This is a genomic window from Pseudomonas sp. AC255, assembly GCF_979258175.1.
The window spans coordinates 1367004-1479877 of the sequence record NZ_OZ409841.1; the positions used below are offsets into that span (position 1 = coordinate 1367004).

Below are 112874 nucleotides of genomic sequence, written 5' to 3' on the forward strand. Positions count from 1 at the left end.
GACTTGAAAGCTACCAGCTCTGACACAGATCTGTTTTTTAACAGTTCGAATGTTAGAAAGGAGTTGTTATGAAAAAGTGATGGCAGTTGCCCTGTTGACGATGTTGAGCAACTGGGCTGCCGCCGCTGAAGCACCGTTGACAGCGGTAACCAATGTAGGTGGCAGTGTGGCGGCTTCGCAAGCGCCCGCGGCCAGTACTGCAATGGTTGCCAGTGCTGTAGCGGCGTCCAACAGCGGTGGCAGTGCCAACGGCGGTACCACCGGTACGACGGGTACCACCGGTACAACCGGCACGCATAACTAACAGGAACATTTGTTAGTGCAGTACAGAGTCGCCCGACGCAAGTCGGGTGACTTTGTTTTTGGATTCGCCCTTGAATAGCGTAGTGCCATTATGACTCGTAGTGTTTATCTTTTAATGTTGGCAAGTCTCGCTTTGCAAGGTTGCATGTTTTCCCCCGGCCAGTACCTGAGCACCAGCGATATCACCCGCCAGGGTGCCAGCGAAAGCAGTCGGGTCGAGCTGATTCCGATCACCCCGAAGCTGATCGCCATGAACCGCGCCACGCAAAAGCGTGAGTCACTGCCGGCGGAGCTGCTGGTGACGCCGGCGGAATATCGCATCGGCAACAACGACGTCCTGTACATCACCGTCTGGGATCACCCGGAGCTCACCGCCCCCTCCGGCGCGCAACAACAGATCGATGCCAACGGCCGACTGGTGCGCTCCGATGGCACGCTGTATTACCCGTTCATCAAGGAAGTCCAGGCCGCCGGCCGGACCATCCAGCAACTGCGTGCGGACATCGAACAACGCCTGTCGGCATTCATCGCCGAGCCGCAGGTCGACGTCGCGGTGTTGCGCTTCGCCAGTCAGAAAGTCGTGGTCACCGGCGCCGTGACGAAGGCCGGCCCGCAAGCGATTTCGACCAATCCGTTGAGCGTGGTCGAAGCCCTCGGTTCCGCTGGCATCGACACCAATAACGCCGACTTGTCGGGCCTGCTGCTGACGCGCAACGGGCGGGTCTATCCACTCAATCTCGACACGCTCAATCAGCAGGATTCCGAACTGCAGAACGTCTACCTCAAGGGCGGCGATCAGCTGTATCTGCCGTACAACGACAACAAGCGCATCTACGTCATGGGCGAGGTCAACCAGCCGCGCGCGCTGAGCTTCAAGACCGCAACCATGAACCTGTCCGACGTGCTCGGTTCGGTCGGTGGCCTGAGTCAGACCAGTTCCAATGGCAACGCGGTGTACGTGATTCGCGGCGTGGAAAATCTCGACGTCGAGCCGGCGAAGATCTATCAGCTCGAAGCCGAATCGCCGACCGCCATGGCGCTGGCCTCGCACTTTCAGGTGCGGCCGCAGGATGTGGTCTACGTCGGCCCGGCCAACGTCACTCGCTGGAACCGTTTCATCAGCCAGTTGGTGCCGTCGGCGTCGATTGTCGGCACCGGGGCTTCGGCAGCGAAGAACTGGAGCGAATACAGCAACAACAGCAAATAAGGCCGCCCGACTGTGAACCTATTGAAAGTGGGCGTCTGCCTGATGGCGGCCTCGTTGCTGTGCGGCTGCAATCCTCTGATGAGCGCGTCGCTGAACAACCTCAAGGCCGCCGTCGTCGGCCCCGACGAGGTTGACGTTTCGGCGGCCGAAGTCGCCGGGGTCAACTATCCGCAACTGAAACTGACTACGCCGTCCGGCTCAGGCGTGCTGGCGCTGGTGCGCGAGCGCGAAGACCTGCAATTCTGGGTCGCCTCCGGCAAGCAGGTGTTGCTGCTGCGCGATGGCCTCGCCGTGCGCAGTATCGGCCTCGGTCTGCAAGGCGACCTGGATGGCACGCGGCTGGCCGATGACTCGCCGTTCAAGCACGGTCTGCATCACGTCGCCGACGGTTTCACCACACGGCGCTGGATCGATCTGTACAAGGGCCAGGAAGTAGGCGTGATCGTCAACAGCCGCTTTTCGCGCCGTTCCACCGAGACCCTGGAGATTCTCGACAAGGCTTACTCGGTGCTGCGCGTCGATGAACAGATTGACGCGCCAGCCATCGGCCTCAGTGCGACCAACCGTTACTGGGTCGACCCGCGAGACGGTTTCATTCTGCAAAGCGAGCAACAACTGACCTCGCAACTGCGCGTGAAGCTGGTTCAGCTGACGCCTGATCGCAGGCATCTGCCGTGAAGCGCTCAAGCATTTTGGCAGCGGGCCTTTTGCTGATCGCTGGGGCGAGTCAGGCCGCCGTTACTGTGTCCGGCGACGTCGCCAATCCCGGTCCGATCGCATTGCCGCCGGGTGGACGCCTGTTCGATGTGATCAGCGAAGCCGTGCCCAATGCCGAAGGCTATTGGCTGGCGGGCGGCTTGTTGCGCCAGTCGCTGGTCGAGGAACAGACACGGCTCAAGGTTGGTGTGCTGTTCGATCTCGAGGTGCTGCAGCGCATGGCGACCCTGTTTGATCGGCCAAGCCGCGCGGCACTGGCACGGCGCGTTGCTGAAGAAGTCCGGCAAATGCCAGTGACCGGACGGCAGATCGCTGACCTCGATCCGGTGGCGGTGGAAGTCGGCTTCGCGCGCAACATTCGCCTGGATGACGGCGATCGGCTGATCTATCCGAAACGGGTTGATGAAGTGCAGGTGTTGGGCGCGGTCACCGAGCCGTGCCACCTGCCGTACCAGCCATTGCAGGAGGCCCGCGAGTATCTCGAAGGCTGCTCGATTCTCGACGATGCCGAGGCCGATTACCTGTGGTTGATCCAGCCCAACGGCGTGTCGCGGCGCGTCGGCATCGCGCACTGGAATCGCGAGTCCGGGCAGTTTCCGGTGGCCGGCAGCAGGATTCTGGTGCCGATAAAAAATGATGATCTTGATCCGCCTCTTCCTGAATTGAATCAGCAGTTGGCCGAATTCATTGCCACGCAGCTGGCCGAGGTGGTTCGTTGAAGTTACGTTTTGCAGCTGTGTTGTTATTGCCCTGCGGTCTGGCCCACGCCGAGCCGCGCATCACCCAGAATGACTTCGGAGGCACCGGTCTGTTGCAGACGCCGACGGCGCGCATGGCTCCGGCGGGGGAGTTGAGCGTCAATGCCAACCGCACCGACCCGTACAGCCGCTACAGCGTGTCGTTGCAACCGCTGGACTGGCTAGAAGGTTCGTTTCGCTACACCGCGATCACCAACCGGCCCTACGGCTCGGAGGCCCTCAGCGGCAGCCAAAGCTACAAGGACAAGGCGGTCGACGCCAAAGTGCGCCTGTGGCAGGAAAGCCACTGGGCGCCGGAAGTGGCGCTGGGCTTTCGAGATATCGGTGGTACCGGTTTGTTCTCCAGCGAATTCTTCGTCGCCAACAAGCGCTTCGACAATTTCGACTTCAGCGCGGGCATTGCCTGGGGCTACATCGGTAATCGCGGCGACTTCGACAACCCGCTGGGCTACGTCAGCAGCCGCTTCGATACGCGCCCGGCGCTGGAAGGCACCGGCGACGTCAACTCCGGCTCGTACTTTCGCGGCAAGCCTTCACTGTTCGGTGGCGTGAGCTACCAGACGCCGTGGGATCGGCTGAGTCTGAAGCTGGAATTCGAAGGCAACGACTACAAGAACGAGCCGAAGGACAACGAGATCAAACAGGACTCGCCGATCAACCTTGGCGCGGTGTTCAAGGTGACCGATTCGATCGATCTGAGCGCTGCCTGGGAACGGGGCAATACGGCGATGTTCGGCGTGACCTTTCACACCAATTTCGTCAGCCGCAAGGCGCCGGCCAAGACCTACGATCCGACCCCCGAACCGCTGCCGGCGAAGGCGCCGACGACCTCGATGGAACAGGTCAACTGGGCCGATGTGTCGCGGCGTTTGCAGCAGAACGCCGGGTACAAGGTCGAGCGCATCAGTCAGCGCGATTCCGAACTGATCGTCTACGGCGAGCAGCAGCGGTATTTCCATTCGTCCAAAGCCGTTGGCCGCGCGAGCCGGATTCTCGACAACAGCGTCAACAACGACATCGACTGGTTCACCGTGGTCAACAAGCGCTACGACTTGCCGCTGGAAGAAACCAGCCTGCCGCGCCAGACCTTCCGCGAAGTGATCAACAATGAAGAACCGTTGGAGTCGCTGCACCGCACCACCGAAATCAACCCGGCGATGCCGCGCAACGAGAAGACCCTCTACACCGAAGCGCCGCAGCATTTCAGCTATGGCGTGGGTCTGGGCTTCAAGCAGAACGTCGGCGGCCCGGATGGTTTGCTCTATCAATTCAGTGCCGATGCGGACGCGGAATATCGTTTCAACCGCAACACCTGGTGGAGCGGTTTGCTCAGCGCCAACCTGGTTAACAACTTCGACAAATTCGTCTACGACGCACCGAGCGGTTTGCCCCGCGTGCGCACGGATTTGCGCCAGTACCTGACCACGTCAAACACGACCATGCCGTTGTTCCAGCTCAGCCATGCCGAGCAGTTGGATAAAGACCTGTACGGCATGGTTTACGGCGGTTATCTGGAATCGATGTTTGCCGGCGTCGGCGCGGAAGTGTTGTTCCGCCCGACCGGCGAACGCTGGTCGCTGGGCGCGGATCTGAACTGGGTGCGCCAACGTGATTTCGATCAGGGCTTTGCCTTGCGCGATTACTCGGTGGTGACCGGGCATATCACCGGCTATACCGACCTGCCGTTCGACACGCTGGCGGCGGTCAGTGTCGGTCGTTATCTGGCCGGGGATTGGGGCACGACCGTGGATATCTCGCGTGAGTTCTTCAATGGCGTGCGCGTCGGTGCCTGGGCAACCATCACCACGGCCAGCAGCGCCGAATATGGCGAAGGTAGTTTCGACAAGGGCCTGTACCTGTCGATCCCGTTCGACGAAATGATGAGCATGTCGACCATGCGCCGCGCCAACCTGGTCTGGGCGCCACTGACCCGAGATGGCGGCGCCAGACTGAGCCGCAGCTATCAACTGCACTCGATGACGGATAGCCGGGAAGGGGACATGTTCTATCGCAACTTCGAGAAGATTACCGAGTAAGCGCCAGGGTCCGGGCGCAACTCGAACCCTGTGGGAGCTGGCTTGCCAGCGATGGGGCCGCTCAATCACAACTCCATTGCCCGGGCTAACGCTATCGCTGGCAAGCCAGCTCCCACATGCGGCTTGTGTTACACCGCAATTATCGACCCAATCCCTAATCCCTGTGGGAGCTGGCTTGCCAGCGATGGGGCCGCTCAATTACAACTCCATTGCCTGGGCTAACGCTATCGCTGGCAAGCCAGCTCCCACATGCGGCTTGTGTTACACCGCAATTATCGACCCAATCCCTAATCCCTGTGGGAGCTGGCTTGCCAGCGATGGGGCCGCTTAATTACAACTCCATTGCCTGGGCTAACGCTATCGCTGGCAAGCCAGCTCCCACAATGATCCTGTGTGGTTGAGCAATACCGGTTACCAAAATCCCGCCCACAAAAAAGGGGACTTTCGTCCCCTTGTGATCTGCAGCGCTGAGCCTCAGTAAATATCCTTCGACAACAACGTAAACGGCGTCTTCACCAGGATCTTCAGATCCAGCCACAACGACCAGCTGTTGATGTACTGCAGGTCGATCTCGACACGCTTCTGCATCTTGTCGATGGTGTCGGTCTCACCCCGGCAGCCGCTGATCTGTGCCAGGCCAGTGATGCCCGGTTTGATTCGGTGACGCGCCATGTAAGCGAGGATCTTGCCCGAGTAGTAATTGTTGTGCGCCACCGCATGCGGCCGTGGCCCCACCAGCGCCATATGCCCCTGCAACACGTTGAACAGTTGCGGCAACTCATCCAGGGAAGTGCGGCGAATAAAACGGCCTACTGCGGTGATGCGCGAGTCATTACGGCTGGCCTGTTTCACTTCACGGTCATCGTGGACACGCATCGAGCGGAATTTCCAGACCTTGATCACCTTGCCGTTCCAGCCATGGCGGTCCTGCTTGAAAAACACCGGGCCGGGCGAGTTGATTTTCACCGCCAGAGCGATGATCAACAGCAGCGGACTGAGCGCGATGATCGCCAGGAATGCCACGGTTTTCTCCACCAGACTCTTGCTCAGGGCAGCGGTCGGGCGGCTGGTCAGCGGGCTTTCGTTCAGGTAAATCGCCGGCAGGCCGTCCACGACTTTCACCGAGTGGTTGAGCAGGGTCAGGCTGTTCAAGTCCGGCACCCACACCACATCGACGTTGGCGCCGAGCAAATCGACATACATCGCTTCGATTTTCGCGGCTTCGCACAGGGGCAGGGTGATGTACAAACGACGGATGTCGTGGGCCTCGATCAGCTCAAGCAACTCGTCCTGAGCACCAACGATACGCGGTGCATCGGAGCCGAGAGCGGGCTTGTCTCCGTTGCTGACCAGCCCGATCAGCGGCAGGTTTTCCAGTTGGCTGAGTTTTTTCGCCAGGCCCAACGCCAGTTCGCCGGTGCCGACAATCAGCGTCCGGTGTTCGCTTTTACGCGAACGCTGGTAGAACTTGGAAAACGCATGCAGCGGCGCGTAGAGGAACGCCTGACCGAGGAAGCCGTACACCGCCCAGCTCAGAATCACCTGACGGGAAAACAGCTCATCGGCCTGGCAGACAAAGGCGATGCACGCCAGCGCGGCCATGGTCATCGACCAGCCCATGAACAAGCGGCCGAGGCCGGTCAGGTAGTTGTCGCGTTTGCGATAAACGCCGCTGAATGTGTAAGCCGGCACCGAAGCCAGGACGGCGAGGGTGGCGCACATTCGGTAGTAGAACGCGACGGTGCCGGTGTGCTGTTCAGCGAGGATGAACAGCAGCGTCACAACGAAAGCCTGTGCCAGCGCCCATTGGCCCCAAAAGGTCAGTCCCTTGAGGCCCGTGCTTCGATTAATACTGAGAGAAAGATCCATACGATATCCCCAAAAGACGTCCATTCAGGTTTCAACAGTTGAAAGCCGAGTTGTTATGCAGACTTATTGTTTTTGTTTTAGCGAGTGTCTTGAGGTAACAACATCGAGAGCCGAACTGTCGTCAGCCAATAGACTAAGTTATTGCCGGGAATGGTGTCTGACGAGTTCTAACAAGATGGCACAGTGCCAACTTTTTAATAATTAAATAGATGGCTGTTAGAAAAGGTCGTAGAGCGGGGGATGAAAATGCGAGGGGGTATTTGTTACTGTTGCAGGGTGGAGGCAGGGAAGCTTTTATTGAATCAGGGAGGGAAAACCAGACAGAGTGCTCTTCTTGTTGTTGTAGTCGCACTTTATATCTGTTTGTCTCGGTTTTAGTGGCGCCGGTGATTACGCTACGACTTCCTGGATCAGGCAATATCCGCGATTTCTTACGGCTCGGAACAATCGCTCGCCATTACTCGCACTCTTGAACTTGTCCTGCAATCGGCTCAGGCACATTTCCAGGCCACGGTATTGCTCGGGTTCCCGACCAATGCTGATGATCAGGTCATCACGACTGACCACGCGCTCTTCATGGCTCAGCATTTTCCTGACCAGAGCGGTTTCCAGGCCAGTCAGGCTGATCGCAACATTGTCCTTGAGCAACACGCCTTGTTCATCGTCGAGATGCCAAGTATCGCTGCAAGGCTCAGTGCTGTCGCTGACATTGGAGATATGAGCGCGTTCTGCACTGCGGGTCGGGAAGCTTTGAAACGGATTGTCTGTTTGCGCGGCTCGCCATTCATTTTCAAGAGTGGCCAGTATGCGTTGAGTATCATGTTCGATACTGCGCGCAACGTTCTTTCGACTTAGGCTCGGGTAACTGAATTCCATGACCATCGGGGCGGAAGAGGGCGAAGCAACACCTTCAACAAACATTTGTGCCTGCGACGTGCCAAACGAATTGAAACGCTCACTGGACAAGATACTTTCCAGTTCACGTTGCGACGTTGTGCTGTGCGTCACAACAACAAAATATTTTCTGGGGAGGGTTGTACTCGTTTCCATGTCTCTCTCCTAAATACACACCAAAATTGGCTAAAAGATAAATCGGCAGGCGAGCAATGACTTCCTCGGAAGTAATCGTAGGCAGGGTTCTGGCCGAAAATGGCCATCGATAAATTCCACTCGATCTGCTGCTATGTTATGGAGTTTTATTGTTATGTGGCGTGATGCCGTGCTCATTCAAGTGCTTGAGTTTTAATAAGTATGAGGCGCAATTGGAACGATATGGCTGCATCAGACGATCCTTCGTACGTATGCAAAAGGGAAGACTGCCCGAGACTCAGGCAGTCGATATCAGGCCCCGCATCAGGCGATAGCCGTAGCCGCGGATGCTCTGAATCGCGTTTGTACCATACATGTCCTTGATTTTTCCACGCAAGCGACTGATTGATTTTTCCAGTGCCCGAGGATCGTAGAAATTGCTGTTGAGGCCCATGATGCTGGCGATTTCATCATGACTCAGAATGTGATTGCCGGTGTGCGCAAAGGCCTCGAGGATCTTCATCTCGGCGAAAGAGATATCCAGTTTGCGCCGACTGTCCATCAGGCAGATTCGCGTCGGATCAAGCGTTAGATTGATATCTCGTTGCCAGTCTTCGCTGTTGAAGAACTCCGCGAGCAAGTCTTCGCTGTCATCGCTCAGTGTGTTGAGCTTGATACAGGCATCCGCCCCGGCGAGAAAATACTTGATCTTGTTGACGGCACCGCGGCCGGTGACAATTGCGCAAATAAGTGGCTTCAAGTTGTCATCGCGCAGGTTCTGCACCAAGGCCAGATTTTCTTCGATGGCTTGTGGATTATCGATGATGACGAAGATGGCGCGGTAGGAACCGATGTAACCGTGCTGCTTATACGAACTAGTGAAAGCACCTGTTTCCAGGATCATATCGGGTTGCACGTGCTTTGCGATCAGCGATCTCAAATGATCAGCCACACCCAGTGTACGACCCAGAGCAAGAACACCGGATTCATCATTTGTCGGGCGCGGACTTCTAGTCGCCAAGTTCCCTGAGAGCATCATGCGTTGACTCGAATTAGGTGCTGACATCGGGATGTTAAAGCACCGGTTCTCATCTGTGACTGACAATTGGTAACATTTACGCGGATTTTAGACGTGTCTCCCGAGTTTTTTAACAATAACTAAGCTTTTCAGGCTTTTAGTTGATTTTCTCGGGCTTGTGAACTAATGGATAAGTGATGGCTATATGCAATGGTGCCACTATTTTGAGCTTATGGCGATGGCTTTGTCTATGTCCTTTTGCCATTGATTGGCCATGTCAACAATGTGTGAAGTTGATCACACTTCATATCTGAACTGAAATATTTTTAGTAATAGATGTAAATTTTTTCAGTTTAGTTCGTCGGCCGACGATTACTAACATGACTTGAGTGTGGCAGTCCGTTAAACCTATTCTTCGAAATCAAAAGGTCGCGGCCTTCGGCAGCTTCTACATGGAAATACATTCCAAATGTAGGAGCTGCCGAAGGCTGCGATCTTTGGATCTTCATATGCGCCAATTGTGTAATTCAGATACTCAACCCCTGAGTGTTATTGACTGGTCGCTCACCCTGAGTGCTCTGACGGAGGATTAATGGATTTCTGGACCCTTTTCCAGGTATTGATATTAGGCGCGGTTGAAGGCCTGACCGAGTTCTTGCCCATCTCGAGTACCGGCCACCAGATTATTGTCGCCGACCTGCTCGAGTTTGGCGGCGAACGCGCGATGGCGTTCAACATCATTATTCAACTGGGGGCCATTCTTGCTGTGGTCTGGGAGTTTCGTCCGAAGATCTTCGATATCGTCAAAGGCCTGCCCACCGAGCGCAACGCGCAACGTTTCACCCTTAATCTGCTGATCGCGTTTTTCCCGGCCGTTATCCTCGGCGTGTTATTCGCCGACGCGATTCATGAATACCTGTTCAACCCGATCACCGTTGCCGTCGCCCTGGTTGTCGGCGGCATCGTCATGTTGTGGGCCGAGCAGCGCAGCCATGTGGTCAGCGTCGAACATGTCGACGACATGCGCTGGTCTCACGCGTTGAAGGTCGGTTTCGTACAGTGCCTGGCGATGATTCCCGGCACCTCACGCTCCGGCTCGACCATCATCGGCGGTCTGCTCTTCGGCCTCTCGCGCAAAGCCGCCACCGAGTTCTCGTTCTTCCTCGCCATGCCGACCATGGTTGGCGCCGCCGTGTACTCCGGCTACAAATACCGCGACCTGTTCCAACCCAACGACCTGCCAGTCTTCGCCCTCGGTTTCGTCACAGCCTTCATCTTCGCCATGATCGCCGTGCGTGGCCTGCTCAAATTTATCGCCAACCACAGCTATGCCGCGTTCGCCTGGTATCGGATCGCGTTTGGTTTGTTGATTCTGGCGACGTGGCTGTTCGGCTGGGTGAACTGGACCGCCGCTGCGGCCGCCTGATCACTGCGCGCTGATCAACGCCGCCACGGCGAGATCGTTTAACGTCGAATCCGACGACTCCTGACGAAAGCGCTGCAAGGCCGAGGTGAAATATGCGGCCTGCAGCATGCCGTCGCTGGCCAGATAGAGTCGCGCGTCTTCTTGCTCCTCGGCGGAGTAAACACGCTTGTGACTGTCGGTCGTTTCCTGGCTAGACGAAATAGGTGCGAGGATTAAAGACACCAAAGTGAAGCCGGAAAGCTGCGTCACCTCCCACGGCGTATCGGTACGGCCCATGCAAAAGCCATCGCAGTGCGCATAAACGTCGGAAGTGAAGCTGAATAAGGCGAGGAGGGTGAAACGCTTGAAAGCAGAAAAACTAAACGCGGGCATAAACAAAAGACATCCTGTCAGTACATCAAAACAGCGGGCAACGCTCATGCGTCGCCCGCATACTCAAACCATCAATCAACGACCTTCAAGCAACTCAGCCGCCTGATCCAGCAAGGCCAGCGGATCCTTGGCCTTGTGAATATCCACCGACAACAACTGACGGAATTTCCGCGCTCCCGGGAACCCCGTGCCCAGGCCCAGCACATGCCGCGTGATGTGATGCATCGCACCACCGGCCAGCAAATGCTCGGCGATATAAGGCCGCAATTGCGCCAGCGCCTCAGCCCGACTGATCACCGGCGCCGAACTGCCGAACAACTGCTGATCCACCTCCGCCAGCAAATACGGATTGTGATAAGCCTCACGCCCCAACATCACGCCATCGAACGTCTGCAGATGCTCATGGCAGGCCTCCATCGTCTTGATCCCGCCATTCAGCACAATCTCCAGCTCCGGAAAATCCGCCTTCAACTGCGCCGCGACGTCATAACGCAACGGCGGAATGTCGCGATTCTCCTTTGGCGACAACCCCTCCAGAATCGCAATCCGCGCATGCACGGTAAAACTCGTACACCCGGCATCCCGCACTGTACCGACGAAATCACACAGCTCGGCATAACTGTCGCGCCCATTGATGCCGATGCGGTGCTTCACCGTCACCGGAATCGACACCGCATCACGCATCGCCTTCACACAATCGGCCACCAACTGCGGATGCCCCATCAGGCACGCGCCGATCATGTTGTTCTGCACACGGTCGCTTGGGCAGCCGACGTTGAGGTTCACCTCGTCGTAGCCATGTTCCTGCGCCATGCGCGCGCAGGCAGCGAGATCGAGCGGAACACTACCACCGAGCTGCAACGCCAGCGGGTGCTCGGCTTCGTTGTGGCGGAGGAAACGCTCGTGATCGCCGTTGAGCAGAGCGCCGGTGGTGACCATTTCGGTGTAGAGCAGGGCGTTCTTCGACAGGAGGCGTAGGAAGAAACGGCAATGGCGGTCCGTCCAATCCATCATCGGGGCGACGGAGAAGCGGCGGGAGAGTGGGGCGGGTTGTAGGGACATGTGAGGAATCTGGATCAAGAAGGCGAAGGCGCAAGAGTTTATCAGGTCTGCGAACAGGCAAAGGCTTGCGAGGCGCTGTTTGTGGTTTGAACTGGGCTCCGACGCGCTCCGCCTGATGGGAGGAAGTGTATTTCTGCCTGTTTTCTGTCCTTCAGTATGCGTTTAAACGATTGCGCAGGCGCTTGTTTAAATCTGACTGGTGAAAGTTATCCGAAGCCTACCTTGTCTTGCGCCTCCCCCTACACCTAAGACAGAATCCGCCGGCTTGTGCGTCTAGCCTGCGGGTTTTATCGTCTCCGGGTCACTGAAAACAGTGATCGGGTTTGGTAGCCCGTTCCGTCAGAAGCACAAGACTACTGTCTTGCGATGACGTTTCTCGTCTTCGTTTTATGGTGGTCATGCGCGGGGCGTCTTCGGATGCGCCGGGGTTCCTGACGACCGGTCTACCAACCTGCGTATGGCCTCCACCCTTCGTTTGGTAGCGAGAGTGATGGCTCCTTTTCGTTCATCCGTCAGGAGTTGTACAGCCTGCAATTGCGCACGACCGGTTATTTTTCGCTAAATAACCCCCACTGCATTGCCCGTAGCGCCCTATTGGCTGAATAGGCCGGGTGCTTGATTGTTAGCTATTTACGTGAAGAGAATTTATGTCTACTCCTGATAAGCCGAAGTTGCCGCTGCAAGCATTTGTGATGTCGTGCCTAGTGGCCGGCTGGGGTCTGGTGTATGCCGGTCAGGTGAAGTGGGCGGTGCGTGTTGCCGCTTTGCTTTATCTGGGGGTGATTTTACTCGGTGTCTGCGGGGTGCCTGCCACGCCAGTGGGCCTGTATGTCTTCGCTACGTTTATTGTCCTGGTGAAACTCGGCTCAGCCACGGCGGCTGCGATATCGGTGCGTAGAAACGACCGTCCGGTGAACAGCCCCAGCACCCGTTTCCATGTGCTTTACGTGGTGGCGCTGGTCATCTTTACGCTGGTTCTTTTCGGTCCATTGCGAGGCCCGACGCTAGGGTTCAAGACTTACTTGATCCCCTCCGGCTCGATGGTTCCGACCCTTTCGATCGGTGACTATATCGTCACCAACATGCGCATCGACGCGCCGCAGGTGGGAGACATTGTGGTGTATCGCTATAACGGCACGGAGGCGGTTAAACGTGTGGCGGCAGTGGGTGGCGATACCTTGTCGATTGTTGACGGAAAGGTCATTCGCAACGGCGAAAACATGGGGTTGTTCTTTGCACCGCCAGATCGCGTGAAGGATCCTCGTTATCTGCAAACGCCGCAGACGGTGGTCGAGAAAGATTATGTTTATCTGCTTGGCGATAACCGCGACAGCAGTAACGACAGCCGCTTTATGGGTCAGGTCGCAGTCCAGGACATTACCGGTAAAGTCACCGGAATCTGGTATTCATCCGATCGATCGAGGATTGGCACAGCCTTTCAGTGAAACAAAAGCCGTCACCTTAAGGTGACGGCTTTCACTCGCAGATCTAGCCAAACTGACTAGCCGACTCAACCGCAGATTTCGGCCTCCTCAACCGCGTCACCTGGTAAGCATCGCCAACTACATAACCATCCCTGCATGGCCATCAAGGCAATCTGCGTGTACCCATGCCAACCACACACCGGACGCCTTCGAGGCAGTGATTGCGTGACCATGCTTCTGAATCCGCATTTTCAACCCCGTTTCACGCCAATGGCGATGTGCCATAAATCATGATGGCAATGCGTCATCACGTCACTCAAAAAGTTCAACGATTATACAAAAATATAAAGTTGTACAAGTTTTCGCAAAATTAATAGCATCCCTCCAGACACCTTTGCTGAAACGATAAATCCAGCGTGCAGACGCTCTGTTTGCGACGTGAAGGGTTTGTCTGCCGGTGCTCGCGTCGGGTTGTTTTCGACGCTTCAACAGCATCGGCATTTGCATTTCCGGGACAGCTGGAGCGTCCCGTATTACGCCTTGGATGACGACCCCCGAATGTCTGGACGGTGACTTTGGTTACCGGAGATCAATTTTTTGTGCCTGGCGTTTCGCGTCAGGACGTTTGAGGCTGAATATGGCAGTAGCATCGAATTTCCTCGGTGACATCAAAGTTTCCCGCAAGCTGGGAACCGGCTTCGGCATTCTTCTGCTGGCCGTTTTGGCGGTTGCCTTCATTGGCTATAACAGCAACAGCGTGCTGGTTGATCGCTTGAGTACGACGCGTCTGATCGGCACGTTGAATGACGCTACGCAAAATATGCGTCTGTCCGAGAAACAGTACGAAGCCGCCGCTGACGCAGCGTTCGCCGAATCCTATAACGCGCAGTTGAATGTCTTGCAGGGCCTTGTGGGCAAGGCGCTGGACACGTTAACCCGCGCTGAAAACCAGCAAGCCTTGAAGGCTTTGCAAACCACGATTGTTGCCTACGACCAGAAGGTCAAACGGCTGATCGCTGCCGATCAATCGACCACCGATGCGCTGAAACCGCTGACGGCGCTGTCGGACAAGTACGCGCAAACTTTTGCCGGCATGCTTGAAGGCACCACGACCAGTGCCTTGGCGTCTGCCGATGGTGAACGCGTTCGGGAGCTGCGCACGGTGGCCGATTTGCGCAATGGCATGACCACGTTTCGCCTGATGTTGCGTCGTTACATTGCGGTGCCCAACGACGTGAACAAAAAACTGCTGATGGAAACCATCGATATCTTCTTGAGTGATATCAGCAAGGCGCGCACCAGCCTGCCGACGGCGCTGTCGAGCCAACTGGAAGAAGCCCACGCCGGCATGCGGCGTTATCGCGAAGTATTGGTGGAAGTGGCCGGGCTGTTTGAGCAGAAGCAGAACATGCGCGAGCAGGTCGACCAGGAAAGCAAGGCGATGGACAAGATCATGAGTGGCCTGATGGACACCCAGCAGCGCCTTGCACATGAGGATCAGCATTCGGCTTTTATTCAGATGGCGGTATTGACTGCGCTGGCGCTGGTGATCGGGCTGTTGGCTTCGGTGGTCATCTCGCGCCAGATTACTGCGCCGCTGGCGCTGACGGTTGATCTGGCACGACGGATTGCCAAAGGTGACCTGACGGTACAGGCCAGGTCTGCGCGCAAAGATGAGTTGGGCGATCTGCAAAATGCGATGCAGGAGATGGCGCAGAACCTGAACACGCTGGTGCAAGGTATCGGCAATGGCGTCACGCAGATTTCCACCTCTGCGGAAAAGCTCTCGGCCATGAGCGAGCAGACCAGCGCAGGTGTACGTCAGCAAAAAAGTGAAGTGGATCAAGTTGCCACGGCGATGCACGAAATGGCTTCGACGGTGCAGGAAGTTGCGCGTAACACCACCGATGCCTCCGCTGCCGCGACCCTCGCCGATCAGCAGGCGCGCCATGGCAGCACGGTGGTCAAGCAGGCGACGGTGCAGATCAGCGAACTTGCCATGGCCATTGAAGAGTTGGGCGGTGCGATGAACGTGCTGACTCAGGACAGCGAGCAGATCGGCAAAGTCATCGATGTGATCAAAGCCGTCGCCGAGCAGACCAATCTGCTCGCGTTGAACGCCGCTATCGAAGCCGCGCGGGCGGGTGAGCAGGGTCGTGGTTTTGCTGTGGTGGCAGACGAAGTGCGCTCGCTGGCGCAGCGCACGCAGGACTCGACCAAGGAAATCGAAGCGCTGATCGTCACCCTGCAACAAGGCACGCAAGCGGCCGCGACGCTGATGACCTCAAGCCGCGAACGCACCCTCGATACGGTGGTACTGGCGCAGAAGGCCGAATTGGCGATTACCGAGATCAATCAGTCCATCGGTACGATCCAGGAGATGAGTCTGCAGATCTCGGCCGCCGCCGAGCAGCAAAGTGCCGTGGCCGACGAAATCAACCGCAGCATTGTCAGTGTGCGTGATGTGGCTGACCAGTCGGCTGTCGCCAGCGAAGAAAGTGCGGCGGCGACGATCGAATTGGCGTCCCTGGGGCAGGACCTGCAGCGAATGACCGCGCATTTCCGCACCTGACCATTTAACGTCGAGCACGCGGCGCCTTTGCATATTCAGGCGCCGCAGGGCTGCAGTTGTTGCCTGGTTTGCAGATGACGCAATCCTGCAACTGATCATTTATCACCATGGAAGGTTACAACCCGTTATCAGGGGTGTCATGACCGACTTTCCAAAATCATTCGCGTCTCCCGGTGGCTGCCAGGGCTGTAGAAACAAAGGTGTGCCAGAGATGGATTTCGCCTTCGCTTTCCAGCCCATTGTGGACCTGCGCGATCAAACGACGTTTGCCCATGAAGCGTTGGTTCGCGGCGTGAACGGCGAAGGCGCCTTGTCTGTCCTCGAGCAGGTGGACGATCAGAACCGTTACCGATTCGATCAACTGTGTCGAGTGCGGGCGATTTCCACGGCGGCTGACTTGGGCATGACGCAGTACCTGTCGATCAACTTTCTGCCGAATGCCGTTTACCGGCCGGAGATGTGTATTCGCAGCACGCTGGAGGCGGCGCGCACATACGGCTTTCCGCTGGAGCGGCTGATCTTCGAGGCTGTGGAAGGCGAGCACGTTGAAAGCAACAAACACTTGATGAATATCTTGCGTGAGTATCGTGAGTTTGGTTTCAAGACGGCCATCGACGACTTTGGCGCAGGCTATTCCGGACTTAATTTGTTGGCGGATTTTCAACCGGACCTGATCAAGTTGGATATGGCGCTGATCCGCAATATTCACCGTGACCGCGTACGCCAGACCATCGTGCGCAACGTGGTGAACATGTGTAGAGAGTTGGGCGTGGAAGTGATCGCCGAGGGCATAGAAGAGGCCGAGGAAAGAGACTTTCTCGCCGATTGCGGCATCTATCTGATGCAGGGCTACTGGTTCGCCAGGCCCGCCTTCAAATCATTGGCGCAGATCTCGACGAGTGCGTGGCAGGGGAGATCATCCAATCCGCGATCTTGTGCAAAACATTGATCACCACCAACACTGGCTGCCGTGGATGCCCTGCGCCTGAATGCCGGTTGTTCTGCGGTCACGGGTTGCGTCGGGTTTCCAGCAGCGTAAATAGCCCCATGCCTGCCAGCATCGCCAATACGAAAACGATTGCCTGCCAGTGGCCCGTCAACAGGATGGTCACTGCCGGGCCAGGGCAGATGCCGGCTATCCCCCAACCGACCCCGAACAGCAGGCTGCCACCAACCAGACGTCGGTCCAGCTCTTTTCGGGCGGGTAGTTGCATGGGATTGCCCAGTACCGATTTGCGTTGCCGGCGTGCCCAGGTCAGCGGGCCGATAGCGGTGGCAATGGCGCCCACCATGACCAATGCCAGCGAGGGATCCCAGGCCCCGGCCACGTCGAGGAACGCCAGGACTTTCGTCGGATTGGCCATGCCCGCCAGAAGTAATCCGACGCCGAACAGCAGGCCGGCCAGGAATGCATTCAGTTTGAGCACGTTCAAACTCCCGTCAGATGGCGCAGGACAAATACGGTGAAGAACCCGCTGAGCATAAAGCAGGCAGTGGCGAGCATCGAACGTGGCGAAAGGCGCGATATGCCGCAAACGCCATGGCCGCTGGTGCAACCTGAGCCGTAGCGTGTGCCAAGCCCTACGAATAACCCTGCGAGAATCAGCCCTGACCAGCCGCTCTGGAACTCGATCGGCGGTAACGCCTTGAACAATCCCCACAGCAGTGGCGCGACCAACAGGCCAAGGATGAACAGCGCCTTCTCACTGGCGCCTTCACGGTTGCTTTGCAGCAGGCTGCCGATCAGGCCGCTGATGCCGGCAATACGCCCATTGCCGACCACGAACAGACTCGCGGCCAGGCCGATCAGCGCGCCGCCGGCAAGGGAAGACCAAGGCGTGAAATTGAGCCAGTCGACATTCATGGGATGCCTCGAGCGCAGTAGTGGTTGATGTGCGGTTTGCCTCTCGGCAGAAGCGAACGTGTCGCTGTGATTTCAGTGTAGGCCTTGTCTGCTTTTTGAATCACGGCTGCCACTTTTCTCCAACGCGTGCATTGAGCGAACCGTTCCCTCAATGCGCGCGTCGGCCGGGTTCCGTGGCTTACTGCGGCACCGCAATCCACTCACTCAACGTCTGCTGATACTTGCCAGTGACCTTGCTCAAATGCAGCCACTGATCGACATACAGTTTCCAACTGATGTCATCGCGCGGCAGCAGATAAGCCTTCTCGCCGTATTGCATGTATTGATGCGGATTCACCGCGCACAAACCGGGTTTGAGTTTCTGCTGATACAGCGCTTCCGAGGCGTCGGTGATCATCACGTCGGCCTTGTTGTCGAGCAGTTGCTGGAAGATCGTCACGTTGTCGTGCAGAGCCAGTTGCGCTTTGGGCAGGAAGGCGTGAACAAAAGCTTCGTTAGTGCCGCCGGCCGGTTCGACCAGGCGCACGTTGGGCTGGTTGATCTGGTCGATGGTCTGGTATTTGGACTGGTCGGCGCAGCGCACCAGCGGAATTTTGCCGTCGGTGTCGAGGGTGTTGCTGAAGTAGGCTTTTTTCTGCCGTTCCAGTGTGACCGAGATGCCGCCCATGCCGATGTCGCATTTGCCGGCCTGCATGTCGGGCATCAGGGTTTTCCAGGTGGTCTGCACCCATTGCACCTTGACGCCGAGGCTGTCGGCCAGGGAGCGGGCCATGCTGATGTCGATGCCTTCAAAGTCGCCGTCGCTGCGCTTGAAGGTGTAGGGCTTGTAGTCGCCGGTGGTGCAGACGCGCAACTGGCCTTGTTGCTGAATGCTGTCGAGGTGGGACGAGGCCGGGTCGGCGTGAGCGCCAGTCGCCAAGGTCAGCAGGCCGCCGAGGATCATCGTGCTTTTAGTGTTGTCATTGAGATCGGGCTTCTGAAAGGGAAGGTGGCCCAGTGTAGTGAAAGCCTTCCACGGGTGTCATCCCGGGTCCGGACTCAATGTGCCGAGCCACGCCACCAGCGCCACGATCAACAGGGCAAGGGCCAACTCCATTACGACACTGCGCCGCAGCGCTTTCGCGGCGATGAGGTGCTGGCCGTCGCGCAGCGATCGTTGCAGTGACGGTCCAAGATGAAAGCGGTTCAACGCAGCCAGCACCAGCATCACGGCGAACGCCAGCACCTTGATCGCCAGCAGCAGCCCGTAAGTGCCGAACAGCACTCCGTCGAGCCTTGGGCCGACGATGAAAAGATAATTCATCACGCCGGTGACCGACACCGTCAGCACGATCACAGCGCCCACCCATTCGAAGCGTTTCACTGCATCGGCTATCAAGCGAAGGCGTGTGTCACCGATCCGCCCTCTCGCCATCAACACCAGCGCCAGCAAGGCACCCAACCACGCTCCCGCCGCAAGCAAGTGCAAGATGTCGCTGAGAAAGTGCCAGAACCGCAGCCATCCTTCGTCCATCGCGCCATGCCCGCTCCACGCCAGCGAAGCGAGAGCAATGGCGCCTGCCAACGACGCTGGCCACAGACCCGGCCAGATCACCACGATGGCCAGCGCTGTCATCCGCAGCGCCCACGCCAGGCCGACGTCTGTTTCCAGCAGCATCATCTGCAGGTGCGGCCACAATGCCGCGAGCTGGGTTTCGCCACTCATGACGCGGGTCATCAGCACCAGCCCGGCCACTGACAGCAATGCCCCTGTCACTGCCATGCCACGCAATAACCGACGGAACTGCAGCAACGTGTTGAAGCTGTACAAGCCAAACAACGCCAGCCCGAACAACAGCAGCAAATCCACATACAGGGCGAACCGCAGGACGATGTTGAGCAGGTCCGCCATTGTTCACTTCACTTTGAACGTGACGTTACCGGTGATCGGGTGCGTGTCGGCGGACACCGCGCGCCACTGCACCTGATAGGTGCCGGCAGGCAGCGGGGCGAGCGGGGTGATCAGCATGGTTTTCGGATCGCTGCTGGCGCTGACTTTGGCTTTCATCGGCATCGGCGAGTGAGCCATGCCACCCATTTCGGTCATTACCAGTTTGGCCCCGGAGAATTGCGTGACCAGATTCTCGGAAAAGTGCAGCTCGATCCTGTTCGGCGCGGCACCTTCCGCGCCTTCGGCCGGCGTTGACGAAAGCAGTTTCGGGTGGGCCTGGGCGAGGGTGCTCAGGAGCAATCCGCTGGCGAATATCAGGGGCAGGGTCAATGTGCGCATGCAAGGTCTCCGGTTTGTTTTTGTAGAAGAATTCAGAACCACAGCCTGACCCCGAGGACCAGGCGCGCCTCACTGCGGTCCTCGTCTTCTTCGCGGGCATAGTCGGCGGTGTTGCCGTAAGTGCGATTCCACGTCACGCCGATGTAAGGCGCGAATTCGCGGCGGATTTCATAACGCAACCGCAGGCCCGCCTCGGTATTGGACAACCCTGAGCCGATGCCTCGCTGCGGATCGTTTTTGCCGTAGATATTCAGTTCAGCGGTCGGCTGCAGGATCAGTCGATTGGTCAGCAGGATGTCGTAGTCGCCCTCCAGCCGTACCGCACTCTGGCCGCCCTCGCCAAGGAAAGCCGTGGCTTCGGCCTCGAAGTTGTACAGCGCCATGCCTTGCACGCCGAACGCGGCCCAGGTTTGCGGTGCGCCGGGTTTGAAGTCCTGACGCACGCCGCTGACCACGTCCCACCACGGCGAAATGGCATGGCCCCATATCGCTTGAATTTCCGCGTCTTCGGTCTTGCCGTTGTTGCGCTCGCCTTCAGAGCGCAGCCACAGCCGATCGGTATCCCCGCCGATCCAGCCGGACAGGTCCCAGGCCAAAGCGCTGCCGTCATCGGCGTTCTGCCATTCGAGTTTGTCGGCAAGAAAGTAACTGTTGATGACGCTGTCATGCACCTGATGACCGCCGGGGCTGGTGAACACCGCAGCGCGGTCGGCGTCGGTCACGGGCGGAATCGGCGTGCGGCTTTCGCTCGGCGCGGCGGGCTGCATCATGCCGTCGTCCATGCTCTGCATCGCCGAATGATCCATCCCGGGCATCTGGCTGTGGTCCATGCCCTGCATATCGTCGGCGGCCATGGCAGAGGTGCCGGCGAGCAGCAGCGGAAACACGCTGAGTCGAGTCATGATCGGCCTCTTCATTCTTCCACCCGCACTTCGCGGAACATGCCCGTTTCCATGTGATAAAGCAGATGACAGTGATAGGCCCAGCGGCCGAGGGCGTCGGCGGTGACGCGATAGCTGCGGCGGCTGCCGGGCGGCATGTCGATGGTATGTTTGCGCACCTGAAAGTTGCCGTTTTCGTCTTCCAGATCGCTCCACATCCCGTGAAGGTGGATCGGGTGGGTCATCATGGTGTCGTTGACCAGCACCAAGCGGATGCGCTCGCCGTATTTCAGCCGTAAAGGCTCGGCATCGGAGAATTTGATGCCGTTGAACGACCAGGCGAATTTCTCCATGTGGCCGGTCAGGTGCAGCTCTATCGTGCGGCCCGGATCGCGGCCGTCCGGGTCCTCGAAGGTGCTGCGCAGGTCGGCGTAGGTCAGCACTCGGCGGCCGTTGTTGCGCAGGCCAAGGCCTGGGTCGTCGAGCTTTGGCGCGGTGATCATGGCCTGCATGTCCACCAGCGGATTGTTGTTTTCACTGTCGGGATGGGCTTGCATCGGGCCCATGCTGGAGTGATCCATGGCGCTCATGTCCATGCTGCCGTGATCCATGCCGCCCATGCCCATGTCGTCCATGCTCACCAACGGACGCGGATCCAGCGCCGGCACTGCTGCCGACATGCCGGCGCGTGTGGCGAGAGTGCCACGGGCGTAACCGCTGCGATCCATCGCCTGGGCGAAGAGGGTATAGGCCTCGGTTTCAGGTTCAACGATCACGTCATAGGTCTCGGCCACTGCGATGCGCAGTTCATCGACGCTGACCGGTTTGACGTGCAGGCCATCGGCAGCCACCACCGTCATTTTCAATCCCGGAATGCGCACATCGAAATACGTCATGGCCGAGCCGTTGATCAGGCGCAGACGCAGTTTTTCGCCGGGACGGAACAGCCAGGTGAAGTTGTCATCGGGGGCCTGGCCGTTGATCAAAAAGGTATACGTGGCGCCACTGACGTCGGCGATGTCGGTAGGGTTCATGTTCATTTGCGCCCACATCTTGCGATCGGCAACCGTGGCGCCCCAGCCTTTTTCACTGACGTCGTTGATAAAGTCGCCAACGGTGCGTTTGTGAAAGTTGTAGTAGTCGGACTGCTTTTTCAGGGTCTTCATCAGGCTGGCCGGGTCTTCGTCGGTCCAGTCGCTGAGCATCACCACGTAGTCGCGATCGTATTGGAAAGGCTCCGGCTCTTTGGCTTCGATCACCAGGGGCCCGTAGACGCCGGCCTGCTCCTGTAAGCCGGAATGGCTGTGATACCAATACGTGCCGTGTTGCCGAACTTTGAATTGGTAGACGTACATGCCGCCCGGTTCAATGCCGTGGAAACTCAGGCCCGGCACGCCGTCCATGTTCGCCGGCAGCAGAATGCCGTGCCAGTGAATCGAGGTGTCGGCCGCGAGCCGGTTACGCACGCGCAGCGTCACGGTATCGCCTTCGCGCCAGCGCAACAGCGGGCCGGGCAGGCTGCCGTTGATGGTCATCGCTGTGCGTGCGGAACCCGTGAAATTGACCGGAGTTTCGCCGATGAACAACTCGAATTCGTTGCCGCTCAGTTCGTTGACGGGCGTGGCGCCGTTCAGCGCCCAGACCGGTGTACGCCAGAGCCCGAGGCCGCCGAGCAAGCTACCGGCGGCCAGGCCTTTGACAAAAGTGCGTCTTGTGAGAATGGAAGGCATGCGCTGGAAATCCCCGTCTGACTCATGACAGAGAGACTAGCCAGCCCCAGCTTTCAGTTGGCTGAGGCAAACATTACAGTTTTGTCAGTTGACTCGGACGGGTTACAGGCCCAGCCCTTGCTGCACCACTTGCAGCAGATTGTTTTCCGTCAGCGCAATCGCATCCAGCTCCTGGCCGGTCTCGATAGTCTGCAACCACCAGTGACTCTCGCCATGCTCGTCGACCGTGCGCAGCAACGACTGATCGCGCCCCGGTACCTTGATCTCGACACGTCCGCAACCATCCTCGGTAAACCGCGCAATCGGATCGAACATCAAACTGTGATGGTTGGCTTCGATCACCAACTGGTCTATGGCGTAGTCGTGGCTTTCACCATCCGGCGAACTTTCGCAAACGTGCGTAGGATTTCGCCGAATCTTCAGTCCTACTTCGGTGACTGGTTGCAGCCAGCCCTCAATGCGGTGGTACAAGTCGTACACCTGAGCAGGCCAGCAATCGATTTCCAGCGCCGCATCAGCCTGGGTGTGCCGTGTCTGCTTGAGTCTGGCGGCGAGTTCGTCTGCTTTACTCATGTCGGTTCCCTTGTTGGATGTCTGCCTGTTCAGCGTAGACCTTTGCACGGCGCAGGGCCTTGCCTTGCGTCATGCGCTTGCAATACAAGCGTGTCGAAATCAGCACTGGCCAGGTCTGGCCAACAACGAAAACCACGGACGCAGGCGTCCCAAGGAACGGGTTAATGAAAAAGCTGTTTACAATTCTGGCGCTGATCGCGCTGACGGCCGGTAGCATCGGCACGAGTTCGGCGCGTCAGCCGGCGTCGAACAAAGCGCAGGCCGAATCGGTGGCGGGGGTGTTCGACTACTACCTGCTGGCGCTGTCCTGGTCACCGACTTTTTGTCTGACGCACAAGGACGATGCGCAGTGCACCGGCAAGGGTTATGGTTTTGTCCTGCACGGTTTGTGGCCGCAATACGCCAAGGGCGGTTGGCCGCAATCCTGCCCGCCGCTGACCAGGCTATCGGCGGCAGAAACCAGCAAGGGCCTGACGATGTACCCGACGAAAAAACTCCTCGATCACGAATGGTCCAAGCACGGCACTTGCAGTGGTCTGGGCGCGGTGGGCTATCTGGACAAGTCAGATCAGGCCCTCGGCGCGGTGAAGATTCCGCAGGCGTTACAGCCGTTCGGCTCGACGTCGTACTACTTCGAAGCGCAAGAGATTGTCGATCTGTTTCGCAAGGCCAATCCGGGTATTCCCGAGGATGGAATTGCGGTGATTTGCAGCGGCCCGCAGCTGTCGGAAGTGCGGGTGTGCATGGACAAGGATTTGCAGTTCGGCGCGTGTGGCAAAGGAGTGAAGACGCAGTGTCGGGCGGGGGATATTCGGGTGCCGCCGGTACGGTGAGCCATCCGTAATGAGCCAGGAAAAACAGGCGCTCCCGTGAGCGCCTGTTTTTTTGGCCTGAGGATTTGGAAATGTGAATATGAATACGAACCACGCTACTACTCAAACAGCATGAACATCCCCACCGCCGACCTGCTCCGCGAAATCAACAAACCCGAATAAGGATCCCCGGGGGGGTCAGGCAAATCCCCCGCATCCACCCCCAATTCCCCACGCAAAAACTCCACCAGCCCCCGCTGCAACCCACTCAATACCCCCTCGCGGCTGACCAGCGCCAGTTCCGTCGGCGCCAACTCCGGCAGATCCCTACACACCTCGTGCTCTGGCAATACCGCCGAAACCGGCAGCACCGAAACCCCCAACCCGGACGCCACTGCGGCTTGAATTCCGGTCAGGCTGTGGCTGCCGAACGCCACTCGCCATGGTCGCTGCGCCACATCGAGCAGGCGAATCGCCCGTTGTCGGTACAGGCAGCCCTGCGGAAACAGTGCCAGCGGCAGCACACAGCTGGAGGTGTCGAATTCGGTGCCTTTGACCCATACCAGTCGTTCCGGCCAGGTAACCCATGCCGGGCCGCTGTCGGGTTCGCGTTTGATCAGGGCAATGTCGATGTCGCCGGCGTCGAGGCGTTGGCGCAGGTCGAGGCTCATGCCACTGATGGTTTCCAGGCGCGCCTGCGGATGGTTGCGGGTGAAGCCGGCGAGGATCAGGGCCATGCGCCGGGCGTCGAAGTCTTCCGGCATGCCGATGCGCAGCACTTCCAGGTCGACGTCACTGGCCAGCGCTTGCGTGGCTTCGGCGGACAGCGCCAGCAACCGGCGCGCATAGTGGATCAGCAGTTCGCCGTGCTCAGTGAGAGCGACGTTCACTCCGGTGCGGTCGCGCAGGAGTAGCGGGTGGCCGACCAGATCCTCGAGTTTGCGCACCTGCTGGCTGACCGTCGATTGCGTGCGGTGCACACGCTCGGCAGCACGGGTGAAGCTGCCTTCATCGACCACGCAGACAAAGGTTTTCAGCAATTCCAGATCCAGCATGGCGGTATTCCTGATAGTTGTTTTGCGAATGAGGATTGAGTGTTTATTTAATTTCACACTATCACCGCACGCTCATAAGCTGAAGTCCTCACTGTGGAGGAATCGACCGATGACCTTAAACAACACGCCGCGCCCGCACTGGCTGACCTTCGATTGCTACGGCACGCTGATTCAGTGGGATGAAGGCCTGAAAGCCGTGGTCGAAAAAATGCTCAGCGACAAGGGCGAGCACGCCGTCGACGCCACTAAGTTGATCGAAGTCTACGACCGTCACGAGCACCGTCTCGAACAAACGCCGCCGCACCGTTCCTTTCGCGAACTCAGCACCCTCGGCCTGCAACTGGCGCTGGCAGAACTGGGCTTGCCGAGCCAGTCCGAGGACAGTCAGCGTCTGGCGGCGGCCATCCCGAACATGCCGCCATTTGCCGAAGTGGTCGACACCCTCGCGCAGCTCAAAGCCATGGGCTTCAAGCTGTGCATCGTCTCCAACACCGACGACGCGATCATTGCCGGCAACGTCGCGCAGCTCGGCGGCCATATCGACCGGGTGATCACCGCGCAGCAGGCCGGTGCCTACAAGCCGGCGCCGCGCCTGTTCGACTACGCTCATGAGCAATTGGGCGTGACCCGGGATGAAGTGGTGCACATCTGCGCCAGCCCCATGCTCGATCACACGGCGGCGCGGGACATGGGTTTTCGTTGCGTGTGGATCGATCGCGGCACCGGGCGCCAGTTGTTGCCCGACTATCGCCCCGACGCGATCCTGTCCAGCCTCGATCAAGTGCTGCCGCTGTTCAAATCCCTCGGCTGGACCTAAGGAGGATTGCCATGGCTCATATCTTGAGCGGCACTGGCAAAGCCAGACCAACCGCGACGCTGAACCTGGAAACCGAAGCGATCATCACCGCCCGCAACGAACTCGCTGCGTGCTTTCAACTGGCCGCGCTGCATGGGCTGGAGGAGGGCATCTGCAATCACTTTTCGGCGATGCTGCCGGGGCATGATGATCTGTTTCTGGTCAATCCATACGGCTACGCTTTTTCGGAAGTGACCGCGCAAAATCTGCTGGTCTGTGACTTCGCCGGCAACGTGGTCGATGGCGAAGGCGAGCCCGAAGCGACCGCGTTCTACATCCACGCGCGCCTGCACAAACAACTGCCACGGGTAAAAGTCGCGTTCCACACGCACATGCCGCACGCCACCGCGTTGTGCCTATTGCAAGGCCCGCCGCTGCTGTGGCTGGGGCAGACTGCGCTGAAGTTTTACGGGCGCACAGCGGTGGACGAGGATTACAACGGCCTCGCGCTGGACGCATCTGAAGGCGACCGCATCGCCAGCGTTATGGGCGATGCCGACATTCTCTTTCTGAAAAACCACGGTGTGATTGTCGCTGCGCCGAGCATTGCCGAAGCCTGGGACGATCTGTATTACCTGGAACGCGCCGCGCAGGTGCAACTGCTGGCACTGGCCACTCAGCGCGAATTGAAACCGGTGCCCCATGCGATTGCGCAGCGCGCCTATGAACAAATGCGCGAAGGTGATGCGCAAAGTGCCCGCGCGCACCTGACCAGCGCGATGCGGCGGCTGGCCCTGCACAACTGATTAACCGTAAAGAAGCAATCGTAAATAAATCGACGAAAAGCGATCATCCAAACTCGCGACGCGCCGATAACTGGGCGGGAGGCGGGCGTTTGCCCGGTACATCCCGGTGGGCTACGCTCACACATACAAGGGTTTCGGGCTCGCGCCCCTGTCGTACCTGCCCAGGACATGCTTTTGCCAATCCCCATTCACGATCCGCATCAGGCCCCCGGCACGCTCAAACGCCTGCCGCTTCGCAAAGCGGCGGTGCTGTTTATCGTTGCGGTGAGCCTGTGCCTGTGCGGTCTGCTGTACCTGCAACTGGAGCAGTCGCGGCGTCAGGATCTGGCAGTGGCGAAGATGGCTTCGGGCAACCTGACCCGGGCCATGGCGCAGCAGGCCGAAGACACTGTGCGGGCGGCGGATCTGGTGATGACCAGCCTGGTCGACTGGATTCAGGACGATGGTTACGGGGCGGTGCAGCGCCCTCGGTTGCAGCGGATCTTTGCCCGCCGCGCGCAGCAACTGGATCAGTTGCATGGCATCTTTCTCTTCGATCGCGAAGGGCAGTGGGTCATTACTTCGTTCGCCGATCTGCCTCGTGGCAATGGCGTGGCTGATCGCGACTATTTCAAGTTCCATCAGCAGAATGCTTCGACGGTTGCGCACATCGGCCCGGCGATTCGCAGCCGCGAAAACGGCGAGTGGATCATTCCGATTTCCAGACGCGTCAACGACCAGCTCGGCAACTTTCAGGGCGTGCTGATGGCGGGCATCCGCATGTCCTACTTCGATCAGTTCTTCAAAAGCTTCAGCCTCGATGACAGCGGCATCATGTTTCTGGCGCTGACCGACGGCACCTTGCTGGCGCGACGGCCCTTTGATGAGTCGTTGATCAATACCTCGGTGGCCCACGGCGAGATCTATCAAACCCTGCTGCCGAACGCTAACGCTGGCACCGCGATGCTCAACTCCGTGGTCGACGGCGTGACCCGCTTGTATGGCTATCGACAGCTCGCCTCGTATCCGCTGGTGGTCTCTGCGGCGACGTCGCAAGACACGATTCTGCAGGGCTGGTATGACCGCGCCTTTCAGTCCAGCGTAATTGTCGCGCTGGTGATTCTCGGGGTTGGCCTGTTCGGCTGGGTGTTCATTCATCAGGTGCGCGATGGCGAACGTATCGAGAAAAATCTGCGCAAGGCGCAACTGGCGCTGGAGCAGATCGCCACCCACGACAGCCTGACCGGGTTGGCCAATCGGCGCTTGTTCGAGCGTTCCCTGGACATTGAGTTTGCCCGGGGCGCACGTCAGGTCAGTCCGGTCAGCCTGATCATGCTCGATATCGATTTCTTCAAGCGCTACAACGACGCTTACGGACATGTCGCCGGCGATCAATGCCTGGCGCAGGTGGCCCAAGTGGTGAAGGCCTGCTGCCAGCGCAAGTCGGATCTGGCGGTGCGTTACGGCGGCGAAGAATTTGCCGTGCTGCTGCCGGACACGGACATCAACGGCGCGCTGGCGATAGCCGGGCAGATTCGCCGCAGCGTGATCGACAAGCACATCATCCACAGTGGGTCGCCGACCGGTTATCTCACGGTGAGTCTGGGCTGTTATTCATTTATTCCGAACGGCAACGACAGCCCGCAAGTGTTTATCCAGCGCGCGGATGCGGCGTTGTATGAGGCGAAAAATGCCGGGCGCAATCGCGCGGCGGTGTTTACAGCTGAAGAGGGTTTTGCCGAGTTGATGCGGTCGGATCGCTGATTCTTTCAGTCAACAGAAATAAAAGTGGGAGCGAGCCTGCTCGCGAATCGGTGTGTCAGCTTGCATCAAGGTTGGCTGACAGACCGCTTTCGCGAGCAGGCTCGCTCCCACATTGGGTCCTGATGTAAGCAGGACTATCTGGGATGGCTCTTGTTCGTTCAGCTGCCCGTGCCACCGCCCGCACCACCCGTGCCGCCGCCGGCCGAACCGGTCCCGCCACCCGCGCCGGAACCCGAACCACTGGCGCCGCCATTGGTGCCCGTGCCAGTGCCCATGCCCGAACCAGTGCCTGTCCCTGTCCCGGTTCCTGTGCCAGTTCCGTTATTGGTTCCACCCGAATTGCTGTCAACGGAAGGCGAGCCCGGCGTGCTGTCTGGCGGCATGGTTGAACTGCTGGCGCCGCCGGACTTGGTGCCCGTCGCATCGGTGCTGTCGTTGGCAGCGAAGCTGGCGGCGGATGCCGTGGCGAGCAGGCCGGCCAACAATAACGAAGTGAATTTGCGCGTCATCATGGTACGTCTCCTGATAAAGGGGATTACCTGATATTGGTCAGGCGCACTGAAACCTTGGTGCCCGTCGAGTGACGAGCGGTCAGTCGCCGCGCCAAGTGGCCTACCGTTCTTCTGCAATATTGGCTATTTGCCGAACCACCCCCGGGGACTAACGTAGCCACACATTCAATCGCTACCCCGGAGCCCACCATGCAACCTCGTGCCGATTTCTACACCGCTTCCCCCGATGCCATGAAAGCGATGATGGCGCTGGAAAATGCCGTCTCGAAACTGTCGCTGGAAAAGAGCCTGCTCGAACTGGTCAAGCTGCGCTCTTCACAGATCAACGGCTGCGCATTCTGCATCGACATGCACACCGCCGACGCGATCAAGGACGGCGAAACCCCGCGTCGTCTGTTCGCCGTGACAGCATGGCGGGAAGCGCCGTTCTTCAGCGAGCGTGAACGTGCCGCACTGCTGTGGACCGAGTCGCTGACACAACTGAGCCTGACCCACGCGCCGGACGAAGACTATGAAGTCGTCGCTGCGCAGTTTTCGCCGAAGGAACTGGTTGACCTGACGGTGGCGATCAACACCATCAACGGCTGGAATCGCCTGGCAGTGGGCTTCCGCAAACTGCCGCAGGCCTGAGACATTCACGCTTTTACCTTGTGGGAGCGAGCCTGCTCGCGAAGGCGACGTGTCAGTCACCATCATCGTTGCTGACATACCGCATTCGCGAGAAGGCTCGCTCCCACAGGGTCCTATTCAATGCCCATCGGAGCTCGGCGTCGTCGGTGCTTGTACCTTGCGCATCAAGAACACCATCACAGCGTGCATTGCTTTGTATTAATACGAAGCATTACTATTCACGCCCCTTTCTCACCACGCCGCCCATCCCCCATGCGCTCCCGCAGATCCGGCTTTTTCGAGCATTACGAAGAGTTGATCGGCACCTGGACTCGTCGCCTGCGCAATCGCGCGCAGGCCGAGGATCTGGCGCACGACACCTTTGTGCGGGTGCTCGAGGCGGATTCGGCGGCGGTGCAGCAGCCGCGTGCGTATTTGCATCAGACCGCGCGCAATATCGCCGTTGATGGTTATCGGCGTGAGGACCGGCGGGGCGTCATGGAGTCGGAGGCGGTCGATGACAGTGCATCGTCGGCGGGCGATCCGGAGCATTACATGCACGCGATCCAGTTGGCCGATTCCATCGAACGCGCGCTCACCGAGCTGCCGCTCAACTGCCGCAAGATCTTTGTATGGCAGAAGATCGAAGGCCTGACGCAGGCAGAAATCGCCGAACGCCTGGGGCTGTCCAAGAACATGGTCGAAAAGTATATGATCCGCACCCTGCGCCATCTGCGTGAGCGGCTGGATGGCTTGCAGTCATGATGACGTGTGACGTCGAAAAGATCGGAGCCTTCGGCAGCTCCTACAGGGGGCCTGCCTGCTCTCAACCTCAGCCGGACAGAATATTCCATGATGGAGACGAGAGATTGCGCCTGTGGGCAAGCGGCGGTGCGTGACGAGGCGGCGGCATGGTTCGTGCGTTTGCAGGAACCGAATGTCAGCGTCGAGCAACGGCAGCGCTTCGAGGCCTGGCTGAACGAGCATCCGCAGCACCGTGCAGAATTCCGCCTGCTCCAGGACTTGTGGGCGGCTGCTGATCTGCTGCCGACGTCGCGTCTGCAGGCGCTTGCCGAAACTCCGCCAGCTCGCCGCCAACGTCGGCCGATGCTGTGTTATGCCGTCGCCGCGAGTGTTCTGGCCGTGGCGCTGGGGCTTGGCCTGTTCAGCGGGCTGAATCATCCGGGCGGTTACCGCGCTGAATTCGCCACGGCGCCGGGCGAGCGCAAGCATGTGGCGTTGCCGGACGGTTCTGTAATCGATCTGAACAGTCGCAGCCGCTTGCAGGTGCGTTATGAGCAGGATCGACGGGTTATCGAATTGAGCGCGGGCGAGGCGATGTTCAGCGTTGAACACGACGCCTCGCGTCCGTTTATTGTCGAAGCCGGCAGCGGCAGGGTCACGGTCACCGGTACGCGTTTCGATGTGCGCCGCGATGCCACGCAGACCCGCGTGGCGGTGGAGCAGGGCACGGTGAAGGTGCAGGAAGTGCTGCCCCGGACAACCAATTCATCAACCTCACCGCAGGCCTCGGCACGGCGGTCGATGCCCAAGGCAAAGTCCTGCCGGCCTACGCGGTCAACCCGGCGCAGCTGACCGCCTGGCGCAACGGCAAACTGGTGTTCAACAACGCCAGCCTCAGCGAAGTAGCGGCAGAAGTATCGCGCTATCGCGACAAGCCGCTGACCGTATCCCAGCCGAATGTCGCCAGCCTGCGCCTGACCAGCGTGTTCAAATCCGACGACACCGACGCCTTGCTCAAAGCCTTGCCGAGCATCCTGCCGGTGACGGTGCGCACCCTTCCCGATGGCAGTCAGGAAATAATTTCCAGATAGCATTCAGGTTTTTTCCCCGTTCATCGTCTTCCTGTTCAACTGCAACTGGTTTGCATTAACAGCCGCACACTCTTGCGATCCACAGGACTCCGTACGACGTGAACATCACAACCCACAATAAAAAATCCCCTTGGTTGCCACTGGCCTTGGCGCTCGCGGTCAGCGCCGCGATGCCGTTGGCGTTTGCCGCTGAGGCCATTCATATCCGCGCGCAACCGCTGGGCCAGGCCTTGAGCGAACTGGGCCAGCAAACCTCGCTGCAGGTGTTTTTCAGCCCCGAGCTGGTGGCGGGCAAACAAGCTCCGGCGGTGGACGGCGACCTCGCGCCAGAGCAGGCGCTGCGGCAGTTGCTGCAAGGCAGCGGCCTCGATTATCAGATCAATGAAGGCTCGGTGACGCTCGCCCCAGCAGCCACCTCCGCAGCCAGCAACGGCCCGCTGGAACTGGGTGTGACCGACATCAAAGTGGTCGGCGACTGGCTCGGTGACGCGGACGCTGCGGTGGTGCAGAACCACCCCGGCGCACGCACGGTGATTCGCCGCGAAGCGATGGTCGAGCAGGGCGCGATGAACGTCAGCGACGTGCTCAAGCGCGTGCCTGGCGTGCAGGTGCAGGACTCCAACGGCACCGGCGGCAGTGATATTTCCCTTAACGTCGGCGTGCGCGGTCTGACTTCGCGCCTGTCGCCACGCTCGACTGTTTTGATCGATGGCGTGCCAGCGGCGTTCGCGCCTTACGGCCAGCCGCAACTGTCGATGGCGCCGATTTCCTCGGGCAACCTCGACAGCATCGACGTCGTGCGCGGCGCCGGTTCCGTGCGCTACGGGCCGCAGAACGTCGGCGGCGTGATCAACTTCGTGACCCGCGCGATTCCGGAGAAAACCACCGGCGAAATCGGCACCACCCTGGAAACCACGCAGTACGGCGGCTGGAAACACATCGACACCGCATTTCTTGGCGGCACCGCCGACAACGGCATGGGCGTCGCGCTGCTGTACTCCGGCGTCAACGGTCACGGTTATCGCGAGCGCAACAACGGCAATGACATCGACGACGTGCTGCTCAAGACGCATTGGGCGCCGACCGATAAGGACGATTTCAGCCTCAACTTCCACTACTACGACGCCAGTGCCGACATGCCGGGTGGCCTGACTCAGCGTCAGTACGATGACAAACCGTACGAGTCGGTGCGTGACTACGACCAGTTCACAGGCCGGCGCAAAGACGTGTCGTTCAAGTGGATCCGCCAGATCGACGAGCGCACCCAGGCAGAAATTCTCACCTATTACACCGACAGCTTTCGCGGCAGTACCATTGCCGCGCGCGATCAGCGCACCCTCAGCTCATACCCGCGTTCCTATTACACCCTGGGCATCGAGCCGCGCGTGTCGCGGGTGTTCGATGTCGGCCCGACCACTCAGGAAGTCAGCGTCGGTTATCGCTATCTGAAAGAGGCCATGCACGAAGAATCGAGTCGTCTGGCGCTGGTCAACAATCAGCCAGTGGTCACGCCGACTTCCGACGGCCATGTGTTTCAGGATCGCACCGGTGGCACCGAGGCCAATTCGGTGTATGTCGACAACAAGATCGACGTCGGCAACTGGACAATCACCCCGGGCATTCGCTTCGAACACATCAGCACCGACTGGCATGACCGCGCCGTGCTCGACACCGCTGGCCGCCCGGTACCGGAGAAAAATCGCAGCATCGAAAGCAACGAACCGCTGCCGGCGCTGAGCGTGATGTATCACCTGTCCGATGCCTGGAAGCTGTTCGCCAACTACGAAACTTCGTTTGGCAGCCTGCAGTATTTCCAGCTCGGCCAAGGCGGTTCGGGTGACAGCACCGCCAACGGGCTGGAGCCGGAAAAGGCCAAGACCTACGAGATCGGCACGCGCTACAACGATGATGTGTGGGGCGGCGAGGTGACGCTGTTCTACATCGATTTCGATGACGAACTGCAATACATCAGCAACGACGTCGGCTGGACCAACCTCGGCGCGACCAAGCACCAGGGCATTGAAGCCTCGGTGCATTACGACATGGCCGCACTCGACCCGCGCCTCGATGGCCTGACCGCCAACGCCGGGCTCACCTACACCCGCGCCACTTATGAAGGCGAGATCCCCGGCTTCAAGGGCCGCGATCTGCCGTTCTATTCGCGGCAGGTTGCGACAGTCGGTTTGCGTTACGACATCAACCGCTGGACCTGGAACATCGACGGCTTTGCCCAATCGAAACAGCGTTCGCCGGGCACCGGTGTGAATGCGGATGGCAGCTTCAATGGCAACTACATCACCGAAGGCACAGCAGACGGGCAGTACGGCGACATCCCGGGTTACGTGACCTGGAACGTGCGCGGCGGTTATGACTTTGGTCCGCAGGTGTCGAACCTGAAGCTCGGCGCCGGGGTGAAAAACGTCTTCGACAAGCAGTACTTCACCCGCTCCAGCGACAACAACTCGGGGATGTATGTCGGCGCACCGCGCACGTTCTTCGTGCAGGCCAGCGTCGGCTTCTAAGGCTTGATCGTTCCCACGCTCTGCGTGGGAATGCAGCCCGGACGCTCCGCGTCCCTTGCAAAGCCGAACGCGGAGCGTCCGTTGAGGCATTCCCACGCAGAGCGTAGGGAACGATCTGGCTACGTCCTGCGAGCCTGCTCGCGAAGCTTTCAGACCTTCAGGACTTTGCCGCCAATCGCCACAGCCACCAGCAACACTGCCATCAGTCCAAAGGCAAAACTCAGGCTGCTGGCATGGGCGACAAAACCGATTACTGCCGGCCCGGCGAGAATCCCGGCATAACCGAGCGTGGTAATTGCCGGTACCGCGATGCTCTCCGGCATCACCGTCTGCTTGCCCACCGCCGTGTACAGCACCGGCACGATGTTCGAGCAACCGGCGCCGACCAGCGCATAACCGAGCAGTGCCGCTTGCCAGCTCGGTGCGAAGGTGGCGAGAAACAGTCCCGCCGCCGCCAACAGGCCGCCGAACAGAATGATCCGCGTAGCCCCCAGCTTGCGCACTATGCGATCACCCAGCAGACGGCCGACGGTCATGGTCAGGGCAAACGCTGCGTAACCCATTCCCGCATAAGCCGTGTCGATCCCCCGTTCCTGAGCGAGGAACACTGCGCTCCAGTCCAGCGCCGCGCCTTCGGTAAGGAAAACGATGAAGCACATGCCGCCGATAAACAGCACGATGCCATGGGGAATGGCGAACGCCGGGCCGGAGCTTTCGCTGCCGTAGGGCAACATGTGCGGCACGCACTTGAGCAAGGCGCCGATCAGCAAAACCACTACCACCAGCATCGCCGCCAGCGGTGTCAGGCCGAGGCCGAGCAGGGCGCTGACACCCGCCGCACCGACGATGCCGCCGAGGCTGAACAAGCCGTGGAAACCCGACATCATGTGCTTGCCGCTGGCGCGCTCGACGATCACTGCTTGCAGGTTCACCGTCGAATCCACCGTGCCGAGGCCGGCGCCGAACATGAACAACGTGGCGATCAGCGCCGGGATCGATGACACCGTCGCCAGCAACGGCAGTGCCGCGCAGATCAGCAAGGTGCCGGCGGTGGCTACACGTCGGCAACCAAAACGCGTGGCAAGAATCCCCGCCAGCGGCATCGCCAGAATCGAGCCGACACCCAGGCACAGCAGCAATAACCCCAGCGTGCCCTCATCCAGCCCGGCCCGCGCCTTGGCATACGGCACCAGCGGCGCCCAGGCGGCGATGCCGAGGCCAGCGATGAAAAAAGCGACGCGGGTGGACATCTGTTGCAGACGTCCGGGGACGAACGTGTCTTGGGGGTTGAGGCTGGTCATATCGATCCTTGGCAAAAAAACAACTGCATCCCGAGTGACATTCTGACGGCGTTGAGGTTCGATCTCAGGCCTTTCGGGGCATAACGGTGAACATCCTACCCTGTGGGAGCGAGCCTGCTCGCGAAAGCGGTGGGTCAAATATGGAATTGTCGACTGACGCACCGCCTTCGCGAGCAGGCTCGCTCCCACACTGGTTTGCGGTTTACAGTCGGATTTTCGCCAGCATGGAATATGGGAACAAGGCATGACGACGTTCTACGACGCACGCGGCAATATCTACGCCGTGGTCTCACCCCAAGCCTTGCGCGAGGCCGGGATTGCTTTGCCGGCCAGCGCCGCCGAGTGCGCCGGGTCTCGGCAGCAATGGAGCGAAGCCGCCATCGCCCTGTGCTGCGATTGGCCGGAAGGCCAGCGTCCGGCCAACGGCAAACCCCACCGCAGTGACGGCCTGCTGATCGGCCCGTTCCAGGCATCTGCGCCTTTCGATGTGCTGATCGTCAACACCGACGGCAGTCTCGCCGAGCGCAGCGGTAACGGCCTGACGATTTTTCTCAGGCATTGACCGAGCAAGGCTTGATGCCGGAGCAGGGCGCAGTGTTGCGCGTTCATCATGACAAGGGCGAAGAGCTGGATACGGCGGTGACACCAGCCGAAGTCGAAGGCGTGCGCGGTTTCTGGCTCGACCTCGGTCAGCCCGGATTCGGCCCGCAAGCCGTCGGGGCGCGGGCAGTCGAGAGCGTTCAAATCAATAATCGCGACGTCAGCCATGTCCAGCCCCTGGCGCAACTCGATCCCACTTGGACCCACAGCCAATTCGTCCGCATCGGCAATCCGCATTGCGTGACGCTGCTAAGCGATCCGGCCATGTTGCCGAGTAACGAGCAGATGCTTGAATCACCGCTGAACGAAAGGCTGACGGCAATTGCCTATGCCATGCCCACCGGTGCCGGCAATCCCTGCCCGGCGGGCGTCAATCTGCAATGGGCCGCGCTGGCGTCGCCGCAGCAAATCCTCGCCCGGGTATTCGAACGTGGCGAAGGACCAACCGCGTCATCCGGCACCAGCGCCAGTGCGGTCGCGTGTGCCGCGTGGCGGGTGGGTTGGGTCGAGGCGGGAAAAGTGCGGGTGGTCATGCCGGGTGGCACCGCACCGGTTTTGCTTGAGGTTTCGCAAGGGGAATTGCTGCGCGTCAGATTGTTTGGCACGGCGCGGTTGATGGATTGACTCGGTCGACGCCATCGCTGGCAAGCCAGGCTCCCACAGGGTTTTGCATGAGGGCCCAATCATGTGCTCAACACAAAACCTGTGGGAGCCTGGCTTGCCAGCGATGAGGCCATCAGCCCCAGCGCAATCTCAACTGAACTCCACCACCGGCATCTGCCGCTTCATCAACACCTTGCCGCCGCGAATCGAATACAGCGGCAGGCCTTGGCTGCGGATCACTTCGTAGTCGCTGTCCGCCGAGAGAATCAGCAGGTTCGCCGGGCGGCCCTGTTCGAGGCCGTAGCGCTCGCCCAGGTGCATGGCTTTGGCGCTGTTGTCGGTGACCAGATCCAGCGCGCTTTGCAGGTTGCGATAACCGAGCATGTGGCAGATGTGCAAACCCGCTTCAAGCACGCGCAGGATGTTGCCGTTACCCAGCGGATACCACGGGTCGACGATCGAATCCTGACCGAAACACACGTTCATGCCGGCTTCGAGCAGTTCGTTGACGCGGGTCACGCCCCGGCGTTTCGGGAAGTTGTCGAAACGTCCTTGCAGGTGAATGCTTTCGGTCGGGCAGGAAACAAAGCTGATGCCGGAATGGCCGAGCAGGCGGAACAGTTTGGCGCAGTAGGCGTTGTCATAAGAGCCCATCGCCGTGGTGTGGCTGGCGGTGACGCGGGCGCCCATGTCGCGGCTGCGCGCTTCTTCGGCAAGCACTTCAAGGAAACGTGAATGCGGATCGTCAGTCTCGTCGCAGTGCACGTCGACCAGGCAGCCCGTGCGCTCGGCCAGGTCCATGAGGAACTTCACCGAGCTGACGCCCTGATCGCGGGTGTATTCGAAATGCGGAATGCCGCCGACCACGTCGGCGCCCATGCGGATCGCTTCTTCCATCAGCTCGCGCCCGTTGCGGAACGATTCGATGCCTTCCTGCGGGAACGCGACGATTTGCAGGTCAATCAGCTGACGGCTTTCCTCGCGCACTTCGAGCATGGCTTTGAGCGCGGTGAGTTGCGGGTCGGTGACGTCGACGTGGGTGCGCACGTGCTGAATGCCGTGGGCTGCCAGGGCCTGAATGGTCTTCTTGGCGCGGGTCTTGGTGTCTTCTTCGGTGATGGTGACCTTGCGCTCGCCCCAGCATTCGATGCCTTCGAACAGCGTGCCGCTCATGTTCCAGCGCGGCTCGCCGGCGGTGAGGGTGGCGTCGAGGTGGATGTGCGGCTCGACGAAGGGCGGCACCACCAGATTGCCGCCGGCATCGAGGTCATCCGGGCCGAGGGTCGGCGCTTCGGTCTGACGGGCGATGCTGTGGATCAGTCCGTCTTCGAGGTGCAATTCGTGCAGGCCTTCCTGGTTGCGCAGGCGGGCGTTGATGATGTGCATCAGGCAAATCCTTTTTATAGGTCTTGTAGTGGTGCGCTGACGCGACGGGCGCCCAGCACACCGGTGACGATGACATACGTTAGCGCGGCAGCGGCAATGCCTACCAGCGGCGCGACCCAGGGCGAGCTGAACGCAGCGACGGTTCCGACCCCGTAGGCCCCGAGGCCCGGCCAGTTGAACGCTGGCAACCGTGCGTCGGCCAGACGCGGATAGTGCCCGCGCCAGCGGTAGAAGAAGTCAGCCATGATCACCCCGCCAATCGGCGGAATCACCGTGCCGAGCAGGATGAGATACGGCACCAGCATGTCGTACATGCCCAGCAGGGCGAGCAGAGTGCCGATCACCGCGCCACCGAGGGTCACGGTCTTGCGCCGCCCGGTGCGCAGCAGGTTGCAGCCGGCCACGGCGAAGTTGTAGATGGTGTTGTCCTGAGTGCTCCAGATGTTCAGCAACAGCATGGCCATCGCGGCCATGGCGAAGCCCTGCAACAGCAGCACTTCAACCACATCCGGCTGTTGATAGACGATCGCGCCGTACGCGCCGATCAGCACCATCAGGCCGTTGCCGATGAAAAAACCGATCAGGCTGGCCAGCACTGCCACTTTTGCCGAGCGGGAAAATCGCGTCCAGTTGGTGGCTTGCGTTGCGCCGCTGACGAAGGTGCCGAAGACCAGGGTGATCGCTGTCGACCAGTCCAGCGAACCGCTCGGCACCACGCTGAGCAAGCCTTCGAAGCCGCCAACCTTCACGGTCGCTGCCCACATCGACAGCATCAGCAGCAACATCATCGCTGGCACCGCGATGTACGAGAGAATTTCCAGTCCGCGATAACCGATGTACGCCGTGGCGCAGAAGCCGAGACCGAACAGCACCATCAGGACCAGCACGGTGCTTTCATCGAGATTGAAATACTTGCCGATCACCACCGCCGCCGTCGCCGTGCCCCACGCGTACCAGCCAATCTGGGTGAAGCCGAGAATCAGATCGCTGAGCTTGCTGCCGACTTCGCCAAAACAGAAGCGGCCCATCAGTACCGAATTGAGGCCGCTCTTGAAGGCGATGTAACCCAGCCCTGCGGCGTAAAGGCCCAGCAGCAGATTGCCAACAATGATCACCGCCATCATCTCGGCGAAACCGAACGCGACCCCGAGCTTGCCGCCGGCAAACATGGTCGCAGTGAAAAACGTGAAGCCCAGTAACACCATCGCCGTCGAGGCCAGGCCTTTGCGCGCGTGCATGGGGACTTCACTGAGCGGGTAATCGTTGCCGGGGGCGTTCTGCGTCATGGGGCAGTCCTTGCAGGAAGGGGAAGACGCAGAAGGGTTGCAGCGGTCGTGCCAAGCGGCGCAAGTGAACGAATGTGTAGACGCGACTGAGGTTTTCAGCGCGAAAGCAGTGCACTGAATGCACCAGGAGCCCAATGTGGGAGCGAGCCGTCATGGGGCTGCCCTCTTGGCGGGGAGCGGACAGCATAGGCATAAAAAAACAGCCGTGGAGGCTGTTTCTGAACTCAATCCGGCACTGAACCCTGTGGGAGCGGGCTTGCCCGCGATGGCGTCGGAACATCCAACATTGATGTGTCCGACACTCCGCTATCGCGGGCAAGCCCGCTCCCACAGGGTTTTGCAGTGGTCTTCGGATCGGCTTATTCGCCGCGATAGATGCAGCCGCTGGTGCACGTCTCATGAATGCGGATCGCGCTGAGTTCCGGCAGCAATGGCTTCATCTCATTCCAGATGAATTTGGCCAGCACTTCGCTGGTCGGGTTTTCCAGGCCAGGAATGTCGTTCAGGTAGTTGTGGTCGAGGCGCTCATACAGCGGCTTGAAAATCGCTTTGATCTCGGAGAAATCGCGAATCCAGCCAGTGTGCGGGTCGAGGTCGCCGCTCAGGTGCAGCGCGACCTTGAATGAGTGGCCGTGCAGGCGGCCGCACTTGTGGCCGTCCGGGACGTGCGGCAGGCGGTGGGCGGATTCGAAAGTAAACTCTTTGAAGATTTCCACGGTATTTTCGGCTCTGTTCAGATGGCGTTCGCCGCAGCGATTCGGGCAGGCGGCGAGTTTATCAGCTTGTCTTTGGCCGTGCTGACTAAAGGGTCAGCAAGCGGTCGGCGAGGCGACCGTTGGCCGTCAGCTCGAGGAATTCGTCACCCAGTCTCCGGCTCTCGTCCATCGCCCTGTGCCAGTATTTCTGCCGGCCCGGCGCATCGCCCATAAAGCGTTTGAAGTCATTTCGATCGGGCAGTTTGCCGTAGGGCAGGCGCGCCAGATATTCCTTCGATGGCGCGACCAGCAGCACATCCTGCAAACGCTGCACCGAAGCGCGGCGCCATGGCAGGGTCTTGTCGAACCAGCCGGGAATCACCCGATCGGTGAAGTGCGGATAGAGCACGATGCCATCGCCGCTGTAGGGCAGGTCGAGGTGGTAGTCGAGCAAACCGCCATCGCGGAACGTACCCGCGCCGGCGCCGGGCAGGTCGCGCACGCCTTCCATCACCATCGGAATCGACCCGGAAGCGAGCAGGGCCTGGCGCAGGTTGCCGGTATTGAGCGCAACGAAACGCGAGGGGAAATCGGTCAAGGCATCAAGCGGCGGCGCCAGGCGTGGATCGTGGATGATCAGCCGTTCGAAGTGCCGCGACAGCCGTGCACGGCCGCGCAGGTTGTCGGCGATCACCGAACCCAGCGCCAGACCGAGGCGCCCGCGATGGTCCTCGGCGAGGCGGCCCTGGCTTTTCACCACCATGATGTTCAAGCGGTAATCGGCGTTTTCAAGAATGCTCGCATCGCGGCCGTCGAGCAGGTCATTGAGCATGCGCTGCGAGCTCTGGCTGATCTCGGCCATGGTCACGCCTTTGTTGAAATGCTGCTCGGCGTACAGCTCACCGAGGCGGCGAATGCCTTCGGCGGCGTCCGGCAGGCAGGCGCTGGCAAAGCGCCAGGAACCCACCGAGGCGCCGATCAGCGAACGCTCACGCGGCGCACTCGGCAGCCACTCGCCGAACAACGCCAGATCGAGGCCCTGAATCCCCAACGCCTTCGGCCCACCGGCCGCACCGGGCAGGGTGCCGACGTCTGCGGCGAGCAATCCCTGCGCACGAATCCGCGCCATGGCCCGTGGGCCGGCCTTGAGGGTGAGGGCGGGAAACTTGATGTGGATGGCGGTCATACCGGTCTCGATCGTTAGCAAGCTGGCGATTATAAGCACATGTTGCAGGCCCATGTAGGAGTGAGCCTGTCCCACAAACGGGGCAGACGCAAAACCAGTGTGGGAGCGAGCCTGCTCGCGAAAGCGGCGGGTCAGAAACATCGCTGCAGCTGACACTCCGTCTTCGCGAGCAGGCTCGCTCCCACAGGGAATCTTGCCAACAGTGGGGCACAATGATGGCCATTCAGTTTCAGTTAAGTTGACCTCGCTATGGTGCCCACCGTAAGCAACATATAAGAATTCGGAGACACCCATGAAAACCCTGACTGCCCTGACCACTGCCTCGATCCTCGGCCTTGGCGCCAACACTGCGCTGGCGCGCGATCTCGGACCTGACGAAGCGCTTCGTTTGCGCGACGCTGGTACTATCGTCTCCTTCGAGAAGCTCAACGCCATCGCCCTGGAAAAACACCCCGGTTCGGAAATCACCGAAACCGAGCTGGAGGAAGAGTACGGCAAGTTCATTTACCAGATCGAACTGCGCGACCCGAAAGGGCTGAAGTGGGACCTGGAGTTGAACGCGGTCGATGGTGAAGTGCTCAGGGATCATCAGGATACGTAATGAAGCTGAATAGTCGCGCCACCCGCCTGACGGCGCTGGCGCTGGTGTTGTTGTGCAGCACGGCCATGGCTCGCGACCTCGATCAGGACGAGGCGCTGGCCCTGCGTCGCGATGGCGTGATCCTGCCGCTGGAGCAAGTGCTGCAGCAGGCCATGGATCGCTACCCCGGCGCCAAACTGCTGGAAGTCGAGCTGGAAGAAAAACACGACGTGTACATTTACGAAGTCGAATTGCTGACGGTCGAGGGCGTGGCGCGCGAGCTGCACCTGAAGGCCGATACCGGCGAGTTAGTCAAAGACAAGGAAGATTGATCGATGCGTTTGCTTCTGGTGGAAGACCATGTACCACTGGCCGACGAATTGCTCGCCGGCCTGCAGCGCCAAGGCTACGCGGTGGATTGGCTAGCCGATGGTCGTGACGCGGTGTATCAGGGCAGCAGCGAGCCCTATGACCTGATCATCCTCGATCTCGGCCTGCCCGGCGTACCGGGGCTGGACGTGTTGGCGCAGTGGCGCGCGGCCGGTCTGGCGATTCCGGTGCTGATCCTTACCGCGCGCGATTCCTGGGCCGAGCGCATCGAAGGGCTGAAAGCCGGCGCTGACGATTACCTGACCAAACCGTTCCACCCGGAAGAACTGTACCTGCGCATTCAATCGCTGCTGCGCCGCTCCAAGGGCCAGGCCAACCAGCCGACCCTGCAAGCCGCCGGCCTGCATCTGGACGAAGGCCGCCAGTGCGTGGTTCGCGACGGCGCCGACATCCAGCTGACCGCCGCTGAATTCCGCCTGCTGCGTTATTTCATGCTGCACCCCGAACAGATCCTCTCGAAAAGCCACCTCGCCGAACACCTCTACGACGGTGAGACCGAGCGTGACTCCAACGTCCTCGAAGTCCACGTCAATCACCTGCGGCGCAAGCTCGGCAAAAGCGTGATCGAAACCCGTCGCGGTCAGGGATACCTGTTCGGCGGACAAGCTTCATGAGATCAATCCAGCGCCGTTTGAGCCTGGGTCTGATCAGCGTGATGGTGGTGGTCGGTCTGGTGCTGGCGCAAACCAGCCTGTGGTTGTTCGAAGTCGGTTTGCAGCGCTACCTCGAAGCCGGCCTGCGCAACGACAGCGAAAGCCTGCTGGTTGCGCTGGTGCGCGGCCCGCAAGGTCTGCAACTGGATGAACGGCATCTGTCGCCGGCCTATCAGCGACCATTTTCCGGGCATTACTTTCGCATCGATTTTTCCGACAGCCACTGGCGTTCGCGCTCGCTGTGGGATCAGGAACTGCCGCTGCTGCAACACCCGGGGCTGCACAGCAATCTGCAACTGGGCCCGGGCGGGCAACGCTTGTTGATATTGCGCTCGGACTATCGACGCCTGGGTCAATCGATCTCGATCAGTGTCGCCCAGGATTACACGCCGGTCAGCGACAGCTTTCAGCGCATGCGCCAGATCGGCCTCGGTCTGGGGCTGGCGGCGTTGCTGTTGATCCTGTTCCTGCAACGCCTGACCGTGCGCCGCGCGCTGAAACCGCTGGAACGCGCGCGCGAGCAGATCGCTCAGTTGCAGCAGGGCCAGCGCTCGCAACTCGACGATCAGGTGCCGGTGGAGCTGGAGCCGCTGGTGGCGCAGATCAACCATTTGCTCGCCCACACCGAAGACAGCCTCAAGCGCTCGCGCAATGCCTTGGGCAACCTTGGCCACGCGCTGAAAACCCCGTTGGCGGTGCTGCTCAGCCTGGCCTCCAGCGACAAGCTCGATGACCATCCCGAGCTGCGCAGGATCCTCAAGGAACAGCTGGAACAGGTGCAGCAGCGCCTCAATCGCGAACTCAATCGCGCGCGGTTGTCGGGGGATGCGCTGCCCGGCGCGTTGTTCGATTGCGATGCCGAGCTGCCAGGGTTGCTGGCGACCTTGAACATGATTCACGGCGAGCATCTGGCCCTGAGCTACGTCGCACCGCCGGGTTTGCAGCTGCCGTGGGACCGCGAGGATTTGCTCGAACTGCTCGGCAACCTGCTCGACAACGCCTGCAAATGGGCCGATGCCGAGGTGCGCTTGAGTGTGATCGAAAGGTCTGACGGCTTTGCCCTGAGCGTGGAAGATGACGGTCCGGGGATTCCCGAAGAGCAGCGCACTCAGGTGTTCAGCCGTGGCACGCGGCTGGATGAGCAGACCCACGGGCATGGGCTCGGCCTTGGGATCGTGCGGGATATTGTCGATACCTGGGGTGGCTTGCTGGTGCTGGGCGAAAGCGAGTGGGGCGGGTTGAAAGTGGTGATTGAACTGCCTCGGCGGTGAGCCCTTGAAAAGCCCCTCACCCTAACCCTCTCCCAGAGGGAGAGGGGACTGATTGTGTTGTTCTTGAGAGATTCACCCACTTGAAATCCGAGTCGAACTCAGGACTTGAATGGCATGAAGATCGGCTCCCTTTCCCCCTCGCCCCCTTGGGGGAGAGGGCTGGGGTGAGGGGGATTGGAACTGACACCCCGCACTTGTGCATCAAACGCGAAACTGATCCATCAACCGCTGCTGGTGATTCGCCAGGCTGTTGAGCGACTGGCTCACGCGCGCCGATTCATTGGCCTGCCCGGACAGCGACTCGGTCACATCGCGAATCGTCGCCACGTTGTTGTTGATCTCCTCAGCCACTGCGCTCTGCTCTTCGGCGGCACTGGCGATTTGCAGGTTCATGTCGCTGATCACCGTCACCGCATCGCCGATCTGCCGCAGCGCCGTCACCGCTTGGCCAACCTGCTCGACACTGCCCTGGGCCTGACGATGGCTGTTGCCCATCGAACCGACCACTTCCTGCGTGCCGTTCTGCAATTGCTCGATGACCTGGCGGGTTTCCTCCACCGACTCCTGAGTGCGGCGCGCGAGGTTGCGCACTTCATCGGCGACCACGGCAAAACCGCGTCCGGCTTCACCGGCACGGGCGGCTTCGATGGCGGCGTTGAGTGCGAGCAGGTTGGTCTGCTCGGCGATGGCGCGGATGGTTTCCAGCACCGTGCCGATCTTCTCACTGTTGGCGGCCAGGCCTTCGACCTGGACCATCGCTGCGCTCATGTCGGCGGCGAGGGTGTCGATGCTCGCGGTGGTGTGGTCGATCACGGTCAGACCCTGGCGGGTGGCGCGGTCGGCGTCTTTGGCTGCTTCGGCGGCCTGGGCGGCACTGCGCGCGACGTCCTGGGCAGTGGCGCTCATTTCGTGGGACGCGGTGGCGACCTGATCGACCTGACGGTATTGCTGCTCCATGCCGGCGCTGGTCTGGGTGGCGATGGCCGAGGACTGGTCAGCGGTGTTGCGCGCGTCCTGCACCGAGCGCTTCACCTCGGCAATGATCGGTTGCAACTTGTCGAGGAACTTGTTGAACCAACCGGCCAACTGGCCCAGTTCGTCCTGCTTGTCGTAGGCCAGGCGCCGGGTCAGGTCGCCTTCGCCGCTGGCGATGTCTTCAAGCATGTGCGCCACACCGAGGATCGGCTTGGTCACGCTGCGCGCCATCAGCCACACCAGCAGCAAACCGATCAGCGCGGCGAGCAGGCCCAGGCTCAGTTCGATCAGCGTGCCTGAGGTATTGCTCGCATCCAGTTGCTGCTTGAGCGCTTCGGCACGGCTGACCAGGACTTGCTCCGGCACATCGAGCAACACACCCCACGCCGGTCCATCGGGAATCGGCTGGAACGGCGACAGCACTTTCAACTGGCCATTGCTGTGCAGGCTGCTCACGCCAGTGCTCGAGGCGAGCAGGCGCAGCAACTCGCTGCCGCTGGCCTGATCTACCGCATCCAGGCGCTGGCTGAGTTTGCCGGCATCCGGACTGTAACCGGCGAGCAGGCCGGCGGGGCTGACGATACTCACGGCGGTCTGACCGTCGTAAAGCTTGCGGCTGGCGTTCTGGCTGATCGCTTGCAGGCTATTGAGGTTGATGTCGACCGACAGCGAGGCGATGACTTTGCCATTGACCTGCAGCGGGAAGACGATGCTGGTCATCAGCACTTTCTGGCCATCGATGACATAGAAGTACGGCTCGATCACGCAGGGTTTGAGCGTGGTGCGCGGGCAGGTGAACCAGGCATTCGCAGCCTGACCGCTGGGGCCGGTGCTGGTGTCGCTCATGTCGCTTTCCGGCAGCGCCATCGAAGTGACTTTGCCCGGGGTCGGCTGCGACCAGTACAGGGCGAAACGGCCCTTGTCGTTGCTGCCCAGTTCAGCCTGATCGGCGAACAGTTCGTCCTTGCCGTCCAGCGCATTGGCTTCGAACACCAGCGACAGGCCGAGCAGGTCCGGGTTGGCTTGCAGCGCGGATTTGACCTGACGGGTCATGTCCTCGCGCAGGTCGAAGGCATCGAGAAAGCGCTTCTCGGCCTGCTCACGCAAAAACAGTACCTGCCGCGAGAAACCGTGGCCGTACTGATAGGCGTCCATGAATTGCTGACGAATGCCGGCGGCCTGCACTTCACCTTGCGATTCGATCCGCGCCTGCGCCGACTCGGTGAGCATCTCCATGCTCGAGGCCTTGACCAGCGCCGAGCTGTGTTCCATGCGATACAGCGAAAGACCGACCAACAGGGTCACGATACCGGCCAGGCAGAGGCCGGCGAGCAGGGTGATTTTCCATTGGATGGAAAGTTGTCTGAGCGACATGGAAAACATCCTTATCCGATAAATATCTGAGACTTTGCACTGTAGCGGCCGCGTTTCGGCTTTCTTTATGCCGTGAGCGCAATATGACCGATTGCCGCATGCGGGGCCTGTGGTCCTGTGATCCTGTGGTCCTGTAGTCCTGTAGTCCTGTGGCGAGGGGATTTATCCCCGTTCGGCTGCGAAGCAGTCGTGACACCTGCGTATTGATCGTTCCCACGCGCAGCAAAGGAATGCCTCAACGGACGCTCCGCGTTCGGCCCTGGAAGGGACGCGGAGCGTCCCGGGCTGCATTCCCACGCAGAGCGTGGGAACGATCAATCCCTCGCCACAGGGCTTTGACAGCGCCGCCACTCTGCGGCACAGTGCGCGCCCTCTAACAAGACCCTCTGTACAAATCCGCCGGCCAACCCCGGGCGGACTCATCCTGTCTGGCGGTGTGTTTCCACCCGCAGTGTTTTTTGAGGTAGTGAAATGAATGCAGTCATAGCAGCCGTCGGCGTCATGCTGATCCTCAGCCTGTCGCGCGTGCATGTGGTGATCGCGCTGATCGTCGGGGCGCTGGTCGGTGGCCTGACCGGCGGTCTGGGCATCGACGCAACACTCAAGGCGTTCAACAGCGGCCTGGGCGGCGGCGCGACGGTGGCGTTGTCCTACGCCTTGCTCGGCGCGTTCGCCGTGGCGATTGCCAAATCCGGCCTGGCCCATGCGCTGGCCGACAAGGCCCTGGCCATGGTGGATCGGCAGCACGCAACCGGCGGCGGTAACGTCAAATGGCTGCTGATCGGCCTGCTGTGGGTGGTGGCGATTGCCTCGCAGAACATCCTGCCGATCCATATCGCGTTCATTCCGCTGCTGGTGCCGCCACTTCTATATGTACTGACCAAGCTGCAACTCGATCGCCGTCTGATCGCCTGCGTCATGACCTTTGGCCTGATCACCCCGTACATGTTTCTGCCGGTGGGTTTCGGCAACATCTTCCTCAACGAAATCCTGCTGGCCAACGTCGCCCGCAGCGGCGTCGACATCAGCGGCATCAATGTCACCCACGCCATGGGCATTCCGGCGCTGGGCATGGTTTTCGGCCTGGCGATGGCGTTTATCAGCTATCGCAAGAAGCGCGTGTATGACCTGGCGAAGATCGAACAGGTCGAGCAGACGGCGGTGCACTACAACCCGCTGAGCCTGATGATTGCCGGTGTGGCCATCGCTTCGGCATTCGTGGTGCAGTTGCTGTTGGACTCGATGATTATCGGCGCACTGGTCGGCTTCCTGATTTTCTCGGTGTCGGGCATCGTCAAATGGCGCGAGACCGATGACCTGTTCACCGAAGGCATGAAGATGATGGCGATGATCGGCTTCATCATGATCGCCGCCTCAGGCTTTGCCGAAGTGATGAAGGCCACCGGGCAGGTGCAGACGCTGGTCGAATCGTCGGCGGCCTGGATCAATCACAGCAAAGGCGTCGGGGCTTTGTTGATGCTGCTGGTGGGCTTGCTGGTGACCATGGGCATCGGTTCGTCGTTCTCCACCGTGCCGATTCTGGCGGCGATTTTCGTGCCGTTGTGCGTGCAACTGGGCTTCAGCCCGATCGCCATCGTCTGCATCGTTGGCACTGCCGGTGCGCTGGGCGATGCCGGTTCGCCGGCCTCGGACTCGACCCTCGGCCCGACCTCGGGCCTGAACATCGACGGCCAGCATCACCACATCTGGGACACCGTCGTACCGACCTTCCTGCACTACAACCTGCCGCTGCTGGTGTTTGGCTGGGTGGCGGCGATGGTTCTCTAAACCACTGAACCCTGTGGGAGCTGGCTTGCCAGCGATGGCGTCGGCACATTCGTTATTCGTCTTTCAGACACACCGCCATCGCGGGCAAGCCCGCTCCCACAGGGACACGCAGTGCCTGCGGACTCAACTTTTGCCCCGGCGTGCCGTTAAAGCCTTTAACCACGCCAACAAAATCAAAAGAGTGAGTCCCCCGATGCGCCTGAGTCTCAAGGCTAAAGTCCTGTCCCTTGCCGTTCTGCCGGTGCTGCTCTTCGCGCTGGTCATCAGCGTGACCACGCTGTTCATCCTCCAGGAACAGGCGCGCAAGGAGGTCGAACAGACACGCGAGCGGCTGCTCAGCGACGCCAAGGCCACCCTGCAAAGTTACGTCGCCGTGGCCATTACCACGATCAAGCCGCTGTACGACGCCGCCGCACCGGGCGACGACGCGGCGCGGGCGCAGGCGATCAAATTGCTCTCGGGCATCCGCTACGGCAAGGATGGCTACTTCTTCGGCTACGACTCCGAAACCGTGCGCCTGTTCAAGGCCAACGACCCCGACGGCGTGGGCAAAAGCTTCAAGGACAACCGCGATCCGAACGGCGTCTACGTCAACCTCGGCCTGGTCAAAGTGGCCAAGGACGGCACCCACTATCTGCAATACAGCTCGCCGCTGCCGGGTAACGCCAAGGTGCTGGTGCCGAAACTTGGCTACACCGAATACCTGCCGAAGTGGGACATGGCGGTCGGCACCTCGGTCAACCTCGACGGCATCGAAGCGCAAGTGGCGCAGGTCGAGGCGCAAGTGCAGGAGCGCGTGCAAGGCGTGGTGCTGAGCATCGTCGGCGTTGCGGTGCTGGTGCTGTTGGTGATCGCGGCGGCGGGGATGCTGCTGGCCAACACCATTCTGCGCCCGCTGACCCTGATGAAAGCCAACCTCGATGATATCGCGGCGGGCGAGGGCGACCTGACCCGGCGCCTGAACATCACCAGTCAGGACGAACTCGGCGAACTGGCCGGCTCGTTCAATCGTTTCGTCGACAAGATCCACGGCCTGGTGCGGCAGATCACCGAGATGACCACGCAACTGACCGGTCTGGTCACCCAGGTCTCGGAACAGGCGCAGCGTTCCGATCAGGCCATGGAGCGTCAGCGCCACGAAACCGATCAGGTCGCCACGGCGATCAACGAAATGTCCGCCGCCGCCCAGGAAGTCGCCAAGAGCGCACAGAACGCCGCCGTCGCCGCTCAGCAGACCGACGAAGAAGGCCAGAGCGCCAAGCGCGTGGTCGCGGGCAGCATCAAACAGATTCATGCGCTGGTCGACGACATCCGCAACAGCGGCGTGTCGCTGGACAGCCTGCAGCAGGACGTCAGTTCGATCGTCGGCGTGCTTGGGGTGATCCGTTCGATTGCCGAGCAGACCAACCTGCTGGCGCTCAACGCCGCGATCGAAGCGGCGCGCGCCGGTGAGGCCGGTCGTGGCTTTGCGGTGGTTGCGGACGAAGTACGCGCACTGGCCAGCCGCACGCAGATCAGCACCCAGGAAATCCAGGGCATGATCGACCGCTTGCAGGCCGGCACGCAGCAGGCGGTCGAAGCGATGCGCCGTTCCAGCGAGGCCGGCGACGGCACTTCGCAGCAAGCCAATCAGGCTGGCGCATCGCTGGACGCCATGGCGCAGTTGATCGCGACGATCAACTCGATGAACGCGCAGATCGCCAGCGCAGCGGAAGAGCAGACGGCGGTGGCCGAAGAGATCAACCGCAGCGTGCATCAGATTGCGGTGGCGGTGGACAGCGTCGCCGATGAAACGCAACTGGGCGCGCAAACGTCGCGCAGTCTGGCGGAGCTGGGGCAGCGGTTGGGCAAGCTGGTCGGGCAGTTCCGTATCTGATGGCCTGAAAAGCCCCTCACCCTAGCCCTCTCCCAGAGGGAGAGGGAACCGATTGGGGAATATTGGGGGATTACGCCGACCTGAAAGTCCTGCTTTGAATCCATAATCGACGCGGTTTTTCAGGTCGATGCAGTAGGTGGGACACCTCGGTCGGTTCCCTCTCCCTCAGGGAGAGGGCTAGGGTGAGGGGGCTCTTGATCTTCAGGCTCTGTCCCAATAGGGAATCTCGCCAAAGCACTCGACAAAAAAATCAATCACCGTCCTCACCTTCACCGACAACCGTCGGCTCCCCGGCCACAGCACGGCGATCTGCTGCGGTTCCAGGCTGTTCGACACCTGATATTCCCCCAGCACCGGCACCAGTGTGCCTTCGCGCACCGCTTCGCCAATCAGCCACGACGGAAACATCACCAGCCCGAGGCCTTGCTGAGCGGCCTGGGTCAGGGTGTCGGCGTGGTTGCCGGTGATCGGGCCTCTGACCGTGTATGGCGTCCAGTCCTCGCCGTCGCGGCGGAAAAACCAACGCTGCTGACCGGCCGCGCCTTTGTAGGCCAGGCACTGATGTTGCGCGAGTTCGTCCGGGTGCTGCGGTGTGCCGTGGCGTTTGAGGTAGGCCGGGCTGGCGGCGACCTGAAAACGGTGCGGCGCCACAATGCGTGCCTGCATGCTCGAATCGTGCAGCGCGCCGATGCGAAACAGCAGGTCGGCGCCTTCCTGTAGCGGGTCGACGTAATGGTCGGTTTGCTGGATATCCAGTTGCAGCTTCGGATAGCGCGCGCAGAGCTCGCCCAGCCAGGGCGTCAGATGGCGTTGGCCGAACACCACCGGGGCGTTGATGCGCACCAGTCCGGTGGGTTCGCTTTGCTGTTCCTGCAACGCCTGCTCGGCTTCTTCCAATTGCACCAGCAGCAACCGCGCATGGTGACCGAGCGTGCGCCCGGCTTCAGTCGGCGTGACGGCGCGGGTGTGGCGGTAGAGCAATTGCTGGTTCAGCGCCTGTTCCATCAACTGGATCTGCCGCGAAATGGAGGAGGGCGCGACCCCTTCGCGGCGGGCGACTTCGGAGAAACTGCCGTGGTCGAGGACCGCCACAAACAGCCTTAACGCTTTGAATCCGAGTTCGTTGAGCCCGTGCATGCCGTGTCTCGCTGTGCGTGTTGCGCAAAAGTGTTGTCCGGATGCTCCCATTTATCGCACAGCGGCGCCAGCCGATAATCCGCGCCATTGTTCTTGAGCGTGGAAGGTTATGTATGCAGACGTTGAATGAAGGGGTGGTTGCTGCACCGCTAAAAAGATCGGTGTTGCGTCTGCTGTTGCTGCCGCTGGTGATTCTCGCTGGTATGGGCTTGTCGGTCGAGGCTGGTTTGCTCGGGCCGCTGGGTGAGCAGGTCGGGCATTTGTGGGCGACGTTGAGCATCTTCGGTGTGGGTTCGGCAATTCTGTTTTTGCTCTTGCTGTTCGCCGGCCCACAGAAAGGTCCGGCGCTGACCGAACTGCCGCGCTGGCAATTGATCGGTGGTTTTCTCGGGCCGATCTACGTGGTGGTGCTGACGCTGGCGACGCCGCACATCGGCATTGCCATGACGATGATTGCGATTTTGTCCGGTCAGGTCGGCAAGAGTGTGCTGATCGACCATTTCGGCTGGTTCGGCGCGACGCGCAAGAAGGTCAACGGCGAGCGCTGGCTGGCGTTGGGCTTGATTGTGGTGGCTTTGGTTCTGATTGCGCGGGTGTGAATGATGGGTCTGGTGATTTTGTTGGCGGTGGTGGTATTGGCCGGAGCGGTGTTGAGTGTGCAGGCCGCGATCAATGGTCGTCTGGGTGAAACGGTGGGGGTGCTGCGTAGCAGTCTGCTGACCTTTGCGGTGGGCGCGGTGGTGACCGGGTTGTTGATTCTGTTTTTCGAGCCGGCGCAGGCGGTAAGTCTGCTTGAGGTGCCGAAGTGGCAGTTGACCGGGGCGCTGTTTGGTGTGGTGTACATGATGGTGATGGTTGGCGCGGTGCCGGTGGTCGGGACGGCTGTGGCGACGGTGGCGGTGATTGTCGGGCAGTTGGGGATGGGGATGTTGATCGACAATTTCGGCTGGTTGGGGAATCCGGCGATCGGCTTGTCTGCGAGTCGGATGTTGGCGATGGTGTGTCTGGCGGTGGCTTTGGTGTTTATGTATCGGAGTTCGCGGCAGGCGCAGTGATTTTATTTGTTTGACTGTGTACATATCCGTTGCTGCGGGTGTTGCTGATTACGGTTCCGCTCTTACAGCGGGTCACTTTTTCAGACGCCAAAAAGTAACCAAAAGGCTTGGCCCCGGCGTTCGGCCCGCTCGCTGGGGCTCGGGGTTCCTTCGCTGCGGGATCGATCCCTCCACTCAGCCTGCCGATGGGGCCGGCACGGCAAGATCAAGGGCGGTACTCGAGCTTGCGCTCATTGTGTTGAGTGGTTAGGAGCGGGTGGTGTCTGGCTTTGGTTTTGTGCCGGGATTCGCCCCTCACCCCAGCCCTCTCCCGAGGGAGAGGGAGCCGACCGAGTTGTTTCGCGTTATACAGCGAACTGAAAGACCTTATCGATTATGGATTCGGTGACGCACGATCAGGTCGGTGTACTTTTGAAGCACTCCCCAATCAGTCCCCTCTCCCTTTGGGAGAGGGCTAGGGTGAGGGGCTTTTGATGTCATGTGCAGGTCTGTGCAGCGCGATGTCGTTCTGGTGGGAGCGAGCCTGCTCGCGAAAGCCATCTCTGCGTCGCCCAATCTCTCAACAGTTGGTCAGCCTGCAACACCACCTTCTACACTGTCCCTTACGGCTTACCACTCAAGCCTCAGACAACCACCACGCAAGGAGTCTGTCCCATGTCCGATAAAAAATGCGACTGCCCGGGCTGCAACTGCACGATCAAAGAAGGCGAACATTCCTACGCTGTACACGGTAAACACTATTGCTGCGAGGCTTGCGCTCATCACCACAAACACGGTGAAGAATGTGCGATGAAGGGCTGCGGTTGCGCTCATCCGAAATAAGCGGGGCAAAAAAAGTGGAGCCTAATCAGGCTCCACTTCCATTTTCAGACTGTCGTCTTCCTGTCGTTCAAAGTGCCTCACCGTACCTTGCAGTGTTCGCCCTTCGACCTTGACCACCACAACCTTGGCTTGGTGGAGGTCTTCCGGTACCGGTGCCTGGACGCACAAGGTGAAGCGGTAAGGGTCATCCGCGACCGTTTCCAGTGCGACTGCGCAATTCACCGTTTTGGTGATCTGGCCGAAGAAGGTGGTCAGGCCGTAGTCCAGTCGGGCCGGGTGATAAGTGTCGGTCATCGGTCGATTCCCCCTGTCGATTGCCAAGCCTGCGGTGGAGGCGGTGGGGTCAGTTGGTCTGGCGCCAGGTGACGTTTTCCAGACCGAATTTTTCTGCCATCGGTTTGCTGGTTTTTTGCACTTTCTCGCGGCCGAAGCGCGGGATGCGACCCACGCCCGCGTCGCAGCTTGCCCAATGCCAGGCTTCGGCGTTGTCCATTTTGTCCGAGCGGATAATGAACGACTTGGGGGTGCCATGCAGTGTGTAGTCGATGACGTAAAGTTTTGCGTTGTTCATAAAGCCCGAATTCCTCCCTGTGGTATTAAACGGATCGCGCTGTGCCGGGAAAATTCATTCGGATTGTCCGACGGTATCTATCGTTGGCGAGGGCGCGGCGTGCTGGTTACCATGGCGGCTTCGCCAACCCCTGTGAACGCTCGCCATGGCCCTCGCCGCGCCCCCTGATCTGACCGACACCGATGTGCCCGTGCAACCGCTGGCGCGAACCTATGCGCGTGGTTTGTTCATCGAGCCGCACGAGCATGTCTGGGGGCAGTTGCTGTATGCGATGAGCGGGGTGATGTGGGTGGAAACCCCGCACGAAGCGCTGGTGGTGCCGCCGCAGCGGGCGGTGTGGTTGCCGCCGGGGGTGCCGCACGGGATTCGTGTGGTGTCGGATTTGCAGATGCGCAATATCTACCTGCGCCCGGCGCTGGCGGCGACCCTGGATACGACGGTGCAGGTGATTGAAGTCGGTGGTTTGCTGCGCGAGTTGATCGTCGGGCTGGTGGCGCAGGGCGATGACGGCGAGGCTGAGTATTACGATGCACTGGTCGGGCTGGCGTTGCTGGAGCTGCGCCGGGCCAGGCGTTCGCAGTTGAAGATTCCACTGCCGGACGAGTCCGACCGGCGTCTGATGAATCTGTGTCAGGCGGTGATGGCCGCGCCGTCGCTGGAGATCCCGTTCGAGCAGCATGCGCAGAACGCCGGGGCCAGCGTGCGCACCCTGGCGCGGTTGTTCAAGGACAGCCTCGGCATGGGCTTCGCCGAATGGCGACGGCAGGTGCAGTTGGCGACGGCGGTGGCGGCGTTGATTCAAGGCGTGGCGGTGAGCGTCATTGCTCGCGAACTGGGTTATTCACCGAGCAGTTTCAGCGACATGTTTCGCCGGGAGCTGGGGGTGGCGCCTTCGCAATTTGCTGTGTAGGAAAAATGTCTGACTTGTGAGATGCCTGTGGGAGCTGGCTTGCCAGCGATGGCGGCTTGGCACTCAACGGATATGTTGACTGACCCACCGCTATCGCTGGCAAGCCAGCTCCCACAAGGATCTTTTGAATTGGATTTTTTGTCCGAAATTCAGAAGTCCTTGGCCGATACCGCTCCGGCTCATTCCCTAGACTCTGCCCATCACTTATCGCGGCGGAGTTCCTTTCATGAACTACCTCATTTCTCTGGCCATTGGCCTGGGCGTCGGCCTGCTTTACGGCGCGCTCGATTTCCGTTCTCCCGCACCACCGGCCATCGCGCTGGTCGGTCTGCTCGGCATGTTGGCCGGTGAGCAGTTGTGGCCGTTGGGCCGGCAACTGGTCGCTGGCTGGTTGTCCTGAATTTCCCTTTTTCTTTTCGGTGGATGTGCCCATGAAAGCGTTGCAATTCGATCAGACCGGCGACCTGTCTTCCCTGCGTTTCGTCGACGTTCCGACCCCGGTGCCCGGCGCCGATGAAGTGCTGGTGCAGATCAAGGCTGCCGGCCTCAACCCCAGCGATGTGAAAAACGTCCTTGGGCGTTTTCCTTACACCACACTGCCACGGGTTCCGGGGCGGGATTTTGCCGGGGTGGTGGTCGAGGGGCCGCAAGCACTGATCGGTCAGGAAGTCTGGGGTACCGGGCGCGAGCTGGGCTTCTTCGCCGACGGCGCCCATGCGCAATTCGTCAAACTGCCGGCCAGTGGCGTGGCGCACAAACCGGCGCATTTGAGTTTTGCTCAGGCGGCTAGCCTTGGCGTGCCGTACACCACGGCGTGGGATGCGCTGGAACGCAGCCTGGTCAGCGCCGACACGCGCTTGCTGGTGATCGGCGGCGGGGCAGTGGCAACCGCGGCTTTGGCCCTGGCAAAAGTGCGCGGCGCGCAATTGCTGGCGGCGGCGCGCCGGCCCGAGCAGGTCGCGGATCTGCAGCAGCAGGGCTATCAGACGATTCAACTGGATAAGCCAGAAGACCTCGGTGCCCAGGTCAACGCGGTGTATCGCGGTGGCGCCGATGTGATCTTCGACACCACCGGTTTCTGGCTGCCCGCCTCGGTGGCGGCACTGGCCACCTTCGGCCGCATCGCCATCATCGCCGCACCGGTCGACGGCCATGTGCAATTGCCGGCGCTGGCGCTGTATCGCAAGGGCGGCTCGGTGGTCGGGATCAATTCGTTGTTGTACGGCGTTGAGGCGTGCGCGGCGATGCTCGAGCAGTTCGGGCGCTTCTTCGATGAGGATCGCTTGCCGCTGCCGCAGGGCTTGGTGGAGGTGCCGCTGGCTGAAGGGCTGGCGCGCTATGAAGAGGTCAATCAGGGTGGCGGCGACAAGATCATCTTGCTGCCCTGACTCACGCAAATCCCTGTGGGAGCGAGCCTGCTCGCGATGACGGTAGATTAGTTAAACGGTCGGCGACTGACACACCGCTTTCGCGAGCAGGCTCGCTCTCACAGGGGAAAGGCATAGGATTCGGGATCATTTCCGTAGGATCCCGGGCGTTTCTCTGTGGGCCACGTCCTTTTCGCTCGCAGACCGGCAAAACAGGGAAACCTCTGACTTCACCCATTGCAGTGCACCGTTGCACAGTCCCGTCTTTCAATCAGACACAGGGACAGGTGGATGCGCATCGCTGGCAGGCCCGTTGTTTTCACTCTCGAGATAGAAGGCGTTGCCCACGATCTTCAAGTGTTCGGTTTTCGCACCCGGGAAGTGCTCAACCAGACCTATGAACTGGATCTCGAGCTGGTCAGCGAGCGGCCCGATGTGGATCTGGAAGGCTTGCTGCATCGGCCGGCCTTTCTCTGTTTCGGTGCCGACGGTAGCGGCATGCACGGGCTGATCTATCGGGTCGGCCAGGGTGATTGCGGTGTTCGGCTGAGCCGTTACCAGATCACCCTGGCGCCACATCTTGCCTACCTCGCGCATCGGCGCAATCAGCGGATTTTCCAGAACCTGAGCGTGCCGCAGATCATCGCCAATGTGTTGAGCGATCACGGTATGCAGGCCGATGCCTGGCATTTTCAGCTCAGCGCCGAGTACCCGGCGCGGGTGTATTGCGTGCAATATCAGGAATCCGATCTGCACTTCATCCAGAGGCTGTGCGAAGAGGAGGGTCTGCACTTTCACTTCCGTCACCGCCGTGAGGCGCACCTGTTGGTGTTCGGCGACGATCAAACGGCGTTCCTCAAACACGACGTGACGACGCGCTATTTGCAGGGCAACGGCCTGGTTGCCGATGCGCCGGTTATCGACCAGTTCACTGTGCGCCTGGAGCCACGCTCCAACCTCGTCGAGCGCCGCGACTATCACTTCGAAAAGCCCGCAGTGCAGTTGGACGCCAAGGTCAGTGCAGCGCGGGTTCCGCTGCTGGAAGATTATGAGTTTCCCGGGCAGTTCACCCATCGCGAGCGCGGCAAGCACCTCAGCCAGCGTGCGCTGGAGCGCCATGGTGCCGACTATCGTCTGGCTAACGGGCGCAGCAATCAGGCGCTGATGCGCGGTGGCAGTTTCATGACCATGGCGGATTACTCGCGCGCCGACTGCAACGATTTATGGTTGCTGACCGAGGTCGAGCACATCGGCAAACAGCCGCAAGTGCTCGAGGAAGCGTTCACCGAGCAGGCTGACGCAGATGGTTTCAGTCAGGGCTATCGCAACCATTTCGTCGCGACGCCGTGGGACGTGGTGTTTCGCCCGCAGCTCAGGCATGTCAAACCGCGCGTCAGCGGCAGTCAGTTGGCAGTGGTGACCGGCCCGCCCGGCGAAGAAATCTACAGCGATGCCTACGGCCGCGTGAAAGTGCAAATGCTCTGGGATCGCGACGGCCAGCGCGATGAACAGTCAAGTTGCTGGCTGCGCGTGGCCACTGCCTGGGCACATGACCGCTACGGCAGCGTGCAGATTCCTCGCGTCGGTATGGAAGTGCTAGTGGGGTTCACCGATGGCGATCCGGACAAACCGCATGTGCTCGCCTGCCTGCCCAACGCCGAAACCCCGGTGCCACTGGACCTGCCGGCGCAACAGACGCGTAGCATCTGGCGCAGCCAGAGCAGTCCCGGTGGCGGTGGTTACAACGAACTGCGCATCGAGGACCGGCAAGGTGCGGAAGAAATCTCCATCAGGGCGCAGCGCGACTTGGTGCAGCACGTGCTCAATGACTTGCGTGTGCAGATCGACAACCTGCACAGCCAAGTGATTGGCGGCGTCTCCAGCCTTGAGTTGCGCGACGAAGAACATCATCTGACCCATGGCAATCGCCTGACTGAACTCAAGCAGAACGATCATCTGTGGGTGCAGGGCGAGCAGCATGTGCGGGTCGCCAGCCAGCGCGTCAGTGCCGCGCAGCAGCTGCATTTCGGCGCGGGCGAGCAGGTGGTTTTCAACAGCGGCCTGCAGATCACTCTGGCTGCTGGCGGGCATTGGCTTACGGTCGGCGCCGCCGGCATTTTCAGCAGTGTGCCGGTGGTGCAGGGCGGGGCGCCGACGGTGTGTCTGCCAGCGGAACCGTTGCTACCGGGGGCCGCGCCGTTGCTCAAGGCGACGTTCGATGCCGTGCAGCAACGGCATGCGCTGCTGACCACGCGGACCTCGCGTTGCCTGATCTGCGAGGCAGCCCAGGCATGAGCCTTTTGACGGATTGGCCCGAAGGTTTGCCGTGGGCTGAGCAGCAGGCGTTTGTGCTGCTCGACGGTGCGACGATCGCGGATTTGCCGGCGCAACTGCGAAGGCTCGATCCCGCCGCCAACGCTTTTGCGCTGTACGACCAGCCACCGTTTTCGGCCCTGCGTGACGTCTCGCCGCTGCTGGTGGCGCTCGCTGACGCTGACGATCCGGTGGCGCGGTTTTATCGCCAGCACGCCCAACAGGAATGGGGCGTGCTGTTGTTCAGCGCCGCGCCGGCGCATGAAATTGTCGCGCACTTGCGCCAGTTGCTGATCATCGAGTTGCCGGTCGGCTCGCCGGTGTTGTTGCGCCTGGCGGATGCCGCCGTAGCGCAGGCGCTGTTTGCCAGCGGCGATGCGAGTCTGTTCGGGCCGCTGGGGTGCGTGGTCACGGCGGATGGCGCGCGGGGAGTCTGGCACTGTCAGCGACCTCGGCACGGGCAGGGTGGGGCGCTGGTGGCGCCGTATCGGTTGAGTGCCGAGCAGGATGCCGCGCTGGATCGGGTGGATCGGCGGCGGGTGTTGCTACAAGTCGATGCGTATTTGCTTGAATATTTTCCCCGGTTTCATACCGGGGAAACCATCGCTGAACGTTGGATGCTTCTGGAACAAATCGAGGCAAAAGCCAGCGCGCTCGGCCTGAGCAGCCAATCGGAATGGCTTTACTTCGCCAACCTTGTCGCGTCTCTCAATGGTGCTGATCCGGATCAGCATCCGCAGATCCAGCATTTGCTGCACGAGCCCTCCCTGCAACCGATCGGTGAGCGCTTGACGCTGGCCGTTTCAATGGCCCGCCAATGGGCGTCTGAAAGAGTCCGACCATGAACCATCCCGCCGACCTTGCGGCAGCCGCCGCGTCCAAAGCCCCGATCATCGGCCCCGCCGCCTGCCCCTTGCGCAACACCCACGTGCAACTGCTGCCCCTCGCGTACGGCCTGGTGGAAAAACCCTTCGACCCCAGCACCGAAATCACGCTGCCGTACACTCTGACCACGCGCCCCATGGGCATCCGCCGCCTGCGCGACGGCTGGCTGTACATCGTCGACAGTCTCAGCGGCGAGCTCTACGAATACCGCGTGCTTGAAGGCGTCATCAGCGCATTGCTGCATCGCGGCAAAAGCGTCAGCGAGGATCAGCGCAGCGCCATCGAAGAACGTCCGGCGTTGATCTTTTCGCGCAAAAGCACCCTTTACGTGACCTTTGCCGACGTGCAGTTGAGCGCGGCGAAATGCCGACAGGTGCTGGACAGCGCGGAGGAACGCGAGCACTTCATGCAGGCCGTCGATCTCGGCCCGGTGCATTGTCTGATCGGGGGCGAGCATCTGCTTACCGTGGCCCAGGCCAAACAGTGGCTGGCGGAAGTGGCCTGCACAGCGAAACCGCTGGCCGAGGCCGACGCCACGCGGATGCCGACGGTGCAGGTCAGCGACGCGCCGGAGCACGAACGCGAACCCTATCTGTGGGAAAACCCGCGACGTTTTCGCGAGGCGCATATCGGCGAATTTCTCGGGCGGGTGCGCGGACCTTATCAGGACGACACGCTGTTTCTGCTGGTCAACGACGACCTCGGGGTGATGCGTGATCTGGCTGATTATCAGGACCTGGTGGTCGGCTGGATCGAGCAGTGGAGCAACACCGACAACAACGAGCGCGACTATCTGCTGGCCAGCTACATCGAGTCGCTGAGCCAGTTGGGCGCTCAGGATTTCGACACCCTGGCCAAGGCCAGCGACGATCCGCGCGCCCAGGCATTGTTTGCTGAACTGGAGCAATTGCCCGAGCCGGATCGGGGAAAATACCCGGCAGGCGCTGCTCGACTATTTGAACAAGGGTGGTGAGGTCGAGCCAGTTGCAGTCGAAGCCACGCCTGAGTTGCAACAGCTTCGCGAAAAGGCATTGGACGAGTCACTGGCGCTGAACCGCTTCGACGGCGTTGCCCCGGATTTCACCGCGCACGCTCGCGTCACCGCCGAGGCGGACCGACGCTTTTACACCCGCGAATATTTTTCTGAAGTCGCCCCGGCCGACTTCGTCGAGCGCCACCTGAGCGCACTGGTCGAGCTCGGCAAGGATCAGAACCGGCGCATGAAAGACGTGCTCGACGGCCCGCTGCTCAGCGGCAAACGCGGCATCAATGACCTGATCGACCGCCCGGCCATGGACGAGGTGCTGAACAGTCATCGCGACAACCTCGGACGCTGGAATCGCCTGCTCGAACGCATCACCGCCGATCGCGCGCAACTGCTGTGCGCCGGGCGTTTCCATCGCTCGGCGTGGTATTTCGACGGCCAAGCGCAGATCGATCAGGCGCTCGCCAGCGAATACGCCTGTCTCAAGGACATCGGCCGCAGCGACGCGGCCAACGAGCAAATGCTCGATTACCTCGAACAACACCCGCAACTGACCCGCCCGTTGTTCTACACCTTGTCGCTGCGTTTGCAGACCGAACAGGCCGGGCAATATTCAACGCTGTTCAACGCCGGCATGGCGATGTTCAACAACCTGCCGGACTGGCTGGCCAAGTTGCAGAGCATCGAGCAGCCGCAGCTGCCCGCGCTGGACGACCTGCCCGCACACAGCCGAGTCCTCGCCGATGCCGTTCAAGACACCTACAGCCCGGCGCTGAACCTCGGCCTGAGCCGGGCGCTGGAAGGTTTTGATCTTGCCGGCGAGAAAATTCCCGACCTCGACGAACTGTTCCAGCGCCTGCCCAAAGCCCTGCGCCTGCGCGTGTTCGACGCCGCGCGAACCAGCGGCGTGACCTTCACCGTATCCACCCCGGCGGAACAAGCGGCGCTGCAAGCCACGATCAAGGAAGTGCTGCGCGAACGCGACTACCTGAAAACCCTCAACCGCGAACGCAACCAGCTCACCCACAATAAAAACCGCCAAGGCCACAAAACCGCCCGGGCGATGGAATTGCAGGAAGAAATCGTCCGCGTGCGCACGCAATTGGCGCTGTTCGAAGGCCGCCTCGCGGCGGCGTTGAGCCCGATTGATGAACTGCCGGATCGCTCGGCACGGCTGTATGGCGCCACAGCGGCGAAAGCGGGATTGACGGTGGTGTTTCCGCCGGCGCAGCACGGGGAATTGCGTGGGTTGTTGGAGAACATTCGCGCGGGGGTGGCGGGGGTTTCGAAGGCGAGTCTGGTGCGGACGGAGGGGATGGGATTGTTGGTGGTGTTGGTGCAGGTGGTGAATTTGGTGGGGGTTTATCGGGAGCTGCGCAGGCAGGCTGTAAATGAAAGAGTGTGGACCTCGTTGATGAATTCAGTCGCTGCAACGGGAGCGGCGGGATTTAGTGCCGCACAAAGTCTTGCTGATACGGCGTTAAAAGTTCGCTGCGCTTCTCTAGTGGCAAGCGTTCAGCTCCATGCCTTGCAGACCGTGCACGTGCAGATGGGGAAATTGCATGTGGGATTGGGTTTTTTTACATATTTGTCAGGGTTGGCTTCTTCTACGAACAGTTTTGTCACGCAGCGCAAAAACTGGGAACAGGCGGTTCGCAGTGGAAATCATTCGGCGCAAAGCGCAGCTGCATTGGCGACGATGGGAGCTGGTGGCATGACATCAACTACTAGCTATGGTTTGACCAACACTGTCCACTCCACATTCAAGGTATTGAAGGCGTCAAGTAATGCCGCTCGAAGAGCTGCTTGGGCCGCTGCTGGCACACGTTTATCCACCGTCTTTTTCCGCTTCAATCTCGCTGGAGCACTTTTTACCGTTCTAGAGCTGGGCGGCAGCTGGCTGTACAGCCGCTACAACATCAGTGCTCACGATAAATGGTTGAAAATCACACCGTGGAGTAGGGATAGCGAGATGCGTGGCGACCACTCACTTGATGACTATCAAAGTTATCTGGCTTTTTTAATTCACGCACCTTACGCGCAGATTGGCCCAAATCTGTACGACTCTTGGCTGAAGGATCTGTTATTCAAAGCCAAACCCAGCGATATTCACTTAGCATTGCCGACCCTAACGCTGAATGATCTGCTGCCTCCGTTTGGCGGCAACCCAACCTCCCGTTTAGGTATCGGCGCGCACCGCATTTCAATTCCGCTGCACAGTCGAGGAGCACCACGAGAGCAGCGAGATGTCATTAGTGACGAGATTTTAAGCAGCCTGCGCATCGTGAAGTCCAGCCCAGAAGGACTGATACTTTGTCTCCAGTATCCAGCGGGCCTCGGGTCGGAATTTGTTCCCGCGAAAGAAACGCTGGAATTGGCTGTGTGCGTTCAGACATTGAATGAAAAAGGTGAATGGGCATCTCGAACTCGCGTCATTCACCTAGATCCGCGTGGTGAGGGTCATTTTGGGGTTGTTACTCCCCAACAGGTCAAAGAAAAACCTCCAGTTTTGCTGGTTGAGGCTCACCTGTTAGAAAGAGCTGACCATGCTGAATAATCACGATGATCCATTAACAATTCGCCCGCTTCAACAGCCTAGAAAGGCCGGTGACATTGAGGCGTTTCCGAGCGGAAAAATTACCTATCTCGCGCCCTTGCCATTACCAACATCAATGCCAGCTTACGGTCCGCATATTGGTGAACTGAATGACGTTTATATGGATTTCGGTTTAGGGACACTGGAGGTTTTTTCTTGGCAAGTCATTTTAGGCGGACCATTCAGCGGCACATTAATGATCGCGTTTCTATATCCACTGATGGGAGGGTTTATAGGACTTCTGTTCGGTGATAGCTGGGAGTTCATTAAAGAAGTCATTGAGGGTATTTTTTTGCTATTTACAAATTGGCGTTCTCAACGGGTTTAATTGCCTTGTTTATTGGCCTAGGCGTCTGGCACCACCACCACAAAAAACGCCTCTCCCTAATTCCAACCCGCTTCAACCGTCAACGCCGCGAAGTCTGCTTCATGCCCGAAGGCGCCACCGAACCTGTCTTCGTCCCATGGGAATCGCTGTCCGCCTGGATCATAGAAGCCAAGGGCGCCACCCAGTTCGGCATCCACCGCCAATACGGCATGGGCATCGGTTTCTACCAAGGTGAAACCCTCATAAGCCAGGAATTCCAATGCGCCGGCCTGGAGCTCGCGATCAGCCATTGGGAAGCGATTCGCGGTTACATGGAGTACGAAGTCAACGACCTCAAATCGATTCAGGACCTGCAAGACCTGCAAGGCCCGGACGACCCACCCCACGAAGGGCTGCATACTTTCCGTAACGCTCGCACGCGGATGCATCAGCAGATCCGTGAAGGCCGCCGCTCGCGGCTGTCGGGGTTCTTTTGGTACCTGTATCACGTCATGACTTTATGGACGATTCCCAACCGTCTGGTCGAATGGGAAGTGCGCCGTCTGGAAAGAATCGGCAAGCAGGCGCTGCCGGAAGTCATGCGTGCCTGGTCCGAGCCGCTGCCGAAGGAGCAATGGGCCAAGCCCAGTGAAGAGTTGTTGCGACTGAGTGAACAAGTGCGGCGGATGCACAAGCGCCAGCCGCATCGGCCGATTACGCAGATTTTTGCTGAGGTTTGCAGGCGGGGCTGACTGGGCGGTGCAGGCAGGTTCGATTGCCTTCGCGAGCGGGCTCGCTCCCACAGGAGACCACGCTACAAATGTGGGAGCGAGCCCGCTCGCGAAGGCGCCGCTAGGTCAGCACAAAAATCTGCGCTCTCGCGCTCTGCTAGAATCCGCCCCATTCATTGCCAGAGACTCTCCCATGAGCGAGCCGATTCGTCTGACCCAATACAGCCATGGCGCCGGTTGTGGCTGCAAGATTTCCCCGCAGGTGCTGGAAGTGATCCTCGCCGGCAGCGGCGCACAGAACCTTGATCCAAAACTCTGGGTCGGCAACGCATCGCGCGATGACGCGGCGGTGTATGCGATCGATGCCGAGCGCGGTGTGGTGTCGACCACCGATTTCTTCATGCCGATTGTCGATGACCCGTTCGACTTCGGCCGCATCGCCGCAACCAACGCGATCAGCGACATCTACGCGATGGGCGGCGATCCGTTGATGGCGATCGCGATCCTCGGTTGGCCGGTGAATGTGCTGGCGCCGGAGGTGGCGCGGGAAGTGATTCGTGGTGGTCGCTCGGTGTGCGACGCGGCGGGCATTCCGTTGGCGGGGGGCATTCGATCGATGCGCCGGAGCCGATCTTCGGCCTCGCCGTCACCGGCCTCGTGGAAAAGCGCCACATGAAACGCAACGACACCGCTACCGCCGGTTGCCTGTTGTACCTGACCAAACCGTTGGGCATCGGCATCCTCACTACCGCCGAAAAGAAGGGCAAGTTGCGCGCCGCCGACGTCGGTGTCGCCCGCGACTGGATGTGCACCCTGAACAAGCCTGGCAGCCGCTTCGGCAAACTCGCCGGCGTTACGGCGATGACCGACGTCACCGGTTTCGGCCTGCTCGGGCATCTGGTGGAAATGGCCGACGGCAGCCAGTTGACCGCGCGCATCGCCTATGACCGCGTGCCGCGTCTGGACAGCGTCGAGTACTACCTCGATCAGGGCTGCGTGCCGGGCGGTACGCTGCGCAACTTCGACAGCTATTCGAGCAAGGTTGGCCGCGTGCAGGAGTTGCACAAACGCGTGCTGTGCGATCCGCAGACCAGCGGCGGTCTGCTGATTGCGGTCACGCCTGAAGGTAATGACGAGTTCCTCGGCGTCGCCGCCGAACTGGGCCTGAGCCTTGCGCCGATCGGCGAACTGGTTGAGCGACAGACGAACGCGGTCGAGGTGATTTGATGCTCCGCGACTGCACCGACTACCGCGACATTTTCCTCAACGACCGGCCAATGATGGATGTCCGCGCGCCGGTTGAATTTTCCCACGGCGCGTTCCCGGGTGTGATCAATCTGCCGCTGATGAACGACCGTGAGCGCGAACAGGTCGGCACCTGTTACAAACAGCACGGGCAGCAAGCCGCGATTGCACTGGGTGAGCGGCTGGTGTCGGCCGAGGTTCGGGAGGCACGCATTCAGGGCTGGGTCGAATTCGCCCGTAACCACCCCGACGGCTATCTCTATTGTTTCCGCGGTGGCCTGCGTTCACAGATCGTCCAGCAATGGATCAAGGACGAGGGTGGCATCGATTACCCGCGTGTGGGCGGTGGCTACAAGGCCATGCGCACGTTCCTCCTGGAAACCGTCGATCAGGCTGTGGCCGAATGCGATCTGGTTCTGCTCGGTGGCATGACCGGTACTGGCAAGACCGAAGTGCTGGTGCAGTTGAGCAATGGTCTGGATCTTGAAGGCCATGCCAATCACCGCGGTTCGAGTTTCGGCAAGCGCGCCACCGGGCAACCGGGCAACATCGATTTCGAAAATCGCCTGGCTGTCGATGTGCTGAAAAAGCGCGCCCGCGGGATCGGGCAATTTGTCCTGGAAGATGAGAGTCGGGTGGTCGGCAGCTGTGCCTTGCCGTTGCCGCTGTACCGGGGCATGCAAGCGGCACCGCTGGTCTGGCTTGAAGACAGCCTCGAGAATCGGGTAGAGCGAATCCTGCAGGATTACGTGATTGACCTGCACGCCGAGTTCGTCGCCTTGCATGGCGAGCAGGTGGGTTTCGCCCTATATGCCGAGCGATTGATTGCCAGCCTGAACAATATTCAGCGTCGCCTGGGTGGCGAGCGCTATCAACGACTGTACGGTCAGATGGAGGCGGCACTGGCCGAACAGGCCCGTAGCGGTTCGGTCGAGCTGTTTCGCGATTGGACAAGCGTGTTGCTGCGCGAGTACTACGACCCGATGTATGTATTCCAGCGCGAGAAGAAGGGCGGGCGGATCGAGTTTGCCGGGGAGCGTCAGGCGGTGATCGAGTATTTGCGCGAGCGGGTGAGCCAGAAGGCTTGAGGTGCAAGCAACTGGCCTCTTCGCGAGCAGGCTCGCTCCCACAGTTGAAATGCGTTCCCCTGTGGGAGCGAGCCTGCTCGCGAAGACGCAAGATCGGGCGCTACAAAAATCAGGTCGGGCAAGTGTCCTTGCCGTTATCCAGTCCCTGTTTGTAGATGTGGCTCTGCAAACTGGCCTTGCCGTTGTGCCACTTCAGGGTCAGCACATACAGCGAATCGAAGTCATCGCCGGCCCAGTCATCGGTGATGTTCTGTCGCTCGCCCACTGCGTTGCCGGCGACCTTGTTGATCAGATCCGGCAGATAACCGTGGGACCAGGCGGTGTAGATCGTCGAGTTGTGATACTTCTCGTCCAGCAGCTCGCGGGCCAGATCGCTGGTGTCGTTGGCAGAGAATTCGATGTTCACCGGCAGGCCGAGCTTGATCGCGGCCGGGCTGATGGTCATCAGCGGACGAATGTAGCTGTAGGAATTATCCAGCTCGCCTTCCTCGACGTTGCGCGTCGGGTTGGCGGCGAATACGTAATCGGCCTTGCCGAATTTTTCCGGCAGCAGCGTCGACAGGTCGATAGCGCGGTTCAGGCCCTGGCAGTTGAGCTGGCCGAGGCCGCCTTCGGGTTTTTCCGCATGGCGCAGGAACACCAGCGTCTGTGTGCCGTCCGCCGGTTGGGCGCGGCTTTCGCTGGATTCGAGGGACAGAAAAAGCGCGCTGACTGCCAGCAGGGAGGGCAGGGCCACGTACGCGCGATGTTTGAAACGTTTGGCGAAACTCATCAGGTTCGTCATCAATTCGAGGGTTCTTCAGCAAAATCGGTTAAGGCTGACAAACCTTGGCACCGCGGGCTCCCAGCACCGGGTGTTTCCCTGTCATAAACAGCTTCCTCTGCGAGAAAGGCATAACTCAGAGTCCTGTAATGCCCGTTTGGTTCGATCCGGGCCAGTGCGCAGCACTCTAACGGCAACCTTTGCGGGCATGCAGGCAGGTTAGCGACAGGATGTTACGGTTCGTGTAGGCGCAGCGGCAGGCCTACTTTATGATCGGTTTTCAATTTGTGACTGGATGCTTCCAATGACCGATCTGTCTGCATTCCCGATTACTCAGAAATGGCCGGCGCAGTACCCGGACTGGATTCAGCTCTACTCCCTGCCGACTCCCAACGGCGTCAAAGTGTCGATCATGCTCGAAGAGATCGGCCTGCCGTACGAGCCGCACCGCGTCGGTTTCGACACCAACGACCAGACCTCGGCGGAATTTCTCTCGCTGAACCCGAACAACAAGATCCCGGCGATCCTCGACCCGCATGGCCCGGAAGATAAACCCCTGCCGTTGTTCGAATCCGGCGCGATCCTGATTTATCTGGCCGACAAGAGCGGCCAGTTGCTCGCTCAGGAAGGCGCGCTGCGCTACGAGACCATCCAATGGCTGATGTGGCAGATGGGCGGCATCGGCCCGATGTTCGGCCAGCTCGGTTTCTTCAACAAATTCGCCGGCAAGGATTACGAGGACAAGCGTCCACGCGATCGGTATGTCGAGGAGAGCAAACGCCTGCTGAATGTGCTCAACACTCGCCTCGAAGGCCGCGACTGGATCATGGGCGAGCGCTACACCATCGCCGACATCGCCACGTTCCCGTGGGTGCGCAATCTGCTCGGGTTTTATGAGGCCGGGGATCTGGTCGGCATTCAGAATTTCCCCAATGTCACCCGAGTGCTGGAGCGGTTTCTAGCTCGCCCGGCCGTCATTCGTGGCCTGACCATCCCGTCCTGACTTTCAGTTGTACACATGCCCCCTGTGGGAGCTGGCTTGCCAGCGATGAAGCCAGCACAGTCAACCTCATTGGTGACTGACCTGCCGCCATCGCTGGCAAGCCAGCTCCCACAGGAATTTGAAATGTACATGCAGGATTATTACAAGCCCGGTAACGCTCTCTTGATTGATCCAGGTTTGTCCCGCACCCGCCGCAAGGCATAAGCTTCGCCCCCTACGACTTTCGTCTCATCCGCTGTTTTCAGGAAAGGCCCCATGTCCAGTCAGTTCCCCGAAGCACGTCCCCGCCGTCTGCGCCGCAATGCGAGCCTGCGCAGTCTGTTCCAGGAAACCGAGTTCAGCCTGAACGATCTGGTCCTGCCAATCTTCGTCGAGGAAGACATCGACGACTTCGTGCCGATCACCAGCATGCCCGGCGTGCAGCGCATCCCCGAGCGTAAACTGGCCAGTGAAATCGAGCGCTATGCCCGCGCCGGCATCAAGTCGGTGATGACCTTTGGCGTGTCCCATCATCTCGATGCCAACGGCAGCGACACCTGGCGCGAAGACGGTCTGGTGTCGCGCATGTCGCGCATTGCCAAGGACGCCGTGCCGGAAATGATCGTGATGTCCGACACCTGCTTCTGCGAATACACCGATCACGGCCATTGCGGCGTGATGCACAACCACGAGGTCGACAACGACCAGACTCTGATCAATCTCGGCAAGCAAGCCGTAGCGGCCGCCCGCGCCGGGGCTGACGTGATTGCGCCGTCGGCGGCGATGGACGGCCAGGTGCGCGCGATTCGCCAGGCGCTCGACGCTGCCGGCTTCACGCAGATTCCGATCATGGCCTACTCGACCAAATTCGCTTCGGCACTCTACGGCCCGTTCCGCGAGGCCGGCGGCAGCGCGCTCAAGGGCGATCGCAAAAGCTATCAGATGAACCCGATGAACCGCCGCGAAGCCCTGCGCGAATCGCTGCTCGATGAGCAGGAAGGTGCCGATGCGCTGATGGTCAAACCGGCCGGCGCCTACCTCGACATCATCCGCGACATTCGCCAGGCCTCGAACCTGCCATTGGCGGCGTATCAGGTCAGCGGTGAATACGCGATGATCAAGTTCGGCGCCCAGGCTGGGGCGATCGATGAGGATCGCGTGGTCCGCGAAAGCCTTGGCGCAATCAAGCGTGCCGGGGCGGATCTGATCTTCACTTACTTTGCGATGGATCTGGCGTTGGCCGGGATCTAAGCCGCACTTCGTACCCTTGTGGGAGCGAGCCTGCTCGCGAAGCGTCCGGTCAAGCACCACAAAAACCAGAAAGGCCCCGCAACCGTGAAGCTGCGGGGCCTTTTTTACGACGCAATGACGCTTAGAAGTCGATCGTCCCCGACAACTTCGCCACTCGCGGTTCGCCCTGGGTCAGGTAGCCGCCCTGAGCCGATTCCCAGTACTTCTTGTTCGCCAGGTTCTCAACACCGAACCGCACGGTCACATCCTTCTCCGACACCTTGAACGCATAACGCGCGCCTGCATCGAAGCGGTTCCACGTCGGCAGGCTGAGGTTGTTTGCTGCGTCGGCGTATTGTCCGCCGGTGCGCAGCATCCGCGCGTTCAGCGCAACGCCTTGCAGGCCCGGCACGTCCCAATCCACGCCAGCGTTGAACTGGAAGGTCGGCACGCCGATGGCGTGGTTACCGTCGTTGGCGCCGTTGAGGGTGTTTTTCAGTTCGGTGTCCATCAGGGTCAGGCCGCTGATCAGGCGCAGGCCGTCGATCGGCTCGCCGAACACGTTCATCTCCACGCCTTTGTTGATCTGCTCGCCTTCGCGCACGTAGGTGCAGGTGGTGGCGCTGTTGATTTCGCAGTAGCCGTCGCTTGGCTGTTCGATGCGATAAACACCGAGGCTCGCGCCATAGGTGCCCATGTCGACTTTCACGCCCAGTTCGGTCTGCTTGGAGCGTTTCGGTGCGTAGACTTCGTTGCCGTTGGTGACACGGAAACCGCCGGAGCTGGTCGGCGAAGTCGGCCCTTGGGCCAGGCCTTCGATATGGTTGGCGTAGAACGACACATGCTCCCACGGCTTGAACACGATGCCGTACACCGGAGTGGTGATCGATTCGTCGTAGCTCGACGAACGCGGGCCGCTGCCGTAGCTGGCGTAGCTGTAACCCTGCACCACCAGTTGCTGGCGACGCAGACCGGCGGTGACCAGCAGGCGATCGTCGAAGAACCCGAGGGTGTCGGAAATCGCCACGCTGCGGTTGAAGGTCTTGCCGACGATGCCCGGATCGTTGAGATCGCCGCCAGAAAAGTTGCCGACCGGTGCCGGCGGGGTGATCGGGTGATAGATGTTGTTGGAGTAACGGGTCAGGTCGAAGTCATAAGCGCTGCGCTGCTCGGCCCAGATCCCGGTCAGGCCGAAATTCAGCTTGTGGCTGACTGGCCCGGTGTTGAATTTGCCGTTGAGGCCGGCCATGACGCTGGTGTTGTCCTCATCGTGGGGGACGAACGAGCCGGTGGTGAACGAGGCGCCGCTGTTGCCGACCAGCGTGGTCGAGTTATAGCGCCCGACTTCACGGGTGTGCTTGGCGCCACCGGCGGCGTAGGCGGTCCAGTTGTCGTTGAGGTCGTACTCGGCGCGGAGCATGCCGAAGGTGTCTTCGATGTCGGTGTAACCCCATTTCGGCGCGTAGTTGGTGTCCGCCGATGGCGCGTCCGGGATGTGCGTGGCGGTGCCGAGGTTGACCGAGCTGCGACCACCGTTGACGCGTTCCTTCTGATAGGCAAAGTCACCGGAAACCCGCAGCGCATCGCCTCGATAATCCAGACCGATGGCGAACAGTTTCGAGCGCTGGTTCTCGTGATCGATGCCGGTGTCGCCCTCGCGTTGCGACAGGTTGACCCGCGCGCCGAAGCGGTTGTCTTCACCGAAACGCTGGCCGATATCGAAGTGATGACCGATGCGGCCTTCGCTGTTGATGTCGGTGGTGTAACGACGCAGCGGCACGTCGCCGGCCCGCTTGGGTTGCAGGTTGACGCCGCCGCCGATGCCGGAACCGGTCGGGGTCACGCCGTTGATGAAAGCGTTGGGGCCTTTGAACACTTCCACGCGCTCCAGCGCATCGGTGGAAATAATCTGCCGGGGCAATACGCCGTACAGGCCGTTATAGGAAATATCATCGCCATTGAGCGGCAGGCCGCGAATCATGAAGACCTGCGCCTGGTTGGAGAAGCCCGAGGCCTGGCGCACGGAAGAATCGTTGAGCAGCACGTCGGCGACGTTTTCCGCCTGCTGATCCTGGATCAATTGCTCGGTGTAGGACGCCGCACTGAAGGGCACGTCCATCATGTCCTGATTGCCGAGCACGCCCAACTGGCCGCCGCGCGCAACCTGACCGCCAGCGTAGACCGGGGGCAGGGCGTTGGGTGTCGGGGCTTGGGCATTGACGTTGACGTCGTCGAGCACCAGCTCTTTGCTGTTTTGTTCAGCGGCGTGGGCGGTAACGGTCAGGGAGCACAGCAGGGCAAGCAAAGTCGGGCGAAATGGAGCGCCGAGTCGAGCTGAAGCGGGCATGTCGGATCCTGGAGGCGAGCGGCCAAAGAAAAATAAGGGCGGCGCGGAACTCCTTGCGCTAATGCGACTCCAGGCGCGAATGATAGGGTTTCGCAGTAACGTTTTGCAATCAGTTTGTCATCAGCGTGTAGGAGCTGCCGAAGGCTGCGATCTTTTGATTTTGATCTTGATCTGATCTGCAAAAAGCAAGATCAAAAGATCGCAGCCTGCGGCAGCTCCTACGGGGGTTGTGTATGGTGTTGTGGCTAATTTGATTGGATGGAGCAACATGCGATTACTCATTACTCTCGGCGCCGTGCTACTGCTCGCCGGTTGCGCCAGCCAGCGCAGCAACGAACCGGCGCCGCGTCCGCCGGCCGAAGTGAAGGCTGAAATCGTTCGGCTGTTGCCGGCGAAAACTGCCGACCGTCAGGGCTGGGCCACGGACATCTACGCCGCGTTCGCCGCGCAAGGCATCAACACCACCACGCAGAATCTGTGTTCGGTACTGGCCGTGGCCGAGCAGGAATCGACTTTCCAGGCCGACCCGACGGTGTCCGGGCTGGGCAAGATCGCCCGCGACGAAATCGACCGCCGCGCCGCCAAGGTGCACATCCCCAGCCTACTGGTCAGCGGCGCTCTGCAAGTGCGCTCGCCCAACGGCAAGACCTACAGCGAGCGTCTGAATGCGGCGCGCAGTGAAAAGGAACTGAGCGCGATTTTCGACGACTTCATCGGCATGGTGCCGATGGGCCGCACGCTGTTCGGCGGCTTCAACCCGGTGCACACCGGCGGGCCGATGCAGGTCAGCATCGAATTCGCCGAGGAGCACGCCAAGGATTACCCGTACCCGGTGGACGGCACGATCCGTCGTGAAGTGTTCAGCCGGCGCGGCGGCATGTATTTCGGCATCGCCCATTTGCTCGGTTACCCGGTGAATTACCGCGAGCCGTTGTATCGTTTCGCCGATTTCAACGCCGGCTGGTACGCCAGTCGCAATGCCGCGTTTCAGAATGCGGTCAGCCGCGCGTCCGGCATCCCCCTGACCCTGGACGGCGACCTGATTCGCTACGACTCGATCATGCCCGGCAGTACCGAACTGGCGGTGCGCACCCTCGGCAAGTCGCTGGGCATGCGCAACCCGACGATTCGCGATCAACTGGAGAAGGGCAAAACCCTGGAATTCGAAGAGACCAGACTCTATCAACGCGTGTTCGAACTGGCGGAGCGGGCCGAAGGCAAGGCGTTACCGCGCGCGGTATTGCCGGGGATTGTGCTGCAGAGTCCGAAGATCACCCGCAAACTCACCACTGCCTGGTTCGCCAAGCGCGTGGACGAGCGTTACAAGCGCTGCATGGCGAAGGCCGGATAAAACACGCAGACATAAAAAACCCGGCTGCGGGAGCCGGGTTTCTCTGCGGTGTTGCGCTTGCAGTGATGCATCAGGCAACACGGCGTTCGATCAGACGATCCGAGCCACCTTCAGCAACGCGGCGTTCGATCAGACGATCCGAACCACCTTCGGCAACGCGGCGCTCGATCAGACGATCAGAGCCACCTTCGGCAACGCGGCGTTCGATCAGACGATCCGAACCACCTTCGGCAACGCGGCGTTCGATCAGACGATCCGAACCACCTTCGGCAACGCGGCGCTCGATCAGACGATCAGAGCCACCTTCGGCAACGCGGCGTTCGATCAGACGATCGGAACCACCTTCGGCAACGCGGCGTTCGATCAGACGATCCGAACCGCCTTCAGCCAGACGGCTTTCGATCAGTTTGTCCGAGCCGCCTTCGGCGATCATGGTGTGCGCCGGGGTGGCGGCGAAAGCGTTAACTGCGAAAACCGAGAAAGCAATGCTGAGAAGAGTCTGGCGTTTCATGATGGTGTGCTCCGGGGTGTTGTTGGTTGGTATGGAGCTGATGTTACGCCCGGAATTTTTTATGAGAACTTCATTGCCGTGATGGTGAACATCGACGTCGATGATGGTTGCGGACAACCGCGTAGCAGAGCCTCAGAGCACCTTCACCGCACGCCCGATCGCCTGAATCGGCCCGGTCGGTTTGCCGATCGGTGAGCCATTGGCGCCTTCCAGCGTCAGCTCAAACAGCTGGTTCGGTTGCAGCGGCGGCAACTTGTCCAGCGGCACCGACAACGCTTGCCCCGGTTTGACCAGTCCCAATGACACCGGCCCCGACCAGCCGTCAGCCTTGGTCCAGAACTCCAGCGCCTTGTCCGCCGGCACCTCGACCACCCCCAGCGGAATCAACTGGATCTCCCGCGCATTGCTCGCCTGAATCACCCAGCCCGGCGCCTTGTCCTGCGGCGCCACCAGCACCACCAGATAACTCGGTTTCGGCGCAGTCTGGGTCAGTAGCATCGCGCCCAGAATCAGCGTCGCAGCCAGGCCCGCCGCACTCAGGCCACGCCACAGTGGCAGCAGATTCCACCACGAGGTCAGCGGCTTCTTCACCGTAAGCCGTTCGAGACTGCGCTCGATACGTGACCATAACTGCGCCGAGGGTTGCTGAGGTTCGGCCAGATCGGTCAGCTCCAGCAGACGTCGCTCCCATGCGTCGACTGCCGCGCGCAACTCAGGATCGTTCGGCAGCCGCCGTTGCACCTCGATGCGCTGCTCGAACGACAAGGTGCCGAGCACGTATTCGCCGGCCAGTTCATCCCGTTCCTGCGCTGATTCGCCGGTCATCCCATGCACTCCCGCAAAGCATTGAGGCTGCGCTTGATCCACGCTTTGACCGTGCCCAGCGGCGTGCCGAGGCGCGCGGAAATCTGCGCGTGGCTGTAACCGTCGACGTAGGCATGGAGGATGCAGCTGCGCCGCTGCGGTTCCAGTTGTTCGAGGCAGCGATGAATGCGCGCCGAGTGAATATCGGCCAGCTCATCAGGCGCCGCTGCCTCATGTTCTTCGCTGAACGGCGTTTCCCGACTTTGCTTGCGCAACTGATTCAAGGCAAGGTGCCGGGTCACGCTGAACATCCAGCCCCGCGCCGAGCCGCGCGCCGGGTCGAACCCGGCCGCGCCGTGCCAGATCTTGATGAATGCCTCATGCACAATGTCCTCCGCCAGCGCCGTATCGCGCACCAGCCGCTTGGCCACGCCGAGCAGGCGCGGGCCTTCCTGCACATACAAATCGCGCAAAGCCGCGCGCTCGCCCCGGGCACAGGCGGCGAGGCGGGCTTCGTAATCGAAAACGGATTCGGGTAAAGGCATGGGGTGCAATCTAGCTCACATTTCCCAAACATCCAGACGCATGGTTCCCTGTGGGAGCGAGCCTGCTCGCGAAAGCGGTGGGTCAGAAAGTAATAAGGCGACTGACACTCCGTCTTTGCGAGCAGGCTCGCTCCCACAGGATTGTGCACTGCTTCCGGATATCAGTTCGCCGCCCAGAAAATATAATCCGCCTGGTACTTCACCACTTCCTGCTTGCCCTTGTTCGCCATGGTGCACTCACTGCCCGGCGCGACGCCGCCCTTGAGCGCAACACGCTGGATATAGCTGACCCCGGTCATCGCGCCTTTGCCCTCGGCCGGATTGGCCTTGACCAGTTGATAAGGCAGGTTGCCCGGGCTCGACGGTGCCACGGCGAGTTGCGTGCCGGTGACTTTCGAACCGTCCTTGGCTTGCCAGGTCGCTGGCGGGCCGAAATAGGTGCCGACCTGTTTGCCGCTGCGATCATTGAGCACCGCTTTCGGGCCGACAAAGGTCCACTCGGTCTGCCCGGCCATATTGGGTTTGTCGCGGCATTCGTAGGTGATCTCGCCAACCCCGGTGGTTTCCAGGGCAATCTTGTGCCCGTCCGGCACCTTGATCGCGTCGGGATAACTGCTCTGGGCGAAGGTGGTCGCGGTGAAGGCGAGCAAACCGGTGAAGCCAATCAGCTGGGTGATGTTCATCCGATGATTCTCCGAAAAGGGTAGGGCGCTGACAGCACCAGAGTGGGCTGTTACAGGGACTACCCGTGGCGGAGGCGATTGGATGCAGTGCCGGAAAAATAAATTTCAAACACCACCTATCAAACCTGTGGGAGCGAGCCTGCTCGCGAAAGCGTCGGGCCAGCCAGCACTTATGTGACTGATGCACCGCATTCGCGAGCAGGCTCGCTCCCACAAGGTTCTTCATCAGGCTTCAGGCCGGAGGCTTTCAGGAGTTCCTGGGTATACGGATGTTGCGGCGCAGCGAAAATCTCCCGCGACGACCCTTGTTCAACCACCTTGCCATCCTTGATCACCATCAAGTCATGCGCCAGCGCATGTACCACCGCCAGATCATGGCTGATGAACAGATAGGTCAGCCCATGCCTGATCTGCAACTGGCGCAACAACTCCACCACTTGCTTCTGCACCGTGCGATCCAGCGCCGACGTCGGTTCGTCGAGCAGGATCAGCGCCGGTTCCAGCACCAGTGCGCGGGCGATGGAGATGCGCTGGCGCTGGCCGCCGGAAAATTCGTGGGGATAACGATGGCGGCTTTGCGGATCGAGGCCGACTTCCTCCAGCACGCGAATCACCGCTGCCTCGCGCTCGGCCTCGCTGCCGATGCCGTGGGTCAGCAAGCCTTCGGCAATGATCTGCTGCACCGACATGCGTGGGCTGAGGCTGCCGAACGGATCCTGAAACACCACCTGAATCTGCCGGCGCAACGGGCGCATCAGACGCTGATTGAGCAGGCTCAACTGCTTGTTGCCGAAACGGATATTGCCCTCTGATTCGACCAGTCGCAGGATCGCCTGACCCAGCGTCGACTTGCCCGACCCCGATTCGCCGACAATCCCCAGGGTCTTGCCGCGTTGCAGGGTGAAACTGACGCCGTCCACCGCTTTGATGTAATCCTGCTGGCGGCTGAAGAGTTTTTTCGGCAGGGCAAACCACACCTTCAAATCATCGACTTCCAGCAGGTTGTGCTCGTACTCACTGGGCACTGGCGCGCCGCTCGGTTCCGCTTCGATCAACAACCGGCTATAGGGGTGTTGCGGCGCTTGGAACAGCGTCTCGCAATCGGCCTGTTCAACGATCTCGCCCTGACGCATTACGCACACGCGCTGAGCGATCCGGCGTACCAGATTGAGGTCGTGGCTGATCAGCAACAGCGACATGCCGAGGCGCTGCTGCAACTCGATCAGCAGCTCAAGAATCTTCTGCTGTACGGTCACGTCCAGTGCCGTGGTCGGTTCATCGGCAATCAACAGTTCCGGCTCGTTGGCCAGCGCCATGGCGATCATTACCCGTTGCCGCTGACCACCGGAAAGCTGATGCGGATAGGCTTTGAGTCGCTGCAACGGCTGGCGAATACCCACCAGTTCCAGCAGCTCCAGCGTCCGCGCGCGGGCGGCGCGACCCTTGAGGCCCTTGTGGATTTCCAACACTTCGCTGATCTGTTTTTCCACCGTGTGCAACGGGTTCAGCGAGGTCATCGGCTCCTGGAAAATCATCGCAATGCGATTGCCGCGCAAACCGCGCATCTGTTGTTCGCTGGCATGCAGCAAATCCACGCCGTTATAACGAATCGCGCCGCTGCTGCTGACGCTCTGGCCAGGCAGCAGACGCAGAATCGAATGCGCCGTCACTGACTTGCCCGAGCCGGACTCGCCGACCAGCGCCAGACACTCGCCACGGCGAATATCGAGGTTCACACCGTGCACCACTTCTTGCCCTGCGAAGGCGACGCGCAGGTCGCGGATCTCGATTAAATGGTCTTGCATGTCAGCTCCTCGGATCAAAGGCATCTCGGCACGCTTCACCGATGAAAACCAACAAAGACAGGATCAGCGCCAGGGCAAAAAACGCTGTCAGCCCCAGCCACGGTGCCTGCAGATTGCGTTTGGCCTGGCCGATCAACTCGCCCAGCGACGCGGTGCCGGCGGGCATGCCGAAGCCGAGAAAATCCAGCGCGGTCAGGGTGGCGATGGCGCCGGTGAGAATGAACGGCAGGTAGGTTAGGGTGGAGGTCATGGCGTTGGGCAGAATGTGCCGGCGCATCAGTTCGCTGTCGGTCAGGCCCAGCGCCCGCGCGGCTTTCACGTATTCGAGATTGCGTCCACGGAGGAACTCGGCGCGCACCACGTCGACCAGCGCCAGCCAGGAAAACAGCGCCATGATCCCCAGCAGCCACCAGAAACTCGGCGAGACGAAGCCGGACAGAATGATCAGCAGATACAGCACCGGCAGCCCCGACCAGATTTCCAGGACGCGCTGCCCGAGCAAGTCGACCCAGCCGCCGTAGTAGCCCTGCAAGGCCCCGGCGACAATGCCGATCAACGCGCTGATCGCGGTGAGGATCAGCGCAAACAAAATGGAAATCCGCGTGCCGAAAATCACCCGCGCCAGAACATCGCGGGCCTGATCATCGGTGCCCAGCCAATTGCTCGATGACGGCGGGCTGGGCGCCGGTTCGGTGAGGTCGTAGTTGACCGTGTCGTAGCTGAACGGGATCGGCGGAAACAGCATCCAGCCGCCCTGATCCTCGATCAGTTTGTGCACATAACTGCTGGCGTAATCCGGTTGGAACGGCAACTCGCCGCCGAAATCGGTTTCCAGATAATCGCTGAGGATCGGAAAGTAAAAGGCGTCGTGGTAGCGGATCACCAGCGGCTTGTCGTTGGCGATCAGCTCGCCACCGAGGCAGATCAGGCACAGGCCGATAAACAGCCACAGTGACCAGCGCCCACGGCGGTTGGCCTTGAATTGCGCGACGCGGCGCTGGCCCAGAGGCGACAGTGTGAACATCAGGCAGTCCTCGCCGAAAAATCGATGCGCGGGTCGAGCAGGGTGTAGCAGAGGTCGCCGATCAGCTTGATCAGCAGGCCGAACAGGGTGAACAGAAACAGCGCGCCGAACACCACCGGATAGTCACGCGACACCGCCGCTTCGTAGCTCATGCGCCCGAGGCCGTCGAGGTTGAAGATGGTTTCGATCAGCAGGGAACCGGCGAAAAACACTTCGATCAGTGCCGACGGCACGCCGGCCACCACCAGCAGCATGGCGTTGCGAAACACGTGGCCGTACAGCACGCGCCGCTCGGTCAGGCCCTTGGCTCGTGCGGTGATCACGTACTGCCGGCTGATCTCGTTGAGAAAGCTGTTCTTGGTCAGGATCGTCAGCGTGGCGAAGCCGCCGATCACCAGCGCCGTGACCGGCAGTACGAGGTGCCAGAGGTAGTCGCCGACCTTGCCCAATGTGCTGAGGCTGTCGAAGTTGTCCGACACCAATCCCTGCACCGGAAACCAGTTGACGTAGCTGCCCCCGGCGAACACCACGATCAACAGAATGGCGAAGAGAAACGCTGGCATGGCATAGCCAACGATGATCGCGGTGCTGCTCCAGACATCGAAGGCGCTGCCGTTCCTGATCGCCTTGCGAATGCCCAGCGGAATCGAAATCAGGTAGGTGATCAGCGTCGCCCACAAGCCCAGCGACAGCGACACTGGCAGCTTCTGCACGATCAGGTCGGTGACCTTGGCGCCGCGAAAGAAGCTGTTGCCCAGATCCAGTTGTGCGTAGTTTTTCAGCAGCAGCCACAGGCGTTCGTGCAGCGGTTTGTCGAAGCCGTAATGGTGTTTGATTTCCTCGATCAGCGCCGGGTCCAGCCCACGGCTGCTGCGCCCGGCACCGCCGACCGCCGCGACTTCGCCACCGCCGCCCATGCTGTGCCCGCCAAAGCCTTGCAGGCGAGCGATGGCTTGTTCCACCGGGCCACCGGGTGCGGCCTGCACGATAAGAAAATTCACCACCAGAATGCACAACAGCGTGGGGATGATCAGCAGCAAACGGCGACTCAGATAACGCAGCATGTCACTGGCCTCCCGCAAGCTGAGCGCTCATTTGCTGAGTCGTCAGCGGCCTGGCCGAGACTTCCCACCAGGTGTTGAGACCTTCGTCATACGAAGGTTGCACGGCGGGTATGCCGAAGCGGTTCTGATACACCGTCGGCGTGCCTTTGGAGTAGTAGTTGGGAATCATGTAGTAACCCCATTGCAGCACCCGGTCGAGGGCGCGGGCGTAATGCACCATGGCTTCGCGGTTGTTGGCCTGGACCAGCCCGTCAATCAGTTGATCGATTGCCGGATCGGCCAGCACCATCGCGTTCGAGCTGCCGACTTGCGTGGCACTTTGCGAGCCGTACAGGCTGTACAACTCGCGGCCCGGGGACACGATCGGATCGCCACTGCGCGGGAAAGCGCAGACGATCATGTCGTAATCGCGGGCGTTGAGACGGTTGATGTATTGCGCCGAATCGATGCGGCGCAGATTGAGCGTGATGCCGATCTGCGCGAGGGTGCGTTTGAACGGCAGCAGCATGCGATCGAAGCCGCCCTGGCCATCGAGAAAGGTGAATTCCAGCGGCTCGCCGGCGGCGTTGACCAGACGATTGTTTTTCGCCGTCCAACCGGCTTCGGCGAGCAGCTTCAGCGCTTGCAGTTGCTTGTCGCGGATGTAGCCGCTGCCATCGGTTTTCGGCGCTTCATAGACCGTGGTGAACACCTCGTCAGGGACCTTGCCGCGCAGCGGTTCGAGGATCTTCAATTCCTCGGCATCGGGCAGGGCGCTGGCGGCCATTTCACTCTTGGGCCAGAAGCTGTTCTGACGCACGTAGAAGCCGCGCATCATCTGTTTGTTGGTCCACTCGAAATCCCAGAGCAGGCTGATCGCCTGACGCACGCGGCGATCCTTGAAGAACGGGTTCTGCAGGTTGAACACGAAGCCCTGAGCAGCGGTGGGTTTGTCCGGAGCGAGGATCGACTGCTGCAAGCGGCCGTCACGCAGTGCCGGGCTGTCATAGCCGACCACGTAACCAGAGGAGGAGAACTCACGGTTGTAGTCGAACGCGCCGGCCTGCAACAGCTGGCGGGCGACGTCGGTGTCGCCGTAGAAATTCACCGTCAGGCTGTCGAAGTTGTACATGCCGCGACTGACCGGCAGGTCCTTGCCCCACCAGTCCGGGTCACGCTGGAAACTGATGCTGCGCCCGGCGTCGACCTTGCTCACCCGGTACGGGCCGCTGCCCAGCGGTGGCTCGAAGCCGCCGCCGTTGGCGAAGTCGCGGGTTTTCCACCAGTGCTCGGGCAGCACGCGCATCGTCGCCAGATCCAGCGCGAGGGTGCGATTGAGGTTGTTCTTGAAGGTGAAACGGACCTGCCGTGGACTTTCGACCAGCACGTCCTGCACGTCGGCGTATTGCTGGCGGTAACTCAGGCTGCCCTTGGTCATCAGCAGGTTGAAGGTGTAGCGCACGTCTTCGGCGGTGATCGGCGTGCCGTCGGCAAAGCGTGCCTTGGGGTTGAGGGTGAAGCGCACCCACAAACCTTCGGGATCGCGCTCGATCTGCTGCGCGACCAGAGCGTAAACCGTGTAGGGCTCGTCCAGCGATCGGAACGCCAGCGGCGCGTAGACCCAATCGTTGACCTGCACCACCGAAATGCCCTGATCGGCATACGGCGTGATGTAGTTGTACTGACCGATCTCCATCGATGCACGGCTGAGCGAACCGCCCTTGGGCGCGTCGGGGTTAACAAAATCGAAATGCTTGAAGCCGGCCGGATACTTCGGCGCTTCGCCGTACACCGTCAGCGCGTGACTGCCAGCGGCCAACGCCGACGCCCCGAAGCACAGCAGCGCACTGCCGAGCAGCAGGCCAGCCATGTTGCGCAAAAAACTCATGAAGTCACCCTGAAAATCCCTGAAGAAACCCGGCCCCCATGTGGGAGCTGGCTTGCCAGCGATAGCGGTATGTCAGTGAAGTAAATGTCGACTGATACAACGCCATCGCTGGCAAGCCAGCTCCCACAGGGTTTTATGGTGCTCGTTCTTTAGAAGTGGTAAGTCATGCGCGCAAACAATGTCCGGCCCAGCGGGTCGGTGTAGCGCGGGTCATAGCCGCTCTGGAAGTTGTAGGCCTGGTTGGAGAACGGCGGGTTGCGGTCGAAAACGTTCTTCATTCCGGCATCAACGTCGAGCACTTTGTTGAAGGTGTAACCGGCCGACAGATCCCACACCGAATACGACGCCACCCGCGCGTGCGTCTCGCGGTCGTAATCGTTGTAACCGGTGGTGAAGCGGTTGGTCAGCGCTGCTCGCGCCGCACCGAGGCTCCAGCTGCCGGTGAGGTTGTGCTTCCAGCGCGCGATCACGCCGTCACCCTGAAAGTCGCCGACCTTGTCGGTGAACGGGCCTTTGATGGTGCTCTGGAAGTCGTACTCGTCGACATAGGTGCCTTGCAGGCCGAGGCCGAACTGACCGTACGGCGTGTTCGGGAAGCGATAGTCGAGCGACACATCGACACCATTGGTTTCGACGACGCCGAGGTTGGCGTTGCCGGTAACGATGTAGTTGAGCGTGCCGTCGGCGTTGCGCACGAAGCGGTCCGGGTAGGAGCCAGCCTGATCGAACACGGTGGACTCCGGGAACGGCTGGATCTGGTTGGAGATGTGAATCCACCAGAAATCCAGACCCACCGAGAGGTTGCTGATCGGCTGGTAGACGAAGCCCAACGTCACGTTGCGCGCCTTCTCCGGGGCCAGATCTTCGTTGCCGCCAATCTGGTTGAGGAATTGCTGACCGCAATCGCGCCCGCCGTTGCCGCCCGGTTGCACCACACCGCCGGTACACAGCACCGGGTCGTTGTAGTAACCCTGAGTGAACGTGATGCTGCGCGGCGAATACAGCTCGTACAGCGATGGCGCGCGGAAACCTTCGCTGTAGGCACCACGCACCACCAGCTCTTTGATCGGCTGATAACGGAACGAATATTTCGGGTTGGTGGTGCTGCCGAAGTCGCTGTATTTGTCGTGGCGCACAGCGGCGGACAGTTCGAGGCTGTCGAGCACCGGCACGTTGAGTTCGGCATAGGCGGCCTTGACGCTGCGGTCGCCCTCGACGCTGCCGGCCGGGTCGATGCCGAGGCTCTGGATGTCGCCGGCGAACGACTCGAAGTCCTGATGGAATTTCTCCTTGCGGTACTCGCCGCCCAGAGCCAGGCCGGACGGACCTGCGCCGAACCAGTCACCGATTTCACGGCTGACGCGACCATCGAACCCGGCGACGCGACCCACGGCTGTGGAGTAGGCGCCGTGGTAGGCGGCGGCATCGATGTACTGCTGGCCGGCAGCGGTCTGCGGGCCGAACGGGTTGAGCAAACCGCTGGCCAGGCCGTCAATCATCGCCTGATCGCTGACATAGCCACTGGTGACGCTGGAGACGATTTTGTTCTGGTTGTACGAGGCGCCGACGTTGTAATCCCAGCCGCCAACCAGACCATCGAAGCTCAGCAGAAAGCGCTGGCTGGTGTTCTGGTCTTTCGATTCACGCGGGCCGGCGGCAGTCTCGCGCCAGTTCACATCGACCGGCTGCGTCGGGTCGAGGGCGAAATCGGTGGGCGCCGGGGTGATGCCATTGCCGGGGTAGTAGGGCGACGAGGAATCCAGGCTCAGACCAGTCAGTGGCGCCGGGCCGACGGCGACGGCGTTGTTGTTGCGCGACCAGAAATATTCAAGGTTGGCGTTGTGATCATCGCCGAGCTTGGCAGTGGTCTTGCCGAAGAACGAGGTCTTCTCGGTCTGTGGCACCAGATCGATGTATTCACGGGTGCTGAAGCGGCACAAGCCGTCGCGGGCGATCAGGTTGGGGCCGTTGCAATTGCTGTTGGCCAACGGGTTGGTGGCGTTGCCGTTCTGGCTGTAGTTGCCGGGGAACGCGGTGCCGGAGGTCTGATCGAGACCGCGACCGGGCGCATAGTCGGTGGCGAAGGAGCGGTCGTTGGCGTCGAGGTTCTGCTGCTTGTTGTAGTTGAACACGCCGAGGACGTTGAAGCGGTCTTCTTCGAGATCGCCGTAGCCCCAACTGGCGCTCATGTCCTTGGTCGCGCCGCCACCGCTGTGGGTCGGCGTTTCGCCGCCCAGGGTCAGGGCGCCATCGGTGAGAGATTTTTGGTGATGAAGTTGATCACACCGCCGATGGCGTCGGTGCCGTACAGGGCCGAGGCGCCGTCGCGCAGCACTTCCACGCGCTCGATGGCGGCGAACGGGATCATGTTCAGATCCACCGCGCCGCCGGCGGAGTTGGTCCCCGACAGGGCGTTGTTGGCCAGGCGTCGACCATTGAGCAGCACCAGCGTCTTGTTCGCGCCGATGCCGCGCATGTCGGCAAACGACGCACCGCCCGTTGCCGCGCCGACAGAGCCGGCGCTGTTGTTGATCGACTGGCTGCCGGTGATGCGCTGCACCAGTTCGGCGGTGGTGGTCACGCCCTGTTTGCGCAGCTCGTCAGCCTTGAGGATGGTGATCGGCACCGCCGTTTCCGCATCGACCCGGCGAATCGCCGAACCGGTCACTTCGACCCGTTGCAGTTGCGTGGTCGGCGCCGCCACGACAGCGGCTGCCGGCGTGGCACTGTTGTCGTCCTCGGCCGCTTGCACGGTCCCGGCGCCCATCCCCATGGCCACCAGATACAGCGGAACGAAACGGTGGCGAGACATCGTTGCCACCAAAGGTTTGAGCGTGAAGCGTGGAGTGTTCATCAGCATGGTTGTTTCCGATTTTCAGACGTTATCGAATTGGCCTTGTGAGCCGCTCATTGCTCCGCTTCCGGTGATACCGCGCGCGGAAAACCACTTTCTTCAAGCAAGCCGATCCCCTCCGAAGACGCGGGGCGTTTTTTCGGTCGGCCGGGTGCGACGGGATTTCTTTTTTCAGCGGCGCCGGGCGGGTTTTTCAACACCCATCCGGCACCGCACTCAGTGGGTGGTCATCACCGAAATCTTGCTGATGCCGGAGCGTTCGATCGATGCCATCGCCTTGGCCACCTGGCCGTAATTGACGGCGGCGTCGGCCTGCAACTGCACGCGCACGTCGGCGTCTTTGGCCTTGACCTCCTTGAGGCTGGCCTCAAGGAATTCCGGGGCCAGTTCGGTCTTGGCCAGATAGAACTTGCCGTCCTGATCGACGCTGACCACCACCGGGTCTTTCTTTTCGGCAGGGGCGACGGCGTCGGTTTTCGGCAGGTTGACCTTGATCGCGTTGGTCATCAGCGGCGCGGTGACAATGAACACCACCAGCAGCACGAGCATCACGTCGACCAGCGGCGTAACGTTCATTTCGCTGAGCACTTCATCGCTGTCTTGAGTGGAAAACGACATCAGCTAGCCTCCCGCACGGCGGTGGTGCTTTTGCTGGCAATGGCCTGGCGGCTGATGGAAAAGGCACTGCGCGAGGCGAGGGCGTCGAAGTCGTGGGCGAAGTCGTCCATGTCCGCTGAGGCCAGTTTCAGCCGACGCAGGAAGAAGTTGTAGATCAGCACCGCCGGCACCGCGACGGCGATGCCCACGCCAGTGGCGATCAGCGCGTGGCCGATAGGCCCGGCGACCGCCTCAAGGCTGGCCGAGCCGGTTTCGCCGATGCTTTGCAGGGCTTCCATGATTCCCCACACGGTGCCGAACAAACCAATGAACGGCGCGGTGCTGCCGATACTGGCGAGGATCGCCTGGCCGTTTTCCAGCGAGCGACGTTCTTTCTGGATCTGCTGGCGCAGGTTGCGTTCCAGGCGATCGGAACGGTTGATGGTGTGCGCCAGTTGCTGCGTGGTGCGCGGCGAATCTTCCACCAGCAGGGCTTCGAAACCACTGCTGGCGATGCGCGCCAGCGAGCCCGGATACTGGCTGGCGTGTTCGGCGGCGGTGAGCAGGTCCGGCGCGCTCCAGAAGGCTTTGGCGAACTGTTTGTTCTGCGCTTTCTGGCGCAGGTACTGGGCCGACTTGACCAGCAGGATCGCCCAACTGACCACGGAAAACAGCACCAGACCCCAGAGCACACCGGGGACAATCATCGAAGACAGTGAATCGTTCATGGCTACACCTCGCTTGCGTTAATCAGTAATGAGTCGGTTGCGCCGTCATTGCGGCAATTTGAAATCGATGGTCTGGGTGGCGAAGCCGTCGATCGGCGTGTCACCGCGCTTGGCCGGAATGAACTTCCAGTTCTTCACCGCCGCGACGGCCGCCTCATCCAGTTGCGCCTTGCCGCTGGACTTGGTCACCGTCACCGCACCGGCACGGCCGTTGGCCAGCACCTGAATGCGCAGCACCACGCTGCCTTCCCAATTGCGGCGCAGCGCCAGCGACGGGTATTCCGGCGGCGGGTTGCCAAGGCTGGCCAGGCCGGAAATCGCCGCCGACTCCTTGACCGGAGCGGGCGCAGCAGGGGGTGCCGGTGGTGCGCTCGGTGTCGTCGGCGCCGCAGGTGCGGCAGGTTGCGCCGGGGCTGGCGGTGCTTTCGGTGGCTCGACTTTCTTCACCGGTTTGGGTTTCTCGACCGGTTTTGGTTTTTCGATTGGCTTGGGCTTCTCCACCGGTTTGGGCGGCGGCTTGACCGCGTCCTCGTCTTCCACCGGCTGCTCGGGTTCCGGCGGCGGTGGAGGCGGGGGCGGCGGTGGTGGTTCCGGTGTCGGTGGGGCCGGAGGCGTCGGGCTGGTCAGCTCGACGGTCATTTCCGGAATTTCCGGCGGCGTCGGCAGTGGCTCCGGCCGCGCCTGATGGAAGAACCACCACGCGCCGCCGTGTATCAGCGCCGACACGGCGATCAGCAAGAGCAACTGTGGTTTGTTCAACCCGCCGGGTCGTGACGTATTGGCTGTAAACGCCGGCCTGCCCGTTGCCGGCGGGACCGGTGCTTGCCGCAACGGCCCCGGCAGGGTTTTGTGCTTTACCGCATCGTTCATTAAAGCTCCCTCGGGTCAGATGAAGGGCAATAAGGTGCCGTCCGAACATATGGCTGATGTTCGAGTGAGTGGGTGCAACTTTCTTCAAGGTGTACGCGAGCCGATAGTTGGACTATCTGTTTAAACGGCCTCGAACAAACTTAATGGCTTAGTAGCATCTATATCGATTGTTCATTATCCATTCCGTGGCTTGTTGTTGTGTGGAGACGTGAGCTGTCTCAGGTTTGTTACAGTTTGCAACAGGTGTGCCAGATGTTGCTGAAACGGGTTGAACGCATATCTTCGGTGTTACTGATGTCGCATTTATATAAGTTTCAAATTCGCATACGGTTTATTCAGCGCGAAGCGGTTCTCAAGTCCTCGCAGAAGGGCTTTTTCCAGAGCGAGTCAGAGGGAACGCTGTATCACGCCAATCGGCGGGATAGAGCGGCTGCTCGGTGATCAGGCTTAGCACCTATCGGTGCGCAGCGAGTCGATTTGGTGCAGGTCAGTCATTCAGCGGTTCACAGGACATGTTCCTTATTTTGATTCTGGAGTATTGGTTAACTGCATCACATTCGGGCGTGCGGTTTTGGTGCAACTTCAATGACGGAAAGTCATTGTTCGACAATCCTGTTGTTGTGCCTTTTATTAATTGCCGTATTTAAAAAATAAATAAAACTCTGCGCCCGGCGATCGCTCGATCGCCAGGCACGCAAAGTGTGCATCGGGTTTCAGGTAATAAGGAGAAATGCGCCAGGCTGAATAGGTTCGGCTGAACTTGCGGCTGGATTTGCGAGTGAGTCGGGTATGTCGTACGGCGGAGCATTTGAAGATTCACGGGTGAACTCCTTGTTGCCAGCTCGGACAGGCGAACTTTTGGTTCGCTGTCGCACCTTACAAGAACGCGGATAGCGTTCGATGAATGCTCTTGGTGCGGGATGGGCACCGCCAGCGCTGATTGGCGAAGGTTGATTTCGCAAGTCGGCAGTGCATGGGAAAAACGTGCCAATCACGACACATTTGCAGAATTTTCTACGTCAGGCCAGCCAGCCATCTACCCTGTGCAAAGGCCTTATCGGGGGAACGGACATGTACCAGCTCTACGGGCACAAGAATTCCGGCGCGGCTGCCATCGAGGCGGCACTGGAGTTGTGCCAGATCGCCTATCGCTTCATTGATACCGAAGCCAGCGCCGAGGCCGACGAAGCGCTGGGCAAACTCAATCCGCTGAAACAGATACCGACCTTGCAACTGCCGGACGGCAGCGCCATGACCGAAAGTGCGGCGATCCTGATTCACCTGGGCCTGACGTTTCCCAAATCCGGCCTGCTGCCGAGCAAGGCTGCCGATCGTGATCAGGCGATCCGCGGTCTCGCCTACATCGTCAGCAATTGCTACGCAGCGGTTGGCATCATCGATTACCCCGAGCGCTGGCTGAGCGCGCCTGACGAGAGCGCACGGCAAAACCTGATCGCCGGCACGCGCCAGCGCCTGCACTTCAGTTGGGAGGTGTTTGCCGATCAGTTTTCCGGGGAGCTGTATCTGGATGATGAAACGCCCGGTGCACTGGATGTGCTGGCGGCCGTGGTGAGCCGCTGGGCTGGCAGCCGCGAACACCTGCGCCAGACCCGCCCGGGCTTTTATGCGTGGCTGCAAAGGATCGACCGGCACCCGGTGCTGGCACCGGTGTTTGAGCGGCACTGGCCGGCCTGACAGGCGAGATCGTTCCCACGCTCTGCGTGGGAATGCCTCAACGGACGCTCCGCGTTCGGCTTTAGAGGGACGCGGAGCGTCCCGGGCTGCATTCCCACGCAGAGCGTGGGAACGATCATCACTGACCTGGCGCATTCGCGAGCAGGCTCGCTCCCACAAGGGGATCACGGCGGTGGGCTCAGTCGCCGCGAATGTACTGCTCCAGCTGTTTGATCAACTCGGCCTGTTCGGCAATCGCCTCTTTCACCAGGTCGCCGATCGACAACAGGCCGATCAACTGGCCGTCCTCGACCACCGGCAAGTGGCGCAGGCGTTTGTCCGACATGATGCCAAGGCAGGTGTCGACGGTTTGTCGGGTATCCACGGTGATCACGTCCTTGACCATGATGTCGCGCACTGGCGTGCCCACCGAAGAGCGTCCGTGCAGTACCAGTTTGCGTGCGTAATCACGCTCGCTGATGATGCCGACCACTTTGTCGTCTTCGACCACCAGCAAGGCGCCGACGTTTTTCTCGGCCATCTTCATCAGCGCTTCGAGCACCATGTGATCGGGTTTGATCTGGTGCACTTCCTGATTTTTCTGATCTTTGAGCTTGAGCAGTTGGGCGACGGTCTTCATGGCGGTTACTCAGGTGTTGTCGTTGTTCATCAAGCATCGTAGACGCAGCTGCGCAGAGCAAGGTGGCAAAGCGGCAGTTAGCGTGCAAAAAACGCCATTTGCCGGAAAAAACTTCTTTGTATCGGTGAATGAAGCATGTGGCTAGGGGATTTAGCCCTGCAGGTCTGCGCAGCAGGCCCTTTCATTAAAGGCGGGGCCGCTTCGCGGCCAGCGGGGATAAATCCCCTCGCCACAGATAAATCCCTCGCCACAAATGCTGCGTAGAATGGCGTTCTGATTGAAACGTTGAGGTCGCAGTGGTGGATTTACAGCAGGGCTTCGTCCTGACCCGGCATTGGCGCGATACGCCGGCCGGCACCGAAGTCGAGTTCTGGCTGGCAACGGACGCCGGGCCGCGCCGCGTGCGTCTGGCGCCTCAGCCATCGGTGGCGTTTATTCCCGCCGCCCAGCGGGAAGCGGCCGAGCGTCTGCTGCACGATGAAAAGAATGTGGAACTGCGACCGTTGGCGCTGCTGGATTTTCAGCATCGTCCGGTGCTCGGTCTGTATTGCCAGCAGCACGGCCAGTTGATGCGCCTCGAAACCGCGCTGAACCGCGCCGGCGTCGACGTCTTTGAAGCCGACGTCCGCCCGCCGGAACGCTATCTGATGGAGCGCTTCATCACCGCGCCGGTGCTGTTCGGCGGCACGCCTGATGCTGACGGCGTGCTGATCAACGCCCAACTGAAACCCGACCCCATTTACCGGCCGAAACTGCGTCTGGTCTCACTCGACATCGAGACCACCGAAAACGGCGAGCTGTACTCCATCGCGCTGGAAGGCTGCGGCGAGCGCCAGGTGTACATGCTCGGCGCGCCGAATGGCGATGCCAGCATTGTCGATTTCGACCTTGAATACTGCGATTCGCGCACGCTCATTCTGAAGAAGCTCAACGACTGGTTCGCCCGCCACGACCCTGACGCGATCATTGGCTGGAACGTTGTGCAGTTCGACCTGCGCATCCTTCACGAACACGCACGGCGTCTCGGCGTACCGCTGAAGATCGGTCGTGGCGGCGAAGAAATGCAGTGGCGCGAGCACGGCAGCCGCAATCATTATTTCGCCTCGGCAGCGGGGCGGCTGATCATCGATGGCATCGAGTCGTTGCGTTCGGCGACCTGGAGTTTTCCCTCGTTCAGCCTGGAAAACGTCGCGCAGACCCTGCTCGGCGAAGGCAAGGCGATCAACAATCCGTACCAGCGCATGGACGAGATCAACCGCATGTTCGCCGAGGACAAACCGGCGCTGGCCAAGTACAACCTCAAGGACTGCGAACTGGTCACGCGGATCTTCGCCAAGACCGAACTGCTGACGTTTTTGCTTGAACGCGCCAGCGTCACCGGTTTGCCGGCCGACCGCAGCGGCGGTTCGGTCGCCGCGTTCACCCATTTGTACATGCCGTTGATGCACCGCCAGGGCTTCGTTGCACCCAATCTGGGCACCAATCCACCCCAGGCCAGCCCCGGCGGGTTTGTCATGGATTCACGCCCGGGGCTTTACGAATCGGTGTTGGTCCTCGATTACAAAAGCCTTTACCCGTCGATCATCCGCACCTTTCTGATCGACCCGGTGGGCTTGATCGAGGGCCTGCAACACCCGGACGACGCTGACTCGGTACCAGGTTTCCGTGGCGCACGCTTCTCGCGCACCCGCCATTGCCTGCCGTCCATCGTGGCGCGGGTGGCCGAAGGGCGCGAAACCGCCAAGCGCGAACACAACGCGCCGCTGTCCCAAGCGTTAAAGATCATCATGAACGCCTTCTACGGCGTGCTCGGCTCCAGTGGTTGCCGTTTTTCGATACCCGGCTCGCCTCGTCGATCACTTTGCGCGGCCACGAAATCATGCTGCGCACCCGCCAGTTGATCGAAGAACAGGGCCACGCGGTCATTTACGGCGACACCGATTCAACCTTCGTCTGGCTGCGCAGTCTGCACGGTCAGGAAGAAGCAGCGCAGATCGGCCACGCGCTGGTCAAGCACGTCAATGATTGGTGGCGCGCCCATGTGCGCGAAGAGTACGGGCTGGAAAGCGCGCTGGAATTGCAGTTCGAGATTCACTACAAGCGCTTCCTGATGCCGACCATTCGCGGCGCCGAGGAGGGCAGCAAGAAGCGCTACGCCGGACTGGTCACCCGCGCCGATGGCAGCGAGGAAATGGTCTACAAGGGCCTGGAAACCGTGCGCACCGACTGGTCGCTGCTGGCTCGACAATTTCAGCAGGAGCTGTATGAGCGGATTTTCCAGCGCAAGCCGTATCAGGATTACGTGCGCGACTACGTGCGCAACACGCTCGCTGGCGAGTTCGACGATCGGCTGATCTACCGCAAGCGCCTGCGCCGCACCCTCGACGATTATGAACGCAACGTGCCGCCGCACGTCCGCGCGGCGCGGCTGGCCGACGAATACAACGCCGAGCACGGGCGGCCACGGCAATATCAGAACGGCGGCTGGATCAGCTACGTCATCACCCTGGCCGGCCCGGAGCCGCTGGAGGTACGCCGCGCCGCCATCGACTACGACCACTACATCACTCGGCAGCTGCAACCGGTGGCGGATGCGATTCTGCCGTTTGTCGACGACGACTTCTCAACCCTGATCGGTGGGCAACTGGGCCTGTTTTGAGTCGAGCAATTGCAGCGTCCATTCATCGAGAATGCCGTGGAAGTACCGCTCCAGCGCCTGGTTGAACAGACTGTCCTCAGCGCTGAACTGGGCGAACAGGGTCATCGAAGAATGAAATTTCAGGTCATCGGGATGGCCGAAAATGTCTGCAATCGAGCGCTGCGGCACATTCAGCACCAGTTGCGTGCAGGTGCGCAGCCGCGCCCCGAGCAGTTCATGGGCCAGATACGCCTGGGCTTCCTCGGCTGAACCAATGGCAAAGCGCCGGGCCATCTCGCTGCCGCCCAACCCGGCGAACTGCGGGAAGACGAACCACATCCAGTGGCTGCGCTTGCGGCCCGTCTCGAGTTCACGCTGGACCCGTTCGAACACCGGGTCCTGAGCCTGGACAAAACGTTGCAGGTTGAACGGGTCGTGCAGATCTGTGCTTCTCATCGCGAAGCCCTCACAGTCGGCAGCTCAGACCATGGCCAGGCGCTGCTTGCGTTGTGGCGCCGGAAACACCTTGTCCAGCGCCGCCAGATCCCCGGCGTCGAGTTGCAGCTGCGCCGCCTCGGCATTGAGTTGCACATGCTCCGGGCGCACAGCCTTGGGAATCGCAATCACGCCGTCATGGCGCAGGAGCCACGCCAGCGAAACCTGCGCCGGGGTGGCGTTGTGACGGCTGGCAATGTCTTGCAGGACCGGCTCGGCGAGCATCGCGCCGCCCTGGCCGATCGGGCAGTAAGCCATCAACGGCAGGCGCTGATGCTGGCACCACGGCAGCAGATCGAATTCGATGCCGCGCTCCTCGAGGTTGTACAGCACCTGATTGGTGGCGCAGGCCGAGCTGGACAGTTCTTCGAGGTCGTCGACATCGAAATTCGACACACCCCAACGGCCGATCTTGCCGTCCTCGCGCAGGCGTTCGAAGGCGTCGACGGTTTCCTCCAGCGGATACTGACCGCGCCAGTGCAGCAGATACAGATCGATGTAGTCGGTACCGAGCCGACGCAAACTGCGCTCGCAGGCTTGCGGGATGCCCTGGAGGCTGGCGTTGTGCGGGTAGACCTTGCTGACCAGAAAGACTTGATCGCGCAGACCGGCGATGGCTTCGCCGACTACCGTTTCGGCACCGCCCTCGGCGTACATTTCGGCGGTGTCGATCAGGGTCATGCCGAGCTCGATGCCCGTGCGCAGCGCCGCCACTTCACGGCTGTGCGCCGAACGATCTTCGCCCATGCGCCAGGTGCCCTGACCAATCACGGGAACCTGTACGCCGGCCAATTCAAGAGTACGCATCCAAACCTCCTGCCTTAAAGAGTCGATATCTTTAGTGGGCAGCAGAATAGCGTTGGGGTTCAAAAAGCAAAAAAGATCGCAGCGGTCCGCAGCTCCTACAAGATCGTTCCCACGCTCCGCGTGGGAATGCATCAAGGGACGCTCCGCGTTCCAGCTCTGAAAGGGACGCGGAGCGTCCCGGGCTGCATTCCCACGCAGAGCGTGGGAACTATCATGCGGCGTGGGCCTTACTTGGTGGAGAACTTCAGGATCACGCTGTGGGCGTAAGTCTGCCCCGGATCAAGCCGCGTGCTCGGGAAGTCTGGCTGGTTCGGCGAGTCCGGGTAGTGCTGGGTCTCGAGGGTGAACGCGCCCCAGTGTGGATAAACCTTGCCGCCCTTGCCCTTGACCGTGCCGTCGAGGAAGTTGCTGGTGTAGAACTGCACGCCCGGCTCGCTGGTGAACAGTTGCAGGACCCGTCCGGATTGCGGATCGCTGACTTCGGTGGCGAGCTTGCTGACATCGCCCTTGGTGTCCAGCGTCCAGTTGAAATCGAAGCCGCCCTGTTTCGGCTCGGCGAATTTCAGCTGCGGATGATCAGCCTTGATGTGCGTGCCGATTGCCGTCGGTTTGCTGAAGTCCATCGGCGTGCCGGCGACAGCCGCCAGCTCCCCGGTCGGGATCAGTTTCGCGGTGACCGGCGTGTAATGGCTGGAGTTGATCATGGCGACTTGCTTGAGAATATCGCCATTACCGGCGCCGGCCAGGTTGAAGTAGCTATGGTTGGTCAGGTTGAGCACGGTCGGCTTGTCGGTGCTGGCCTTGTAGTCGATGCGCAGCTCGTTGTTGTCGGTCAGGCGATAGGTGACTTCGGTGGTCAGATTGCCTGGGAAGCCCATCTCGCCGTCGGCCGACAGGTAGGTCAGGGTTACGCCAACCGAATCCTTGTCCTTGGTTTCTTTGGCCTTCCAGACTTTCTTGTCGAAACCTTCGGGGCCGCCGTGCAGGGCGTTGGATTTGTCGTTCTGCGGCACTTGATAACGCTTGCCGTCGAGTTCGAAAGCACCTTCGGCCAGGCGATTGCCGAAGCGGCCGATGGTCGCGCCGAAGTACGCGGTGCCTTTCTGATAGCCCTGCACATCGTCAAAGCCCAACACGATGTCGTCGAACTTGCCGTGTTTGTCAGCGACTTTCAGCGCTTGCAGGGTCGCGCCGTAGGTGATCACGGTGGCCTGCATGCCGTGGCTGTTGCGCAGGATGTACTGTTCGACAGGCGTGCCGTCATTGGTTTTGCCGAAGGCTTTGTGTTCGGCGGTCAGGCCCGCCGCGTTGGCGGAAAGGGTAGCGATCATCAGGGACAGTCCGAGGCCGGAGAGCAGGTGACGGGATTGAAGCATGGTTGACCTTCCTTTTTGTTGTTGTTTTCGTATTGACCGTAGGAGCAGCCTTCGGCAGCTCCTACATGTCACTAGTCATGCTATTTGAGTCGAGAGAGAAGATTTATAGCGGATTTACCGTTTTTGGCAAATATAAAGTCCGACTAATTGACATGGCGAAAAGCGCCGAAGGTCGGCTTCACCGCCGGAGCACTGCACTTTTTCGCAATCGGCGGCTCTATGCATGGCCAGGATGCGGTGACTCCCGCCGCACAGGAATGTGCCTGTCCGAGATTTCATGCCGAGTGTTTTTGCCCTGATCACCGCCGCTCACCGCCGCCCGTGCCTGCTGCTGGCCTGTCTGTTGTCGCTGTTGCTCAGCGGCTGCAGTCACCAGAACGGCAATGGATTTTTCAATCAGATACGTGAAGGGCAGCCGCAGGAATTTCTGCAGACCAGCGTCGACCGCATGGCCACCCTGGCGATGCGCGACAACCTCGACAGCCTCTATCGATTGATGGGCAAGCTCTACCTGCGCAACCCGGAAGAACTGCGCAAATCCGGTTTCCTCACCGTCAACGCCGCCGTGAAACAGGTGCGTCTCGCTGTCGAGCAACAGCAGCCGTTGCCCGTGCTGGGCGGGCGCAAGGACCTGGCGGCGCTGAGCTATGCGATGAGTCCGGAATTCCTCGGCGACCGCGTCGGCGCCTTCATCTATGCGATCGGCAGCATGCTGGTTACCGCTCACGGCAATCGCACCGAGTTCTACATGACCGACGCGATCAACCCGACTTTCGTGCACAACGCCGCGCGTAACATCGAAAAAGCCATGTGGATTCTGTCGCAACGACAAAACAAGGAAGGCCAGCCGTTGCTGTTCTCCAACGAAATCTCGGAGGAGGGCAGCAACCTCAGCTTCGCCACCGAATTCAGCAAAATCGTCGCGCGCCTCGACCTGCTCACGCAGATGCTCGATGAGCGCTATCGCAGGATCGGACTGAATTACGCGCAGAGCCTGCTGTTTCTGAATTTCCTGCCGGTGCAGTGAGCACGGCAGGTTTTCTGTAGCGCAAAGATCCACTGTGGGAGCGAGCCTGCTCGCGAATGCGTTGCGTCATTCAACTCATCGGTCGGCTGACACCCCTTCGCGAGCAGGCTCGCTCCCACAGGGAACTGCAGCAAATTCGATATGGCATAACGATAGACCGCATCGATATATGTGGTTATAAGAAAAATCGCTATGCTGCGGGCCAGATTTTCCTGTCGTTTTCTGGACGTTTGAATGGAATTGGCAAATTTCGGCCTGGTGATTGCCGGGCTGGTGGTGGGGTTTATCGTCGGCATGACCGGTGTCGGCGGCGGTTCGTTGATGACGCCGATTCTGCTGTGGTTCGGCATCAACCCGGCGACGGCGGTGGGTACGGACCTGCTGTACGCCGCGATCACCAAATCCAGCGGCGTCCTCGTTCACAAGAAGAACAAGAACATCGACTGGGCGATCACCGGCTGGCTGACCCTCGGCAGTGTGCCGGCGGTGGCCATGACCCTGTGGTTCCTCAGCACCCTGCACACCGCGCCGGACGCGATGAACGCCATTATCAAGCAGGCGCTCGGCTTCGTCCTCTTCGCCACGGCGCTGGCAATCTTCTTCAAGAAACGCTTGCTCGAATTCGCCCACAAACGCGCCGGCGGCAACTACAACCCGAGCGGTTCGCGGCTTAACGTGATGACGGTGATCACCGGTCTGATCCTCGGCACCATGGTCGCCCTGACCTCGATCGGTGCCGGCGCACTGGGCACCGTCGCCTTGTTCATCCTTTACCCACTGCTGCCAACCCGGCGCCTGGTCGGCACCGAAATCGCCCACGCCGTACCCCTGACCCTCGTCGCCGGCCTCGGCCACGCAAGCATGGGCAACATGGATTGGGGCGTGCTGGGCTTCCTGCTGATGGGCTCGCTGCCAGGCATCTGGCTCGGCAGCCACCTGACCGGACGCATCTCCGACGAAATCCTGCGCCCGTGCCTGGCGACGATGCTGGTGTTGATTGGTTACAAGTTGGCGTTCTGAGTCAGCCTGGAGAAACACTTCCTGTGCAGCGGCCGCAGGGATGTGCCGATGATCGCTTGCGTCATGTTGCGCAAAGTTCTCCCTGACCTAAGCTTCTGACAGGGCAATGCCTTTTTGCCAGACACCGCCGGAACAATCGCCACGATGCGCAATCAGTAGTGCGTGGATATCAAAAGGAGATGCGCATGCTCATCAGGTCCCTGACCCTGACCCTCTTGCTGGCAATCGCCGGCCCCCTGTTCGCCGCCGACAGCGATTCACCCCTGGCCGGGGACGTGGGCCGCGCCCGTCCGCTGATCGTGATTGCGCAAAGCACCGTCGACCCGGTCTGGCTGAGCTTGAAAAAGTCACTGGAAGACCCGGCCAACAAAAAGGGCGTCACCGACCGCAACATCAAGGTCTACACCATCCTCAGCATGTCCGGCCAGCTCGACGGCAAGGACATGGGCCAGCAGGACACCATGGCCCTGCTGCGCTCGCTGAAGCTCGGCGCCGGCGCCTATCCAAAAGTGTTCCTGGTGGGCAAGGACGGCGAAACCAAGCTCTCCGCTTCGGGTGACGAAGCCAAGGCATTGAGCCTGGCGAAAATCTTCGAAACCATCGACGCCATGCCCATGGCCGAAAAAGAAGCCGCCGCTGCGGCCGCCGCCGCACAAACACCTGCCGCCACCGAGCCGGAACCGGCCAAAGGCGCGAAGGGCAGCAAACCGGCAAAACCGAGCAAGCCGCCGCAGATGCCGGATGATTGATTGCGCGTTGACTGAATGAAGCAAAATTCCTGTGGGAGTTGGCAAACCAGCTCCCACATTTTTTTGTGAAGTGCACAGTTCAAATGTGGGAGCGAGCCTGCTCGCGATAGCGGTTTTTCAGGCGCTGAAAGGTGACTGATCCAGCGCATTCGCGAGCAGGCTCGCTCCCACAAGTCATCTGCTGATCGAAAGTTGTTGCAGCCTGCGACACCTCCAACGTTAACCGAGTGAAAACCCGATCCTGTAGGAGCCGCAGAAGGCTCGGGCCGCGATCTTTTGCTCTTAATCCGCCAACGCCGCGAAAACCGTATGCGCAATTTTCACCCGTTCGGCATTTGGGTAGTTTTTGTTGGCAAGAATTACCATGCCCATGTCCCGCGACGGCACGAACGCCACATACGCACCAAAGCCCCGCGTAGAACCGCTTTTGTTGAACAGCACATTGGCCGGCTCAGCTTGCGGTGGGGTCAGCCACTCGACTTTGTGAGGTTCCATGGCCATGGGGGTCGAGTTGCCGTTTTGCAGTTTTTCCAAAGTGATCGGGTAGGCGTAGCTTTCCCAGCCCAGGCCTTGGGTCATGTCGCCGACGCGGTAATAACCGATGTGGGTGTTGGCGATGGCTTGGTGCAGATCAGGCCCAAGGCTGGCCGGTTTCAGTTGTGCCTGGACGTAACGCAGCAGGTCGGCGGCGCTGGTTTTGATGCCGTAGGCCTCGGCGTCAAGGGCGCCGGGGCTGACGCGCACTGGTTGGTCGGCGCTGTCGTAGCCTTGGGCGTAAAGCTTCGACTGCGCTGGCGGCACGCTGAGGAAGGTGTGCTGCAAACCGAGTTTCGGCAGCAGGGTTTGCGTCATTGCCTGGTCGAATGGCTGGCCGAGGCTTTTCGCCGTCAGGTAGCCGAACAGGCCCAGGCTCGGGTTGGAATACAGGCGATGGCTGCCGGCGGGAAATTGCGGTTTCCACTGCTGGTAATAGCCGAGCATCTTGTCGGAAGAATCCGCCTCGGCAGGAAATTGCAACGGCAGACCGCCAGCACTATAGGTGCCCAGTTGCAGCACGCTGATGTTGTCGAAGGCGCTGCCCTTGAGCTCAGGCCAGAGCTGGCTGGCCTTGCTCGACAGGTCGAGTTTGCCGGTGGCCTGGGCGTAACCGGCGAGGGTGGCGGTGAAGGTTTTACTCACCGAGCCGACTTCGAACAGGGTGTTTTCACTGACTTTTTGCCCGGTGTCTTTGGCAGCGACTCCGTAATTAAAGTAATGCGCCTGGCCATTCAGCGTGATCGCTACGGTCAGCCCCGGGATGTTGTTTTGCTGCATCACCGGGGTGACGGCTTGGCTGACCAGTGCCTGCAATTGCCCATCGGTCGGCGTTGCGGCATGACAGGCAACGCTGCCAAAGAACAGTGCGAAAGCGCTGTGGGAAAAGACCTTGCTCGGGTTGAAGGAACACATGAGTGAATCACTCTCCATGAGTGTCGTTTGTTGTATCCCGCTACACTGCGGGTGATTTTTTCATCGGGCGGCTGATCAGCGCGGTTAATTTAGGCACTTTGCCGACCTTCGACAAACGATGAAAACTCGCACGAACCCTTAGAAAAATTTGGGACAACCCATGATTCGACCGCAACTGCCGCTCAACGCTCTGCGCGCGTTTGAAGCTTCGGCACGCCACCTGAGCTTCACCCGCGCCGCCGTCGAACTGTGCGTAACGCAGGCAGCGGTCAGCCATCAGGTCAAAAGCCTGGAAGCGCAGCTCAACCTGACCCTGTTCAAACGCCTGCCCCGTGGGCTGATGCTGACCAGTGAAGGCGAAACCTTGCTGCCGGTGCTCAGCACCTCATTCGACCACATTGCGCAGATGCTCGAGCGTCTGGCTGGTGGGCAGTATCGCGACATGTTGACGGTCGGCGCGGTGGGCACGTTTGCCGTGGGCTGGCTGTTGCCGAGGCTGGCGGACTTTCGGGCGAAATATCCGCTGATCGATTTACGCCTCTCGACGAATAACAACCGGGTCGATGTGGCGGCGGAAGGGCTGGATTACGCGATTCGGTTCGGCGCTGGCGCCTGGCATGGCATTGAGGCGACACGCTTGCTCGATGCGCCGTTGTCGGTGTTATGCGTGCCGGAGATTGCCCGGCAACTGCACGCGCCGGCGGACTTGTTGCAGCAGACCTTGCTGCGTTCCTATCGCACTGATGAATGGCCGCAGTGGTTTCAGGCGGCGGGACTGGCGACCCAGGCTGCGCCACCGCAAAGCATCGTCTTCGATTCTTCACTGGCGATGATGGAAACGGCGTTGCAGGGCGGCGGCGTGGCGTTGGCGCCGCCGCTGATGTTCGCCCGGCAACTGGCAGCGGATGCGATCTGCCAGCCGTTCGCGATCGAGATCACCACCGGCAGTTACTGGCTGACGCGGTTGCAGTCGCGAGCGGAAACGGTGGCGATGAAAGCGTTCAAAACCTGGTTGCTGCAAATTTCTGCCTGATTCACCTCATTCCCTGTGGGAGCTGGCTTGCCAGCGATGGGGTCGCAATGGCCAACATTGATGCTGGCTGACCCACCGCTATCGCTGGCAAGCCAGCTCCCACAGGTTTATCAGTTGAATTACAGGGCCGGGCTTTAATCCTCGATTTTTCTCACCGCACCAGGCACGGCCGCTTGTTATCGAATTTCCACCCCGGAATCAGGAACTGCATCGCCACACTGTCATCCCGCGCGCCGAGGCCCATGCCTTTGTAGAGTTCGTGAGCCTTGGCCACTTGATCCATGTCCAGTTCCACGCCCAGTCCCGGTTTCTGCGGCACTTGCACGCAGCCGTCGACAATTTGCAGCGGTGCCTTGGTCAGACGCTGGCCGTCCTGCCAGATCCAATGGGTGTCGATGGCCGTGATGTCGCCCGGTGCCGCAGCGGCGACATGGGTAAACATCGCCAGAGAGATATCGAAGTGGTTGTTGGAATGCGAACCCCAAGTCAGGCCCCATTCGTGGCACATCTGCGCGACGCGCACCGAACCCTGCATGGTCCAGAAGTGCGGGTCGGCCAGCGGGATGTCCACTGACTGCAACTGAATCGCGTGACCCATTTCGCGCCAGTCGGTGGCGATCATGTTGGTCGCGGTTTTCAGCCCGGTGGCGCGGCGGAATTCAGCCATGACTTCGCGACCGGAATAACCGTTTTCCGCACCGCACGGGTCTTCGGCGTAGGCGAGTACGTGATGCTGATCGCGGCATAGACGAATCGCCTCTTTCAATGACCATGCACCGTTCGGGTCGAGGGTAATCCGCGCGTCGGGGAAGCGTTCGGCCAGTGCTGTGACCGCTTCGATTTCGGCATCGCCGCTGAGCACGCCGCCCTTGAGTTTGAAATCCTTGAAGCCGTACTTGGCGTGCGCCGCCTCCGCCAGACGCACGACCGCTTCGGCGGTCATGGCTTTCTCGTGGCGCACGCGGAACCAGTCGTTGTCGGCGTCCGGTTCGCTGCGGTAGGCGAGATCGGTTTCGTGCTGATCGCCAACGTAAAACAGATAACCGAGCATTTTCACTTCGTCGCGTTGCTGACCTTCACCGAGCAGTGCCGCCACCGGCACGTCCAGATGTTGGCCGAGCAGGTCGAGGAGGGCGGCTTCCAGGCCGGTGACCGCGTGAATGGTGATGCGCAGGTCGAACGTCTGCAGACCACGGCCGCCGGCATCGCGGTCGGCGAAGGTCTGGCGCACCTGGTTGAGAATTTTCTGGTACGTGCCGATGGGGCTGCCGACCACCAGATTGCGCGCGTCTTCCAGTGTCTGGCGAATGCGCTCGCCACCGGGCACTTCGCCGACGCCGGTATGGCCGGCGTTGTCCTTGAGGATGACGATGTTGCGGGTGAAAAACGGCCCGTGGGCGCCGCTCAGGTTGAGCAGCATGCCGTCGTGACCGGCCACCGGAATGACCTGCATCTCGGTGATGATCGGAGCTTTGGCGGTGTCATGAACAGTCATTATTGTTTTCCTTGTCGAGACGAAGTCAGGCGTGTTTCGGCGCGGCGTCGGCCACGGCTTTTTCAGCAGCGGGTTTGGGCGTGGTGCGCGCAGCGAAGACGATGATTGCGGCGATGATCGAGGTCGCGGCCAGGCCATAGAGGCCGCCCTGAATCGAGCCGGTGTGTTGCTCAAGCAGGCCAAAAGTGGTCGGTGCGACGAAGCCGCCGAGGTTGCCGACCGAGTTGATCAGCGCGATCACTGCCGCCGCGATGCGTGCATCCAGATAAGCCTGGGGGATCGGCCAGAACAGTGACGAGGCGGATTTGAAGCCCAGCGCCGCAAAGCAGATCGCGACGAAGGCGAAGATCGGCCCGCCAGTGGTGGACATGAACATCCCCGCTGCGGCGATCAGCAGGGCAGTGGCGACCCACGCTTGTTGATGTTTCCACTTCGCCGACAGCGAGGCGAAGGCGTACATGCCGACGATCGACAGCAACCATGGAATCGAGTTGAACAGGCCGACCTGCACGTCGCTGAGTTCGCCCATCTTCTTGATGATGCTCGGCAGCCAGAAAGTCGCGGCGTAGATGGTCAGTTGAATGAAGAAGTAGATCAGGCAGAACAGAATGATCTGCCGGTCCTTGAGCAGTTTGCCCAGCGACGGCCGGATCGGCGTCGCCGCTTCGCGGGCCTTTTGCTCGTCGTCGATGGCGCTGACCAGCGCATCCTGTTCGGCGCGGCTCAGCCATTTCGCGTCGTGGGGTTTGGCGTCCAGCCAGAACCAGACAAACACGCACAGGCACACCGAGAACATCCCCTCGATGAAGTACATCCATTGCCAGCCGTGCATGCCCAGCCCATTGATCTGCAGGAGCAAACCGGACAGCGGACCGGAGATCAGCGAGGCCACGGCCGAGCCGCTGAGGAAAATCGCGATCGCCTTGCCGCGCTCAACGCCTGGCAGCCAACGAGTGAAGTAGTAAATCACCCCGGGAAAGAACCCGGCCTCGGCGACACCGAGCAGGAAACGCAGAATATAGAAGTGGGTTTCGTTCTGGATGAAGGCCATGCAGGCCGCGACTATGCCCCAAGTGAACATGATGCGGGTCAGCCAGATGCGTGCGCCGACTTTCTGCAAAAGCATGTTGGACGGCACTTCGAACAGCGCGTAACCGATGAAGAACAGCCCGGCGCCGAAGCCATAAGCGGCAGCACCAATGCCCAGATCGGTTTCCATGTGGGTGCGGACGAAGCCGATGTTCACCCGGTCAATGTAATTGACGATGAACATGATCACGAAGAGCGGCAGGACGTGGCGTTTGACTTTGGAGATGGCTGAGGCGAGCGTCGGGTCGACGCTGTCCTGCATCCCGGAGATGGAGGTTTTCACTGATGTTTCTCCCACTGATTATTTTTATGCGGGTAGGGCTGGGTGCTGCGTTGTTGATAGACATCATACAACTGTGTTTTTTTGTCCGACAAGTGGGGAGGGGCGATTATATTCTTCTGATTGTTCGGTTTCTTATGCGAAAACAGGATTTAAGCTCGTATTTGTTGATTGTTGCGCCAGTCGAGCGGAGCGCCTTTTTGAGATATGAATGGTGGTGCGTGATGGCTGGCTATCGAAAATATTCGACGTAATTGAGTGTTGTCATACAAGTTGATGTCCCATCGACCGCTAAAATCCATCTCAACCGTCATTCCGCAGTGCTACGATCGGCAAGCCCCGATCACCGGAACCGATCATGCAAGAAGACCTCGACGCGCCCGCGCGCAAACGCACGCACAACCTCGCTCATGACCTGGTGGAAAAGCTCACCCAGAGCATCCTGCTCGGGCAACTGTCACCCGGTGACAAGCTGCCTTCGGAGAACTCCATCGTGCAGGAGCACGGCGTCAGCCGCACGGTGGTACGCGAGGCGATTTCCAAGTTGCAGGCCTCGGGGCTGGTGGAGACGCGCCATGGCATCGGTACTTTCGTGATCGAACGCGCAGCGGAGCAGGGCCTGCGCCTGAATGTCGACACGGCGCTCGGTGTGCGCAGCATTCTTGAGCTGCGCATGGGCCTGGAAACGCAAGCGGCCGCACTGGCGGCGCAGCGGCGCAGTGAGCAGCAGGTCCAGCAGATGCGTCAGGCGCTGGATGACTATCAACGGCTGCTGGCTAACAATGACAGCTGCGTGGAAGCCGATCGGCGTTTTCATCTGCTGATCGCCGAGGCCACCGGCAACGCTTGTTTCAGCGAGATCATGCAGCACCTGGGCAGTGCGATGATCCCGCGCAATCGCCTGAATGCCGCCGAGCGTGGCGCGGCGGATCTGAGCAAGCTCGGGCACTTGGCCAATCTGGAACACGAGGCGATTCTGAATGCGATCAAACGTCAGGACGCCGATGCCGCCCGTGCCGCGATGTGGTTGCACCTGACCAACAGTCGCGATCGCTTTACCGCCCAAGGCTGATGCCGCTGGTCTGATCTATCGCACGCCGTCAACGGTCGCGCTTCCAAACAATACGCCCCGGATAATCCGGGCCAGTATTGTGAGGTGCAGCATGGCTGATGACTCGCTTGTTCCCGGTGGCGTGGCGCCCACCGAGCAGACCCGCCCCGTATCCGGCACTGACGAGCCGACCCTGAGCGATCACGACGCCCCGCCGGGCATGGACCCTGGCCGCGACCCATTGAGCGATGCCGACCGGCCGGATGACTGGAAGGATCCGCCGGATGACGACGATGTACCGCCAGCGGATGAGCCGACGCCGTTGTCCGATGATTTGCGCTGAAGTCCGGATGATCCGCTGAGTTCGCCGGCCTCTTGGCGAGCAGGCTCGCTCCCACAGGGAATTTGTGTCATCCAGTGTGGGAGCGAGCCTGCTCGCGAAGACGGCATCGGCTTCACAGCAGACTCAAGCCTTGCTCTCAACTGCCCGAACGACGCCAACCCCACGCTCCAGATTCAATGCCAACACACTGATCAACACCACCATCGCCCCCATCAGTACCATCAACGTCGGCCGTTCACCCAGTCCCCACGACGCAATTCCCATGGCCGTCGGCGGTATCAGATACAAGGTCATCGTCGCCCGACTCAAGTCCACATGCTTGAGCACGAAACCCCAGGCCAGATACGCCAGTGCGCTGGGAAACACCCCCAACATCAGCACCGCCCACTGCGCTTGCGGCGGCGCCTGCATCACGGCGTCAGCCAGCCCCGGCAGATAAATCAGCAACAGCAACGTCCCCGACCACACCGCGTAGCAGCCCAGGCTGAAACCGTCGTAGCGCCGCGCATGATGCTTTTGCAGGGCGAAATAGATGCTCCAGGAAAGCGCCGCCAACAAGATCAACAAGCCATGGGCATTGATAGCGCCCATGCCCTTGTCGCCGCTGACTACGATCACCACGCCGACAAATCCAAGCAGCACACAGCCCCAACGCCAGGCGCTGACGCGGTCCTTGAACACAAATCGCGCCAGCAGCGTGCTGAATAACGGGCTCGACTGCGCCAGCACGCTGGAAGCCCCGGCACTGATGCCTTGCTGGCCGATGTTCAGGGCGACGTGATGCAGGCTGACGGCGAAGAAACCCAATGCAACCAGCAACGGCACATCGCGCCACTGCGGCAGGCGAATGCCTTTGAAAATTGCGATCAGCGCCATCAACAGCGACGCCAGCAGAAAACGCAGCAAGGCCAGATGTCCGGGCTCATACCCTTGCAAGCCGACATGAATACCGGTGGGCGAATAGCCCCAGCAGGCGATGACAAACGCCATGGCCAGGATAATTTTGCAGGTAGAAGTGGAAGTCATGAACGAGGCACCAGGGCAGTGGATGCGCCGAGTATCCGCGTGCCCGATCATTCGTCACAACTGACTTATACTGCGCTGATTGTTCACTCAGAGTGATGATTATGGAGCTGGCGCAAATCCGCATGTTCAAGACTGTGGCCGAGGTCGGCAGCATTGCCCGGGCCGCCGAAAAACTGTTCTGCGTGCCGTCGAACATCACCGCGCGGATCAAAGCGCTGGAGGCCGAGTTGGGCGTGGCGCTGTTCTTGCGCGAGGGGCGCGGATTGCGGATCAGCCCGGCGGGACAGACCTTTCTGGTTTATGCGGAAAAGATTCTGGCGCTGACCGTTGAAGCCAAACGCGCGCTAGACCCTGCCGCCGAGCCGTCCGGACCGCTGCGCATCGGCGCCATCGAGTCCTCGGCGACCGGGCGCTTGCCGCGCCTGCTGGCGAAATTCCACAAGCGTTATCCGCAAGTAGCACTGGAACTGACCACCGGCACCTGGAGCCAGTTGCTCGACGACACCGTCAACCATCGTCTGGATGGCGCGATCGTGGCGGTAGATGTCGAACGTGCTCAGCTCAAACGCACGCCGATGTATCGCGAGCAATTGTTGCTGATCGCCTCGACTTCAATCGGCCCGGTGCGCGACATCGGCGATTTGCAAGACAAAACCGTGTTCATGTGGCCGCCGGGTTGCCCGTACCGCGCGGCACTTGAGCATTGGTTGCTTCGCCAGGGGCAGGCGCTGCCGATTGTCAGTCTGGCCAGTTACGGAGCGATTGTCGGCTGCGTCAGTGCCGGTGCCGGGGTGGCGCTGGTGCCCAGGGGCGTGTTCGAGCAGTACGCCAAAGGCGCGGGCTGCGTGGGTCATGAATTTGCCGAACTGACGGCGATCGAGAATTTGTTTTACTGGCATGAGAATGCCGGCGTGCACCCGGCGCGGGAGGCGTTTGTGGCGATGTTACGGGAAGAGTTTGCCCAATAGAAAAGCGGCCCTCACCCCAGCCCTCTCCCGGAGGGAGAGGGGTCGACCGAGGTGTCTTGCGTCAGACATCGACCTGAAAGTCCGAGCCGATCATGCATTCACGAGCACAACCAGCGCTGCGTAGTTTGCGGATTCAGCGGTCCCGGTTCAGGTCAGCGTACCTCTGAAATATCCCCCGATCAGTCCCCTCTCCCTCTGGGAGAGGGCTAGGGTGAGGGGCTTTTCAGGTCCGCGGCAAATCCCGCATCAACAGCCCAAAGCGCAAATCCACCGCATCCGGAATCGGCACGTACACCGTATGCCCGTCCCCCGGCGCCACTTCGATCGCTTGCCCGCTGACACTCTGCAATTCATGCAGATCAAAATGGAAATTGCCCTTGGGCGTCATCAGTTCCAGATGATCGCCCACGGCAAAACGATTCTTCACTTTCACTTCGGCCAGGCGATCCCGGCGCTCGCCGGTCAGCTCGCCAACGAACTGCTGACGCTCCGACACCGAACTGCCGTGTTGATAATTCTGATATTCGTCGTGCACATGTCGGCGCAGAAAACCTTCGGTGTAGCCGCGCTGGGCCAGCGATTCCAGATCCAGCATCAGGCTGCGATCGAACTCGCGCCCGGCCACGGCATCATCGATCGCCCGGCGATATACCTGGGTGGTGCGCGCGCAGTAAAAGTGCGATTTGGTCCGGCCTTCGATTTTCAATGAGTGCACACCCATGCGCGTCAGACGCTCGAAATGCTGCACCGCGCGCAGGTCCTTGGCGTTCATGATGTAGGTGCCGTGTTCGTCTTCGAAAGCCGGCATCAATTCGTCGGGGCGGTTGGCTTCCTGGAGCAGGAAGACTTGATCGGTCGGTGCGCCGAGACCCAGCGTCGGCTCGGGTTCAAAGGTCTGGACGATCTCGCCGAGCTGGTTTTCCGTCGCTTCTTGCGCCGTGTACTTCCAGCGGCAGGCGTTGGTGCAGGTGCCCTGATTGGCATCGCGCTTGTTCATGTAACCGGAAAGCAGGCAGCGCCCGGAATAGGCCATGCACAGCGCGCCGTGCACGAACACCTCCAGCTCCATGCCCGGCACCTGCTCGCGGATTTCACCGATTTCTTCGAGCGAGAGTTCGCGCGACAGGATGATCCGGCTCAGCCCCTGTTGCTGCCAGAACTCGACGCTCGCCCAATTCACCGTGTTGGCCTGCACCGACAGGTGAATCGGCATCTGCGGAAAATGCTGGCGCACCAGCATGATCAGGCCCGGATCGGACATGATCAGCGCATCCGGGGCCATCTCGATCACCGGCGCCAGATCCTTGAGAAACGTCTTCAGCTTGGCGTTGTGCGGGGCGATGTTGACCACGACGTAGAAGCGCTTGCCCTGCGCCTGCGCCTCACGGATGCCCAGCGCCAGGTTGGCATGATCGAACTCGTTGTTGCGCACCCGCAGGCTGTAGCGCGGCTGGCCGGCGTAGACCGCATCGGCGCCGTAGGCGAAGGCGTAGCGCATGTTTTTCAGGGTGCCGGCGGGGGCGAGAAGCTCGGGGGCGATGAGAGTCTGCATTTGGATGTCGGTCGCAAAAGCCGCGCAGGGTAGGGCAGCTGTTGCGAGGGTTCATTGATCTGGATCTATGCTCCATGAATAAACATGGCACTCGCGCGCTCGGCGGCTGACTAAGTGGGGCGGGCGTGCGTGACGCCTGACTGACATGGACCGGATATGAACGAAAAGAGTCTGCAATTCAAATCCCTGACGGTGCTGCTGGTGCTGGTCACGGTGGCCTTTATCTGGATTCTGTTGCCGTTCTACGGCGCGGTATTCTGGGCTGTCATCCTCGGCATTCTGTTTGCGCCGGTACAGCGCAGGTTGCAGCAGAAGTTCGGCTGGCAACGCAACGTGACGTCGCTGTGCACCTTGAGCCTGTGCCTGGTGGTCGCGATTCTGCCGGTGATCATCGTCAGCATCCTGCTGGTGCAGGAAGGGGCGACTGTCTACAAGAACATTGAAAGCGGCGAGCTGGACATCGCTGCGTATCTGGCGCAGTTCAAGCACAGCCTGCCGCCTTACTTTCAGCACTTGCTCGACCGCTTTGGCATGGGCGAACTCGACAGCCTGCGCGAGAAGATCGTCAAAGCGGCGATGCAGGGCAGCCAGGTGCTGGCGACTCAGGCGTTCAGTTTCGGCCAGGGCACGTTCGAATTCGTGGTGAGCTTTTTCATCATGCTGTATCTGCTGTTTTTCTTTCTGCGTGACGGCCCCGAGCTGGCGCGCAAGATGCGCACTGCCGTGCCGCTGGAAGAAAACCACAAGCGCCGCCTGCAACTGAAGTTCAACCGCGTGGTGCGCGCGACAGTCAAAGGCAACGTGGTGGTGGCCGTGACCCAAGGTGCGCTGGGCGGGCTGATTTTCTGGTTTCTCGACATTCCCAGCGCGTTGCTCTGGGCGGTACTGATGGCGTTTCTGTCGCTGTTGCCAGCGGTGGGCGCGGGGATTGTCTGGGCGCCGGTGGCGGTGTACTTCCTGCTCAGCGGCATGATCTGGCAGGGCGTGGTGCTGGGCTTGTTCGGCGTATTCGTGATCGGCCTGGTCGACAACGTGCTGCGCCCGATTCTGGTAGGCAAGGATACGAAAATGCCCGATTACCTGATTCTGGTCTCGACCCTCGGCGGCCTCGCGGTATTCGGCCTCAACGGCTTTGTGATCGGGCCGCTGATTGCCGCATTGTTCCTGTCGAGCTGGGCGCTGTTCGTCGAGACCAAGCCCAAGGTGCAACTGCCCTAAGCATGAAATGTGCTGCTGGCGACCTGCTGCGACAAAGCCTGCGCTGCTGGTAACGAGGTGAGCGGGCCGCTGATCGGCTCGCCATCGCGCACCAGATACCAGCAAGCGAGCAAACCGGATGCACGCAGCGAAGCGGGAACTGCGCTGCCGATCACCGACATGATTTGAACCTGTGCCATGGGAAAACCTCCATCAAACTGATGGGGCTACCTTAGGGATTTGCCGGCACGACGGACAATCAACGCTTTCGATAGTGGTCATTGATGCCAGTGAGGTCTGGCGTCATTCGACCACTTGATCGAGCATGTGCATGACTTCGCGCTCATTGAGCAGGCCCTTGTGCACGAGGTTCTCGGCGAGCAGGGACAGCAGCTTGGCGCAGCGATGGCCTTCCAGGTGCTTGAGCTCGGTGAGCGCGCTGTACACCTTGCTCGAGGTGCACAGACCGACGATGCGGTGCGGGTTTTGTGTGGGCATACAGTCGTCCTTGTTGTTATCGATCTGTTGTTTACGGACGGATTCAGATTGCAGTTCCGTCATGACAAAGCGGTGACCGTTTGATGAAAAAAGCCCGACGGTCGATTCCATCATGCCGACTTTAGCTGCTCAAACTGTTCTCACAGCGACCCTGGCGAGATTTTTTCAGACGTTGGCCGACCAGCGGTCATAAAAAAGCCCCGCTTGAAAACGGGGCTCTGTGTTGCGCTTACCAGCGTGGACCGCCGTAGTAGCCATGCGGGCCGCCGTAGTAGCCGTGGGGGCGACCGTAATAACCACGAGGCGGGCCGTAATAGACGGGGGCCGGCTGCACGTAGACCGGTTGTTGTACATACACCGGCGCCGGCTGGTAATAGACCGGTGGCGGCGGTTGCTGCACGTAGACCGGTTGCGGCTGAACATAAACCGGCTGCTGCTGCACGTACACCGGCCGATCCTGGTTGATCAGTGCCGAGCCGATGATGGCCGAGCCGACGATCGCGCCAAACACTGCAGGGCCCTGCCAGCCATGGCCACCACCCGCTTCAGCCTGGCCGGTGACGGCAAGTGCGCCAATCAACAAAGCCATGATGGGAAGTTTACGAATCATGATAAGTCCTCGGTTCTTCGACCCGGCGCCGCGGCCTGAATCAGGCCCACAGTTGTCGCGGGGATACAGCTAAGACAGCAAATTTGCGAAATTCAGCACAGCCGCTGGGTAAATTTTGTGTAAGGTCTGTACCGGCTTCTTTACCCGGCTACGCGGCGCCACAAACAAGCCCAAATGATGATTCAGAACCCGGTGGGCTGGCCAATCCCGTCCATCCGAAAGTGCGTTTGAAGGAGAAGTTTCATGCAGATGAACCCGAACAAAGACACCCAATTGTGCATGTCCCTGTCCGGGCGGCCGGGGAATTTCGGTCTGCGTTTTCACAACCATTTGTATGAACAGCTGGGCCTGAACTTCTACTACAAGGCGTTCAGCAGCCAGGACCTGACCGGCGCGGTCGGTGGCATCCGGGCACTGGGCATTCGTGGCTGCGGCGTGTCGATGCCGTTCAAGGAAGCCTGCATTGCGCTGGTCGATGAGCTGGATGCGTCGGCGGCGGCGATCCAGTCGATCAACACCATCGTCAACACTGGCGGCCACCTCAAGGCCTACAACACCGATTACATCGCCGTCGCGCAATTGCTGGAGAGCCACGCGGTGCCGAAAGATTCGACCTTCGCTCTGCGTGGCAGCGGCGGCATGGCCAAAGCGGTGGCCAGCGCCCTGCGCGATGGTGGCTACAAGAACGGTTTGATTGTCGCCCGTAACGAGCGGGCCGGCCGCGCCTTGGCGGATTCGCTGGGTTATCGCTGGCAGGCAGAGCTGGGTGACGAGCGCCCGCAGATGCTGATCAATGTCACCCCGGTAGGCATGGACGGCGGGCCGGAGGCGGGGCAACTGGCGTTCGAGCCTGAAGTGATCAAAGCGGCTGAGACCATATTCGACGTGGTGGCGATCCCTTCGGAGACGCCGCTGATCGTGCGGGCGCGGGCTGAGGGCAAGCGAGTGATCACCGGGCTGGAAGTGATAGCGATTCAGGCGCTGGAGCAGTTTGTCCTGTACACCGGGGTGCGGCCGAATGAGGCTCAGTTTGCGGCGGCGGTGGATTTTGCGCGTAGCTGATTGAGTTTTGTGGTGGCGGGTCTGGCCGCTTCGCGAGCAGGCTCGCTCCCACAGGTTGAGCTGGAATGCGATTGAATGTGGGAGCGAGCCTGCTCGCGAAGGCGGCGCTGCGGTTCTGGATCACTATCTATAATCCTCGCCAGCACGCACAGACGTGCCCACCACAAAAACCCTAACCGAGGCCGCCCATGCATCCGCCCATCCTCAATCTCAACGAGGTCGAACTCGAAGCCCTTCCCGAAGCCCTGGCCCCTGAAGGCGACACCGCCGGGCGTTATCAGCAGCGTTTCGCGCGGATCGGCCAGCAACTCGGTGCGCAGAAACTCGGTTATCGCCTGTATGCACTGCCAGCGGGCATGCGCGGCAGTCCATTCCACAGCCATCGGGTCAATGAGGAGATGTTCTACGTGGTGGCCGGGGAGGGCGAGGTGCGCTTGGGAGGCGAGCGTTTTCCGATCCGCGCCGGTGATGTGATCGCCTGCCCACCGGGCGGACCCGAGAAGGCGCATCAGATCATCAATACCAGCGCGGGCGAACTGCGTTATCTGGCGGTGAGCACTCAGCAGCAGCCGGAGATCTGCGAGTATCCGGATTCGAACAAGTATGCGGTGATGGATAATTTCACGGTGGATGCCGAGGGCAACGCCTCGGGCTTTGTCGCTGTCGCGCGGCAGGTGGATGGGGTGGATTATTGGGATGGGGAATAAAATCTGAAATTCGCAGATGTCCCCTGTGGGAGCGAGCCTGCTCGCGAAGGCGGCAGGTCATTCGAGGTCGTGGTGGCTGACACTACGCCTTCGCGAGCAGGCTCGCTCCCACAGAGGTTCTGTTGCGATTATTCGAGGCGGGCCAGGCGTTCTTCCAGTGCTGCGATCCGCGCTTCCAGTTCTTCGATACGCTCCAGGGAAACGCCAGCGCTCGAGCGCTCCCCAGGATTTTGCCGCGCCGCCAATATTGCCTCGACATCCGCCGGGTCGCCCAGGGCATGGGTATAACGATCCTCACGCTGCCCGGCCTGACGCGGAATCAATACCGCCAGACCGCGCGCGATCAGCCGTTCAAGCTGATGCACTACCTGCTCGGCGTCCTCGAACTCGTGCATGCGCCCGCTGCGGGTCAGCAGTTCGTTGACGGTCTGCGGGCCGCGCAGAAACATCAAGCCAGTCAGAATCACCTGTGCCGGCACCAGCTCCAGCGCCTTGTCTACCTTGTGCTCCCAGCGGTCGGCACGGCTGCCCATCACCAGCCGGGTGAAACCACGACCCTCGAGAGCGCGCAGGCTTTGCCCAACCTGGCCCTGATTGAGGTTCATCACCGGCTCGCGACTGGTTTTCTGATTGCAGGCCAGCACCAGCGCGTTGAGGGTCAGCGGATAGGTTTCCGGGCTGGTGGCCTGTTTTTCGATCAGCGCACCGAGAATGCGGATTTCCGTGGCATTGAGCCGAGGCTGTTCGGAGGTGGATTCTTGTTCGTTGCTCATCGCGCGTTCCCTCTGCAGTCGAAGCCGCCTAGCCTAATCCTTGCCAAACAAAAGGCAAGCCGTGTGCTCATCAAGCATGGCTATAATCGCCACCACGTATTACCCAGCCATCACATGAGACTGCCATGACCATTTCACTGTACGCCGCATCCGTCCCGGTTTTTCAACAAATGCTCAACGCCCTGAGCGATGTGCTGAAAAAGGCCGAAGCCCACGCCAGCGCGAAAAACATCGACCAGAGCGTCTTCCTGCAAGCGCGTCTGTACCCGGACATGTTCCCGCTGGTGCGCCAGGTGCAGATCGCCGTGGATTTCGCCAAAGGCGTGTCGGCGCGTCTGGCCGAAGTCGAACTGCCGAAGTACGACGACACTGAAACTACCTTCGCCGAACTGCAAGCGCTGATCGCCAAGGTTCTGGCCTTCATTGGCGAGATCAAGCTAGAGCAGATCGACGGCAAGGAAGGCATCGAAATCGTGACCCGTCCGGGCACGCCGAAAGAGAAGCGCTTCAGTGGTCAGGCGTATCTGCTGACTTACGGCTTGCCGCAGTTCTTCTTCCACGTCACCACCACCTACGCGCTGCTGCGTCATAACGGCGTTGAAGTGGGCAAGCGCGATTACATGGGCGCGTTCTAAACGCCCGGATACGAAAAAGCCCGCCAAGGTTCGCGCCTTGGCGGGCTTTTGTTTTTCTGTGGGAGCGAGCCTGCTCGCGAATGCGGCGTATCAGGCGATATTAATGCTGAATGTCTCGCCCCTTTCGCGAGCAGGCTCGCTCCCACAAGGTAAGGCGGTTACGCCGTACGCTGAGCCTTCTCTTCCTCGCCCAGGCAAGCCGCCGCTGTAAACAGCACGTCAGTCGACGAGTTCAGCGCGGTCTCCGCCGAATCCTGCAGCACGCCAATAATGAAGCCCACCGCCACGACTTGCATGGCAATCTCGCTCGGGATGCCGAACAGGCTGCACGCCAGCGGAATCAGCAGCAGCGAACCACCGGCCACACCGGACGCGCCACACGCGCAAATGGCTGCGACGACGCTGAGCAGGATTGCGGTCGGAATGTCCACTGCGATGCCTAAAGTGTGCACCGCCGCCAGGGTCAGCACGGTAATGGTGATCGCCGCACCGGCCATGTTGATGGTCGCACCCAGCGGGATCGATACCGAGTAGGTGTCTTCGTGCAGGCCCAGGCGCTTGCTCAATTCCAGGTTGACCGGAATGTTCGCCGCCGAGCTGCGGGTGAAGAACGCGGTGATGCCGCTTTCGCGCAGGCACATCAGGGTCAGCGGGTAGGGATTGCGGCGCAGCTTCCAGAACACGATCAGCGGGTTCATCACCAGCGCGACGAACAGCATGCAGCCCAGCAGCACCGCCAGCAGGTGCGCGTAGCCGAGCAGCGCGCCGAAACCGGAGGTGGCCAGTGTCGAAGCGACCAGGCCGAAAATGCCCAGCGGCGCGAAGCGAATGACCACGCGGACGATCACGGTGACGCCGTTGGACAAGTCACCGAGCACT

Annotated in this window: 100 protein-coding genes and 9 pseudogenes (1 of these 109 only partly in view); 56 read left to right on the forward strand and 53 right to left on the reverse strand. The window is 60.5% G+C overall.

Annotated elements, in window-relative coordinates:
- Positions 1-49 precede the first annotated feature (49 nt).
- From ACZZ0K_RS06395 to ACZZ0K_RS06415, 5 genes are all read left to right on the forward strand, one after another.
- Positions 50-304 (forward strand): hypothetical protein, encoded by a 255-nt coding sequence (locus tag ACZZ0K_RS06395; protein ID WP_374046152.1) that lies wholly within the window; start codon positions 50-52, stop codon positions 302-304.
- A gap of 90 nt (positions 305-394) precedes the next feature.
- Positions 395-1510, forward strand: coding sequence for a polysaccharide biosynthesis/export family protein (locus ACZZ0K_RS06400; protein WP_177180896.1), 1116 nt, complete (start codon positions 395-397; stop codon positions 1508-1510).
- A 12-nt stretch (positions 1511-1522) separates the two neighbouring features.
- Complete coding sequence (locus tag ACZZ0K_RS06405; protein ID WP_252882399.1) at positions 1523-2188, forward strand: YjbF family lipoprotein; 666 nt, start codon at positions 1523-1525, stop codon at positions 2186-2188.
- Positions 2185-2946, forward strand: a complete 762-nt coding sequence (locus ACZZ0K_RS06410; RefSeq protein ID WP_258706983.1) for a capsule biosynthesis GfcC family protein — start codon at positions 2185-2187, stop codon at positions 2944-2946. The genes ACZZ0K_RS06405 and ACZZ0K_RS06410 overlap by 4 nt, the downstream gene beginning before the upstream one ends.
- Positions 2943-5021 carry a YjbH domain-containing protein gene (locus tag ACZZ0K_RS06415; RefSeq protein ID WP_258706982.1) on the forward strand — a complete coding sequence of 693 codons (2079 nt, stop codon included), beginning with the start codon at positions 2943-2945 and terminating at the stop codon, positions 5019-5021. Before ACZZ0K_RS06410 ends, ACZZ0K_RS06415 begins: the two co-directional genes overlap by 4 nt.
- A gap of 474 nt (positions 5022-5495) precedes the next feature.
- On the opposite strand, the gene ACZZ0K_RS06420 is transcribed toward ACZZ0K_RS06415, so the two are convergent.
- From ACZZ0K_RS06420 to ACZZ0K_RS06430, 3 genes are all read right to left on the reverse strand, one after another.
- Complete coding sequence (locus ACZZ0K_RS06420; RefSeq protein ID WP_095182401.1) at positions 5496-6890, reverse strand: undecaprenyl-phosphate glucose phosphotransferase; 1395 nt, start codon at positions 6888-6890, stop codon at positions 5496-5498.
- 390 nt (positions 6891-7280) lie between these two features.
- Positions 7281-7940 carry a winged helix-turn-helix domain-containing protein gene (locus tag ACZZ0K_RS06425; RefSeq protein WP_016775451.1) on the reverse strand — a complete coding sequence of 220 codons (660 nt, stop codon included), beginning with the start codon at positions 7938-7940 and terminating at the stop codon, positions 7281-7283.
- A gap of 277 nt (positions 7941-8217) precedes the next feature.
- Complete coding sequence (locus ACZZ0K_RS06430; RefSeq protein ID WP_150634844.1) at positions 8218-8958, reverse strand: winged helix-turn-helix domain-containing protein; 741 nt, start codon at positions 8956-8958, stop codon at positions 8218-8220.
- 571 nt (positions 8959-9529) lie between these two features.
- Here ACZZ0K_RS06430 and ACZZ0K_RS06435 point away from each other — a divergent pair.
- Positions 9530-10363 (forward strand): undecaprenyl-diphosphate phosphatase, encoded by an 834-nt coding sequence (locus ACZZ0K_RS06435; protein WP_252876642.1) that lies wholly within the window; start codon positions 9530-9532, stop codon positions 10361-10363.
- On the opposite strand, the gene ACZZ0K_RS06440 is transcribed toward ACZZ0K_RS06435, so the two are convergent.
- Entirely contained in the window at positions 10364-10783 is a 420-nt protein-coding gene (locus tag ACZZ0K_RS06440; RefSeq protein WP_258706981.1) for a DUF2388 domain-containing protein, read from the reverse strand. It abuts the gene before it with no gap.
- 27 nt (positions 10784-10810) lie between these two features.
- On the reverse strand, positions 10811-11797 hold the full coding sequence (dusA, locus tag ACZZ0K_RS06445; RefSeq protein ID WP_252882393.1) for a tRNA dihydrouridine(20/20a) synthase DusA: 987 nt from the start codon (positions 11795-11797) through the stop codon (positions 10811-10813).
- A 647-nt stretch (positions 11798-12444) separates the two neighbouring features.
- On the opposite strand from dusA, the gene lepB reads away from it, so the two are divergent.
- The 4 genes and pseudogenes from lepB (at position 12445) to rimA (ending at position 16742) form a co-directional block, all read left to right on the forward strand.
- Positions 12445-13242, forward strand: coding sequence for a signal peptidase I (gene lepB, locus ACZZ0K_RS06450; RefSeq protein WP_258706980.1), 798 nt, complete (start codon positions 12445-12447; stop codon positions 13240-13242).
- A gap of 616 nt (positions 13243-13858) precedes the next feature.
- Positions 13859-14887, forward strand: a pseudogene (locus ACZZ0K_RS06455) (methyl-accepting chemotaxis protein); the annotation flags it as partial.
- Positions 14888-15088: 201 nt separating this feature from the next.
- Positions 15089-15793, forward strand: a complete 705-nt coding sequence (locus ACZZ0K_RS06460; RefSeq protein WP_370593522.1) for a methyl-accepting chemotaxis protein — start codon at positions 15089-15091, stop codon at positions 15791-15793.
- A gap of 139 nt (positions 15794-15932) precedes the next feature.
- Entirely contained in the window at positions 15933-16742 is an 810-nt protein-coding gene (gene rimA / locus ACZZ0K_RS06465; RefSeq protein WP_095182407.1) for a S6 modification regulatory phosphodiesterase RimA, read from the forward strand.
- Positions 16743-16800: 58 nt separating this feature from the next.
- Here rimA and ACZZ0K_RS06470 read toward each other — a convergent pair whose 3' ends face one another.
- The 8 genes from ACZZ0K_RS06470 to ACZZ0K_RS06505 all read right to left on the reverse strand — a co-directional run bounded on the left by ACZZ0K_RS06470 (position 16801) and on the right by ACZZ0K_RS06505 (position 23110).
- Complete coding sequence (locus tag ACZZ0K_RS06470) at positions 16801-17220, reverse strand: DUF6691 family protein (protein WP_095182409.1); 420 nt, start codon at positions 17218-17220, stop codon at positions 16801-16803.
- A gap of 2 nt (positions 17221-17222) precedes the next feature.
- The gene (locus ACZZ0K_RS06475) at positions 17223-17657 is read right to left on the reverse strand and encodes a YeeE/YedE family protein (RefSeq protein ID WP_258706978.1); all 435 of its coding nucleotides are present in this window, start codon (positions 17655-17657) and stop codon (positions 17223-17225) included.
- A gap of 178 nt (positions 17658-17835) precedes the next feature.
- Positions 17836-18600 (reverse strand): transporter substrate-binding domain-containing protein, encoded by a 765-nt coding sequence (locus ACZZ0K_RS06480; RefSeq protein WP_463559020.1) that lies wholly within the window; start codon positions 18598-18600, stop codon positions 17836-17838.
- A 78-nt stretch (positions 18601-18678) separates the two neighbouring features.
- The gene (gene copD, locus ACZZ0K_RS06485; RefSeq protein ID WP_258706977.1) at positions 18679-19548 is read right to left on the reverse strand and encodes a copper homeostasis membrane protein CopD; all 870 of its coding nucleotides are present in this window, start codon (positions 19546-19548) and stop codon (positions 18679-18681) included.
- 3 nt (positions 19549-19551) lie between these two features.
- On the reverse strand, positions 19552-19926 hold the full coding sequence (gene copC / locus ACZZ0K_RS06490; RefSeq protein ID WP_137214691.1) for a copper homeostasis periplasmic binding protein CopC: 375 nt from the start codon (positions 19924-19926) through the stop codon (positions 19552-19554).
- Between the two features lie 32 nt (positions 19927-19958).
- The gene (locus ACZZ0K_RS06495; RefSeq protein ID WP_258706976.1) at positions 19959-20828 is read right to left on the reverse strand and encodes a copper resistance protein B; all 870 of its coding nucleotides are present in this window, start codon (positions 20826-20828) and stop codon (positions 19959-19961) included.
- 11 nt (positions 20829-20839) lie between these two features.
- Positions 20840-22537, reverse strand: coding sequence for a copper resistance system multicopper oxidase (locus ACZZ0K_RS06500; RefSeq protein WP_150741231.1), 1698 nt, complete (start codon positions 22535-22537; stop codon positions 20840-20842).
- Between the two features lie 102 nt (positions 22538-22639).
- On the reverse strand, positions 22640-23110 hold the full coding sequence (locus ACZZ0K_RS06505) for a hypothetical protein (RefSeq protein WP_041477268.1): 471 nt from the start codon (positions 23108-23110) through the stop codon (positions 22640-22642).
- Between the two features lie 164 nt (positions 23111-23274).
- Between ACZZ0K_RS06505 and ACZZ0K_RS06510 the strand changes: the two genes are divergently transcribed.
- Positions 23275-23943, forward strand: a complete 669-nt coding sequence (locus tag ACZZ0K_RS06510; RefSeq protein ID WP_252884537.1) for a ribonuclease T2 — start codon at positions 23275-23277, stop codon at positions 23941-23943.
- A 98-nt stretch (positions 23944-24041) separates the two neighbouring features.
- On the opposite strand, the gene ACZZ0K_RS06515 is transcribed toward ACZZ0K_RS06510, so the two are convergent.
- Complete coding sequence (locus tag ACZZ0K_RS06515; RefSeq protein WP_463559021.1) at positions 24042-24977, reverse strand: LysR family transcriptional regulator; 936 nt, start codon at positions 24975-24977, stop codon at positions 24042-24044.
- Between the two features lie 109 nt (positions 24978-25086).
- On the opposite strand from ACZZ0K_RS06515, the gene ACZZ0K_RS06520 reads away from it, so the two are divergent.
- The 3 genes from ACZZ0K_RS06520 to ACZZ0K_RS06530 all read left to right on the forward strand — a co-directional run bounded on the left by ACZZ0K_RS06520 (position 25087) and on the right by ACZZ0K_RS06530 (position 28322).
- Positions 25087-25794 carry a haloacid dehalogenase type II gene (locus ACZZ0K_RS06520; RefSeq protein ID WP_258706974.1) on the forward strand — a complete coding sequence of 236 codons (708 nt, stop codon included), beginning with the start codon at positions 25087-25089 and terminating at the stop codon, positions 25792-25794.
- 11 nt (positions 25795-25805) lie between these two features.
- On the forward strand, positions 25806-26579 hold the full coding sequence (locus ACZZ0K_RS06525; protein ID WP_056791401.1) for an aldolase: 774 nt from the start codon (positions 25806-25808) through the stop codon (positions 26577-26579).
- Positions 26580-26753: 174 nt separating this feature from the next.
- Entirely contained in the window at positions 26754-28322 is a 1569-nt protein-coding gene (locus ACZZ0K_RS06530; RefSeq protein ID WP_463559022.1) for a sensor domain-containing diguanylate cyclase, read from the forward strand.
- 158 nt (positions 28323-28480) lie between these two features.
- Here the strand turns inward: ACZZ0K_RS06530 and ACZZ0K_RS06535 are convergent, their stop codons facing one another.
- The gene (locus ACZZ0K_RS06535) at positions 28481-28834 is read right to left on the reverse strand and encodes a hypothetical protein (protein ID WP_041477257.1); all 354 of its coding nucleotides are present in this window, start codon (positions 28832-28834) and stop codon (positions 28481-28483) included.
- Between the two features lie 189 nt (positions 28835-29023).
- On the opposite strand from ACZZ0K_RS06535, the gene ACZZ0K_RS06540 reads away from it, so the two are divergent.
- The 4 genes and pseudogenes from ACZZ0K_RS06540 (at position 29024) to ACZZ0K_RS06555 (ending at position 33800) form a co-directional block, all read left to right on the forward strand.
- Complete coding sequence (locus ACZZ0K_RS06540; protein ID WP_016775423.1) at positions 29024-29464, forward strand: carboxymuconolactone decarboxylase family protein; 441 nt, start codon at positions 29024-29026, stop codon at positions 29462-29464.
- 252 nt (positions 29465-29716) lie between these two features.
- The gene (locus tag ACZZ0K_RS06545; RefSeq protein ID WP_065615952.1) at positions 29717-30208 is read left to right on the forward strand and encodes a sigma-70 family RNA polymerase sigma factor; all 492 of its coding nucleotides are present in this window, start codon (positions 29717-29719) and stop codon (positions 30206-30208) included.
- Positions 30209-30295: 87 nt separating this feature from the next.
- Positions 30296-31278: pseudogene (locus ACZZ0K_RS06550) on the forward strand (FecR domain-containing protein).
- A gap of 98 nt (positions 31279-31376) precedes the next feature.
- Complete coding sequence (locus ACZZ0K_RS06555; RefSeq protein ID WP_258706971.1) at positions 31377-33800, forward strand: TonB-dependent siderophore receptor; 2424 nt, start codon at positions 31377-31379, stop codon at positions 33798-33800.
- 149 nt (positions 33801-33949) lie between these two features.
- Here the strand turns inward: ACZZ0K_RS06555 and ACZZ0K_RS06560 are convergent, their stop codons facing one another.
- Positions 33950-35101, reverse strand: a complete 1152-nt coding sequence (locus tag ACZZ0K_RS06560) for an MFS transporter (RefSeq protein ID WP_150634866.1) — start codon at positions 35099-35101, stop codon at positions 33950-33952.
- Between the two features lie 244 nt (positions 35102-35345).
- On the opposite strand from ACZZ0K_RS06560, the pseudogene ACZZ0K_RS06565 reads away from it, so the two are divergent.
- Positions 35346-36325, forward strand: a pseudogene (locus ACZZ0K_RS06565) (diaminopimelate epimerase).
- 129 nt (positions 36326-36454) lie between these two features.
- On the opposite strand, the gene codA reads toward ACZZ0K_RS06565, so the two are convergent.
- The 4 genes from codA to ACZZ0K_RS06585 form a co-directional block, all read right to left on the reverse strand.
- Positions 36455-37690, reverse strand: a complete 1236-nt coding sequence (codA, locus tag ACZZ0K_RS06570; protein ID WP_258706969.1) for a cytosine deaminase — start codon at positions 37688-37690, stop codon at positions 36455-36457.
- A gap of 14 nt (positions 37691-37704) precedes the next feature.
- A complete protein-coding gene (gene codB, locus ACZZ0K_RS06575) occupies positions 37705-38976 on the reverse strand; it encodes a cytosine permease (RefSeq protein WP_252882381.1) in 1272 nt (423 codons plus the stop codon).
- Positions 38977-39335: 359 nt separating this feature from the next.
- Positions 39336-39692, reverse strand: a complete 357-nt coding sequence (gene queD, locus ACZZ0K_RS06580) for a 6-carboxytetrahydropterin synthase QueD (RefSeq protein WP_007915588.1) — start codon at positions 39690-39692, stop codon at positions 39336-39338.
- Positions 39693-39777: 85 nt separating this feature from the next.
- Positions 39778-40857, reverse strand: a complete 1080-nt coding sequence (locus ACZZ0K_RS06585) for a patatin-like phospholipase family protein (protein WP_258706968.1) — start codon at positions 40855-40857, stop codon at positions 39778-39780.
- A 292-nt stretch (positions 40858-41149) separates the two neighbouring features.
- Between ACZZ0K_RS06585 and ACZZ0K_RS06590 the strand changes: the two genes are divergently transcribed.
- Genes ACZZ0K_RS06590 through ACZZ0K_RS06605 form a run of 4 tightly spaced genes read left to right on the forward strand, consistent with a single transcriptional unit; the run spans position 41150 to position 43751 of the window.
- A complete protein-coding gene (locus ACZZ0K_RS06590; protein WP_016775414.1) occupies positions 41150-41458 on the forward strand; it encodes a PepSY domain-containing protein in 309 nt (102 codons plus the stop codon).
- The gene (locus ACZZ0K_RS06595; protein WP_016775413.1) at positions 41458-41769 is read left to right on the forward strand and encodes a PepSY domain-containing protein; all 312 of its coding nucleotides are present in this window, start codon (positions 41458-41460) and stop codon (positions 41767-41769) included. Before ACZZ0K_RS06590 ends, ACZZ0K_RS06595 begins: the two co-directional genes overlap by 1 nt.
- A 3-nt stretch (positions 41770-41772) precedes the next feature.
- Positions 41773-42441 carry a response regulator transcription factor gene (locus ACZZ0K_RS06600; RefSeq protein WP_016775412.1) on the forward strand — a complete coding sequence of 223 codons (669 nt, stop codon included), beginning with the start codon at positions 41773-41775 and terminating at the stop codon, positions 42439-42441.
- Positions 42438-43751, forward strand: a complete 1314-nt coding sequence (locus ACZZ0K_RS06605) for a sensor histidine kinase (RefSeq protein WP_236169379.1) — start codon at positions 42438-42440, stop codon at positions 43749-43751. The genes ACZZ0K_RS06600 and ACZZ0K_RS06605 overlap by 4 nt, the downstream gene beginning before the upstream one ends.
- A gap of 201 nt (positions 43752-43952) precedes the next feature.
- On the opposite strand, the gene ACZZ0K_RS06610 is transcribed toward ACZZ0K_RS06605, so the two are convergent.
- Positions 43953-44708 carry a methyl-accepting chemotaxis protein gene (locus ACZZ0K_RS06610; RefSeq protein WP_463559753.1) on the reverse strand — a complete coding sequence of 252 codons (756 nt, stop codon included), beginning with the start codon at positions 44706-44708 and terminating at the stop codon, positions 43953-43955.
- 102 nt (positions 44709-44810) lie between these two features.
- A pseudogene (locus ACZZ0K_RS06615) lies at positions 44811-46109 on the reverse strand (methyl-accepting chemotaxis protein); the annotation flags it as partial.
- A 462-nt stretch (positions 46110-46571) separates the two neighbouring features.
- Between ACZZ0K_RS06615 and ACZZ0K_RS06620 the strand changes: the two are divergent.
- From ACZZ0K_RS06620 to ACZZ0K_RS06630, 3 genes and pseudogenes are all read left to right on the forward strand, one after another.
- Positions 46572-47888, forward strand: coding sequence for a Na+/H+ antiporter family protein (locus ACZZ0K_RS06620; protein ID WP_024013513.1), 1317 nt, complete (start codon positions 46572-46574; stop codon positions 47886-47888).
- 193 nt (positions 47889-48081) lie between these two features.
- A pseudogene (locus tag ACZZ0K_RS06625) lies at positions 48082-48858 on the forward strand (cache domain-containing protein); the annotation flags it as partial.
- 312 nt (positions 48859-49170) lie between these two features.
- A pseudogene (locus tag ACZZ0K_RS06630) lies at positions 49171-49764 on the forward strand (methyl-accepting chemotaxis protein); the annotation flags it as partial.
- Positions 49765-49965: 201 nt separating this feature from the next.
- Here the strand turns inward: ACZZ0K_RS06630 and ACZZ0K_RS06635 are convergent.
- Positions 49966-50901 (reverse strand): LysR family transcriptional regulator, encoded by a 936-nt coding sequence (locus ACZZ0K_RS06635; protein WP_258706965.1) that lies wholly within the window; start codon positions 50899-50901, stop codon positions 49966-49968.
- A 113-nt stretch (positions 50902-51014) separates the two neighbouring features.
- Between ACZZ0K_RS06635 and ACZZ0K_RS06640 the strand changes: the two genes are divergently transcribed.
- The 3 genes from ACZZ0K_RS06640 to ACZZ0K_RS06650 all read left to right on the forward strand — a co-directional run bounded on the left by ACZZ0K_RS06640 (position 51015) and on the right by ACZZ0K_RS06650 (position 52778).
- Complete coding sequence (locus ACZZ0K_RS06640) at positions 51015-51500, forward strand: DMT family transporter (protein WP_258706964.1); 486 nt, start codon at positions 51015-51017, stop codon at positions 51498-51500.
- Positions 51501-51503: 3 nt separating this feature from the next.
- Entirely contained in the window at positions 51504-51956 is a 453-nt protein-coding gene (locus ACZZ0K_RS06645) for a DMT family transporter (RefSeq protein WP_243243397.1), read from the forward strand.
- 654 nt (positions 51957-52610) lie between these two features.
- Positions 52611-52778, forward strand: coding sequence for a metallothionein (locus ACZZ0K_RS06650; protein ID WP_016775405.1), 168 nt, complete (start codon positions 52611-52613; stop codon positions 52776-52778).
- Positions 52779-52799: 21 nt separating this feature from the next.
- On the opposite strand, the gene ACZZ0K_RS06655 is transcribed toward ACZZ0K_RS06650, so the two are convergent.
- The gene (locus tag ACZZ0K_RS06655; protein WP_071172989.1) at positions 52800-53072 is read right to left on the reverse strand and encodes a hypothetical protein; all 273 of its coding nucleotides are present in this window, start codon (positions 53070-53072) and stop codon (positions 52800-52802) included.
- A gap of 49 nt (positions 53073-53121) precedes the next feature.
- A complete protein-coding gene (locus ACZZ0K_RS06660) occupies positions 53122-53349 on the reverse strand; it encodes a DUF6555 family protein (RefSeq protein WP_016775403.1) in 228 nt (75 codons plus the stop codon).
- A 145-nt stretch (positions 53350-53494) separates the two neighbouring features.
- Here ACZZ0K_RS06660 and ACZZ0K_RS06665 point away from each other — a divergent pair, with 145 nt between their 5' ends.
- From ACZZ0K_RS06665 to mnmH, 11 genes and pseudogenes are all read left to right on the forward strand, one after another.
- The gene (locus ACZZ0K_RS06665) at positions 53495-54259 is read left to right on the forward strand and encodes an AraC family transcriptional regulator (protein ID WP_258706963.1); all 765 of its coding nucleotides are present in this window, start codon (positions 53495-53497) and stop codon (positions 54257-54259) included.
- A gap of 226 nt (positions 54260-54485) precedes the next feature.
- On the forward strand, positions 54486-54659 hold the full coding sequence (locus ACZZ0K_RS06670; protein ID WP_073471384.1) for a DUF1427 family protein: 174 nt from the start codon (positions 54486-54488) through the stop codon (positions 54657-54659).
- A 31-nt stretch (positions 54660-54690) separates the two neighbouring features.
- A complete protein-coding gene (locus ACZZ0K_RS06675) occupies positions 54691-55647 on the forward strand; it encodes a quinone oxidoreductase family protein (RefSeq protein WP_073471383.1) in 957 nt (318 codons plus the stop codon).
- 270 nt (positions 55648-55917) lie between these two features.
- Complete coding sequence (gene tssI / locus ACZZ0K_RS06680; protein WP_258706962.1) at positions 55918-57921, forward strand: type VI secretion system tip protein TssI/VgrG; 2004 nt, start codon at positions 55918-55920, stop codon at positions 57919-57921.
- Entirely contained in the window at positions 57918-58784 is an 867-nt protein-coding gene (locus ACZZ0K_RS06685; protein WP_243243400.1) for a DUF4123 domain-containing protein, read from the forward strand. Before tssI ends, ACZZ0K_RS06685 begins: the two co-directional genes overlap by 4 nt.
- A complete protein-coding gene (locus ACZZ0K_RS06690; protein WP_463559023.1) occupies positions 58781-59797 on the forward strand; it encodes a toxin VasX in 1017 nt (338 codons plus the stop codon). The genes ACZZ0K_RS06685 and ACZZ0K_RS06690 overlap by 4 nt, the downstream gene beginning before the upstream one ends.
- Positions 59715-62366, forward strand: a complete 2652-nt coding sequence (locus ACZZ0K_RS06695) for a toxin VasX (protein ID WP_463559024.1) — start codon at positions 59715-59717, stop codon at positions 62364-62366. The genes ACZZ0K_RS06690 and ACZZ0K_RS06695 overlap by 83 nt, the downstream gene beginning before the upstream one ends.
- Positions 62356-62733, forward strand: a complete 378-nt coding sequence (locus tag ACZZ0K_RS06700) for a hypothetical protein (RefSeq protein WP_463559025.1) — start codon at positions 62356-62358, stop codon at positions 62731-62733. Before ACZZ0K_RS06695 ends, ACZZ0K_RS06700 begins: the two co-directional genes overlap by 11 nt.
- Positions 62734-62834: 101 nt before the next feature.
- Positions 62835-63464 carry a hypothetical protein gene (locus ACZZ0K_RS06705; RefSeq protein ID WP_463559026.1) on the forward strand — a complete coding sequence of 210 codons (630 nt, stop codon included), beginning with the start codon at positions 62835-62837 and terminating at the stop codon, positions 63462-63464.
- A 172-nt stretch (positions 63465-63636) separates the two neighbouring features.
- Positions 63637-64670: pseudogene (gene selD / locus ACZZ0K_RS06710) on the forward strand (selenide, water dikinase SelD).
- Entirely contained in the window at positions 64670-65776 is a 1107-nt protein-coding gene (gene mnmH, locus ACZZ0K_RS06715; RefSeq protein ID WP_150741210.1) for a tRNA 2-selenouridine(34) synthase MnmH, read from the forward strand. The pseudogene selD and the gene mnmH overlap by 1 nt, the downstream one beginning before the upstream one ends.
- Before the next feature lie 109 nt (positions 65777-65885).
- Here the strand turns inward: mnmH and ACZZ0K_RS06720 are convergent, their stop codons facing one another.
- Positions 65886-66560, reverse strand: coding sequence for a histidine phosphatase family protein (locus tag ACZZ0K_RS06720; protein ID WP_252876612.1), 675 nt, complete (start codon positions 66558-66560; stop codon positions 65886-65888).
- A gap of 283 nt (positions 66561-66843) precedes the next feature.
- On the opposite strand from ACZZ0K_RS06720, the gene ACZZ0K_RS06725 reads away from it, so the two are divergent.
- Positions 66844-67542 carry a glutathione binding-like protein gene (locus ACZZ0K_RS06725; protein ID WP_122611212.1) on the forward strand — a complete coding sequence of 233 codons (699 nt, stop codon included), beginning with the start codon at positions 66844-66846 and terminating at the stop codon, positions 67540-67542.
- Between the two features lie 255 nt (positions 67543-67797).
- Complete coding sequence (gene hemB / locus ACZZ0K_RS06730; RefSeq protein ID WP_016775388.1) at positions 67798-68772, forward strand: porphobilinogen synthase; 975 nt, start codon at positions 67798-67800, stop codon at positions 68770-68772.
- A 121-nt stretch (positions 68773-68893) separates the two neighbouring features.
- On the opposite strand, the gene ACZZ0K_RS06735 is transcribed toward hemB, so the two are convergent.
- On the reverse strand, positions 68894-71098 hold the full coding sequence (locus tag ACZZ0K_RS06735; RefSeq protein WP_095182137.1) for a TonB-dependent receptor: 2205 nt from the start codon (positions 71096-71098) through the stop codon (positions 68894-68896).
- A 268-nt stretch (positions 71099-71366) separates the two neighbouring features.
- Here ACZZ0K_RS06735 and ACZZ0K_RS06740 point away from each other — a divergent pair, with 268 nt between their 5' ends.
- Positions 71367-72449 (forward strand): DUF1615 domain-containing protein, encoded by a 1083-nt coding sequence (locus tag ACZZ0K_RS06740; protein WP_258706958.1) that lies wholly within the window; start codon positions 71367-71369, stop codon positions 72447-72449.
- A 70-nt stretch (positions 72450-72519) separates the two neighbouring features.
- Here ACZZ0K_RS06740 and ACZZ0K_RS06745 read toward each other — a convergent pair whose 3' ends face one another.
- The 12 genes and pseudogenes from ACZZ0K_RS06745 to ACZZ0K_RS06800 all read right to left on the reverse strand — a co-directional run bounded on the left by ACZZ0K_RS06745 (position 72520) and on the right by ACZZ0K_RS06800 (position 85801).
- Positions 72520-72960: a phage infection protein gene (locus ACZZ0K_RS06745; protein WP_071172976.1), complete on the reverse strand. Its 441-nt coding sequence runs from the start codon at positions 72958-72960 to the stop codon at positions 72520-72522.
- 132 nt (positions 72961-73092) lie between these two features.
- Positions 73093-73785: an anti-sigma factor gene (locus ACZZ0K_RS06750; protein ID WP_252867914.1), complete on the reverse strand. Its 693-nt coding sequence runs from the start codon at positions 73783-73785 to the stop codon at positions 73093-73095.
- Positions 73782-74309 carry a sigma-70 family RNA polymerase sigma factor gene (locus ACZZ0K_RS06755; protein ID WP_252878565.1) on the reverse strand — a complete coding sequence of 176 codons (528 nt, stop codon included), beginning with the start codon at positions 74307-74309 and terminating at the stop codon, positions 73782-73784. Before ACZZ0K_RS06755 ends, ACZZ0K_RS06750 begins: the two co-directional genes overlap by 4 nt.
- 161 nt (positions 74310-74470) lie before the next feature.
- Positions 74471-74992, reverse strand: coding sequence for a DUF3455 domain-containing protein (locus tag ACZZ0K_RS06760; protein ID WP_016775383.1), 522 nt, complete (start codon positions 74990-74992; stop codon positions 74471-74473).
- A 170-nt stretch (positions 74993-75162) separates the two neighbouring features.
- Positions 75163-76797 (reverse strand): ABC transporter ATP-binding protein, encoded by a 1635-nt coding sequence (locus tag ACZZ0K_RS06765; protein WP_056788665.1) that lies wholly within the window; start codon positions 76795-76797, stop codon positions 75163-75165.
- Between the two features lies 1 nt (position 76798).
- Complete coding sequence (locus ACZZ0K_RS06770; RefSeq protein WP_123442070.1) at positions 76799-77821, reverse strand: ABC transporter permease; 1023 nt, start codon at positions 77819-77821, stop codon at positions 76799-76801.
- Positions 77821-78885, reverse strand: coding sequence for a microcin C ABC transporter permease YejB (locus tag ACZZ0K_RS06775; RefSeq protein WP_056788670.1), 1065 nt, complete (start codon positions 78883-78885; stop codon positions 77821-77823). The genes ACZZ0K_RS06770 and ACZZ0K_RS06775 overlap by 1 nt, the downstream gene beginning before the upstream one ends.
- Position 78886: 1 nt before the next feature.
- Positions 78887-80752: an extracellular solute-binding protein gene (locus ACZZ0K_RS06780; protein WP_258706957.1), complete on the reverse strand. Its 1866-nt coding sequence runs from the start codon at positions 80750-80752 to the stop codon at positions 78887-78889.
- A 149-nt stretch (positions 80753-80901) separates the two neighbouring features.
- Positions 80902-83612: pseudogene (locus ACZZ0K_RS06785) on the reverse strand (TonB-dependent receptor).
- Positions 83613-83822: 210 nt separating this feature from the next.
- Positions 83823-84224, reverse strand: a complete 402-nt coding sequence (locus ACZZ0K_RS06790; RefSeq protein ID WP_252878561.1) for an ExbD/TolR family protein — start codon at positions 84222-84224, stop codon at positions 83823-83825.
- Positions 84224-84931, reverse strand: a complete 708-nt coding sequence (locus ACZZ0K_RS06795) for a MotA/TolQ/ExbB proton channel family protein (protein ID WP_041477200.1) — start codon at positions 84929-84931, stop codon at positions 84224-84226. Before ACZZ0K_RS06795 ends, ACZZ0K_RS06790 begins: the two co-directional genes overlap by 1 nt.
- Before the next feature lie 45 nt (positions 84932-84976).
- Positions 84977-85801, reverse strand: a complete 825-nt coding sequence (locus tag ACZZ0K_RS06800; protein ID WP_252878560.1) for an energy transducer TonB — start codon at positions 85799-85801, stop codon at positions 84977-84979.
- A 1071-nt stretch (positions 85802-86872) separates the two neighbouring features.
- Here ACZZ0K_RS06800 and ACZZ0K_RS06805 point away from each other — a divergent pair.
- Entirely contained in the window at positions 86873-87496 is a 624-nt protein-coding gene (locus ACZZ0K_RS06805; RefSeq protein ID WP_125918118.1) for a glutathione S-transferase N-terminal domain-containing protein, read from the forward strand.
- 178 nt (positions 87497-87674) lie between these two features.
- Here the strand turns inward: ACZZ0K_RS06805 and ACZZ0K_RS06810 are convergent, their stop codons facing one another.
- Positions 87675-88115 (reverse strand): CBS domain-containing protein, encoded by a 441-nt coding sequence (locus tag ACZZ0K_RS06810; protein WP_041477195.1) that lies wholly within the window; start codon positions 88113-88115, stop codon positions 87675-87677.
- 299 nt (positions 88116-88414) lie between these two features.
- Here ACZZ0K_RS06810 and ACZZ0K_RS06815 point away from each other — a divergent pair.
- Positions 88415-90774: pseudogene (locus ACZZ0K_RS06815) on the forward strand (DNA polymerase II).
- On the opposite strand, the gene ACZZ0K_RS06820 reads toward ACZZ0K_RS06815, so the two are convergent.
- The 3 genes from ACZZ0K_RS06820 to ACZZ0K_RS06830 form a co-directional block, all read right to left on the reverse strand.
- The gene (locus tag ACZZ0K_RS06820; protein WP_258706955.1) at positions 90739-91209 is read right to left on the reverse strand and encodes a DUF1810 domain-containing protein; all 471 of its coding nucleotides are present in this window, start codon (positions 91207-91209) and stop codon (positions 90739-90741) included. The pseudogene ACZZ0K_RS06815 and the gene ACZZ0K_RS06820 overlap by 36 nt on opposite strands.
- A 24-nt stretch (positions 91210-91233) precedes the next feature.
- Complete coding sequence (locus ACZZ0K_RS06825; RefSeq protein WP_258706954.1) at positions 91234-92055, reverse strand: aldo/keto reductase; 822 nt, start codon at positions 92053-92055, stop codon at positions 91234-91236.
- Between the two features lie 227 nt (positions 92056-92282).
- Positions 92283-93431 (reverse strand): aldose epimerase family protein, encoded by a 1149-nt coding sequence (locus ACZZ0K_RS06830; RefSeq protein WP_258706953.1) that lies wholly within the window; start codon positions 93429-93431, stop codon positions 92283-92285.
- A gap of 277 nt (positions 93432-93708) precedes the next feature.
- Between ACZZ0K_RS06830 and ACZZ0K_RS06835 the strand changes: the two genes are divergently transcribed.
- From ACZZ0K_RS06835 to ACZZ0K_RS06845, 3 genes are all read left to right on the forward strand, one after another.
- Complete coding sequence (locus ACZZ0K_RS06835) at positions 93709-94458, forward strand: hypothetical protein (RefSeq protein WP_016775367.1); 750 nt, start codon at positions 93709-93711, stop codon at positions 94456-94458.
- A 234-nt stretch (positions 94459-94692) separates the two neighbouring features.
- On the forward strand, positions 94693-95478 hold the full coding sequence (locus tag ACZZ0K_RS06840) for a sulfite exporter TauE/SafE family protein (RefSeq protein ID WP_258706952.1): 786 nt from the start codon (positions 94693-94695) through the stop codon (positions 95476-95478).
- A 185-nt stretch (positions 95479-95663) separates the two neighbouring features.
- Positions 95664-96227: a DUF4174 domain-containing protein gene (locus ACZZ0K_RS06845; protein WP_016775365.1), complete on the forward strand. Its 564-nt coding sequence runs from the start codon at positions 95664-95666 to the stop codon at positions 96225-96227.
- Between the two features lie 282 nt (positions 96228-96509).
- Here the strand turns inward: ACZZ0K_RS06845 and ampC are convergent, their stop codons facing one another.
- On the reverse strand, positions 96510-97676 hold the full coding sequence (gene ampC, locus ACZZ0K_RS06850) for a class C beta-lactamase (protein ID WP_258706951.1): 1167 nt from the start codon (positions 97674-97676) through the stop codon (positions 96510-96512).
- A 160-nt stretch (positions 97677-97836) separates the two neighbouring features.
- On the opposite strand from ampC, the gene ACZZ0K_RS06855 reads away from it, so the two are divergent.
- On the forward strand, positions 97837-98709 hold the full coding sequence (locus tag ACZZ0K_RS06855) for a LysR family transcriptional regulator (RefSeq protein WP_258706950.1): 873 nt from the start codon (positions 97837-97839) through the stop codon (positions 98707-98709).
- A 151-nt stretch (positions 98710-98860) separates the two neighbouring features.
- On the opposite strand, the gene gudD is transcribed toward ACZZ0K_RS06855, so the two are convergent.
- Positions 98861-100204 carry a glucarate dehydratase gene (gene gudD, locus ACZZ0K_RS06860; protein ID WP_258706949.1) on the reverse strand — a complete coding sequence of 448 codons (1344 nt, stop codon included), beginning with the start codon at positions 100202-100204 and terminating at the stop codon, positions 98861-98863.
- A gap of 25 nt (positions 100205-100229) precedes the next feature.
- Entirely contained in the window at positions 100230-101576 is a 1347-nt protein-coding gene (locus ACZZ0K_RS06865; RefSeq protein ID WP_024013478.1) for an MFS transporter, read from the reverse strand.
- Between the two features lie 355 nt (positions 101577-101931).
- Here ACZZ0K_RS06865 and ACZZ0K_RS06870 point away from each other — a divergent pair, with 355 nt between their 5' ends.
- Positions 101932-102645, forward strand: a complete 714-nt coding sequence (locus ACZZ0K_RS06870; protein ID WP_056788733.1) for a FadR/GntR family transcriptional regulator — start codon at positions 101932-101934, stop codon at positions 102643-102645.
- A gap of 91 nt (positions 102646-102736) precedes the next feature.
- Positions 102737-102967 (forward strand): hypothetical protein, encoded by a 231-nt coding sequence (locus tag ACZZ0K_RS06875; protein WP_252886456.1) that lies wholly within the window; start codon positions 102737-102739, stop codon positions 102965-102967.
- A gap of 123 nt (positions 102968-103090) precedes the next feature.
- Here the strand turns inward: ACZZ0K_RS06875 and ACZZ0K_RS06880 are convergent, their stop codons facing one another.
- On the reverse strand, positions 103091-103993 hold the full coding sequence (locus ACZZ0K_RS06880) for a DMT family transporter (RefSeq protein WP_258706948.1): 903 nt from the start codon (positions 103991-103993) through the stop codon (positions 103091-103093).
- 101 nt (positions 103994-104094) lie between these two features.
- Here ACZZ0K_RS06880 and ACZZ0K_RS06885 point away from each other — a divergent pair, with 101 nt between their 5' ends.
- Positions 104095-104961 carry a LysR family transcriptional regulator gene (locus tag ACZZ0K_RS06885; protein ID WP_258706947.1) on the forward strand — a complete coding sequence of 289 codons (867 nt, stop codon included), beginning with the start codon at positions 104095-104097 and terminating at the stop codon, positions 104959-104961.
- Positions 104962-105184: 223 nt separating this feature from the next.
- On the opposite strand, the gene trhP is transcribed toward ACZZ0K_RS06885, so the two are convergent.
- Positions 105185-106513, reverse strand: a complete 1329-nt coding sequence (gene trhP, locus ACZZ0K_RS06890; RefSeq protein ID WP_258706946.1) for a prephenate-dependent tRNA uridine(34) hydroxylase TrhP — start codon at positions 106511-106513, stop codon at positions 105185-105187.
- Positions 106514-106669: 156 nt separating this feature from the next.
- Here trhP and ACZZ0K_RS06895 point away from each other — a divergent pair, with 156 nt between their 5' ends.
- Positions 106670-107731, forward strand: coding sequence for an AI-2E family transporter (locus tag ACZZ0K_RS06895; RefSeq protein ID WP_076563570.1), 1062 nt, complete (start codon positions 106670-106672; stop codon positions 107729-107731).
- On the opposite strand, the gene ACZZ0K_RS06900 is transcribed toward ACZZ0K_RS06895, so the two are convergent.
- The 3 genes from ACZZ0K_RS06900 to ACZZ0K_RS06910 all read right to left on the reverse strand — a co-directional run bounded on the left by ACZZ0K_RS06900 (position 107728) and on the right by ACZZ0K_RS06910 (position 108818).
- Positions 107728-107910: a hypothetical protein gene (locus tag ACZZ0K_RS06900; RefSeq protein WP_041477171.1), complete on the reverse strand. Its 183-nt coding sequence runs from the start codon at positions 107908-107910 to the stop codon at positions 107728-107730. The two genes, ACZZ0K_RS06895 and ACZZ0K_RS06900, sit on opposite strands and share 4 nt — an antisense overlap.
- 103 nt (positions 107911-108013) lie before the next feature.
- On the reverse strand, positions 108014-108208 hold the full coding sequence (locus ACZZ0K_RS06905; protein ID WP_016770691.1) for a hypothetical protein: 195 nt from the start codon (positions 108206-108208) through the stop codon (positions 108014-108016).
- A 229-nt stretch (positions 108209-108437) separates the two neighbouring features.
- Positions 108438-108818: a hypothetical protein gene (locus ACZZ0K_RS06910; RefSeq protein WP_024013471.1), complete on the reverse strand. Its 381-nt coding sequence runs from the start codon at positions 108816-108818 to the stop codon at positions 108438-108440.
- Between the two features lie 243 nt (positions 108819-109061).
- Between ACZZ0K_RS06910 and ACZZ0K_RS06915 the strand changes: the two genes are divergently transcribed.
- Complete coding sequence (locus tag ACZZ0K_RS06915) at positions 109062-109880, forward strand: shikimate 5-dehydrogenase (RefSeq protein WP_258706945.1); 819 nt, start codon at positions 109062-109064, stop codon at positions 109878-109880.
- A 188-nt stretch (positions 109881-110068) separates the two neighbouring features.
- Complete coding sequence (locus tag ACZZ0K_RS06920) at positions 110069-110587, forward strand: cupin domain-containing protein (protein WP_130928822.1); 519 nt, start codon at positions 110069-110071, stop codon at positions 110585-110587.
- A gap of 128 nt (positions 110588-110715) precedes the next feature.
- Here the strand turns inward: ACZZ0K_RS06920 and ACZZ0K_RS06925 are convergent, their stop codons facing one another.
- The gene (locus ACZZ0K_RS06925) at positions 110716-111360 is read right to left on the reverse strand and encodes a YceH family protein (RefSeq protein ID WP_150741184.1); all 645 of its coding nucleotides are present in this window, start codon (positions 111358-111360) and stop codon (positions 110716-110718) included.
- Positions 111361-111485: 125 nt separating this feature from the next.
- On the opposite strand from ACZZ0K_RS06925, the gene ACZZ0K_RS06930 reads away from it, so the two are divergent.
- Positions 111486-111995, forward strand: a complete 510-nt coding sequence (locus tag ACZZ0K_RS06930) for a DUF1993 domain-containing protein (RefSeq protein ID WP_258706944.1) — start codon at positions 111486-111488, stop codon at positions 111993-111995.
- Between the two features lie 158 nt (positions 111996-112153).
- On the opposite strand, the gene sstT is transcribed toward ACZZ0K_RS06930, so the two are convergent.
- A protein-coding gene (gene sstT, locus ACZZ0K_RS06935; RefSeq protein ID WP_150741182.1) for a serine/threonine transporter SstT crosses the window boundary here: on the reverse strand, positions 112154-112874 show its 3' portion. The gene runs 512 nt beyond the window's last position; only the last 721 of its 1233 coding nucleotides appear in the window; its start codon lies off the right edge, out of view; its stop codon occupies positions 112154-112156.

Coding starts and splice junctions, on each gene's coding strand:
- ACZZ0K_RS06835 (WP_016775367.1), top strand. CDS start 93,709: ATGCCGAGTGTTTTTGCCCTGATCACCGCCGCTCACCGCCGCCCGTGC.
- ACZZ0K_RS06875 (WP_252886456.1), top strand. CDS start 102,737: ATGGCTGATGACTCGCTTGTTCCCGGTGGCGTGGCGCCCACCGAGCAG.
- lepB (WP_258706980.1), top strand. CDS start 12,445: ATGTCTACTCCTGATAAGCCGAAGTTGCCGCTGCAAGCATTTGTGATG.
- ACZZ0K_RS06765 (WP_056788665.1), bottom strand. CDS start 76,797: ATGCAAGACCATTTAATCGAGATCCGCGACCTGCGCGTCGCCTTCGCA.
- ACZZ0K_RS06400 (WP_177180896.1), top strand. CDS start 395: ATGACTCGTAGTGTTTATCTTTTAATGTTGGCAAGTCTCGCTTTGCAA.
- ACZZ0K_RS06810 (WP_041477195.1), bottom strand. CDS start 88,115: ATGAAGACCGTCGCCCAACTGCTCAAGCTCAAAGATCAGAAAAATCAG.
- hemB (WP_016775388.1), top strand. CDS start 67,798: ATGTCCAGTCAGTTCCCCGAAGCACGTCCCCGCCGTCTGCGCCGCAAT.
- codA (WP_258706969.1), bottom strand. CDS start 37,690: ATGCACATCATCAACGCCCGCCTGCGCAACCAGGAAGGCCTGCACGAA.
- ACZZ0K_RS06705 (WP_463559026.1), top strand. CDS start 62,835: ATGCCCGAAGGCGCCACCGAACCTGTCTTCGTCCCATGGGAATCGCTG.
- ACZZ0K_RS06760 (WP_016775383.1), bottom strand. CDS start 74,992: ATGAACATCACCCAGCTGATTGGCTTCACCGGTTTGCTCGCCTTCACC.
- ACZZ0K_RS06605 (WP_236169379.1), top strand. CDS start 42,438: ATGAGATCAATCCAGCGCCGTTTGAGCCTGGGTCTGATCAGCGTGATG.
- ampC (WP_258706951.1), bottom strand. CDS start 97,676: ATGTGTTCCTTCAACCCGAGCAAGGTCTTTTCCCACAGCGCTTTCGCA.
- ACZZ0K_RS06440 (WP_258706981.1), bottom strand. CDS start 10,783: ATGAGCGTTGCCCGCTGTTTTGATGTACTGACAGGATGTCTTTTGTTT.
- ACZZ0K_RS06795 (WP_041477200.1), bottom strand. CDS start 84,931: ATGAACGATTCACTGTCTTCGATGATTGTCCCCGGTGTGCTCTGGGGT.
- ACZZ0K_RS06880 (WP_258706948.1), bottom strand. CDS start 103,993: ATGACTTCCACTTCTACCTGCAAAATTATCCTGGCCATGGCGTTTGTC.
- copC (WP_137214691.1), bottom strand. CDS start 19,926: ATGCGCACATTGACCCTGCCCCTGATATTCGCCAGCGGATTGCTCCTG.
- ACZZ0K_RS06460 (WP_370593522.1), top strand. CDS start 15,089: ATGGCTTCGACGGTGCAGGAAGTTGCGCGTAACACCACCGATGCCTCC.
- ACZZ0K_RS06870 (WP_056788733.1), top strand. CDS start 101,932: ATGCAAGAAGACCTCGACGCGCCCGCGCGCAAACGCACGCACAACCTC.
- ACZZ0K_RS06620 (WP_024013513.1), top strand. CDS start 46,572: ATGAATGCAGTCATAGCAGCCGTCGGCGTCATGCTGATCCTCAGCCTG.
- ACZZ0K_RS06660 (WP_016775403.1), bottom strand. CDS start 53,349: ATGAACAACGCAAAACTTTACGTCATCGACTACACACTGCATGGCACC.
- ACZZ0K_RS06910 (WP_024013471.1), bottom strand. CDS start 108,818: ATGATTCGTAAACTTCCCATCATGGCTTTGTTGATTGGCGCACTTGCC.
- ACZZ0K_RS06595 (WP_016775413.1), top strand. CDS start 41,458: ATGAAGCTGAATAGTCGCGCCACCCGCCTGACGGCGCTGGCGCTGGTG.
- ACZZ0K_RS06885 (WP_258706947.1), top strand. CDS start 104,095: ATGGAGCTGGCGCAAATCCGCATGTTCAAGACTGTGGCCGAGGTCGGC.
- ACZZ0K_RS06755 (WP_252878565.1), bottom strand. CDS start 74,309: ATGCCTTTACCCGAATCCGTTTTCGATTACGAAGCCCGCCTCGCCGCC.
- ACZZ0K_RS06905 (WP_016770691.1), bottom strand. CDS start 108,208: ATGCCCACACAAAACCCGCACCGCATCGTCGGTCTGTGCACCTCGAGC.
- tssI (WP_258706962.1), top strand. CDS start 55,918: ATGCGCATCGCTGGCAGGCCCGTTGTTTTCACTCTCGAGATAGAAGGC.
- ACZZ0K_RS06735 (WP_095182137.1), bottom strand. CDS start 71,098: ATGCCCGCTTCAGCTCGACTCGGCGCTCCATTTCGCCCGACTTTGCTT.
- ACZZ0K_RS06640 (WP_258706964.1), top strand. CDS start 51,015: ATGCAGACGTTGAATGAAGGGGTGGTTGCTGCACCGCTAAAAAGATCG.
- ACZZ0K_RS06670 (WP_073471384.1), top strand. CDS start 54,486: ATGAACTACCTCATTTCTCTGGCCATTGGCCTGGGCGTCGGCCTGCTT.
- ACZZ0K_RS06925 (WP_150741184.1), bottom strand. CDS start 111,360: ATGAGCAACGAACAAGAATCCACCTCCGAACAGCCTCGGCTCAATGCC.
- mnmH (WP_150741210.1), top strand. CDS start 64,670: ATGCTCCGCGACTGCACCGACTACCGCGACATTTTCCTCAACGACCGG.
- ACZZ0K_RS06655 (WP_071172989.1), bottom strand. CDS start 53,072: ATGACCGACACTTATCACCCGGCCCGACTGGACTACGGCCTGACCACC.
- ACZZ0K_RS06540 (WP_016775423.1), top strand. CDS start 29,024: ATGCAACCTCGTGCCGATTTCTACACCGCTTCCCCCGATGCCATGAAA.
- ACZZ0K_RS06700 (WP_463559025.1), top strand. CDS start 62,356: ATGCTGAATAATCACGATGATCCATTAACAATTCGCCCGCTTCAACAG.
- ACZZ0K_RS06600 (WP_016775412.1), top strand. CDS start 41,773: ATGCGTTTGCTTCTGGTGGAAGACCATGTACCACTGGCCGACGAATTG.
- ACZZ0K_RS06725 (WP_122611212.1), top strand. CDS start 66,844: ATGACCGATCTGTCTGCATTCCCGATTACTCAGAAATGGCCGGCGCAG.
- ACZZ0K_RS06425 (WP_016775451.1), bottom strand. CDS start 7,940: ATGGAAACGAGTACAACCCTCCCCAGAAAATATTTTGTTGTTGTGACG.
- ACZZ0K_RS06895 (WP_076563570.1), top strand. CDS start 106,670: ATGAACGAAAAGAGTCTGCAATTCAAATCCCTGACGGTGCTGCTGGTG.
- ACZZ0K_RS06505 (WP_041477268.1), bottom strand. CDS start 23,110: ATGAGTAAAGCAGACGAACTCGCCGCCAGACTCAAGCAGACACGGCAC.
- ACZZ0K_RS06665 (WP_258706963.1), top strand. CDS start 53,495: ATGGCCCTCGCCGCGCCCCCTGATCTGACCGACACCGATGTGCCCGTG.
- ACZZ0K_RS06420 (WP_095182401.1), bottom strand. CDS start 6,890: ATGGATCTTTCTCTCAGTATTAATCGAAGCACGGGCCTCAAGGGACTG.
- ACZZ0K_RS06750 (WP_252867914.1), bottom strand. CDS start 73,785: ATGACCGGCGAATCAGCGCAGGAACGGGATGAACTGGCCGGCGAATAC.
- codB (WP_252882381.1), bottom strand. CDS start 38,976: ATGACGCAGAACGCCCCCGGCAACGATTACCCGCTCAGTGAAGTCCCC.
- ACZZ0K_RS06510 (WP_252884537.1), top strand. CDS start 23,275: ATGAAAAAGCTGTTTACAATTCTGGCGCTGATCGCGCTGACGGCCGGT.
- ACZZ0K_RS06830 (WP_258706953.1), bottom strand. CDS start 93,431: ATGCTTCAATCCCGTCACCTGCTCTCCGGCCTCGGACTGTCCCTGATG.
- ACZZ0K_RS06475 (WP_258706978.1), bottom strand. CDS start 17,657: ATGAATGTCGACTGGCTCAATTTCACGCCTTGGTCTTCCCTTGCCGGC.
- ACZZ0K_RS06560 (WP_150634866.1), bottom strand. CDS start 35,101: ATGACCAGCCTCAACCCCCAAGACACGTTCGTCCCCGGACGTCTGCAA.
- ACZZ0K_RS06740 (WP_258706958.1), top strand. CDS start 71,367: ATGCGATTACTCATTACTCTCGGCGCCGTGCTACTGCTCGCCGGTTGC.
- ACZZ0K_RS06645 (WP_243243397.1), top strand. CDS start 51,504: ATGGGTCTGGTGATTTTGTTGGCGGTGGTGGTATTGGCCGGAGCGGTG.
- ACZZ0K_RS06780 (WP_258706957.1), bottom strand. CDS start 80,752: ATGAGTTTTTTGCGCAACATGGCTGGCCTGCTGCTCGGCAGTGCGCTG.
- ACZZ0K_RS06775 (WP_056788670.1), bottom strand. CDS start 78,885: ATGCTGCGTTATCTGAGTCGCCGTTTGCTGCTGATCATCCCCACGCTG.
- rimA (WP_095182407.1), top strand. CDS start 15,933: ATGACCGACTTTCCAAAATCATTCGCGTCTCCCGGTGGCTGCCAGGGC.
- ACZZ0K_RS06525 (WP_056791401.1), top strand. CDS start 25,806: ATGGCTCATATCTTGAGCGGCACTGGCAAAGCCAGACCAACCGCGACG.
- ACZZ0K_RS06825 (WP_258706954.1), bottom strand. CDS start 92,055: ATGCGTACTCTTGAATTGGCCGGCGTACAGGTTCCCGTGATTGGTCAG.
- ACZZ0K_RS06720 (WP_252876612.1), bottom strand. CDS start 66,560: ATGACGAACCTGATGAGTTTCGCCAAACGTTTCAAACATCGCGCGTAC.
- ACZZ0K_RS06610 (WP_463559753.1), bottom strand. CDS start 44,708: ATGGAGCAGCAATACCGTCAGGTCGATCAGGTCGCCACCGCGTCCCAC.
- ACZZ0K_RS06690 (WP_463559023.1), top strand. CDS start 58,781: ATGAACCATCCCGCCGACCTTGCGGCAGCCGCCGCGTCCAAAGCCCCG.
- ACZZ0K_RS06820 (WP_258706955.1), bottom strand. CDS start 91,209: ATGAGAAGCACAGATCTGCACGACCCGTTCAACCTGCAACGTTTTGTC.
- ACZZ0K_RS06800 (WP_252878560.1), bottom strand. CDS start 85,801: ATGAACGATGCGGTAAAGCACAAAACCCTGCCGGGGCCGTTGCGGCAA.
- ACZZ0K_RS06430 (WP_150634844.1), bottom strand. CDS start 8,958: ATGATGCTCTCAGGGAACTTGGCGACTAGAAGTCCGCGCCCGACAAAT.
- ACZZ0K_RS06480 (WP_463559020.1), bottom strand. CDS start 18,600: ATGATCCTCGGCGGCCTGCTGACCTTGGCGACTGGCGCTCACGCCGAC.
- ACZZ0K_RS06535 (WP_041477257.1), bottom strand. CDS start 28,834: ATGATGACGCGCAAATTCACTTCGTTATTGTTGGCCGGCCTGCTCGCC.
- ACZZ0K_RS06590 (WP_016775414.1), top strand. CDS start 41,150: ATGAAAACCCTGACTGCCCTGACCACTGCCTCGATCCTCGGCCTTGGC.
- ACZZ0K_RS06915 (WP_258706945.1), top strand. CDS start 109,062: ATGCAGATGAACCCGAACAAAGACACCCAATTGTGCATGTCCCTGTCC.
- ACZZ0K_RS06650 (WP_016775405.1), top strand. CDS start 52,611: ATGTCCGATAAAAAATGCGACTGCCCGGGCTGCAACTGCACGATCAAA.
- ACZZ0K_RS06840 (WP_258706952.1), top strand. CDS start 94,693: ATGGAATTGGCAAATTTCGGCCTGGTGATTGCCGGGCTGGTGGTGGGG.
- ACZZ0K_RS06900 (WP_041477171.1), bottom strand. CDS start 107,910: ATGGCACAGGTTCAAATCATGTCGGTGATCGGCAGCGCAGTTCCCGCT.
- ACZZ0K_RS06545 (WP_065615952.1), top strand. CDS start 29,717: ATGCGCTCCCGCAGATCCGGCTTTTTCGAGCATTACGAAGAGTTGATC.
- ACZZ0K_RS06745 (WP_071172976.1), bottom strand. CDS start 72,960: ATGAAACGCCAGACTCTTCTCAGCATTGCTTTCTCGGTTTTCGCAGTT.
- dusA (WP_252882393.1), bottom strand. CDS start 11,797: ATGTCCCTACAACCCGCCCCACTCTCCCGCCGCTTCTCCGTCGCCCCG.
- ACZZ0K_RS06585 (WP_258706968.1), bottom strand. CDS start 40,857: ATGACCGCCATCCACATCAAGTTTCCCGCCCTCACCCTCAAGGCCGGC.
- ACZZ0K_RS06435 (WP_252876642.1), top strand. CDS start 9,530: ATGGATTTCTGGACCCTTTTCCAGGTATTGATATTAGGCGCGGTTGAA.
- ACZZ0K_RS06805 (WP_125918118.1), top strand. CDS start 86,873: ATGTACCAGCTCTACGGGCACAAGAATTCCGGCGCGGCTGCCATCGAG.
- ACZZ0K_RS06790 (WP_252878561.1), bottom strand. CDS start 84,224: ATGTCGTTTTCCACTCAAGACAGCGATGAAGTGCTCAGCGAAATGAAC.
- ACZZ0K_RS06515 (WP_463559021.1), bottom strand. CDS start 24,977: ATGCTGGATCTGGAATTGCTGAAAACCTTTGTCTGCGTGGTCGATGAA.
- gudD (WP_258706949.1), bottom strand. CDS start 100,204: ATGACTGTTCATGACACCGCCAAAGCTCCGATCATCACCGAGATGCAG.
- ACZZ0K_RS06635 (WP_258706965.1), bottom strand. CDS start 50,901: ATGCACGGGCTCAACGAACTCGGATTCAAAGCGTTAAGGCTGTTTGTG.
- ACZZ0K_RS06920 (WP_130928822.1), top strand. CDS start 110,069: ATGCATCCGCCCATCCTCAATCTCAACGAGGTCGAACTCGAAGCCCTT.
- ACZZ0K_RS06855 (WP_258706950.1), top strand. CDS start 97,837: ATGATTCGACCGCAACTGCCGCTCAACGCTCTGCGCGCGTTTGAAGCT.
- ACZZ0K_RS06500 (WP_150741231.1), bottom strand. CDS start 22,537: ATGCCTTCCATTCTCACAAGACGCACTTTTGTCAAAGGCCTGGCCGCC.
- ACZZ0K_RS06770 (WP_123442070.1), bottom strand. CDS start 77,821: ATGTTCACACTGTCGCCTCTGGGCCAGCGCCGCGTCGCGCAATTCAAG.
- ACZZ0K_RS06395 (WP_374046152.1), top strand. CDS start 50: ATGTTAGAAAGGAGTTGTTATGAAAAAGTGATGGCAGTTGCCCTGTTG.
- ACZZ0K_RS06675 (WP_073471383.1), top strand. CDS start 54,691: ATGAAAGCGTTGCAATTCGATCAGACCGGCGACCTGTCTTCCCTGCGT.
- ACZZ0K_RS06930 (WP_258706944.1), top strand. CDS start 111,486: ATGACCATTTCACTGTACGCCGCATCCGTCCCGGTTTTTCAACAAATG.
- ACZZ0K_RS06520 (WP_258706974.1), top strand. CDS start 25,087: ATGACCTTAAACAACACGCCGCGCCCGCACTGGCTGACCTTCGATTGC.
- ACZZ0K_RS06685 (WP_243243400.1), top strand. CDS start 57,918: ATGAGCCTTTTGACGGATTGGCCCGAAGGTTTGCCGTGGGCTGAGCAG.
- ACZZ0K_RS06845 (WP_016775365.1), top strand. CDS start 95,664: ATGCTCATCAGGTCCCTGACCCTGACCCTCTTGCTGGCAATCGCCGGC.
- ACZZ0K_RS06495 (WP_258706976.1), bottom strand. CDS start 20,828: ATGACTCGACTCAGCGTGTTTCCGCTGCTGCTCGCCGGCACCTCTGCC.
- trhP (WP_258706946.1), bottom strand. CDS start 106,513: ATGCAGACTCTCATCGCCCCCGAGCTTCTCGCCCCCGCCGGCACCCTG.
- copD (WP_258706977.1), bottom strand. CDS start 19,548: ATGGCGGACCTGCTCAACATCGTCCTGCGGTTCGCCCTGTATGTGGAT.